This is a genomic window from Streptomyces sodiiphilus, from assembly GCF_039529215.1.
In the GTDB taxonomy this organism is placed as follows: domain Bacteria; phylum Actinomycetota; class Actinomycetes; order Streptomycetales; family Streptomycetaceae; genus Streptomyces; species Streptomyces sodiiphilus.
The window spans coordinates 1-111,308 of record NZ_BAAAMJ010000027.1 but is presented as its reverse complement, the minus strand read 5'-3'; the positions used below and the strand labels follow the sequence as shown (position 1 = coordinate 111,308).

At 70.4% G+C, this 111,308-nt stretch carries 118 protein-coding genes, 4 tRNA genes and 4 pseudogenes (1 of these 126 running past the window's edge); 99 read left to right on the top strand and 27 right to left on the bottom strand.

Annotated elements, in window-relative coordinates; translation table 11 throughout:
- The 8 genes in view from ABD299_RS13470 to nuoN are tightly spaced (at most 42 nt apart) and all read left to right on the top strand, a layout consistent with a single transcriptional unit that may run on beyond the window.
- On the top strand, positions 1-125 hold the end of the coding sequence (locus ABD299_RS13470) for an NADH-quinone oxidoreductase subunit G (protein ID WP_344261899.1). 2,398 nt of this gene lie to the left of the window's left edge; 125 of the gene's 2,523 nt are visible here — the last part of the coding sequence; its start codon lies off the left edge, out of view; it ends in the stop codon at positions 123-125.
- Positions 125-1,450 carry an NADH-quinone oxidoreductase subunit NuoH gene (nuoH, locus tag ABD299_RS13465; protein ID WP_344261897.1) on the top strand — a complete coding sequence of 442 codons (1,326 nt, stop codon included), beginning with the start codon at positions 125-127 and terminating at the stop codon, positions 1,448-1,450. Before ABD299_RS13470 ends, nuoH begins: the two co-directional genes overlap by 1 nt.
- A complete protein-coding gene (gene nuoI / locus ABD299_RS13460; protein WP_344261895.1) occupies positions 1,443-2,063 on the top strand; it encodes an NADH-quinone oxidoreductase subunit NuoI in 621 nt (206 codons plus the stop codon). The genes nuoH and nuoI overlap by 8 nt, the downstream gene beginning before the upstream one ends.
- Positions 2,060-2,947 (top strand): NADH-quinone oxidoreductase subunit J, encoded by an 888-nt coding sequence (locus tag ABD299_RS13455; protein ID WP_344261893.1) that lies wholly within the window; start codon positions 2,060-2,062, stop codon positions 2,945-2,947. Before nuoI ends, ABD299_RS13455 begins: the two co-directional genes overlap by 4 nt.
- Positions 2,944-3,243, top strand: a complete 300-nt coding sequence (nuoK, locus tag ABD299_RS13450) for an NADH-quinone oxidoreductase subunit NuoK (protein ID WP_344261891.1) — start codon at positions 2,944-2,946, stop codon at positions 3,241-3,243. The genes ABD299_RS13455 and nuoK (ABD299_RS13450) overlap by 4 nt, the downstream gene beginning before the upstream one ends.
- Before the next feature lie 42 nt (positions 3,244-3,285).
- Positions 3,286-5,181, top strand: coding sequence for an NADH-quinone oxidoreductase subunit L (nuoL, locus tag ABD299_RS13445; RefSeq protein WP_344261889.1), 1,896 nt, complete (start codon positions 3,286-3,288; stop codon positions 5,179-5,181).
- A 3-nt stretch (positions 5,182-5,184) separates the two neighbouring features.
- Positions 5,185-6,786, top strand: a complete 1,602-nt coding sequence (locus ABD299_RS13440) for an NADH-quinone oxidoreductase subunit M (protein WP_344261887.1) — start codon at positions 5,185-5,187, stop codon at positions 6,784-6,786.
- Complete coding sequence (gene nuoN / locus ABD299_RS13435; protein ID WP_344261885.1) at positions 6,783-8,426, top strand: NADH-quinone oxidoreductase subunit NuoN; 1,644 nt, start codon at positions 6,783-6,785, stop codon at positions 8,424-8,426. Before ABD299_RS13440 ends, nuoN begins: the two co-directional genes overlap by 4 nt.
- Before the next feature lie 74 nt (positions 8,427-8,500).
- Here nuoN and ABD299_RS13430 read toward each other — a convergent pair whose 3' ends face one another.
- The 3 genes from ABD299_RS13430 to fahA all read right to left on the bottom strand — a co-directional run bounded on the left by ABD299_RS13430 (position 8,501) and on the right by fahA (position 11,066).
- On the bottom strand, positions 8,501-9,004 hold the full coding sequence (locus ABD299_RS13430) for a hypothetical protein (protein ID WP_344261883.1): 504 nt from the start codon (positions 9,002-9,004) through the stop codon (positions 8,501-8,503).
- Between the two features lie 164 nt (positions 9,005-9,168).
- Positions 9,169-9,699 carry a hypothetical protein gene (locus tag ABD299_RS13425; protein ID WP_344261882.1) on the bottom strand — a complete coding sequence of 177 codons (531 nt, stop codon included), beginning with the start codon at positions 9,697-9,699 and terminating at the stop codon, positions 9,169-9,171.
- A gap of 140 nt (positions 9,700-9,839) precedes the next feature.
- Positions 9,840-11,066: a fumarylacetoacetase gene (gene fahA, locus ABD299_RS13420; RefSeq protein ID WP_344261880.1), complete on the bottom strand. Its 1,227-nt coding sequence runs from the start codon at positions 11,064-11,066 to the stop codon at positions 9,840-9,842.
- Between the two features lie 197 nt (positions 11,067-11,263).
- Here fahA and ABD299_RS13415 point away from each other — a divergent pair, with 197 nt between their 5' ends.
- Positions 11,264-12,274 (top strand): polyprenyl synthetase family protein, encoded by a 1,011-nt coding sequence (locus tag ABD299_RS13415; RefSeq protein ID WP_344261878.1) that lies wholly within the window; start codon positions 11,264-11,266, stop codon positions 12,272-12,274.
- 321 nt (positions 12,275-12,595) lie between these two features.
- Positions 12,596-13,459: a LolA family protein gene (locus ABD299_RS13410; RefSeq protein WP_344261876.1), complete on the top strand. Its 864-nt coding sequence runs from the start codon at positions 12,596-12,598 to the stop codon at positions 13,457-13,459.
- Between the two features lie 211 nt (positions 13,460-13,670).
- Here ABD299_RS13410 and rarD read toward each other — a convergent pair whose 3' ends face one another.
- The 7 genes and pseudogenes from rarD to ABD299_RS13375 form a co-directional block, all read right to left on the bottom strand.
- Positions 13,671-14,582 carry an EamA family transporter RarD gene (gene rarD, locus ABD299_RS13400; RefSeq protein ID WP_425581329.1) on the bottom strand — a complete coding sequence of 304 codons (912 nt, stop codon included), beginning with the start codon at positions 14,580-14,582 and terminating at the stop codon, positions 13,671-13,673.
- 161 nt (positions 14,583-14,743) lie between these two features.
- Positions 14,744-15,347, bottom strand: a pseudogene (locus tag ABD299_RS13395) (Uma2 family endonuclease).
- A gap of 97 nt (positions 15,348-15,444) precedes the next feature.
- A complete protein-coding gene (locus tag ABD299_RS13390; protein ID WP_344261872.1) occupies positions 15,445-16,512 on the bottom strand; it encodes a 2-oxoacid:ferredoxin oxidoreductase subunit beta in 1,068 nt (355 codons plus the stop codon).
- On the bottom strand, positions 16,502-18,421 hold the full coding sequence (locus ABD299_RS13385) for a 2-oxoacid:acceptor oxidoreductase subunit alpha (RefSeq protein WP_425581328.1): 1,920 nt from the start codon (positions 18,419-18,421) through the stop codon (positions 16,502-16,504). The genes ABD299_RS13390 and ABD299_RS13385 overlap by 11 nt, the downstream gene beginning before the upstream one ends.
- A 189-nt stretch (positions 18,422-18,610) precedes the next feature.
- Positions 18,611-19,270: a response regulator transcription factor gene (locus ABD299_RS13380; RefSeq protein ID WP_344261868.1), complete on the bottom strand. Its 660-nt coding sequence runs from the start codon at positions 19,268-19,270 to the stop codon at positions 18,611-18,613.
- A gap of 39 nt (positions 19,271-19,309) precedes the next feature.
- A pseudogene (locus ABD299_RS25145) lies at positions 19,310-19,552 on the bottom strand (ATP-binding protein); the annotation flags it as partial.
- Positions 19,553-19,573: 21 nt separating this feature from the next.
- Positions 19,574-20,680, bottom strand: a pseudogene (locus tag ABD299_RS13375) (sensor histidine kinase); the annotation flags it as partial.
- Positions 20,681-20,891: 211 nt separating this feature from the next.
- On the opposite strand from ABD299_RS13375, the gene ABD299_RS13370 reads away from it, so the two are divergent.
- The 12 genes and pseudogenes from ABD299_RS13370 to ABD299_RS13315 all read left to right on the top strand — a co-directional run bounded on the left by ABD299_RS13370 (position 20,892) and on the right by ABD299_RS13315 (position 32,041).
- Positions 20,892-21,263 (top strand): NADH-quinone oxidoreductase subunit A, encoded by a 372-nt coding sequence (locus tag ABD299_RS13370; protein WP_344261864.1) that lies wholly within the window; start codon positions 20,892-20,894, stop codon positions 21,261-21,263.
- Complete coding sequence (locus ABD299_RS13365; RefSeq protein WP_344261862.1) at positions 21,254-21,874, top strand: NADH-quinone oxidoreductase subunit B; 621 nt, start codon at positions 21,254-21,256, stop codon at positions 21,872-21,874. The genes ABD299_RS13370 and ABD299_RS13365 overlap by 10 nt, the downstream gene beginning before the upstream one ends.
- Positions 21,871-22,800: an NADH-quinone oxidoreductase subunit C gene (locus tag ABD299_RS13360; protein ID WP_344261860.1), complete on the top strand. Its 930-nt coding sequence runs from the start codon at positions 21,871-21,873 to the stop codon at positions 22,798-22,800. The genes ABD299_RS13365 and ABD299_RS13360 overlap by 4 nt, the downstream gene beginning before the upstream one ends.
- Complete coding sequence (locus ABD299_RS13355) at positions 22,800-23,759, top strand: complex I subunit 1/NuoH family protein (RefSeq protein WP_344261858.1); 960 nt, start codon at positions 22,800-22,802, stop codon at positions 23,757-23,759. The genes ABD299_RS13360 and ABD299_RS13355 overlap by 1 nt, the downstream gene beginning before the upstream one ends.
- The gene (locus ABD299_RS13350) at positions 23,756-24,289 is read left to right on the top strand and encodes a NuoI/complex I 23 kDa subunit family protein (protein ID WP_344261856.1); all 534 of its coding nucleotides are present in this window, start codon (positions 23,756-23,758) and stop codon (positions 24,287-24,289) included. The genes ABD299_RS13355 and ABD299_RS13350 overlap by 4 nt, the downstream gene beginning before the upstream one ends.
- Positions 24,286-24,894, top strand: coding sequence for an NADH-quinone oxidoreductase subunit J family protein (locus ABD299_RS13345; protein ID WP_344261854.1), 609 nt, complete (start codon positions 24,286-24,288; stop codon positions 24,892-24,894). The genes ABD299_RS13350 and ABD299_RS13345 overlap by 4 nt, the downstream gene beginning before the upstream one ends.
- Positions 24,894-25,256, top strand: a complete 363-nt coding sequence (gene nuoK, locus ABD299_RS13340) for an NADH-quinone oxidoreductase subunit NuoK (protein ID WP_344261852.1) — start codon at positions 24,894-24,896, stop codon at positions 25,254-25,256. Before ABD299_RS13345 ends, nuoK (ABD299_RS13340) begins: the two co-directional genes overlap by 1 nt.
- A pseudogene (locus ABD299_RS13335) lies at positions 25,257-27,159 on the top strand (NADH-quinone oxidoreductase subunit 5 family protein).
- A gap of 83 nt (positions 27,160-27,242) precedes the next feature.
- Entirely contained in the window at positions 27,243-28,955 is a 1,713-nt protein-coding gene (locus ABD299_RS13330; RefSeq protein ID WP_344261850.1) for a complex I subunit 4 family protein, read from the top strand.
- Positions 28,952-30,529, top strand: a complete 1,578-nt coding sequence (locus ABD299_RS13325) for an NADH-quinone oxidoreductase subunit N (protein WP_344261848.1) — start codon at positions 28,952-28,954, stop codon at positions 30,527-30,529. Before ABD299_RS13330 ends, ABD299_RS13325 begins: the two co-directional genes overlap by 4 nt.
- Before the next feature lie 159 nt (positions 30,530-30,688).
- Positions 30,689-31,543 carry a zinc metalloprotease HtpX gene (htpX, locus tag ABD299_RS13320; protein WP_344261846.1) on the top strand — a complete coding sequence of 285 codons (855 nt, stop codon included), beginning with the start codon at positions 30,689-30,691 and terminating at the stop codon, positions 31,541-31,543.
- A 96-nt stretch (positions 31,544-31,639) separates the two neighbouring features.
- Complete coding sequence (locus ABD299_RS13315; protein ID WP_344261844.1) at positions 31,640-32,041, top strand: YccF domain-containing protein; 402 nt, start codon at positions 31,640-31,642, stop codon at positions 32,039-32,041.
- A gap of 6 nt (positions 32,042-32,047) precedes the next feature.
- Here the strand turns inward: ABD299_RS13315 and ABD299_RS13310 are convergent, their stop codons facing one another.
- Complete coding sequence (locus ABD299_RS13310; RefSeq protein ID WP_344261842.1) at positions 32,048-33,493, bottom strand: sodium/glutamate symporter; 1,446 nt, start codon at positions 33,491-33,493, stop codon at positions 32,048-32,050.
- 317 nt (positions 33,494-33,810) lie between these two features.
- Positions 33,811-34,299, bottom strand: coding sequence for a YajQ family cyclic di-GMP-binding protein (locus ABD299_RS13305; RefSeq protein WP_344261840.1), 489 nt, complete (start codon positions 34,297-34,299; stop codon positions 33,811-33,813).
- Positions 34,300-34,475: 176 nt separating this feature from the next.
- On the opposite strand from ABD299_RS13305, the gene ABD299_RS13300 reads away from it, so the two are divergent.
- Positions 34,476-34,557: transfer RNA gene (locus ABD299_RS13300), tRNA-Tyr, on the top strand.
- Positions 34,558-34,724: 167 nt separating this feature from the next.
- On the opposite strand, the gene ABD299_RS13295 is transcribed toward ABD299_RS13300, so the two are convergent.
- The 6 genes from ABD299_RS13295 to ABD299_RS13265 form a co-directional block, all read right to left on the bottom strand.
- Positions 34,725-35,612: a tyrosine-type recombinase/integrase gene (locus ABD299_RS13295; protein WP_425581326.1), complete on the bottom strand. Its 888-nt coding sequence runs from the start codon at positions 35,610-35,612 to the stop codon at positions 34,725-34,727.
- 599 nt (positions 35,613-36,211) lie between these two features.
- Entirely contained in the window at positions 36,212-36,949 is a 738-nt protein-coding gene (locus ABD299_RS13290) for a hypothetical protein (protein WP_344261837.1), read from the bottom strand.
- Between the two features lie 881 nt (positions 36,950-37,830).
- Positions 37,831-38,631, bottom strand: coding sequence for a DsbA family protein (locus ABD299_RS13285; protein ID WP_344261835.1), 801 nt, complete (start codon positions 38,629-38,631; stop codon positions 37,831-37,833).
- Positions 38,632-38,940: 309 nt separating this feature from the next.
- A complete protein-coding gene (locus ABD299_RS13275; protein ID WP_344261833.1) occupies positions 38,941-40,008 on the bottom strand; it encodes a pentapeptide repeat-containing protein in 1,068 nt (355 codons plus the stop codon).
- 112 nt (positions 40,009-40,120) lie between these two features.
- Positions 40,121-40,801 (bottom strand): SDR family oxidoreductase, encoded by a 681-nt coding sequence (locus ABD299_RS13270; RefSeq protein WP_344261831.1) that lies wholly within the window; start codon positions 40,799-40,801, stop codon positions 40,121-40,123.
- A gap of 17 nt (positions 40,802-40,818) precedes the next feature.
- Positions 40,819-42,039, bottom strand: coding sequence for an amidohydrolase family protein (locus ABD299_RS13265; RefSeq protein ID WP_344261829.1), 1,221 nt, complete (start codon positions 42,037-42,039; stop codon positions 40,819-40,821).
- Positions 42,040-42,209: 170 nt separating this feature from the next.
- Here ABD299_RS13265 and ABD299_RS13260 point away from each other — a divergent pair.
- The 6 genes from ABD299_RS13260 (at position 42,210) to ABD299_RS13235 (ending at position 44,736) form a co-directional block, all read left to right on the top strand.
- Positions 42,210-42,282, top strand: a tRNA-Thr gene (locus tag ABD299_RS13260).
- Positions 42,283-42,326: 44 nt separating this feature from the next.
- Positions 42,327-42,399 (top strand) — tRNA-Met (locus tag ABD299_RS13255).
- Between the two features lie 89 nt (positions 42,400-42,488).
- Positions 42,489-42,653 carry a 50S ribosomal protein L33 gene (rpmG, locus tag ABD299_RS13250; RefSeq protein WP_003956487.1) on the top strand — a complete coding sequence of 55 codons (165 nt, stop codon included), beginning with the start codon at positions 42,489-42,491 and terminating at the stop codon, positions 42,651-42,653.
- 70 nt (positions 42,654-42,723) lie between these two features.
- Positions 42,724-43,176 (top strand): FAS1-like dehydratase domain-containing protein, encoded by a 453-nt coding sequence (locus ABD299_RS13245; protein WP_344261827.1) that lies wholly within the window; start codon positions 42,724-42,726, stop codon positions 43,174-43,176.
- 3 nt (positions 43,177-43,179) lie between these two features.
- Complete coding sequence (locus tag ABD299_RS13240; protein ID WP_344261825.1) at positions 43,180-43,614, top strand: MaoC/PaaZ C-terminal domain-containing protein; 435 nt, start codon at positions 43,180-43,182, stop codon at positions 43,612-43,614.
- Positions 43,615-43,680: 66 nt separating this feature from the next.
- Entirely contained in the window at positions 43,681-44,736 is a 1,056-nt protein-coding gene (locus ABD299_RS13235) for a UDP-N-acetylmuramate dehydrogenase (RefSeq protein ID WP_344261823.1), read from the top strand.
- Positions 44,737-44,763: 27 nt separating this feature from the next.
- On the opposite strand, the gene ABD299_RS13230 is transcribed toward ABD299_RS13235, so the two are convergent.
- On the bottom strand, positions 44,764-45,783 hold the full coding sequence (locus ABD299_RS13230) for an adenosine deaminase (RefSeq protein ID WP_344261821.1): 1,020 nt from the start codon (positions 45,781-45,783) through the stop codon (positions 44,764-44,766).
- Positions 45,784-45,928: 145 nt separating this feature from the next.
- Positions 45,929-47,173, bottom strand: coding sequence for a pyridoxal phosphate-dependent aminotransferase (locus ABD299_RS13225; RefSeq protein ID WP_344261819.1), 1,245 nt, complete (start codon positions 47,171-47,173; stop codon positions 45,929-45,931).
- A gap of 190 nt (positions 47,174-47,363) precedes the next feature.
- On the opposite strand from ABD299_RS13225, the gene ABD299_RS13220 reads away from it, so the two are divergent.
- From ABD299_RS13220 to ABD299_RS13150, 15 genes are all read left to right on the top strand, one after another.
- Positions 47,364-47,436, top strand: a tRNA-Trp gene (locus tag ABD299_RS13220).
- A gap of 66 nt (positions 47,437-47,502) precedes the next feature.
- The gene (gene secE / locus ABD299_RS13215; protein WP_425581325.1) at positions 47,503-47,772 is read left to right on the top strand and encodes a preprotein translocase subunit SecE; all 270 of its coding nucleotides are present in this window, start codon (positions 47,503-47,505) and stop codon (positions 47,770-47,772) included.
- Between the two features lie 136 nt (positions 47,773-47,908).
- A complete protein-coding gene (gene nusG / locus ABD299_RS13210; RefSeq protein WP_425581327.1) occupies positions 47,909-48,703 on the top strand; it encodes a transcription termination/antitermination protein NusG in 795 nt (264 codons plus the stop codon).
- 221 nt (positions 48,704-48,924) lie between these two features.
- Positions 48,925-49,359, top strand: a complete 435-nt coding sequence (gene rplK, locus ABD299_RS13205) for a 50S ribosomal protein L11 (RefSeq protein ID WP_344261815.1) — start codon at positions 48,925-48,927, stop codon at positions 49,357-49,359.
- A gap of 103 nt (positions 49,360-49,462) precedes the next feature.
- Positions 49,463-50,179, top strand: a complete 717-nt coding sequence (gene rplA, locus ABD299_RS13200) for a 50S ribosomal protein L1 (RefSeq protein ID WP_344261813.1) — start codon at positions 49,463-49,465, stop codon at positions 50,177-50,179.
- Between the two features lie 146 nt (positions 50,180-50,325).
- Positions 50,326-51,246 carry an SCO4651 family lipoprotein gene (locus ABD299_RS13195; RefSeq protein WP_344261811.1) on the top strand — a complete coding sequence of 307 codons (921 nt, stop codon included), beginning with the start codon at positions 50,326-50,328 and terminating at the stop codon, positions 51,244-51,246.
- A gap of 367 nt (positions 51,247-51,613) precedes the next feature.
- Positions 51,614-52,174 carry a 50S ribosomal protein L10 gene (gene rplJ, locus ABD299_RS13190; RefSeq protein WP_344261810.1) on the top strand — a complete coding sequence of 187 codons (561 nt, stop codon included), beginning with the start codon at positions 51,614-51,616 and terminating at the stop codon, positions 52,172-52,174.
- Between the two features lie 85 nt (positions 52,175-52,259).
- Positions 52,260-52,649, top strand: coding sequence for a 50S ribosomal protein L7/L12 (gene rplL, locus ABD299_RS13185; protein WP_344261808.1), 390 nt, complete (start codon positions 52,260-52,262; stop codon positions 52,647-52,649).
- A gap of 506 nt (positions 52,650-53,155) precedes the next feature.
- Positions 53,156-56,641 (top strand): DNA-directed RNA polymerase subunit beta, encoded by a 3,486-nt coding sequence (gene rpoB, locus ABD299_RS13180; RefSeq protein ID WP_344261806.1) that lies wholly within the window; start codon positions 53,156-53,158, stop codon positions 56,639-56,641.
- A 122-nt stretch (positions 56,642-56,763) separates the two neighbouring features.
- Positions 56,764-60,663 (top strand): DNA-directed RNA polymerase subunit beta', encoded by a 3,900-nt coding sequence (locus tag ABD299_RS13175; protein ID WP_344261927.1) that lies wholly within the window; start codon positions 56,764-56,766, stop codon positions 60,661-60,663.
- Positions 60,664-61,046: 383 nt separating this feature from the next.
- Positions 61,047-61,418 (top strand): 30S ribosomal protein S12, encoded by a 372-nt coding sequence (rpsL, locus tag ABD299_RS13170; protein ID WP_003948652.1) that lies wholly within the window; start codon positions 61,047-61,049, stop codon positions 61,416-61,418.
- 2 nt (positions 61,419-61,420) lie between these two features.
- A complete protein-coding gene (gene rpsG, locus ABD299_RS13165) occupies positions 61,421-61,891 on the top strand; it encodes a 30S ribosomal protein S7 (RefSeq protein WP_113689428.1) in 471 nt (156 codons plus the stop codon).
- Between the two features lie 38 nt (positions 61,892-61,929).
- Positions 61,930-64,053: an elongation factor G gene (gene fusA, locus ABD299_RS13160; RefSeq protein WP_344261800.1), complete on the top strand. Its 2,124-nt coding sequence runs from the start codon at positions 61,930-61,932 to the stop codon at positions 64,051-64,053.
- Between the two features lie 224 nt (positions 64,054-64,277).
- Positions 64,278-65,471: an elongation factor Tu gene (gene tuf / locus ABD299_RS13155; protein WP_344261799.1), complete on the top strand. Its 1,194-nt coding sequence runs from the start codon at positions 64,278-64,280 to the stop codon at positions 65,469-65,471.
- Positions 65,472-65,679: 208 nt separating this feature from the next.
- Positions 65,680-66,939 (top strand): APC family permease, encoded by a 1,260-nt coding sequence (locus ABD299_RS13150; RefSeq protein ID WP_344261797.1) that lies wholly within the window; start codon positions 65,680-65,682, stop codon positions 66,937-66,939.
- Here ABD299_RS13150 and ABD299_RS13145 read toward each other — a convergent pair.
- Positions 66,936-67,460 carry a GNAT family N-acetyltransferase gene (locus ABD299_RS13145; protein ID WP_344261795.1) on the bottom strand — a complete coding sequence of 175 codons (525 nt, stop codon included), beginning with the start codon at positions 67,458-67,460 and terminating at the stop codon, positions 66,936-66,938. The two genes, ABD299_RS13150 and ABD299_RS13145, sit on opposite strands and share 4 nt — an antisense overlap.
- 170 nt (positions 67,461-67,630) lie before the next feature.
- Between ABD299_RS13145 and ABD299_RS13140 the strand changes: the two genes are divergently transcribed.
- From ABD299_RS13140 to truA, 44 genes are all read left to right on the top strand, one after another.
- Complete coding sequence (locus ABD299_RS13140; protein ID WP_344261793.1) at positions 67,631-68,062, top strand: VOC family protein; 432 nt, start codon at positions 67,631-67,633, stop codon at positions 68,060-68,062.
- Between the two features lie 354 nt (positions 68,063-68,416).
- A complete protein-coding gene (locus ABD299_RS13135) occupies positions 68,417-69,301 on the top strand; it encodes a helix-turn-helix domain-containing protein (protein WP_425581324.1) in 885 nt (294 codons plus the stop codon).
- Positions 69,298-69,501, top strand: a complete 204-nt coding sequence (locus ABD299_RS13130; protein ID WP_344261791.1) for a DUF397 domain-containing protein — start codon at positions 69,298-69,300, stop codon at positions 69,499-69,501. Before ABD299_RS13135 ends, ABD299_RS13130 begins: the two co-directional genes overlap by 4 nt.
- Positions 69,502-70,020: 519 nt before the next feature.
- Entirely contained in the window at positions 70,021-70,389 is a 369-nt protein-coding gene (locus ABD299_RS13125; protein ID WP_344261789.1) for a DUF485 domain-containing protein, read from the top strand.
- On the top strand, positions 70,386-72,083 hold the full coding sequence (locus ABD299_RS13120) for a solute symporter family protein (protein WP_344261787.1): 1,698 nt from the start codon (positions 70,386-70,388) through the stop codon (positions 72,081-72,083). Before ABD299_RS13125 ends, ABD299_RS13120 begins: the two co-directional genes overlap by 4 nt.
- Positions 72,084-72,332: 249 nt before the next feature.
- Positions 72,333-73,316: a carbohydrate ABC transporter permease gene (locus ABD299_RS13115; RefSeq protein WP_344261785.1), complete on the top strand. Its 984-nt coding sequence runs from the start codon at positions 72,333-72,335 to the stop codon at positions 73,314-73,316.
- Entirely contained in the window at positions 73,313-74,131 is an 819-nt protein-coding gene (locus tag ABD299_RS13110) for a carbohydrate ABC transporter permease (RefSeq protein ID WP_344261783.1), read from the top strand. Before ABD299_RS13115 ends, ABD299_RS13110 begins: the two co-directional genes overlap by 4 nt.
- A gap of 23 nt (positions 74,132-74,154) precedes the next feature.
- Positions 74,155-75,573 (top strand): ABC transporter substrate-binding protein, encoded by a 1,419-nt coding sequence (locus tag ABD299_RS13105; protein WP_344261781.1) that lies wholly within the window; start codon positions 74,155-74,157, stop codon positions 75,571-75,573.
- 266 nt (positions 75,574-75,839) lie between these two features.
- Positions 75,840-76,892, top strand: coding sequence for a sensor histidine kinase (locus tag ABD299_RS13100; protein WP_344261779.1), 1,053 nt, complete (start codon positions 75,840-75,842; stop codon positions 76,890-76,892).
- Positions 76,889-77,650 carry a LytR/AlgR family response regulator transcription factor gene (locus tag ABD299_RS13095; RefSeq protein ID WP_344261777.1) on the top strand — a complete coding sequence of 254 codons (762 nt, stop codon included), beginning with the start codon at positions 76,889-76,891 and terminating at the stop codon, positions 77,648-77,650. Before ABD299_RS13100 ends, ABD299_RS13095 begins: the two co-directional genes overlap by 4 nt.
- Positions 77,647-78,075 carry a hypothetical protein gene (locus tag ABD299_RS13090; RefSeq protein WP_344261775.1) on the top strand — a complete coding sequence of 143 codons (429 nt, stop codon included), beginning with the start codon at positions 77,647-77,649 and terminating at the stop codon, positions 78,073-78,075. Before ABD299_RS13095 ends, ABD299_RS13090 begins: the two co-directional genes overlap by 4 nt.
- Positions 78,072-79,730 (top strand): sodium/solute symporter, encoded by a 1,659-nt coding sequence (locus ABD299_RS13085; RefSeq protein ID WP_344261773.1) that lies wholly within the window; start codon positions 78,072-78,074, stop codon positions 79,728-79,730. Before ABD299_RS13090 ends, ABD299_RS13085 begins: the two co-directional genes overlap by 4 nt.
- A gap of 403 nt (positions 79,731-80,133) precedes the next feature.
- A complete protein-coding gene (rpsJ, locus tag ABD299_RS13080; RefSeq protein ID WP_016473429.1) occupies positions 80,134-80,442 on the top strand; it encodes a 30S ribosomal protein S10 in 309 nt (102 codons plus the stop codon).
- A 14-nt stretch (positions 80,443-80,456) separates the two neighbouring features.
- A complete protein-coding gene (gene rplC, locus ABD299_RS13075; protein WP_344261769.1) occupies positions 80,457-81,101 on the top strand; it encodes a 50S ribosomal protein L3 in 645 nt (214 codons plus the stop codon).
- 4 nt (positions 81,102-81,105) lie between these two features.
- On the top strand, positions 81,106-81,771 hold the full coding sequence (rplD, locus tag ABD299_RS13070) for a 50S ribosomal protein L4 (RefSeq protein WP_344261767.1): 666 nt from the start codon (positions 81,106-81,108) through the stop codon (positions 81,769-81,771).
- Positions 81,771-82,112: a 50S ribosomal protein L23 gene (gene rplW / locus ABD299_RS13065; RefSeq protein ID WP_344261765.1), complete on the top strand. Its 342-nt coding sequence runs from the start codon at positions 81,771-81,773 to the stop codon at positions 82,110-82,112. Before rplD ends, rplW begins: the two co-directional genes overlap by 1 nt.
- A gap of 39 nt (positions 82,113-82,151) precedes the next feature.
- The gene (rplB, locus tag ABD299_RS13060) at positions 82,152-82,988 is read left to right on the top strand and encodes a 50S ribosomal protein L2 (RefSeq protein WP_344261763.1); all 837 of its coding nucleotides are present in this window, start codon (positions 82,152-82,154) and stop codon (positions 82,986-82,988) included.
- A 12-nt stretch (positions 82,989-83,000) separates the two neighbouring features.
- On the top strand, positions 83,001-83,282 hold the full coding sequence (rpsS, locus tag ABD299_RS13055; protein ID WP_344261761.1) for a 30S ribosomal protein S19: 282 nt from the start codon (positions 83,001-83,003) through the stop codon (positions 83,280-83,282).
- 42 nt (positions 83,283-83,324) lie between these two features.
- On the top strand, positions 83,325-83,672 hold the full coding sequence (rplV, locus tag ABD299_RS13050; protein WP_344261923.1) for a 50S ribosomal protein L22: 348 nt from the start codon (positions 83,325-83,327) through the stop codon (positions 83,670-83,672).
- Positions 83,672-84,499, top strand: coding sequence for a 30S ribosomal protein S3 (gene rpsC, locus ABD299_RS13045; RefSeq protein WP_344261759.1), 828 nt, complete (start codon positions 83,672-83,674; stop codon positions 84,497-84,499). The genes rplV and rpsC overlap by 1 nt, the downstream gene beginning before the upstream one ends.
- Before the next feature lie 5 nt (positions 84,500-84,504).
- The gene (gene rplP, locus ABD299_RS13040) at positions 84,505-84,924 is read left to right on the top strand and encodes a 50S ribosomal protein L16 (RefSeq protein ID WP_031510592.1); all 420 of its coding nucleotides are present in this window, start codon (positions 84,505-84,507) and stop codon (positions 84,922-84,924) included.
- Positions 84,924-85,148, top strand: a complete 225-nt coding sequence (rpmC, locus tag ABD299_RS13035; RefSeq protein ID WP_344261756.1) for a 50S ribosomal protein L29 — start codon at positions 84,924-84,926, stop codon at positions 85,146-85,148. Before rplP ends, rpmC begins: the two co-directional genes overlap by 1 nt.
- Positions 85,148-85,429: a 30S ribosomal protein S17 gene (rpsQ, locus tag ABD299_RS13030; protein ID WP_344261754.1), complete on the top strand. Its 282-nt coding sequence runs from the start codon at positions 85,148-85,150 to the stop codon at positions 85,427-85,429. Before rpmC ends, rpsQ begins: the two co-directional genes overlap by 1 nt.
- 99 nt (positions 85,430-85,528) lie before the next feature.
- On the top strand, positions 85,529-85,897 hold the full coding sequence (gene rplN / locus ABD299_RS13025; protein ID WP_019433424.1) for a 50S ribosomal protein L14: 369 nt from the start codon (positions 85,529-85,531) through the stop codon (positions 85,895-85,897).
- A 3-nt stretch (positions 85,898-85,900) separates the two neighbouring features.
- On the top strand, positions 85,901-86,224 hold the full coding sequence (gene rplX / locus ABD299_RS13020) for a 50S ribosomal protein L24 (RefSeq protein ID WP_344261750.1): 324 nt from the start codon (positions 85,901-85,903) through the stop codon (positions 86,222-86,224).
- On the top strand, positions 86,224-86,787 hold the full coding sequence (gene rplE, locus ABD299_RS13015) for a 50S ribosomal protein L5 (RefSeq protein ID WP_344261748.1): 564 nt from the start codon (positions 86,224-86,226) through the stop codon (positions 86,785-86,787). Before rplX ends, rplE begins: the two co-directional genes overlap by 1 nt.
- A 3-nt stretch (positions 86,788-86,790) precedes the next feature.
- On the top strand, positions 86,791-86,976 hold the full coding sequence (locus tag ABD299_RS13010; protein WP_344261746.1) for a type Z 30S ribosomal protein S14: 186 nt from the start codon (positions 86,791-86,793) through the stop codon (positions 86,974-86,976).
- Between the two features lie 213 nt (positions 86,977-87,189).
- Positions 87,190-87,588 (top strand): 30S ribosomal protein S8, encoded by a 399-nt coding sequence (rpsH, locus tag ABD299_RS13005; RefSeq protein ID WP_344261745.1) that lies wholly within the window; start codon positions 87,190-87,192, stop codon positions 87,586-87,588.
- Positions 87,589-87,611: 23 nt separating this feature from the next.
- Positions 87,612-88,151, top strand: a complete 540-nt coding sequence (gene rplF, locus ABD299_RS13000) for a 50S ribosomal protein L6 (protein ID WP_344261744.1) — start codon at positions 87,612-87,614, stop codon at positions 88,149-88,151.
- 3 nt (positions 88,152-88,154) lie between these two features.
- Positions 88,155-88,538, top strand: a complete 384-nt coding sequence (rplR, locus tag ABD299_RS12995; RefSeq protein ID WP_344261742.1) for a 50S ribosomal protein L18 — start codon at positions 88,155-88,157, stop codon at positions 88,536-88,538.
- Between the two features lie 46 nt (positions 88,539-88,584).
- The gene (gene rpsE / locus ABD299_RS12990) at positions 88,585-89,184 is read left to right on the top strand and encodes a 30S ribosomal protein S5 (protein WP_344261740.1); all 600 of its coding nucleotides are present in this window, start codon (positions 88,585-88,587) and stop codon (positions 89,182-89,184) included.
- A complete protein-coding gene (gene rpmD / locus ABD299_RS12985) occupies positions 89,184-89,366 on the top strand; it encodes a 50S ribosomal protein L30 (protein WP_344261738.1) in 183 nt (60 codons plus the stop codon). The genes rpsE and rpmD overlap by 1 nt, the downstream gene beginning before the upstream one ends.
- Before the next feature lies 1 nt (position 89,367).
- Positions 89,368-89,823: a 50S ribosomal protein L15 gene (gene rplO / locus ABD299_RS12980; RefSeq protein ID WP_344261736.1), complete on the top strand. Its 456-nt coding sequence runs from the start codon at positions 89,368-89,370 to the stop codon at positions 89,821-89,823.
- Between the two features lie 198 nt (positions 89,824-90,021).
- On the top strand, positions 90,022-91,335 hold the full coding sequence (gene secY / locus ABD299_RS12975; RefSeq protein WP_344261734.1) for a preprotein translocase subunit SecY: 1,314 nt from the start codon (positions 90,022-90,024) through the stop codon (positions 91,333-91,335).
- Positions 91,335-91,991 carry an adenylate kinase gene (locus tag ABD299_RS12970; protein ID WP_344261732.1) on the top strand — a complete coding sequence of 219 codons (657 nt, stop codon included), beginning with the start codon at positions 91,335-91,337 and terminating at the stop codon, positions 91,989-91,991. Before secY ends, ABD299_RS12970 begins: the two co-directional genes overlap by 1 nt.
- Before the next feature lie 116 nt (positions 91,992-92,107).
- On the top strand, positions 92,108-92,944 hold the full coding sequence (gene map / locus ABD299_RS12965) for a type I methionyl aminopeptidase (RefSeq protein ID WP_344261730.1): 837 nt from the start codon (positions 92,108-92,110) through the stop codon (positions 92,942-92,944).
- A gap of 149 nt (positions 92,945-93,093) precedes the next feature.
- Entirely contained in the window at positions 93,094-93,315 is a 222-nt protein-coding gene (gene infA, locus ABD299_RS12960; protein WP_003948620.1) for a translation initiation factor IF-1, read from the top strand.
- A 26-nt stretch (positions 93,316-93,341) separates the two neighbouring features.
- Positions 93,342-93,455: a 50S ribosomal protein L36 gene (gene rpmJ / locus ABD299_RS12955; RefSeq protein ID WP_003956441.1), complete on the top strand. Its 114-nt coding sequence runs from the start codon at positions 93,342-93,344 to the stop codon at positions 93,453-93,455.
- A 203-nt stretch (positions 93,456-93,658) separates the two neighbouring features.
- Entirely contained in the window at positions 93,659-94,039 is a 381-nt protein-coding gene (rpsM, locus tag ABD299_RS12950) for a 30S ribosomal protein S13 (RefSeq protein ID WP_344261727.1), read from the top strand.
- A 65-nt stretch (positions 94,040-94,104) separates the two neighbouring features.
- On the top strand, positions 94,105-94,509 hold the full coding sequence (rpsK, locus tag ABD299_RS12945; RefSeq protein ID WP_004571845.1) for a 30S ribosomal protein S11: 405 nt from the start codon (positions 94,105-94,107) through the stop codon (positions 94,507-94,509).
- A gap of 27 nt (positions 94,510-94,536) precedes the next feature.
- A complete protein-coding gene (rpsD, locus tag ABD299_RS12940; protein ID WP_344261725.1) occupies positions 94,537-95,163 on the top strand; it encodes a 30S ribosomal protein S4 in 627 nt (208 codons plus the stop codon).
- A 134-nt stretch (positions 95,164-95,297) separates the two neighbouring features.
- Complete coding sequence (locus tag ABD299_RS12935; protein WP_344261723.1) at positions 95,298-96,320, top strand: DNA-directed RNA polymerase subunit alpha; 1,023 nt, start codon at positions 95,298-95,300, stop codon at positions 96,318-96,320.
- A gap of 147 nt (positions 96,321-96,467) precedes the next feature.
- On the top strand, positions 96,468-97,013 hold the full coding sequence (rplQ, locus tag ABD299_RS12930) for a 50S ribosomal protein L17 (protein ID WP_344261721.1): 546 nt from the start codon (positions 96,468-96,470) through the stop codon (positions 97,011-97,013).
- 97 nt (positions 97,014-97,110) lie between these two features.
- On the top strand, positions 97,111-97,974 hold the full coding sequence (gene truA / locus ABD299_RS12925) for a tRNA pseudouridine(38-40) synthase TruA (protein WP_344261719.1): 864 nt from the start codon (positions 97,111-97,113) through the stop codon (positions 97,972-97,974).
- A gap of 29 nt (positions 97,975-98,003) precedes the next feature.
- Here the strand turns inward: truA and ABD299_RS12920 are convergent, their stop codons facing one another.
- Both ABD299_RS12920 and ABD299_RS12915 read right to left on the bottom strand, forming a co-directional pair.
- A complete protein-coding gene (locus tag ABD299_RS12920) occupies positions 98,004-98,873 on the bottom strand; it encodes a hypothetical protein (RefSeq protein WP_344261717.1) in 870 nt (289 codons plus the stop codon).
- A gap of 87 nt (positions 98,874-98,960) precedes the next feature.
- Positions 98,961-99,299, bottom strand: coding sequence for a hypothetical protein (locus tag ABD299_RS12915; RefSeq protein WP_344261715.1), 339 nt, complete (start codon positions 99,297-99,299; stop codon positions 98,961-98,963).
- A 184-nt stretch (positions 99,300-99,483) separates the two neighbouring features.
- Here ABD299_RS12915 and ABD299_RS12910 point away from each other — a divergent pair, with 184 nt between their 5' ends.
- On the top strand, positions 99,484-100,341 hold the full coding sequence (locus ABD299_RS12910) for a helix-turn-helix domain-containing protein (RefSeq protein ID WP_344261713.1): 858 nt from the start codon (positions 99,484-99,486) through the stop codon (positions 100,339-100,341).
- 16 nt (positions 100,342-100,357) lie between these two features.
- Positions 100,358-100,555: a DUF397 domain-containing protein gene (locus ABD299_RS12905; protein WP_344261711.1), complete on the top strand. Its 198-nt coding sequence runs from the start codon at positions 100,358-100,360 to the stop codon at positions 100,553-100,555.
- Between the two features lie 80 nt (positions 100,556-100,635).
- Here ABD299_RS12905 and ABD299_RS12900 read toward each other — a convergent pair whose 3' ends face one another.
- Positions 100,636-101,646, bottom strand: coding sequence for a helix-turn-helix transcriptional regulator (locus ABD299_RS12900; protein WP_344261709.1), 1,011 nt, complete (start codon positions 101,644-101,646; stop codon positions 100,636-100,638).
- Positions 101,647-101,801: 155 nt separating this feature from the next.
- On the opposite strand from ABD299_RS12900, the gene ABD299_RS12895 reads away from it, so the two are divergent.
- Entirely contained in the window at positions 101,802-102,224 is a 423-nt protein-coding gene (locus tag ABD299_RS12895) for a VOC family protein (RefSeq protein WP_344261707.1), read from the top strand.
- Between the two features lie 84 nt (positions 102,225-102,308).
- On the opposite strand, the gene ABD299_RS12890 is transcribed toward ABD299_RS12895, so the two are convergent.
- Positions 102,309-103,184 (bottom strand): isocitrate lyase/PEP mutase family protein, encoded by an 876-nt coding sequence (locus tag ABD299_RS12890; RefSeq protein ID WP_344261705.1) that lies wholly within the window; start codon positions 103,182-103,184, stop codon positions 102,309-102,311.
- Positions 103,185-103,263: 79 nt separating this feature from the next.
- Positions 103,264-103,467: a DUF3099 domain-containing protein gene (locus ABD299_RS12885; protein WP_344261703.1), complete on the bottom strand. Its 204-nt coding sequence runs from the start codon at positions 103,465-103,467 to the stop codon at positions 103,264-103,266.
- 92 nt (positions 103,468-103,559) lie between these two features.
- Here ABD299_RS12885 and ABD299_RS12880 point away from each other — a divergent pair, with 92 nt between their 5' ends.
- The 5 genes from ABD299_RS12880 (at position 103,560) to glmM (ending at position 108,626) form a co-directional block, all read left to right on the top strand.
- Entirely contained in the window at positions 103,560-104,132 is a 573-nt protein-coding gene (locus ABD299_RS12880) for a hypothetical protein (RefSeq protein WP_344261701.1), read from the top strand.
- A gap of 62 nt (positions 104,133-104,194) precedes the next feature.
- Positions 104,195-105,814, top strand: coding sequence for an ABC-F family ATP-binding cassette domain-containing protein (locus ABD299_RS12875; RefSeq protein ID WP_344261699.1), 1,620 nt, complete (start codon positions 104,195-104,197; stop codon positions 105,812-105,814).
- A 246-nt stretch (positions 105,815-106,060) separates the two neighbouring features.
- Entirely contained in the window at positions 106,061-106,504 is a 444-nt protein-coding gene (gene rplM / locus ABD299_RS12870; protein ID WP_344261697.1) for a 50S ribosomal protein L13, read from the top strand.
- 41 nt (positions 106,505-106,545) lie between these two features.
- The gene (gene rpsI, locus ABD299_RS12865; protein WP_344261695.1) at positions 106,546-107,067 is read left to right on the top strand and encodes a 30S ribosomal protein S9; all 522 of its coding nucleotides are present in this window, start codon (positions 106,546-106,548) and stop codon (positions 107,065-107,067) included.
- A 170-nt stretch (positions 107,068-107,237) separates the two neighbouring features.
- Positions 107,238-108,626, top strand: coding sequence for a phosphoglucosamine mutase (gene glmM, locus ABD299_RS12860; protein WP_344261693.1), 1,389 nt, complete (start codon positions 107,238-107,240; stop codon positions 108,624-108,626).
- Between the two features lie 43 nt (positions 108,627-108,669).
- On the opposite strand, the gene coaA is transcribed toward glmM, so the two are convergent.
- On the bottom strand, positions 108,670-109,641 hold the full coding sequence (coaA, locus tag ABD299_RS12855) for a type I pantothenate kinase (RefSeq protein ID WP_344261921.1): 972 nt from the start codon (positions 109,639-109,641) through the stop codon (positions 108,670-108,672).
- Between the two features lie 131 nt (positions 109,642-109,772).
- Here coaA and ABD299_RS12850 point away from each other — a divergent pair, with 131 nt between their 5' ends.
- From ABD299_RS12850 to ABD299_RS12840, 3 genes are all read left to right on the top strand, one after another.
- Entirely contained in the window at positions 109,773-110,504 is a 732-nt protein-coding gene (locus ABD299_RS12850) for a glucosamine--fructose-6-phosphate aminotransferase (protein WP_344261691.1), read from the top strand.
- Entirely contained in the window at positions 110,501-110,869 is a 369-nt protein-coding gene (locus tag ABD299_RS12845; protein WP_344261689.1) for a holo-ACP synthase, read from the top strand. Before ABD299_RS12850 ends, ABD299_RS12845 begins: the two co-directional genes overlap by 4 nt.
- A 105-nt stretch (positions 110,870-110,974) precedes the next feature.
- Positions 110,975-111,308: NAD(P)H-hydrate epimerase (locus ABD299_RS12840; RefSeq protein ID WP_344261687.1), on the top strand; the 334-nt coding region annotated here is incomplete at its 3' end.

Below are 111,308 nucleotides of genomic sequence, written 5' to 3'. Positions count from 1 at the left end.
GCGTGGTCTGGCTGCCGCTGAACTCCACCGGCGCCGGGGTGCTCGACGACCTGGGCACCGTCCCCGGCCGGCTGGTGCGGATCGCCGCCGGTGCCACCGAGACCGCTGAGGAGGTGAACGCCTGATGCAGCCGCTCGCCGCCGACCTCGCGCAGGAAGACCTGTCGATGTTCGGCACCGACCCGCTCTGGCTGATCCTGCTCAAGGCGGTGTTCTGCTTCGCGTTCCTGATGCTCACCGTGCTGATCTCCATCGTGATGGAGCGCAAGGTGATCGCCTGGATGCAGCTGCGCATCGGCCCCAACCGGCACGGGCCCTGGGGCATGCTCCAGTCCCTGGCCGACGGCATCAAGCTGATGCTCAAGGAAGACGTGGTCGTCAAGGGCGCCGACAAGGCGGTCTACATCCTGGCCCCGGTGCTGGGCGCCATCCCGGCGTTCATGGCCATCGCGGTCATCCCCTTCGGGCCCGCCGACGACCCCGTCACCATCTTCGGCACCCAGACGGTGCTGCAGCTGACGGACCTGCCGGTCGCCCTGCTGTACGTGCTGGCCACCGCCTCCATCGCCGCCTACGGCACGGTGCTGGCGGGCTGGTCCTCCGGCTCCACCTACCCGCTGCTGGGCGGGGTGCGCGCCACCGCGCAGATCATCTCCTACGAAGTCGCGATGGGTCTGTCCTTCGCGGCCGTCTTCCTCTTCTCCGGATCGATGTCCACCTCGGCCATCGTCGGGGCGCAGGAGGACCGCTGGTTCGTGGTGATGCTGCCGGTGTCGTTCCTCATCTACATGGTCGCCATGGTCGGCGAGGCGCACCGCGCCCCGTTCGACATGCCGGAGTCCGAGGGTGACCTGGTCGGTGGTTTCAACACCGAGTACTCGTCGATCAAGTTCGCGATGTTCATGCTCGCCGAGTACATCCACATGGTCACCGTCTCGGCGCTGATGGTCACGCTGTTCCTGGGCGGATGGCGCGCCCCGGCCCCGCTGAGCACCTGGTGGGAGGGCGCCAACTCCGGCTGGTGGCCGATGCTGTGGTTCACCGTGAAGCTGCTGGCCGTCATGTTCTTCTTCGTGTGGCTGCGGGCCAGCCTGCCGCGGGTGCGCTACGACCAGTTCATGAAGCTGGGCTGGAAGGTTCTCATTCCGCTGGCGCTGGTGTGGCTGATGCTGGTCGCCACCGTCCGGGCGCTGCAGATCGAGGGCTACACCTTCGCGGACATCGTCTGGTGGGTGGGCGGCGCGGTCGTCGGCCTGCTGCTGGTGTCGCTGGTCTACGACTTCTTCAAGGAGCGGTCGGACCGGGCGAAGGAGGAGGCCGAGGCGGCGAAGCCGGAACCGGAGTTCGACCCGATGGCCGGCGGCTACCCCGTGCCGCCGCTGCCCGGACAGACCCTGCCGCCGGTGCCCCGCCGGCCTTCCCGTCAGGAGAAGGAGCCCGAGGATGCCTAAGTTCGAGAATCCTCTCGCCGGCTTCGGCGTGACCTTCAAGGCCATGTTCAAGAAGCGGCTGACCGAGCAGTACCCCGAGGAGAAGAAGCCGACCGCTCCCCGGTTCCACGGCCGTCACCAGCTCAACCGGCACCCCGACGGGCTGGAGAAGTGCGTCGGCTGCGAACTGTGCGCGTGGGCCTGCCCGGCGGACGCCATCTACGTGGAGGGCGCGGACAACACCGACGAGGAGCGCTACTCGCCCGGTGAGCGGTACGGCCGCGTCTACCAGATCAACTACCTGCGCTGCATCCTGTGCGGCCTGTGCGTGGAGGCGTGCCCGACCCGCGCGCTGACCATGACCAACGACTACGAACTGGCCGACCGGACCCGCGAGTCGCTCATCTACACCAAGGAGGAGCTGCTCGCCGGCCTGGAGGAGGGCATGGTCGACTCCCCGCACGCCATCCACCCCGGCATGACGGAGAAGGACTACTACAGCGGACTGGTCACCGAGGCCGCTCCCGGCACCGTCCAGCAGGAGGCCCGTTCCCGGGGCGACGTTCCTGCCGGGCGCGACGCCGGCGAGCGGGCCCAGGAGGCCGCCGACGACAGCTCGGAGGTGCGCCGATGAGCGCGCTGGCCACCCTCGCCGTGGAGACCTCGACGTCCACGGGCGAGGCCGCCCAGTTCTGGATCATGGCCCCGCTGGCCGTGGCCGGCGGCCTGGGCACGGTGCTGCTGAAGCGGGCCGTGCACTCGGCGCTGTGCCTGGCGGGCACCATGGTCATCCTGGCGCTGTTCTATCTCGCCAACGGCGCCTACTTCCTGGGCGTCGTCCAGATCGTCGTCTACACCGGCGCGGTCATGATGCTCTTCCTGTTCGTGCTGATGCTGGTCGGCGTCAGCTCGGCGGACTCCCTGACCGAGACGCTCAAGGGGCAGCGCTGGCTGGCCCTGGCGTGCGGTCTGGGCCTGGGCATCCTCCTGATCGCCGGCATCGGCCGGGCCTCGGTCGGCACGTTCACCGGCCTGGCCGAGGCGAACGCCGGCGGCAACGTCCAGGGGCTGGCCTCGCTGCTGTTCACCCGGTACGTGGTGGCCTTCGAGGTCACCGGCGTGCTGCTGACCGTCGCCGCGGTCGGGGCCACACTGCTGACCCACCGCGAGCGCATCGAGCGCACCGCGAGCCAGCGCGAGCAGGCCGAGGCGCGCGTGCGCGCCGGCACCCAGCTCCCGCCGCTGCCCGCCCCCGGCGTGTACGCCCGGCACAACGCGGTGGACATCCCCGGCCTGCTGCCCGACGGCACCCCCTCCGACCTGACCGTCAGCGCCACCCTGCGCGAGCGCGGCCAGGTCCGCGAGGTGCACCGGCAGGCGCTGGCCGACCTGGCAGCCCTGGAGCACCGCACCGCCGAGCACCAGGGCCGGGGCGGCGACGACCGCGGCAGTGACAGTGGCGGTGACAGCGGCAGCGGTGACGGAACCGCGGCCGGAGCCGAGGAGGCCCGTCAGTGAGTCCCGAGAACTATCTTCACCTGGCCGCCCTGCTGTTCACCATCGGTGCGTGCGGGGTGCTGCTGAGGCGAAACGCGATCGTGGTGTTCATGTGCGTCGAGCTGATGCTGAACGCCTCCAACCTCGCGCTGGTCGCCTTCTCCCGGATGCACGGCAATCTCGACGGCCAGATCATGGCGTTCTTCGTCATGGTGGTCGCGGCCGCGGAGGTCGTGGTGGGCCTGGCGATCATCGTGATGCTCTACCGCTCCCGCCATTCGGCCTCGGTCGACGACGCCAGTCTGATGAAGCTGTAAAGGCCCGAGGAAGCCCGAGGAAGTAATGAGGGAAGTGAACCAGTGGAGTCATTGATCGGACTGCTCGTCGGGGCACCGCTGCTCGGCGCGGCAGTACTGCTCCTGGGCGGGCGGCGCCTGGACCGCACGGGCCACTGGCTCGGGACCGCGCTCGCCGCCGCGTCGTTCGTCATCGCGGTGGTGCTCTTCTTCGGGATGCTGGGGCGGGCGGGCGACGACCGCACGCTGAGCCAGCACCTGTTCAGCTGGGTGCCGGTGGGCGGGTTCCAGGCGGACCTCGCCTTCCAGCTCGACCAGCTGTCGATGACGTTCGTCCTGCTGATCACCGGTGTGGGCACCCTGATCCACCTGTACTCGATCGGCTACATGTCGCACGACGAGCGGCGGCGGCGCTTCTTCGGCTACCTCAACCTGTTCCTGGCGGCGATGCTGCTGCTGGTGCTGGCCGACAACTACCTGCTGCTGTACGTCGGCTGGGAGGGCGTGGGTCTCGCCTCGTTCCTGCTGATCGGCTTCTGGCAGCACAAGCCGAGCGCGGCCACCGCGGCCAAGAAGGCGTTCATCGTCAACCGGGTCGGCGACGTCGGACTGTCGATCGCCATCCTGCTGATGTTCACCACCTTCGGCACCTTCGCCTTCGGGCCGGTGCTGGAGAACGCCACCGAGACCGGTGAGGGCACGCTGACGGCGATCGGCCTGATGCTGCTGCTGGCCGCCTGCGGCAAGTCCGCCCAGGTGCCGCTGCAGTCCTGGCTGGGCGACGCGATGGAGGGCCCGACCCCGGTCTCCGCGCTGATCCACGCGGCCACCATGGTGACCGCCGGTGTGTACCTGATCGTCCGCTCCGGCGCGATCTTCAACGCGGCACCGGACGCGCAGACCGCGGTCGTCGCGGTCGGCGCGGTGACGCTGCTGTTCGGTGCGATCGTCGGTTGTGCCAAGGACGACATCAAGAAGGCCCTGGCCGGTTCGACGATGTCGCAGATCGGCTACATGATGCTGGCCGCCGGACTCGGCCCGGTCGGCTACGTCTTCGCGATCATGCACCTGGTGACGCACGGCTTCTTCAAGGCGGGGCTGTTCCTCGGCGCCGGCTCGGTCATGCACGGCATGAACGACGAGGTCGACATGCGGCGCTACGGCGGGCTGCGGACGTACATGCCGGTCACCTTCGTCACCTTCGGCCTCGGGTACCTGGCCATCATCGGCTTCCCGTACCTGTCCGGGTTCTTCTCCAAGGACGAGATCATCTACGCGGCGTTCGGCCAGGGCGGTGCCCAGGGCTGGCTGCTGGGCGGCGTCACCCTGCTGGGCGCGGCGCTCACCGCGTACTACATGACCCGCATCATGCTGCTCACCTTCTTCGGTGAGAAGCGCTGGCAGCCGGACGAGCAGGGGCACGAGCCGCACCCGCACGAGTCCCCGAAGTCGATGACGATCCCGATGATCGTGCTCGCCTTCGGCTCGGTCTTCGCCGGCTTCCTGTTCAACCTGAACCACTCGTTCGTCAACTGGCTGTCCCCGGTCACCGGCACCGCCTCGGGCGACTCGCCGGTGTCGCACGGCATGGTCTCGGTGGCCGCGACCGCGGTGATGCTGATCGGTGTGGGCATCGCCTGGTGGCAGTACGGGCGCCGGCCCGTTCCGCAGGTCGCCCCGCACGGCCGCTGGGTCACCCGCGCGGCCCGGCGCGACCTGCTCCAGGACGACTTCAACCACGCGGCGTTCGTCCGGCCCGGCAACTACCTCACCCGCGGCCTGGTTTACGTCGACCACAAGCTGGTGGACGGCGTCGTCAACGGCATCGCCGCGACCTTCGGCGGACTGTCCGGCCGGCTGCGGCGGGTCCAGAACGGTTTCGCCCGCAGTTACGCGGTCTCGATGTTCGGCGGTGCGGCGGTCCTGATCGCCGTGACCCTGCTGATGAGGGCGGTCTGAGTTATGTCATTTCCTCTGCTGACGGCCACGGCCCTGGCGCCCGCCCTCGGGGCGGTCGCCACGGCGGCGGTGCCCACCGCCCGGCGGCACATCGCCAAGTGGGTGGCGCTGGGCTTCTCACTGGTGACCGTGGCGTTCGCCGCGGTGGTACTGGCCCGCTTCGAGCCGGGCGGTGACCGGTACCAGCTCACCGAGTCCCGGGCCTGGATCGCGGACTTCGGGGTCCGCTACGAACTGGGCGTGGACGGCATCGGGGTGGCGATGGTCGCCCTGACGGCGCTGATCATCCCCTTCCTCATCGGGGCCGGCTGGAACGACGCCGACCCGGTGAAGGGCGAGAAGCCCTCCGGCCGCCGCTGGCGGCCGACCCAGGGCTTCTTCGCCCTGATCCTCATGGTCGAGGCGATGGTCATCATGTCCTTCGTCGCCACCGACATCTTCCTGTTCTACATCTTCTTCGAAGCCATGCTCATCCCGATGTACTTCCTCATCGGCGGCTTCGGGGACCGGGCGGGAGCGGTGTCCGGCGCGGAGAACCAGGCCCGCCAGCGGGCGTATGCCGCGGTGAAATTCCTGCTGTACAACCTGGCCGGCGGCCTGGTCATGCTGGCAGCGGTCATCGGCCTGTACGCCGCGACCGCCGACCAGCTGGGCGCCGGGACCTTCTCGCTGCAGGCCATCACCGAGGCCCGGGCCGCGGGCGAACTGACCTTCGCCCAGAACACCGAACGCCTGCTGTTCCTCGGCTTCTTCCTCGCCTTCGCGATCAAGGCACCGCTGTGGCCGCTGCACACCTGGCTGCCCAACGCGATGGGGGAGTCCACCGCCCCGGTGGCGGTCCTGATCACCGCCGTCGTGGACAAGGTCGGCACCTTCGCGATGCTCCGCTTCTGCCTGGGGCTGTTCCCCGAGGCCAGCGTCTGGGCCACCCCGGTGGTCCTCGCCCTGGCCCTGGTCAGCATCATCTACGGCGCGCTGCTCGCGCTGGGGCAGCGGGACATCAAGCGGCTCATCGCCTACGCCTCGATCAGCCACTTCGGCTTCATCGTGATGGGCATCTTCGCGATGACCAGCCAGGGCCAGGGCGGCGCCACGCTCTACATGGTCAGCCACGGCTTCGCCACCGCCGTCCTGATGCTGGTGGCCGGCTTCCTGATCGCCCGTCGCGGCTCGCGCCTCATCTCCGACTACGGCGGGGTGCAAAGGCCCGCCCCGGTGCTGGCCGGAACCTTCCTCATCGGCGGCCTGGCCACCTTGTCGCTGCCCGGACTGGCGCCGTTCGTCAGCGAGTTCCTGGTACTGGTGGGCACCTTCAGCCGGTACCCGGTGGTCGGCATCATCGCCTGCGCGGGCATCGTGCTGGCCGCCCTGTACGTCCTGGTGCTCTACCAGCGGACCATGACCGGTCCGGTGCGCGAGGGCAACGAGAAGCTGCCCGACCTGAGGCCGCGCGAACTGGCCGTGGTGGGACCGCTGATCGCCGTGCTGCTCTTCCTGGGCGTCTTCCCCAAGCCGGTGCTCGAGATCATCGACCCGGCCGTCCAGCACACGCTCTCCGACGTGGGCGAGAGTGACCCCGCACCCGAAGTGGAGGCCGCAAAGTGAGTTCCGTATCTGGTTTCCACGCGCTGTGGACAACAGCGCAGGGGCCGCTTGAGGCCCCGCAGATCGAGTGGGCGGCGCTCTCCCCGAGCCTGATCGTGCTCGGTGCCGCCGTCGTCGGGGTGCTCGTCGAGGCGTTCGTGCCGCGCCGCGGCCGGTACTCCTCGCAGGCGGTGCTGTCGATGCTGGCGCTGGCCGGGGCGTTCGCCGCGGTGGTCGCCCTCGCGGCCGGCGGGCACGCCGGCACCGAGTCGCAGATCGCGGGCATGGGCGCGCTGGCCGTGGACGGCCCGGCGCTCTTCCTGCAGGGCGTGATCGTGCTGGTCGGCCTCGTGTCGGTGTTCCTGTTCGCCGAGCGCAAACTGGAACCGGCCGAACACGGCGCACGGGTGGACTCCTTCACCGCGCAGGCCGCCTCCGTGCCGGGAGGCAAGGCGGAGGCCGCGGCGGTCAAGGCCGGTCACACCACCACCGAGATCTTCCCGCTGCTGCTGTTCGCGGTGGGTGGCATGCTGCTGTTCCCGGCGGCCAACGACCTGCTCATCCTGTTCATCGCTCTCGAGGTCTTCTCGCTGCCGCTGTACCTGCTGTGTGCGCTGGCCCGCCGCAGGCGTCTGCTCTCGCAGGAGGCGGCCGTCAAGTACTTCCTGCTGGGTGCCTTCGCCTCCGCCTTCCTGCTCTTCGGCATCGCGCTGCTGTACGGCTACGCGGGCACAGTGAACTACGCCGGCATCGCCGACGTCGTCAGCGGTTCCCCGGCCGAGGTGGACGCCGGGCTTGCCTCCACCATGGGCAATGACATGCTGCTGCTGATCGGCGGCGCTCTGGTGATCATGGGCCTGCTGTTCAAGGTCGGCGCCGTGCCGTTCCACATGTGGACCCCTGACGTCTACCAGGGCGCCCCGACCCCGGTGACCGGCTTCATGGCCGCCGCTACCAAGGTCGCCGCCTTCGGCGCCCTGCTGCGGCTGCTCTACGTGGTGCTGCCGGGCCTGCGCTGGGACTGGGAGCCGGTGCTCTGGGGTGTGGCCATCGCCTCCATGGTGGCCGGTGCGGTGGTCGCCATCACCCAGACGGATGTGAAGCGGCTGCTGGCGTACTCCTCGATCGCGCACGCCGGTTTCATCCTGGCCGGTGTGGTGGCGCTCAGCGCGGAGGGCGTCTCCTCGGTGCTCTTCTACCTGGCGGCCTACTCGTTCGTGTCGCTGGGCGCGTTCGCCGTGGTGACACTGGTCCGCGACGCGGGCGGAGAGGCCACCCACCTGTCCAAGTGGGCCGGTCTGGGCCGTCGTTCGCCGCTGCTGGCCGGCGTCTTCGCGCTGTTCCTGCTGGCCTTCGCGGGGATCCCGCTCACCTCCGGGTTCGTGGGCAAGTTCGCGGTGTTCAAGGCGGCCGCGGAGGCCGGCGCGATGGGCCTGGTCGTCGTCGGTGTGATCGCCTCGGCCATCGCGGCGTTCTTCTACGTGCGGGTCATCGTGCTGATGTTCTTCAGCGACCCGCAGCCGGGCGGGCCCTCCGTGGTCATCCCGAGCCCGCTGACCAGCTCCGTGGTGGGTGTCGCCGCAGTGGTCACGGTCGTGCTCGGCGTCGCCCCGCAGTACTTCCTGGACCTGGCGAGCCAGGCCGGGGTGTTCGTGCGGTAGGCGTCCATGTGACATGTCGGTGGCCCGGTCCCCGGCGGGGGTCGGGCCACCGGCATGTGAGGGGACCGGGAGAGTCAGTCCCCGAGCGGATTGAGCTCCTTGGAGTAGGTACCGCTCTCCCCGGACGCCCAGGTGAACGTGAGGTTGCTCTCGCTGTTCAGCGTGACCCGGCCCTTCTCCTGCGTCATGGTCTCGATGCCCTCGCTGCCGCAGAACAGGTCGAGGACCCCGCCGTTCCCGAGCCCGCCCATGCAGGAGATGCCGTTCTCGCCGCCCTCCTCCCCGGCGAAGAACTGCACGTGCTCGCCCGTGATGACCAGGATGCCCTCGGTGTCGCCGGCGTCGTTCTTCCAGAAGCCGTGGAACTCGCCGAGTTCCGTGTCGTCGCCGAAGCCGGCGTCCCGCTCGTCGTCCCGCGAGCCGTCCTCGTCGTCCGCGGGCTCCGCGGTGTCCCGGGAGCCGTTGTCCCCGCCCGCGCCGGCCGACTCCTTCCCCCCGTCGTCGCTGCCGCAGGCGCTCAGCAGCAGTGCCGCGGATATCGCCGCGGCGGACACGGCCAGCCGTGCTCTGGTGCGCATTCGGATTCTCTCCCGTCGGTTCCTTCCGCGCCTCGGACGGCGCGGACAGGGTGACGCTATCGGCGGGAGAGCCGCCGGGGGGCGGGTGTTACGGGATCAGGACACGCGCCGGCTCCCTTCCCCGCGGGCGCCGCGGGGAAGGGAGCCGGTGTGCGGCGGCAGTCTCAGGAGTCGGTCTCCGCCGAGCCGCCGATGCCGCCCAGGTCGCCGATGTCCCCGAAGTCCAGGTCCTCCAGACCCTCCAGGTCCGGGATCCGCGCGTAGTCCTGGGTGGCGCCGTTGTCCCAGGCCACCTCCATGCTGTCGCCGTCGGCGGTGGCCACCGCGTACGTCCACTCCGTGCTGCCCATGGCGCACTCCAGGGTGAGCCGTGCCGTCTCGCCCTCGTCGGCGACCTCGCCGGAGCACATGTCGGCGCCGTCCGGGAGGAAGAACGTGGCCGAGCCTCCCGTGATGATCAGGACGTTCTCGTCGTCGTCGCCCTGACTGAGCCACAGGCCGTCGAGGCCCTCCGCCGGCCCGTCGGTGGCGTCGTCCCCGCCGTCGGTTTCCTCGGTGGTGTCGTCGGCGGGCTGCCGCGTCTCCTGGCCCTCCACGCCGTCGCCGTTGTCACCGTTGTCGCTGCCGCAGCCGCTCAGTATCAGGGCCGCTGCCGCCACGACGGCCGGCGCCGCGAGCCGTACTGCCTTACGCATGGGTCCTCCTGTCGAAACGCGGCCGCGGTGCGGTCCGGGGACCGGCCGGGCCACGGGCGGGCGGTGGCCGGGGCGGGTCCTCGGCGGCGTCCCGCCCCGGGCCGAAGCTGTAGTGTTCACGACACTCTAGCGTCGCGGTCTCAGCGCGCCGGCGTCACCGTTCCGGTGACCTCGCCCAGCCCGACGCGCCTGCCCTCCGGGCCCGGCGCCCAGGCGGTGATGACGACCTCGTCACCGTCCTCCAGGAACGTCCGCTCCCCGTCCGGCAGCCGCAGCGGGTCACGGCCGCCCCAGGTCAGTTCCAGCAGGCAGCCGCGCTGGCCGGGCTCCGGGCCGCTGACGGTGCCGGAGGCGAACAGGTCGCCGGTACGCAGCGTGGCGCCGTTGACCGTCATGTGCGCGAGCTGCTGGGCCGCGGTCCAGTACATCGCGGAGAACGGCGGCTCGGCGATGACGTGACCGTTCAGCCGCACCTCCAGCCGCAGGTCGAGCCCGTCCGCGGTGCCCTTGTCGTCCAGGTAGGGCAGCAGGGGATGGGTGCGCTCCGGGGGCGCCACCGCGGCCGTCTCCAGCGCGGCGAGCGGGGTCACCCAGGCCGAGACGGAGGTGGCGAAGGACTTGCCCAGGAACGGGCCCAGCGGCACGTACTCCCAGGCCTGGATGTCCCGGGCCGACCAGTCGTTGACCAGGCACACGCCGAACACGTGCGCGCGGTAGTCCGCCAGCGCGACCCGTTCGCCGGGTGCGGTCGGGGTGCCCACCACGAAGCCGACCTCGGCCTCGATGTCCAGCCGCCGGGAGGGGCTGAAGAGCGGGGCGTCCTCGTGCGGGGGCTTGCGCTGGCCCTGCGGGCGGATCACCGGCGTGCCGGAGACCTGCACGGTGCCGGCCCGTCCGTGGTAGCCGATCGGCAGGTGCTTCCAGTTGGGTGTCAGCGGCTCGCCGTCCGGCCGGAACATCCGTCCCACGTTGGAGGCGTGGTGCTCGCTGGCGTAGAAGTCGACGTAGTCGGCCACCTCGAAGGGAAGGTGCAGGGTGACCGGGTCCTTCTCGCTGTCGAGTGCGAACAGCAGCGGGGCGATGGTCTCCTGGTGGGCGGGTGAGGTGAACCACAGCCGCAGGTCGGCGCGGACCGACTGCCACACCGCGTGTCCGGCCGCCATCAGCGGCCCCAGGTCCGGCGCGGCCAGCAGCGTGGCGTGCGGGGACCCCAGGGCCCGTGCCGCGGCGCCCGCGTCCAGCACCCAGCCGCCGTAGCGCACACCCACCCGGCGGTGGCCGGGGTCGTCCGCGGTGCTGAACACGCCGTAGGGGAGATTGTCGGCGCCGAAGAGGTCGTCCTCGGGCAGATCGGGCAGGGGGGACATGGTGATGCCTCGCCTTCGGGGTCGCCGGTCGGGGAACAGCGGTGCTCAGCGTACGACGGCCGGTGGCCCGTGCCGCCGCGTGGCGGGCCCTGACCCGTCCGGGGCCGCCGGGTCACGAGGCGGTACGCGCTGCCGGTGATCGACAGCCGACCGGTTACGCTGCGGGGGACAACGCACCGGAGACAGGAGTAGCGCTCGTGACCGTCGTGGGGCCCTTCGGGGTGAGCGTGCGGGACCAGGCCCTGGAAGCCGATGTCCAAGCGGGGCTGGCGGCTGTCGAAGCCGGTCTGACCGAGGCCACCAAGAGCGAGGTGCCCTTCATCACCGAGGCGGCGCAGCACCTGGTGCGGGCCGGGGGCAAACGCTTCCGCCCCCTGCTGGTCATGCTCGCCGCCCAGTTCGGCGACCCGCACGCCCCCGGCGTGGTGCCGTCGGCGGTCGTGGTCGAGCTGACCCATCTCGCCACCCTCTACCACGACGACGTCATGGACGAGGCCGCGGTGCGGCGCGGCGTGGCCAGCGCCAACGCCCGCTGGGACAACTCGGTCGCGGTGCTCACCGGCGACTTCCTCTTCGCGCGTGCCTCCAGCATCGTGGCCGAACTCGGCCCGCAGGCCGTCCGTATCCAGGCCGAGGCCTTCGAGCGCCTGGTCACCGGCCAGATCCAGGAGACCGCGGGTCCCTCGGGGACCCAGGACCCCATCGACCACTACCTGGACGTCATCGCGGGCAAGACCGGCTCGCTGATCGCCGTCTCGGGGCGGTTCGGGGCGATGATGTCCGGCGCGGGCGAAGCGGTGGTGGACACCCTCACCCAGTACGGCGAGCGGATCGGCGTGGCCTTCCAGCTCGCCGACGACGTCCTGGACATCGCCAGCGACAGCACCGAGTCCGGCAAGACGCCCGGCACCGATCTGCGGGAGGGGGTCGCCACCCTGCCCGTGCTGAGGCTGCGGCGGCAGGCCGCCGAGAACGGCTCCGCCGAGGACCGTCGGCTGGTCGCGCTCCTGGAGAGCGACCTGACCGACGACGCGCGGCACGCCGAGGCACTGGCCGCTCTCCGCGTCCACCCCGCGCTCGACGAGGCCAGGCGGGACGCCGTGCGCTTCGCCGACCAGGCCAGGAGCACGCTGGCCCCGCTGCCGGACTGCCCGGCCAAGGACGCCCTGTCCGCGCTGTGCGACGCGGTGGCCGACCGCACCGGCTGACGCACCTCCTCGCCTTCCTTCTCCCCCTCCCCTCCCCCTTCCCTGCGCGCCGCCCCACCGTCCCCCTGACGTGCCGCGGTGCCCCGGCTCGTCCGGCGTCGCGCCCGCGCAGTGCCGCCGTGCGCCCCTGTGACATGTGATGCGACGGCCCGGCCCCGGGGATGCCCCTAGGGGAAGCCGGGGCCCGGCGCGCCCCGGGCTCATCCCGGGGGAGGAGAGCGATCGCAACCGGCGGCCGATGCCCGCGCCGCCGGGGCCTGCTGGAATGGATCTCGACAATAGGTCACCGGGGGACGGTGCCGGGGTGACGACGAAGTGGGGATGAGAATGGGACTGAACGAGAAGCTCCGCCGGGCCGTGGTGCCCGCCGCCGTGGTCGCCGGTGTGGCCGCCGCCGGCGCCGGGCTCTACCCGGCGATCGCCAGCGACCGCGGCCCGGACCTGCCCGATGTGACGCCTCATGAGGTCATCGTGATGATGGCCGGCTCGGACACCGAGCAGCTGTCCGGCACGGTGCGCGTGGACGCGGGCCCGGCGCTCGCCGAGTTCTCCCGGTTCGCCGACGGCCTGGACGGACCGGCCGGCGCGCTGGCCGATCTGGCCTCCGGCACCAGCACGCTGCGGATCGCGGTGGACGGCCCCGAACGCCAGCGGCTGGTCATCTCCGAGGGCGCCGAGGAGTTCACGCTGATCCACAACCAGGGGACCGTCTGGGCCTACGACGGCGCCAGCAACACCGTCTTCCGGGGAACCGCTCCCGAAGGCGCGGAGCTGCCCGGTGCCGACGACTCGGCCCGGCTCGGCGGACTCACCCCGCAGGAGGCCGCCGAGCGGCTCCTGGAGGGCGTGGAGGATCACGCCGAGTTCACGGTGGAGGGCACCGGCAGGGTGGCGGGCCAGAGCGTCTACCGGCTGCTGGTGGAGCCGGCCGAACCGGAGGGCATGGTCGACCTGTTCCGGATCTCGGTGGACGCCGAGACCGGCATTCCGCTCGCCGTGACCCTGGAGGGCGACGAGCGGACGCTGGTGGACGTGGCGTTCTCCCGCATCGACTACGAGCAGCCGTCCGGCGGCAGCTTCGAGTTCACCCCGCCCCAGGGCGCCACCGTGGTGGACCTCGACTCCGGCGAAGGACTGGCCGGCTTCCTGCCGGACTTCCTGGAGCTTCTCCCGGACCACAACTGACCGATCCGCCCACCGGCCCGAGGGGGGCCGCCCGTCCGTCCGGCGCTCGCACGCGCCGGCCGGCCGCGGGCCGTGGGCCGGTGCCGGCGGGTCAGGGGGCGCGGATCAGGCCGCGCAGAACTCGTTGCCCTCGGGATCTTCCATGATCACCCAGCGTCCGGCCGGGCCCTCGTCCACCTCGCGGACGGCCTGGGGGCCGGGTTGTCCGTAGTCAGCGGCGGGCGGGGAGGGCTGCCGCGGCGGCGGGGTCCCGGTCGGTGCGGGCGGCGGCGCGGGCCGCGCGAAGCGCCACCCTGCCCCGGCGGGCCTGCCGCAGGGCGTCCCAGGTGAGCACGCACAGCGCGGTCCACACCAGCAGGAAGCCGATCCAGCGCTCGGGCGGCATCTCCTCGTTGAACGCGAGGACGCCCAGCAGGAACATGGTGGACGGCGCGATGTACTGCATCAGGCCGACGGTCGACAGCGGGATGCGCACCGCCGCGGCGCCGAAGAAGATCAGCGGCAGGGCCGTCGCCAGGCCCGCGCCCGCCAGCAGCAGGGCGTGCCCGACGCCCTCGGCGGCGAAGCTGGACTCGCCCCGGGCGGACAGCCAGACCAGGAACCCCAGGGCGGGCAGGAACTGCAGCGCGGAGTCGGCGCTGAATCCCTCCAGGCCGTCCAGCGCGGTCTGCTTCTTCACCAGCCCGTAGGCGGCGAACGTCACGCTCAGGGTGAGCGACAGCCACGGGACCTGTCCGTAGGCGACACCCATCACGACCACGGCCAGCACGCCGATGCCGACCGCCGCCCACTGCGCCGTGCGCAGTCTCTCGCGCAGCAGCAGCACGCCGATCGCGATGGTGATCAGCGGGTTGATGAAGTAGCCGAGCGAGGCCTCCAGCACGCGGCCGACCGAGACGGCCCAGATGAACAGGTACCAGTTGACCGATATGAGCGCGGCCGACAGCGCCACCAGGCCGAGCCGCCGGGGCTGCCGCAGCAGCGGCCGTATCCACGACCAGCGGCGGACCAGCACGAGGATCAGCAGGGCCGTGGGCAGCGACCACACCATCCGGTGGGCCAGCACTTCCCATGCCCCGGTCGACGCCAGCAGGTGCCAGTACAGGGGCAGCAGCCCCCACATCCCGAAGGCCGCGAGCCCGTAGGCCACGCCTGCCCGGTCCAGCGTGGCTGTGCCCACCGCTACCTCCTGGTGCCGTCTCTCCGTCCACGAAGGTAGCGCCCGGCGGGCGCCTTGTCATTCCCGTTCCGGCGTGATGGTCCTGACACGAGGGCGGGCGCCGGTCAGGTCCGGAGGGGGCGGCTCCCGACCCCGGTCAGATCGATGTCCACGGCGAAGGGCACCGACAGCTTCAGCCGGTCGTGATGGATACCCAGCAGTCCGTATCCACGCGTCGCCGGATCCAGCTCGTAGGCATGGACCACTGGCCGGCCACGGTCGCTCTCCACCCGCCAGAAGCAGGGGATGCCCGCGGCGGCATACTTGCGCGGCTTGGTCTCGCGGTCCCGTTCCACCGAGTCGTCGGAGACGACCTCGACGGCCGGCACCACGTCCTCGGGGAGGAATGTGGTCTGGTGCGGCCCGGTGCAGGCTTCGGCCCGGACCACCAGGACATCCGGCTCCGGGCGGTTGCGGGGGCCCAGGGTGACCGTCATTTCCCGGAACACGTCCAGCTCGGGGCGGTGCGGCCTGCAGCAGGTTCGACTGCAGCAGGAACATCACCCGGTCGTGGAAGGCGGTCCGCGGGCTCGCGACGACAAGGCTCCCGTCGATCAGCTCCGTGTGGGGAGGCAGATCCGGCAGCCGGTCCAGGTCCTCGGAGGTGTACCCGCCCACCGGAGGGCGGGGCCACTCGGCGGTGGGCTCGGGACTCTTCGCTGCTCCCATGCGCAGATCCTCGGCGACTTCGCCGGCGTACGACGGAAAGCCCGCGGCCCCCGTCCGGACGAGTGGTACGGGGGCCGCGGGGTTGACGCGCGCGGGGTCAGCCGACGACGGTCCAGGTGTCGTTGCCGGCCAGCAGGGCCGCCAGGTCGCCCTTGCCGTGCTTCTGCACGGCCTCCTCCAGCTGGTCGGCCATCTGGTCCTCGTAGACCGGGCGGCGGACGCTGCGCAGCACGCCGATCGGCGTGTGGTGCAGGGTGTCGGGGTCGGCCAGCCGGGACAGGGCGAAGGCGCCGGTGGGCGAGGTGGCGTGCGCGTCGTGGACGAGGACGCCGTCGGCGCCCTCCTCGGTGACGTCGATGATCCGCAGCTCGCCGGTGGCCGGGTCACGGACCACGCCCTTGCTGCCCAGGCCGTCGTCGGCCGGGGCGCCGAAGCGGATCGGTTGGCCGTGCTCCAGCCGGATCACCGCCTCCTGGGCCTGCTGCTTGTCCTTCAGGGCCTCGAAGGCGCCGTCGTTGAAGATGTTGCAGTTCTGGTAGATCTCCACCAGCGCGGAGCCGGGGTGGTTCGCCGCGGCGCGCAGCACGCTCGTCAGGTGCCGGCGGTCGGAGTCGATGGTGCGGGCCACGAAGCCGGCCTCGGCGCCGATGGCCAGGGAGACCGGGTTGAAGGGGGTCTCCAGCGAGCCCATCGGGGTCGACTTGGTGATCTTGCCGGTCTCCGAGGTGGGGGAGTACTGGCCCTTGGTCAGCCCGTAGATCCGGTTGTTGAACAGCAGGATCTTGAGGTTGACGTTGCGCCGCAGCGCGTGGATCAGGTGGTTGCCGCCGATGGACAGGGCGTCGCCGTCGCCGGTGACGACCCAGACCGACAGGTCGCGGCGGGCCGCGGCCAGGCCGCTGGCGATCGCCGGGGCCCGGCCGTGGATGGAGTGCATCCCGTAGGTGTTCATGTAGTACGGGAAGCGGGAGGAGCAGCCGATGCCGGAGATGAAGGTGATGTTCTCCTTGGCCAGGCCGAGTTCCGGCATGAAGCCCTGGACGGCGGCGAGCACGGCGTAGTCACCGCAGCCGGGGCACCAGCGGACCTCCTGGTCGGACTTGAAGTCCTTCATGGTCTGCGCGGCCTCGGCCTTGGGCACCAGGGAGAGGGCCTCAGTGGGCATCGTCGACTGCCTCCTTGAGAGCGGATGCGAGCTGCTCGGCCTTGAACGGCAGGCCGGTGACCTGCGTCAGTGACTGGACGTCGACCAGGTACCTGGCGCGCAGCAGGGTGGCGAGCTGGCCGAGGTTCATCTCGGGCAGGATCACCTTGTCGTAGCGCTTCAGGACCTCGCCGAGGTTCGCCGGCAGCGGGTTGAGGTACCGCAGGTGGGTCTGGGCGACGCTGCCGCCCGCGCGGCGGATGCGGCGGACCGCGGCGGTGATCGGGCCGAAGGTCGAGCCCCAGCCGAGCACCAGGACCCGGGCGGAACCGGACGGGTCGTCGACCTCGGCGTCGGGCACCTCGATGCCGTCCACCTTGGCCTGCCGGGTGCGGACCATGTGGTCGTGGTTGGCCGGGTCGTAGGAGATGTTGCCGGTGCCGTCCTGCTTCTCGATGCCGCCGATGCGGTGCTCCAGGCCCGGCGTGCCCGGCACGGCCCACGGGCGGGCCAGCGTCCGCGGGTCGCGCTTGAAGGGCCAGAAGACCTCGGTGCCGTCGTCCAGCGTGTGGTTCGGGCCGGTGGCGAACTGCACCCGCAGGTCCGGCAGGGTCTCGGTCTCGGGGACCCGCCAGGGCTCGGACCCGTTGGCCAGGTAGCCGTCGGAGAGCAGGAACACCGGGGTCCGGTAGGTCAGGGCGATGCGGGTGGCGTCCAGCGCGGCGGTGAAGCAGTCCGCGGGGGTGGCCGGTGCCACGATCGGGACCGGTGCCTCGCCGTTGCGGCCGTACATCGCCTGGAGCAGGTCGGCCTGCTCGGTCTTGGTGGGCAGGCCGGTGGAGGGGCCGCCGCGCTGGACGTCGATCACCAGCAGCGGCAGCTCCAGGGAGACCGCCAGCCCCAGGGCCTCGGACTTGAGCGCGACGCCCGGCCCGGAGGTGGTGGTGACGCCCAGCGAACCGCCGAAGGCCGCGCCCAGGGCGGCACCGATGCCGGCGATCTCGTCCTCGGCCTGGAAGGTGCGCACGCCGAAGTTCTTGTGGCGGGCCAGCTCGTGCAGGATGTCCGAGGCCGGGGTGATCGGGTAGGAGCCGAGGAACAGCGGGAGGTCCGCCTGCTGGGACGCGGCGATCAGTCCGTAGGACAGCGCGAGGTTGCCGGAGATGTTGCGGTAGGTGCCGGCCGGGAACGCCTTCCCCGCCGGGGCCACCTCGTAGGAGACCGCGAAGTCCTCGGTGGTCTCGCCGAAGTTCCAGCCGGCCCGGAAGGCGGCGATGTTCGCTTCCGCGATCGCCGGCTTCTTCGCGAACTTGGTGCGCAGGAAGGACTCGGTGCCGTCGGTGGGCCGGTTGTACATCCAGGAGAGCAGGCCGAGGGCGAACATGTTCTTCGACCGGCCCGCCTCCTTGCGGCTGAGGTCGTAGCCCTTGAGCGCCTCGACCGTCAGGGTGGTCAGCGGGACCTGGTGCACGCGGTAGCCGTCCAGGCTCCCGTCGGTCAGCGGGCTCTCGGCGTAACCGACCTTGGCCATGGCGCGCTTGGTGAACTCGTCGGTGTTGACGATGATCTCCGCGCCGCGCGGCACGTCCGGCATGTTCGCCTTGAGAGCCGCCGGATTCATGGCGACCAGGACGTTCGGGGCGTCCCCGGGGGTGAGGATGTCGTGGTCGGCGAAGTGCACCTGGAAGGACGAGACCCCCGGCAGGGTCCCGGCGGGCGCACGGATTTCGGCGGGGAAGTTCGGCAGTGTGGACAGGTCGTTCCCGAACGACGCCGTTTCCGAAGTGAAACGGTCACCGGTCAGCTGCATGCCGTCACCGGAGTCTCCCGCGAACCGGATGATCACCCGGTCCAGGCGCTTGACTTCCTTGATGTCCTGGCTGGCCGGTTCGGCCTGGCTGGTCACTGCTGTAGTCCTCCCTCGAGGCAGCTCTGAACGGCCATCGTACGTGGGTGGTGCGGGCCGTCCGGAGGCTGATCACATGATGGACCCGGAAATGAGACGCTTCTCATTCCCTTTTCCGGACCGCTTCCCGGCGCGTGCACACCCCCGATGATCCCCCGGACGGACCTTCCGCATCCCGGTGTTCGAGCGGCTTGGCCGAAGCCTGTCATCCGCTCAGGAATTCAGGTAGGTCAGGACCGCGAGAACCCGGCGGTGATCCGCGTCACTCCGGGTGAGGCCCAGCTTCATGAAGATGTTCCCCACGTGCTTCTCCACGGCGCCGTGGCTGACCACGAGCTGCGCGGCGATCGCCGAGTTCGTCCGGCCCTCGGCCATCAGGCCCAGTACCTCCCGCTCCCGCGGCGTCAGGCCGGCCAGCACCTCCTGCCGCCGGCTGCGGCCCAGCAGCTGGGCGACCACCTCCGGGTCCAGGGCCGTGCCGCCCCGCGCCACCCGGGCCACCGCCTCCACGAACTCGCTCACGTCCGCCACCCGGTCCTTCAGGAGGTAGCCCACCCCCCGGCTGGACCCGGCGATCAGCTCGGTGGCGTACTGCTCCTCCACGTACTGCGAGAGCACCAGCACCCCCAGGCCCGGATGCCGGCGGCGCAGCCGCACCGCGGCCCGCACCCCTTCGTCGGTGTGGGTCGGCGGCATCCGCACATCGGCCACCACCACATCGGGCAGTGCGTCCGCGGCGGCCAGCTCCCGCACCGACGCCACCAGCGCCTCCCCGTCCCCCACCCCGGCGACGACCTCGTGACCGCGGTCGGTGAGCAGCCGGGTCAGCCCCTCCCGCAGCAGTACCGAATCCTCGGCGATGACCACCCGCATCCGCCGTCCCCCTCCGTAGCCGTCCCGCCGTGCCGCAGCCTACCGGCGCCGCCAGGGGAGTGCGGCGGTGACGGTGGTGGGTCCGCCGGGTGGTGAGTGGACGGTGAGGAGGCCGTCGACGGCGGCGAGGCGTTCGGTGAGGCCGGCCAGTCCGCTGCCGGCCGAGGCGTCCGCACCGCCCCGGCCGTCGTCCTCCACCACCAGCATCAACTGCTCCCCGGCCCGCCAGATGTCGACGGTGGCGGTGCGGGCGTTGCTGTGTTTGGTGATGTTCTGGAGGAGTTCGGAGACGGTGAAGTANCCGGCCAGTCCGCTGCCGGCCGAGGCGTCCGCACCGCCCCGGCCGTCGTCGTGGACCCGCATGAGGAGCCGGCCGTCGTCGGCCCGGCAGATGTCGATGGTGGCGGTGCGGGCGTTGCTGTGTTTGGTGATGTTCTGGAGGAGTTCGGAGACGGTGAAGTAGGCGATGCCTTCGATGGCGGGTGCGGGGCGGTGGGGGAGGTCGGTGTCGAGGGTGACGGGGACGGTGCAGCGGGAGGCGAGGGCGGACAGGGCGGGGCCCAGGCCGCGGTCGGTGAGGATGGCGGGGTGGATGCCGCGGGCGAGGTCGCGGAGTTCCTTGAGGGCTTGTTTGGCTTCGCCGTGGGCTTCGTCGACCATGCGGGCGGCGGCTTCGGGGTCCTGGGCGAGTTTCTCCTTGGCCAGGCCGAGGCCCATGGCGAGGTTGACCAGGCGGGCCTGGGCGCCGTCGTGCAGATCCCGCTCGATCCGCCGCAGATCGGCGCCGGCCGTGTCGGTCACCACCACCCGGTCCGACTCCAGTTCGGCGATCCGCCGCTCCAGCTCGTCCGACGGGGACAGCAGGGCCCGCACCAGCGCCCGGTCCACGTCGCTGCCCCACCTGGCGAGCCACGGGAGCGCCGGCCAGGCGACCAGCAGTGCGACGAGCGTCACCGGGAACACCAGCAGCGACCACGGCAGCCGTACCGTGAAGAACAGCGCGGCCCGCCAGCCCACCGGGTCCTTCAGTGCCGTCCACAGCCAGGCCAGGAAGCCGTCACCGCGCAGCGGCCGCAGCGCGCTGGGCTCCTCGACCTCCACCGCCAGCAGCGACCGGGCGCGGGCCCGCTCCCATGCTCCCAGCCGGCGGCAGCCGGCCAGTCCGAGCGCCAGCACCGGCAGGCCGATCACCGTCACCGACAGCAGCACCCCCGCGTACAGCCACACCGACAGGAAGCAGAAGGCCGTCAGATCCACCAGCCAGCCGGTCAGCAGCCAGCCGGTCTCCCGCCAGGTGGGGCCGCTCAGCGCCGGACGCGGGGGCAGGAGGGCGCCGCTGTCGCTGCCGGTGCTCTCGCCGGGTGTGCCGGTGCCGGTCCCGGTGACGGTGACGGGTGGACTGCTGCTCATGGGCCCCAGACTGCCCGGTCGCACGACCGGCCACCATGGGGCGGGTCGGTGGCCGGATGGTGGTGCTGACCCCACCTCGCCGCACACCGGTGCCGACGCACTGGCCACAAGCCCGCGATCACCCCCTAAACTCCCTCCGTACGCCGGGCGCCCCCGGCGCGGAAGCCCAACGCACACATCGACAGCCGGACATCACCACAAAGGGGCCAAGGTGCCGGACTACTTCCACGGCTACGCGGTCGTCGGACTGGTCGCGGTCGTCGGCGTGCTCTTCGTCGCGGTGGCCTTCACCGCCGCCCGCCTGCTGCGCCCGGTGGTGCCGACCCCGGAGAAGCTGCTGACCTACGAGTGCGGTGTCGACCCGGTCGGCGAGGGATGGGCGCACACCCAGGTCCGCTACTACGTCTACGCCTTCCTGTACGTGATCTTCGCCGTGGACGCCGTCTTCCTGTTCCCCTGGGCCACGGTCTTCGCCGCCCCTGGCTTCGGCGGCGTCACCCTGGTGGAGATGTTCATCTTCCTCGGCTTCCTGGCCGTCGGACTCCTGTACGCCTGGAAGAAGGGCGTTCTCACATGGACCTGAACCCCGGCGGCTCCGCGGCCGTCCCCGCCCCCGCCCCCGTTCCGCCCTCCCGGCTCGGCCCGCTGGCACGGCTCGCCCCCGAGCCGATGAAGGTGATCCTCAACTGGGGCCGGCGCTACAGCCTGTGGGTCTTCAACTTCGGACTCGCCTGCTGCGCCATCGAGTTCATCGCCGCCTCGATGTCCCGGCACGACTTCATCCGGCTCGGCGTCATCCCGTTCGCCCCCGGCCCCCGGCAGGCGGACCTGATGGTGGTGTCCGGGACGGTCACCGACAAGATGGCCCCGGCGGTGAAGCGGCTCTACGAGCAGATGCCCGAGCCGAAGTACGTGATCTCCTTCGGCGCCTGCTCCAACTGCGGCGGGCCGTACTGGGATTCCTACTCCGTCACCAAGGGCGTCGACCAGATCCTCCCGGTCGACGTCTACGTCCCCGGGTGCCCGCCGCGCCCCGAGGCGCTGCTGCAGGGCATCCTCAAGCTGCAGGAGAAGATCGCCGAGGAGTCCACCGCCGGCCGCTACGCCCCGCGGCCGGGAGCCGGAGAACTGACGGGCGGCCTGGTCGCCCCTCCGCCGGCACCGGCGACGACCCCGGGGGAGGACCGCCGGTGAGCTGGCTGCCGGCGCCCGCCGGCGAGATCTTCGGAGAGGGCGCGAGCGAGCGGGAGGCCTACGGGCTGCTGACGGTGGACGTGCCCGCCGGCCGCTGGACCGAGGCGCTGCGGACCGCCCGCGACGAACTGGGCTGCACCTGGTTCGACTGGCTCAGCGCCGTCGACGAGCCCGGTGAGGGCTTCGCCGTCTGCGCGCACTTGGTCGCCGTCGCCACGCCGCCCCGCCGGCTGCTGCTGCGCACCACCGTGCCGCACGACGCCCCCGTCCTCGCGACCGCCACCGGCGTGTACGCGGGGGCGGCGTGGCACGAGCGGGAGACCCACGAGATGTTCGGCGTGGACTTCACCGGCCACCCCGGGCTCACCCCGCTGCTGCTGCCCGACACCTTCGAAGGGCACCCGCTGCGCAAGGACTTCGTGCTGGCCGCACGGGTGGCCAAGGCCTGGCCCGGCGCCAAGGAGCCCGGCGAGTCCGGGCACGGCGGGCCCAGGCGCCGCCAGATGCTCCCGCCGGGCGTGCCGGACCCCAACGAGTGGGGGCCGCTGAAGGGCACCCTGCCCGACGCGCCGGCCGCCCGTCCGGCCCGGGGCCGCCCCGGAGCCCCGGCCGCCCGGCCGGCCCGCCGGGCCGGAGTGCCCCCGGACACCGAGGGCGCGGCACCCCCCGCCCGCCGTCCGCGGCGCAGCCGCTCGGCGGGGGAGGGCTCGGCGAGCCAGCGTGCCGCGCGCCCCGCGCGCCCCGCGCGCCCCGAGAGCCCCGAGAGCCCCGAGGGCGCCGGGAAGCCCGCCACCGACGCCGGAGGCCAGAAGGAGACACCCGCCCCCGCTCCCCGGCGCACGCGCCCCCCGCGCAGCGCTGACGCCCCGTGGAACACGCCCCGCCCCGAGGGCGGCGGCGCCGAGGACCGGGAGGACGGCAGCTGATGGACCTCCTCGACGCCCTGCTGCGCTCCGGCGCCGTGCTGCTGGCCTTCCTGGTGCTGCCGCTGCTCGTCGGGCAGGCCGAGCACAAGGTCATGGCCCACATGCAGGGCCGCGTCGGCCCCATGCACGCCGGGGGCTTCCATGGCTGGGCCCAGCTCGTCGCCGACGGCGTGAAGTTCGCGCAGAAGGAGGACATCGTCCCGGCCGGGGCCGACCGGCGGATCTTCCAGCTCGCCCCCGCCGTCGCGCTCGTCCCCTACCTCGTGGTGCTCATCGCCATCCCCATCGGCCCCGACGGGATGGTCGGCCAGGTCCTGGACGCCGGCATCTTCTTCGTGCTGGCCGTGCTCGGCCTGGGAGTGCTCGGCTCCCTCATGGGCGGCTGGGCCTCGGCCAACAAGTACTCGCTGCTGGGCGGCCTGCGCACCGCCGCCCAGTTGATGGCCTACGAACTGCCGCTGCTGCTGGCCGCCGCCTCCGTCGCGATGGCCGCCGGCACCCTCTCCCTCACCGGCATCCTCGGCGCCTTCGAGTGGTGGTGGGTGCCCTGGCAGATCATCGGTGCGTTCGTCTTCTTCACCGCCGGCATGGCCGAGCTCCAGCGCCCGCCGTTCGACGCGCCGCTCGCCCCCGAGGAGATCATCTTCGGCGCCTGGACGGAGTACTCCGGGCTGCGCTTCGCCCTCTTCCTGCTCGCCGAGTACGCCGGCATCGTCATCGTCTCCGCGCTGACCGCCGTGCTGTTCCTCGGCGGCTGGCACGGCCCCTTCCCCGACCAGCTCGGCTGGCTGTGGATGCTGCTCAAGACCGGCGCGCTGTGCTTCCTGGTCATCTGGGCCCGGGTCGCCTGGCCCCGGCTGCGCGCCGACCAGATCCAGAAGTTCGCCTGGACCGTTCTCGTCCCCCTCGCCCTCGCGCAGATCGCGCTCACCGGCATCGTCAAGGTGGTGATCTCATGACCCCGGGAAGCGGACTCGCCAAGGGCCTGGCCGTCACCCTGCGCACGATGACCCGCCGCGCCGTCACCCAGCAGTACCCCGAGGCCCAGCCCTCGCTGCCGCCGCGCAGCCGCGGCGTCATCGGACTGTTCGAGGAGAACTGCACGGTCTGCATGCTCTGCGCCCGCGAGTGCCCGGACTGGTGCATCTACATCGACTCCCACAAGGAGGCGGTGCCGCCGGCCGCGCCCGGCGGACGGGAGCGCAGCCGCAACGTGCTCGACCGTTTCGCCATCGACTTCGCGCTGTGCATGTACTGCGGGATCTGCGTCGAGGTCTGCCCGTTCGACGCGCTCTTCTGGTCCCCGGAGTTCGAGTACGCCGAGACCGACATCCGCGACCTCACCCACGAGCGGGACCGGCTGCGCGAATGGATGTGGACCGTCCCCGAGCCGCCGCCCCCGGACGACGCCGCCGAGGAGCCCAAGGAGGTGGCGGCGGCCCGCCGGACCGCGGAGAAGCTCGCCGCCCGGCAGGAGGGCGACGCGTGACCCTCCTCGCCCAGGAGCCCTCCGGCTTCCTCTCGCCCACCGGGGTCGAGATCGTCTTCCTGCTGACCGGCCTGATCGTCCTCGGCGCCGCCGTGCTGTGCGTCACCAGCCGCCACCTGGTCCACGCGGCCCTGTGGCTGGTCGTCGCCCTGGGCGGACTCGCCATCGAATACCTGCTGCTCACCGCCGAGTTCATCGCCTGGGTGCAGGTACTCATCTACCTCGGATCGGTCGTGGTGCTGCTGCTGTTCGGGCTGATGCTCACCAAGGCGCCCATCGGGCCCTCCCCGGACGCGGACTCCCGCAACCGGCCGGTCGCGCTCGCCGTCGCCCTGGCCGCCGCGGTCCTCCTCGTCACTCTCGTGGTGGACGCCTTCCGTACCACCTGGATCGACCTCGACACCCCGCACGGCGACACCGGGGCGATCGGCGAGAGCCTGTTCCGGCACTGGGTGCTGCCCTTCGAGGCGCTGTCGGCCCTGCTGCTGGCCGCGCTGGTCGGCGCCATCGTCGTCTCCCGGCACCGGCTCGCCGCCGAGGGCAGACCCGAGGCCACCGCCCGCCCGGCCGGCTCCGGCGACGACGGCGGGGAGGCGGCCCGCTGATGCACCTCGCCTACCCCGCGGTCCTCGCCGTCCTGCTGTTCTGCACCGGCCTGTACGGCGTCCTCGCCCGCCGCAACGTGATCCTGGTGCTGATGTCCGTGGAGCTGATGCTCGCCGCGGTCAGCCTCAACCTCGTCGCCTTCGACGTCTGGCTCCGCGACGCCCTGCACTCCGGGCAGGTCTTCACCCTCTTCCTCATCGCGGTCGCCGCCGCGGAAATCGGGATCGGACTCGCCATCGTGCTGCTCGTCCACCGCAACCGCGGGATCTCCGCCGTCGACCGGCTGCGGGAGCTGAACGACCGCGACGACCGCCGGCCCGGCGAGGAGCGGCCGGCCGGCCGCGACCGGGAGGCGGTCTGAGTGCGCACCACCACCGCAGCCGCCCTCGTCCCCCTGCTGCCGCTGGCCGCGGCCGCCCTCATCCTGCTCACCGGACGGCGCGCGCCCGGCTGGGTCCGGCCGCTGGCCGTGCTGCCCACCCTCACCGCCGCCGGCCTCGCCGTGCTCGTCGCCCTCCGGCTGGACGGCGCCGACCCGCTCACCGCCGCCACCCGGCTCGCCCCCACCGGCAACCCCGACCTGGGCATCGACCTCGCCTTCCACCTGGACGGATTCGCCGTCCTCGTCGCCGTCCTGGTCACGGTGGTCGCCTCCTGCGTCCAGCTGTACTCCACCGGATACCTCGCCGGCGACACCCGCTACCCCTCGTACGCCGCCCTCGTCTCCCTCTTCACCTCCGCGATGCTGCTCGTCGTCTACACCGACGACCTCATCGTGCTGCTCGTCGGCTGGGAGGTCATGGGCATCTGCTCGTACTTCCTGGTCGGCCACTACTGGGAGACCGCCGCCGCCCGCAGCGCCTCCCTCAAGGCGTTCCTGGTCACCAAGCTCGGCGACGTGCCGTTCGTCATCGGGATCCTGGCGCTGGCCTCCGAGACCGGCACCTTCCGCATCAGCACGATCGTCATACGGCTCACCTCCTCCCTCTCCGACGCCCAACTCGCCCAGCCCACCCTCATCGCCCTGCTGCTGCTGGCCGGAGTCGCCGGCAAGTCCGCCCAGGTCCCGCTGCACACCTGGCTGCCCGACGCGATGGCCGGCCCCACCCCCGTCTCCGCCCTCATTCACGCCGCNGGTGCCCCCCGGCGTCTACGTCGTCGCCCGGCTGCTGCCGGTCTTCACCGCCTCGGCCGCCGCCCTCGTCGTGCTCGCCGCCGTCGCCGCCCTCACCATGACCGGGGCGGCCCTGGCGGCCCTCGCCCAGGACGACATCAAACGGGTCCTGGCCTACTCCACCATCAGCCAGCTCGGCCTCATGACCGGCGCCCTGGCCGTCGCCGACCGCGGCGCCGCCGTCTTCCACCTGCTGACCCACGGCGCGTTCAAGGCCCTGCTGTTCCTGGCCGCCGGGGTGCTCATCCACACGGCCGGCACCGGATCGCTGGCCGCCATGTCCCGGCTGCGCGGCCTCAAGCGCAGCGCCCCCGACGCCTTCTGGACCATGACCATCGCGCTGCTCGCGCTGGCCGCCGTCCCCCCGTTCGCCGGATTCTTCTCCAAGGAGGCCGTGCTCGCCGCCGCCGAGCACACCGCCGTCGAACCCGCCGCGGGCATCCCGGCCGCCGCCGGCTGGCTGGTCCTCGTCGCCGGGCTCCTCACCGCCCTGATCACCGCCGCCTACGCGGCCCGGCTGTGGCTGGTCGTCTTCCACGACCCGGTCGACGCCCGCACCGAACCGGTGCCCGCGCACGAGGCGTCCTCCCCGGTCATGACAGCCGTGCTGTGGGTGCTCGCCGTCCCCTCCCTCACCCTCGGACTGGCCTTCGGCCCGCTGCCCGGCCGGCTCGACGGCGGCTCCATGGACCCCCAGCTCGTCACCTCCGTGCTGGCCACCGGCGCCGCGCTGGCCGGCGGCATCCTCGCCTACGCCGCCTGGCGCCGCGCCTACGAGTCCGACCTGCCGGCCGACCCCGGACCGGCCCTGCTCGGCCGCCTCCACCCGCACGCCGCCGCCGGCTTCCACCTGGACACCGCCCTGGCCGCCGCCGTGGTCCGTCCCACCGAGGCCGCCGCCCGGCTCGTCCGCTTCCTGGACCGGGCCGTCGTCGAGACCTACGTCCGCGGCGCCGGAGCCGCCCCCGGCCTGCTCGGCGCCGCCGTCCGCCGCGCCCAGACCGGCAACGTGCAGACCTACCTCAGCACGCTGCTGGCCGGAGCCCTGGTGCTGGCCGCCGCCGCCGTCCTCGTCGCGGCAGGAGGGTGAACCGTGCAGCGACCTCCTTCTCCCCGCCGGCCCCCCGGGCCCCGCCCCGCACGGCCGGAACCGACGCAGCGAGGTGAAACGCAGTGATCAGCCTCAACGACACCGTGCTGCAACTGGTGCTCGTCGCCGTCGTCGTCCTCCCGCTGCTGGGGGCCGGGGCCGCCCTGCTGCCCGCGCCCCCCGGCCTGCGCGGCAGCGGCCCGGAGCAGGCCGTCCTGCGGCACGGCGTCACCGTCACCGGGGCCGTGCTGGCCGGGGCCCTGCTGCTGGCCGCCGCGTTCGACCACGACGACCCCGCCCGGATGCAGGCCGCCTCCGACATCAGCTGGATCCCGGCGCTCGGCATCCGGCTGCACTTCGGCGTGGACGGCATCTCCCTGCCGCTGGTCGTCCTCACCGCGCTGCTCACCTTCCTGTGCGCGCTGTACAGCTACTTCCGGATGCCGAAAGGCCCCACCCCCAAGGCGTTCGTGGCGCTGCTGCTGGTCCTGGAGACCGGCACTCTGGCCACCTTCACCGCACTCGATCTGATGGTCTTCTTCCTGGCCTTCGAGATGGTGCTCATCCCCATGTACTTCCTCATCGCCCGCTGGGGCGGCGAGGGCCGGGGCCCGGCCGCCACCCGGTTCGTGCTGTTCACCGTGCTCGGCTCGGTGCTGATGCTGCTCGGCTTCCTGCTCATCGGAGTCCAGGCCGGCACCTTCGACATCACCGCCCTGGCCGCCGCCCACGGGGAAGGGCTCACCCGCACCACTCAGCTCCTGGCGGTGCTCGCCATCGGCCTCGGCCTGGCCGTCAAGGCGCCCATGTGGCCGCTGCACAGCTGGCTGCCCGACGCGCACACCGCAGCGCCCACCGTCGGCTCCGTGCTGCTGGCCGGAGTCCTGCTGAAGATGGGCACCTACGGGCTGGTGCGCATCGCGCTGCCCGCCGCCCCCGAGGGCATGCACGTCTTCGCGCCCTACCTGGGGGCGTTCGCCGTGGCCGGCATCATCTACGGCTCGCTGGCCTGCCTCGCCCTGGTCCGGCAGGGCGCCGGGGGCGACCTGAAACGCCTCGTCGCCTACTCGTCGGTCGGCCACATGGGCTTCGTGCTCCTGGGCATCTCCACCCTCACCGCCACCGGCGTCAACGGCGCGCTGTTCGCCAACATCGCCCACGGCCTCATCACCGGCCTGCTGTTCTTCCTCGTCGGAGCCGTGAAGGAACGCACCGGCAGCACGGACCTCGACCGCCTGGCCGGGGCCCGCGGCGCCGCGCTGTACGGGCGGACCCCGCGACTGGGCGCACTGATCGCCTTCGCCTCCATCGCCTCGCTCGGCCTCCCCGGGCTGGCGGGCTTCTGGGGCGAACTGCTGGCCATGCTCGGCTCGTACCACCCCGCCGACGGCCTCAGCCGCCCCGCCTACCTCACCTACCTGGCCCTCGCCGCCCTCGGCACCCTGCTCACCGCCGCCTACCTGCTGCTGGTCGTCCGCCGCCTGTGCATGGGCGACGCGCCCCCGCCCGCCCCGGCCCCCGCCGCGCAGGCCGCCGCGTCCCGCGCCGCCGCCGGGCAGGACGGCCCGGAGGGCGCCTCGCAGGACGGCCCCGGCACCGCCGCGCCCGCCACGGCCGCCCCCGACGTGACGGCCGGCTCCCGCACGGCGGGCCACCTGCCGGACGTCCGGCCCTTCGAGTTCGTCACCTGGGCACCACTGGCCGCCCTCACCCTCCTGGCCGGCCTGTGGCCCGGACTGCTGCTGCACCTCACCGATCCCGCCGTGCAGAACCTCCTGCCGGGAGCCGTCCGATGACCCTCATCCAGACCGTCGACTGGGCGGCCATCGCGCCGGTGGTGACCGTCGCCGCGACCGCGGTGGCCGTACTCCTCGCCGACCTCTTCCTCCCGGAGGAGCGCAAACCGCTGCTCGGCCCCCTCGCCCTGGCCGGCCTCGCCCTCTCCCTGCTCTGGCTGCTGCCCCTGCGCGACGGCGGCCGGACCACCTTCTGCCTGACCGACAGCCCCGCGCTGTGCAGCTACGTCGCCGACCCCTTCGCCCTGACCGTCCAGCTCCTGGTCCTGGGCGGGGCGCTGCTGACCGCCCTGCTGTCCATGCCCGGGCTGCGCGACGGCACTCTGCCGCGCGGTGAGTTCTGGTTCCTGCTGCTGTCCGCCACCGCGGGCGCCGCGCTGCTGCCCGCCGCCCGCGACCTTGCCACCGTCATCATCGCCCTGGAACTGGCCACCCTCCCGGCCTACGCCCTGGTCGGGCTGCGCCGCGGCAGCCGCACCGGCCCCGAGGCGGCGGTGAAGTTCTTCCTGTCCTCCGTCACCGCCACCGCCGTCACCCTGCTGGGCATCAGCTTCGTCTACGCCGGGGCCGGCAGCCTCCACCTCGGCGAGATCGCCACCGCCCTGCCGGCCGCCGATCCGCGGCTGGCCACCCTCGCCGAGACCGGCGTCGCCCTCACCCTCGTCGGCTTCGCCTTCAAGACCGCCGCCGTGCCGTTCCACTTCTGGGTGCCCGAGACCTACCTCGGCGCCCCGCTGCCGGTGGCCGCCTTCCTCTCCGTCGTCGGCAAGACCGCCGGACTGGCCGGCCTGATCCTGGTCACCACCGAGGCCTTCCCGGCCTTCGGCCACCTGTGGGGCCCGGCCGTCGCGGTGCTGGCCGGCCTCACCATGACGGCCGGCAACGTCGCCGCCCTGCGCACCCGCCCGGAGGCGTCCGGCAGTGCGATCCGGCTGCTGGCCTGGTCCTCGGTCGGCCAGGCCGGCTACCTGCTGGTTCCCGTCGCCGCCGCCTCCCGCGCCGACCACGTCCCCGGCGCCGTCGGGGCCGCCCTCGCCTACGCCCTGATGTACGCGGCGGTCAACCTGGGCGCCTTCGCCGTCGCGGTGCACGTCGCCGGCGGCGCCCGGCGGCACCGCGTCGCCGACTACCGGGGGCTCTGGTCCCGCTCCCCGCTCACCGCGCTGGCCATGGGCTTCTTCCTGCTGTGCCTGGCCGGACTGCCGCCGGGGGTCATCGGCCTGTTCGCCAAGATCGTGGTGTTCCGGTCCGCCGTCGACGCCGGTCTCGGCGTCCTCGCCGTCGTGATGGCCGTCAACGTGGTGGTGGCGCTCGTCTACTACCTGCGCTGGACGGCGGTCCTCTTCGCCCCCGCCGCCCCGGAGCCGTCCGCCCCGGAGATCCCCGCGCAGGCCCCCGCCGCCGCGGCCCCGGCCGGTACGGCCACCGACACCCTCCCCGTCGCCGCCCCGGCGGGCCACCGCCGGCCCGCCGTGCCTCTGGCGGCGGCCATCGGCCTGACCGCGCTCATCGGCATCGTGCTGTCCGGCGCACCGCAGATCATCCTGCGCCTCGCCGCCGACGGCCTGTTGTAGCCCTTGATCACGCCCGGTGGCGGAGAGCGCTCGCCCCGGGAACCGGAATCCGCCGGATCGCGTTGTGCAGGGCGGGAGTGTCCACCGGACCGCGGCGAGGAGAACACCGCGCCCCGGAGACCCCCGCATCCCCCCACGGCACGATCTGGAGGGCCTACCGTGCACCACCGGAACAACGGACTGCGCACCGCCGTACTGCTCGGTGGCATGTCCGCGTTGATCCTGGTCATCGGCAGCTTCTTCGGCCGTACCGGGCTCGTCGTCGCGCTGGTCGTCGCCCTGGCCACCAACGGCTACGCCTACTGGAACAGCGACAGGCTCGCGCTGCGCGCCATGCGGGCCCGGCCGGTCGGCGAGTTCGAGGCCCCCGAGCTCTACCGGATGGTCCGCGAGCTGGCGGGCGTGGCCCGGCAGCCGATGCCCCGGCTCTACATCTCGCCCACCGAGGCCCCCAACGCCTTCGCCACCGGCCGCAACCCGCGCAACGCAGCGGTCTGCTGCACCGAGGGCATCCTGCGGCTGCTGAACGAACGCGAGCTGCGCGGCGTCATCGGCCACGAACTCAGCCACGTCTACAACCGCGACATCCTGATCTCCTCCGTCGCCGGGGCCATGGCCTCCGTCGTGATGTTCCTGGTCCAGTTCGCCTGGCTGCTGCCCGGCCGGTCCGACCGGGGGCCCGGCATCGTCGGCATGCTGCTGATCATGCTGCTGGGACCGCTGGCCGCCTCCCTCATCCAGATGGCGGTGAGCCGCTCCCGGGAGTACGAGGCGGACGCCTCCGGGGCCCGGCTCACCGGCGACCCGCTCGCCCTGGCCAGCGCCCTCCACAAGCTGGAGGCCGGAACCCAGGCCCTGCCGCTGCCCCCGGAGCCCAAGCTGGAGACCGCGAGCCACATGATGATCGCCAACCCGTTCCGCCGGGGTGAGAGCATGTCCAGGATGTTCTCGACGCACCCGCCGATGGCCGAGCGCATCGCCCGCCTGGAGGCGATGGCCGGTGGCCGGTACTGAACCACGCCCCCACCGGGCAGGGATGACCCGGGCCGGCCTGAGCCGGCCGCACCGATCCGGCCGGCCCGGCCGGCACCACCGAGGGGGACCGACACCGTGCGGACCGTGCTGAACGTCATCTGGCTCATCTTCTCCGGCCTGTGGATGGCGCTCGGCTACGCGATCGCGGGGCTGGTGTGCTTCCTGCTGGTGATCACCGCGCCCTGGGGCATCGCGTGTTTCCGCATCGCCGCCTACGCCCTGTGGCCCTTCGGCCAGAGCGTGGTCCGGCGGCCCGGCGCCGGAGTGCCGTCCGCCGTGGGCAACGTGATCTGGCTGCTGGTGGCCGGCATCTGGATCACCCTCGGCCACATCGCGGCCGGCATCGCCTTCTTCGTGACCATCATCGGCATTCCGTTCGGCGTGGCCCACTTCAAGATGATCCCGGTCTCCCTCATGCCGCTGGGCAGCGAGATCGTCCCCTCCGGCCGGGCCTATTACCCGTGGGAGAGCCGGTAAGGACCGTCAGGCCTGCTCGAACGGCACCGTCGCCGGCTCTCCCGGGGGCTGCCGCCTGCGCCCGAAGTGCAGCAGACCGACGGCCAGCGATCCGATCAGCAGCACGACCATGCCGCCCAGCATCCAGCCCGCCCCGAAGTTGGCCAGCAGCGGGATCGCCGCAGCGGTGACCAGCCCGCCGCCGAAGAACGGCTCCAGGGCGAGCTGCTTGTAGCCGAACGCCGGATAGGCGGGGGTGCGGAGCTCCGGGTCGGCGATGCGCAGCAGGATCAGGCCGGTGGCGGTCACGCCCAGGGACTGGCCCATGTCGCCGATGCCCCGCTCGAACCAGTGGTCCGGCATCATCCGGGGAGCCAGCAGCACCAGGGACAGCACGGACCAGAGCAGCCCGGTCACCAGCAGCAGCAGGAACGGGCCCAGGTTCTCCGCGATCACCTGGAGCGACAGGGTGCCCAGTGCGGCGATGATCAGGGTGTCCAGGGAGAAGCCCTGGATGCGCTCGATCAGCTGCCGGTCCACGACCTCGTGCCGGTCGAAGGACTGGATGGCGAGCTGGACGACGATGCCCCCGATCATCGCCATCGGGAAGAGCGGCACGTGGGCGAAGAGCTCGATGGTGCCGGCCCAGGTGAAGGACTCGACCCACTGGAGGGCCGACAGCAGCAGCCAACCGATGATCACGGCGACGGCGAGCAGGCCGAAGTGCAGGGTCAGCGGCTCGATCGAGGACGGATGCACGGTCAGGGTGCCCGCCGACCTGCGACGCTGCTTCTCCACCAGCCCGGCCTGCTCGGTCACCGAGGGCGTGGCGTTCTGGTGCAGTTCGGTGGTGCGACCGGTGCGCACAGCCCAGTTGATCAGCGTGATGCCGATGACGATGCCGGACAGCAGGCCCACGGTGGCCAGGCCGAGAGCGAGGTCCTGGCCCTCGGCGAAGTCGAACTCGGCGAACGTGTTTCCGAGGCCGGCCGCCGTTCCGTGACCGCCCTCGAAGCCGATCTCGATCAGCGCCCCGCTGAGGACGGGCAGCCCGAAGACCGGACCGAGGACGAGCAGCGCGAGCAGGATGCCCAGCACGTACTGGCCGCTGGCCAGGGTGAGCCCGAAGGCGATCTGCGGCCCCGCGACGGTACTGACCTCGCGGAATCCGGGCAACCGGTGGCCCAGGAAGAGCGCGGCGAAGACCACCGAGATCAGCAGGCTGGGCAGTGAGCCCCAGACCTCCAGGATGTCGGCCGTGAACAGGCCGGACTCGGTGAAGCCGTCGGCGCCGAAGGCCGAGGCGACCCGGCCGAGGACGTCGGGCCCCAGTATCAGGGCCAAGCCGCCGCCGATGATCGAGCTGGGAATGAACAGCCGCTGCGCCAGCCGCCACTTCACCCGGATGATCTTGGCCAGCAGAAGGAGAACCCCCAGGAGGAGCAGCGCGAAGCCGATGGTGTCCGGTGACATCTCCGCCCTTTCCCGGTACAGGTGCACACCGTGTTGATCATCGCGGGTAGCCGACGCTACCTGCTTGTCAGACAAGTGAACGCCCGAGGGTTCCTGCTCGGGCTTTCTTTGCGGCAATCGGGTGAATCACTCACCGGACCTCCACTCGTCACACAACCGCAGCAGGGCCCTGACCGGCGCAATGCCTCCCCGTGCAGCGCCGGGGACGTCCCCAGCGCACTGTGGCCCGCCCGGGCGCGCGAGAAGCCGAGAGCGCCGGGGGTGGCCACCCACAGCGCTCTCGGCTTCTCGCGCGCCGGTCGTCCGTCCGGGGCCGCTCAGCGGTAGTTGACGAACTGGACCGCGAAGTCGAAGTCGCGCTCCTTGATCAGCCGCTGGACCTCCTGGAGGGAGTCCCGGCTCTTGGAGCTGACGCGCAGCTCGTCACCCTGCACCTGAGCCTTCACGCCCTTGGGGCCCTCGTCCCGGATGAGCTTGGCGACCTTCTTGGCGTCCTCCTGGGAGATGCCCTCCTTCAGGGAGCACCCCAGCTTGTACTCCTTGCCGGATGCCTGAGGCTCCCCGGCGTCCAGCGCCTTGAGCGAGATGCCGCGCTTGATCAGCTTGGACTGAAAGATGTCCAGCACGGCCTTCGCGCGCTCCTCGGCGTTGGCCCGGATCTCGATCCGCTCCCCGGACCAGCCGATGGAGGCGCCGACACCCTTGAAGTCGTAGCGCTGCGAGATCTCCTTCGCGGCCTGGTTGAGGGCGTTGTCGACCTCCTGCCTGTCGACCTTCGAAACGATGTCGAAACTGGAGTCGGCCATGGTGTGCGTAGCTCCTCGTGCGTCGTGGGCGGAGAAGGTGTGGGAAGGCCAGCCTAGCCACCCGCGGGCGCCGGGGAGGCGGTCGGAACCGGGTGGCGGATCACCCCGGTCCATCGGGTATGGTTTACCCCGTTGCCAGCGAGCACGGCACCACCGGGCTCACGGCAGCATGCCAAGGCGGTGTGCCCGAGCGGCCAAAGGGAGCAGACTGTAAATCTGCCGGCTCAGCCTTCCCAGGTTCGAATCCTGGCGCCGCCACAGGACCGGAAGACCCCCTCCGACCAGCCGAAAGACCTGGTCGGAGGGGGTTTCCTCTGTGCGGGGGCCAACGGCTGGACACGTGAGGTGTCTCACCCGATACCACCCGTATCCCGGCTCGGGTCACTTCGTGTCCCCCAGGCGTCCCCCGGGATCTCGACCGCCTTCTACGTGTCGGGCGTGTTCCACTCCCTCATCGCGGCGTCGATCCGTTCGTTCGCCTGGTGTTGCGCATGGGCGAGAACCTTGGCGTACACCCGGAACAGCACGGCGATGGTGTGGCCGGCCCGCCGGGCGCATTCCATTGGATCCACGCCGGAGGCGAGCCACAGAGAGACGCCGGCATGTCGGAGGTCGTAAGGCCGCCGGGCGAGTAGCGAGGCTCGCTCCTCCTCGGTCAGTGCCTCAGCCCGGGCGCGGGCCCAGACCTCCCCGTATCCGGTCTCTTGAAGGAGGCCGCCACGACTGGTGCGGAACAGGCGGCCGTCCGGTGCCGTGCCGAACCGCTCCAGGTGTGCACGCAGCATCTGGACAAGGAACGGAGGGATTGGCACCGGCCGTGAGTCACCCTCGGCTCGCGCCTTGAGTTGCCGCTGTTCGTGTGCGGTGCCGTCGTCTGTCCAGCCGGCCCCGGCCCGTACCACTCCGCGGCGAAGCGTGAGCGTGCCCCATCCGGTCTCCGGGAGCCGACATTGCCCACGTGTCAGGGCTGTCGCTTCCGCAGGCCTCATCGCGGCGTAGTAAAGGCAGCCGAAGAACGCCTCCAGATGAGTGCCTCGTGCCCCTTGCTCTCGTACGGCCCGCAGCAACGTGCGCACCTGCCGGGGATTGGCAACGCTGTCCGGGTCCACCTCCTCGACCGATTTCGGAGCGGCCCACTTCACCGTCCCCAAGGGGTTCACCGGAACTGTGAAGTACTGCTTCTCCACTGCCATGCCGAGAACCTCGCTCAAACAGGCCCGCTTGGGCTTGGCGGTCCGAGCCGCCGCAGGCTTGCCGTCCTGCCGAGTGCCCAACGCGTCCAGTGCGGCCCGGATGTGCTCCGGTTTCTCCAACTCGCCCACTGTATAGCCGGGTGAAGGCCGCCGCATTCGCCCACATCGACTACTCGCACGCACGCCAGGCCCTCCAAGTCGTGCCCTGGAGATCGGACCTGCGCACGGGCAAACTGACGATCGAGCGGATATACCTGGTCACGAGACAGCCGCCCGGCCAGGCCACCGGCAGCGAACTCGCGGCCTGGATCCGCGGCCACTGGCCATCGAGAACCAGCTGCATCCCATCCGCGACCGCAGCTTCCACGAGGACGACTCAAAGATCACCCGCAACCTGCCCCGCGTCATGGCCGGTCTGCGCAACCTCGCCATCGGCCACCACCGCCAGGACGGCCACACCACATCGCAGCCGCCCTCCGTCACACCGTCCGCAACCACCTGCGGCCCCTCCCCACCCTCGGCCAGGCGTAACGAACCCGGACACAAGATCACTTTCGAAAGACCCGGGTACCGGGCCTTTCTCATTCCGGTCTGCGTGAGGAGGGGCGACTGTGAGGCGGATACAGGCAAAGGCCGACGCTTGGTTTTCACCGACGATGTCTACCCCGGTCCGCTCGTATACCCATGCCGCCTGTGGAGATGGGGTCAGTCGGTGTGAATCAGTTCGGCTTCTCTGAAAACTTCCCCTCGTCTATCCAATAGGAATTTCTCAGTCGTCGGTAATCGAAATCGGTGCCCTGTGGGGTGCGCTTCACTGTGAGGAATCCGTACTGTTCCAGCTCTTTCCTGCCCTTTGTCCATGTGTTGTGGGATAGGCCGTAGGTGTCACGTCTCTCGGAGGTGACATATCGGGCCTCTTCGTAGCCGCCTTGAGATTCGAGGAGGGTAAAGAGGAGGGCTATTCCTGTAGGGCTCAGGCGGAGAATCCAGCCGTTTCGCCAGAATTCTAAGGGGATTCCTATGTACCGCCCCTGAGTGCTGGCGCGCACGTATGGGAGATCTGGCGCTTCGAGGGATACCAACTTAATGGCAGGAGTGCTGCCCCGCCTCGCTTCCAGCTCAATGAAGCCGTTGCGGCTCAACCACTTGAGGTTGTTGGTCACTCGACGTGGCCCGGTCTCGGGCGGGAGAGCGAGCATGCGCGCCCACGCATACGGCACTGGCGGCCGCCGGATGTCGTGAGGCTCCGCCGTGGCCATCATCGTGATGCACAGGTACAGCTTGAGACGGACCTCGCCGCCTCGCCCGCCTTGGATGAGCCGGGCAAGAGGTGGTTGCGCTCCATCGGCCTGCGACCTGACGAAACTCGGCGAAAACGCCACCTTTCCATGCCGCTCAGACATATCGACGGCTTTCCCCAGCTGTCTGACTGCGTTCGAGTAGAGGGAGTTGAGCAATTGACCAACCTTCTTGGAGGAGAAACCAGCAGTACGGGGGTCCCAGGGGTACAGGGGGTCCTAGGGGGTACTTCCTTATACCTGCCTTCGAGGATGCGCGAGGTCTTCTTAGCGATTTCTTAATCAAGGCATCAGGAAGGTTCGGATGCGCCATCACGGCGACGCTTCGTCTCCTTCGCTAACGTCGTGCGGGCTTTTGACCTGGGCTTTTCGTCTTGGCACCTTTGGTCTGCCCCACCAGGGGTGTAGGTGAGCGAGGTCGCTCGGCGCGGGAGTGCCGAGGGGAGGAGACCAGGGTGAACGGGAACAACCACTCTCAGAGGGGCATCTGGCTGGCGATCATCCTTCTGGCCAGTTGGGGGGTAGCCGCGGTGGTGGGCGCGCTCTTCCACGTGGAAGGTGCTGCCTTGCCGACAGTCCTGGGAGCCAGCGGGGCAGCCTTCATGAGTGTGGCCAGTCTTGGGCTGGCAGCACATCGCTTCATGACCGGGTGAGCTGGGCGTTGTGGGCGAGGTGTGGACGGTGAGGCGTCGCTGCCATCAGGTTCGGGGTATCACCGCAGGTCGCGGGCTGGATGGTGCACCAAGCGCGCGCGGCCTGCAAATCTGCCAGCTCAGCCTTCCCAGGTTCGAATCCTGGCGCCGCCCACAGGACAGGAAGACCCCCTCCGACCAGCCATCATGGCAGGTCGGAGGGGGTCCTTCGTTGCTGCGGCTGGGGCAGCGGGGCACCGGGCCCTCTTCCGCCGAGCAGACTGGCGGAAGAGGGCCCGGTGGTCGAACGGCAGTCCCGCCATCACGTCGTGCCTGCTCCCGGCCGGCCAGCCGAGACGTAGCTGCTGCGCAGGGCCTGGCAGGAGGTGACGGGGCCAATGAGTCTGCCTACAGGGGAGTGGTTTCCCATCGCTGGGGGTCCTTGCGGATCTCCCACAGAAGCACGCCGAGCACATCGTGGTCGTAGAGGACACCGGCGACCTGGTCCGGGATCCGCTTGTCATTGATCAGCACGGTCGGCGTGCCGGGGCCCTCGGGCTCCCCGCTTTCTCCCGCCTCGAGATATGCCTGCTGGGAGGCGCTCACGAAGTCGCGGTACTTCATGGTGTGCACCGCCGCGTCGAACTCCGGACCTCGCAGCCCTTTCACCTGGCCGGCGAGTTCCAGCAGGCGGGCGTCAGTGAAACCATCGGCACCTCCCTCGGGCTGGTGGACGAAGAGCACGTTCAGGTACTCGAGGAACTTCTCCTCCTCCAGCGCGGCGCGCAACGCGTTGGCGGCCTTCGCCGAACCGGTGCCGCCCAGATTGTCATCCATGAACGAGGCCAGGGTGTACTCGGCCTTCGTCTCCCGCCGCATCAGGTCCCGCCGCACGGCCTGGCCACCGGTGGCCTCGAATTCCTGGGCGACCGGGCAGCGAAGGTCCTCGTACATGTGGATGGTCAGCGCGGCGTCGGGGTCCCCCACCATGATCGTGGTGCCGTCCGCGCCGAGCGTCTGCGGCAGTTCGTCGGTGCTCGTGTACGGAGCGAGGCCCGCCGGTTCCTCCGTCGCCTTCTCCTCGGCCCCGGCCCTCACGTCCGCCCCGGCCTTCGGAACCGGCTCCGGCTCGGCGGCCGGCCGGCCACATCCGGCCAGTACCAGTAATACCGCCGCACACCCGGCGGCCGGCCATCCCCCACGCACCATGCGTCACCCCTCTTCGGAATCTCCACGACCTTAGAAGATCCGCATGGCATGCGCACAACCATTGATCGCCGGGCCCCCGGTCCGCGAGCCTTCCGCCCGCTGCTGCAGCCGTCGTTCTTCTGCGTCCGCAGGCCCGTCACCCTGGCCTCACCCGAGCTCATGCCGGTCCTTGTCCACCCCGTCGAGCACACGCTCGGCTGGGCGTCGGAGCCCGGCGCGGCAAGCGGGTGCTGCACACCATCACCCCCGAAGGACTAGGGCTGCTGGGCAGCCCGCACGCGGCGCCGGTGGAGGCGAGGTCGAGGGGGATCAACGGGGGTCGCGTTCGCCGATGCGGGCGCGGATGACGGGGTCGTCGGCCAGGTCGGGAGGCAGGGCCGTGGTGGTGTGGAGGAGTGCGCAGGCCAGCTGGGCGACGGTCAGGGAGGTGTTCCGGGTGAGGTCCACGCTGGCCAGGATGGTGTTGTCCAGGCGTGCCTGGGTGAGGTCCGCACCTGTCAGGTCGGCCCGGGAGAGGATGGCGTTCTCCAGGTGGGCCTCGATCAGGATGGCGTTCTCCAGGCACGCCTGGGCCAGACCGGCGTACCCGAGGTTGGCCTCGGTGAGGGTCGCGTTCCCCAGGTCCGCCTGGGTGAGGTCGGCGTAGCGGAGCTGGGCCTCGGTCAGGTCGGCGCCCCTCAGTGCTGCCTCGCTGAGGTCGGCGTAGCGCAGCTGGGCCTGGGTGAGGTCGGCGTTCTCCAGGTGGGTGCCGGCCAGGTTCGCGCCCTCCAGCTGGCCCCCGCGCAGGTCCGCCCCGCGCAGGTCGGTGGCGCGCAGGTCGACGCAGAACCCCTCGGGCCGTTCGGGGCGCCCGCCCAGCACGTTGAGCACGGCCTGGACGTCCTCCTCCGGGGAGGTCCGCTCGGGCGGAGGCTCGGTCCATGGTGCGTGCTGGCGCACGAACGCGGCGAGGACGGCGACCACCGTGGCGTGGTCCTTCTCCGAGTCCCGCATGATCCGTTCGAGGGAGTAGATGCCGCCGAGCCGCTCCGTCATGTTGTCCGAGGCCAGCAGTTTGATGGCTTCGACGTAGCGCTCGGTGACCTGGCCCTCGCGGGTCAGGTCCGCCTGTTCGCGGTCCTTGTCGCGGGTGTGGTCGAAGAGTTTGAGGGTGTGCTGGTGGTTGCGGTGCGTGTAGTGCAGGCCGAGGCCCGCGATGACGCCCGCCCCCGTGGCGATGAGCATGGTCCGGAACCCGGTGACGACCATGGCGTCGGCCGGTTCCAGGTCGTCGTTCTGCAGCCGTGCGCCGTCGAACCACCAGGGTCCCTGCCACAGCAGCAGGAAGAACAGGGCGATCCCGATGACCGCGGCGATCCACCCTGAGATCCGCTTCATGGGATGCTTCTACCCAAGGGCCGCCATTCGGGTGAAGCGGGGCGATGTCGGGGTATGTCCGCCGCGGCGCCGGGCCAGGTCAGGGGCGCTGCCGGCCCGCGCGGGCGGGGAGTTACCGAGGCGGTGCGGGACGGTCCGCCGCGACGTCGGCGACGGCCCGCCCGATGGGGGTGTCACCGCCCACGAGTTCGAGGGTGAGGCCGGAGGTTCCGGGCTCGTCGAGCAGGGCCAGCAGCACGGCAGCGACGTCGTCGCGGGACACGTCGCTTCGGCCGGTGCGGCTGCCGAGGGTGACCAGGCCGGTCCCGGCGTCGTCGGTCAGCCGGCCGGGGCGCAGGATCGTCCAGTACAGGCCGCTGCGGGCGCGCAGGTCGGCGTCGGCGGCGGACTTCGCGCGCAGGTAGGCGGCGAAGACCGGGTCGGTGCCGGGCGGGGGCTCGCGGTCGGTGTTCATGGCCGAGACCATGAGGTAGCGGCGCACGCCGGCGCGTTCGGCGGCGTCCGTGAAGAGCTTCGCCGCCGCGCGGTCCACGGAGTCCTTGCGGGCCGCTCCGCTGCCCGGCCCGGCGCCCGCGGCGAACACCGCGGCACCGGCCCCTTCCAGATGGGCCGTCACCTCGTCCAGGGAGGCGGATTCCAGGTCGCAGACGGCGGGTTCGGCGCCGGCGGCGCGCAGATCCGCGCAGTGGTCCGGGTTTCTGACGAGCCCGACGGCCTCGTCGCCCCGGGCGGCGAGCAGCCGCTCCAGCCGCAGTGCGATCTTGCCGTGGCCTCCCGCGATGACAGTACGCATATCTCGACGGTAAGCCCTCAGCCGGTGGGCTGGCGGGGAAGGCCGCGGGCCGGGCGGGCCGCGGAGCCGCAGAACTCCCGGACGGCGCTGGTCCGGGAGACGATGCGGCCGCGGTGGATGACCAGCCGGCTGTAGCACTGGGACAGCGCGCCGGCGACGGTCTCGCCGCGGATGGCGAGCAGTTCGGCGGGGCGCCCCGACTCGATGCGCACCTCGGGCAGGCCGATGGCGCGGCGGGCATGCGTGCCGACGCAGTCGTAGGCGACCGCGGGGGTGGTCTCGCCCAGGGAGGCGAGCAGGAACGCGGCCTCCAGCGGGTCGCCGCGACCCACCGGGTTGGCCAGGTCGCGCAGCGCGCCGCTGCCGGCGGCGACGCGGACGCCGGCCGAGCGGAGCAGCCGCACCGGCGGGACGGTCCGGCCGCCGTCGCGGGGCAGGAGCCCGCACTGGCCCTGGGGCAGGCAGATGACGGTGATGCCGGAGGCCGCCAGCTGGTCGGCGGCCCGGGCGGCGGACTCGGCGGGCAGCCGGGCCAGCCCGGCGCACGGGCCCAGTGTCACGCCGGGGCGCAGCCCGGCCGCGGCGGCGGCCAGCCGGGCCAGCCGGGCGGGGTCGTCGGCCTCGGTGTGCAGGTCGACGGCGCAGCCGTGCTCGGCGGCGGTGGCCAGCACGGTCTCCAGGAAGCCGGCGGGGTCGGGGTCGAGGTCGGGGCAGCCCCCCAGGACGGTGGCGCCCATCTTGGCGGCGTCCTGGAGGAGCGCGCGGCCGTCGGCCCCGGCCCGGCCGGTGAGCAGGCGCGGCACGGCCACCGGGATCAGCTCGGCCAGGCCGCGCAGGCCGCGGCGGGTCTCCAGCGCGGCCTGCAGCGCGTGCAGGCCGCTGACGTCGCCGATGCGGATGTGGCTGCGCTGGGCGGTCGCGCCGTGGGCGAGCTGGAGCAGAACCGCCTCGGTGATGCGCCGCCGCAGCTCGCCGGGGGTGTCGGGGGGAGGCTCGCCGGGCACGGCGGTGAGCGCGGTGTCGTGGTGGGCGTGCGGCTCGGCGGGGGCGGGCAGCAGCAGGTGGCCGGTGAGATCGAGGTGGTCGCCCGCGCCGGGGGAGGGGCGCAGGCTGCCGGGGACCCCGACGGCTTCGATGCGGTCCGCGCAGACGCGGACGTCGACGGCCCGTCCGTCGGCCAGCCTGGGGCCGCTGAGGACGAGGGCGCTGGCCTCACTGGCCACGCTGCGGTCGGGCATCGGGCTCCCGCGGTCACTCGGTCGCTGCGGCGGACTGAGGTGAGCGTACGGGGCGTGCGGGACCGGGGGGCGTAAGGTGCAAATAGTCGTACTGCCGTGGTCCAGGCGGTGTGCGCGGATCGTTACCGATTTCGTCTTCGGCCGCGGAGCGTGTAATCTCTTCATCGCTCGCCCCAATAGCTCAGTCGGCAGAGCGTCTCCATGGTAAGGAGAAGGTCAACGGTTCGATTCCGTTTTGGGGCTCTGTGGTGTGAGGCGTCCTGCCCCGGCAGGGCGGCGCACATCCTGGCGGCGTAGCTCAGTCGGTAGAGCAAACGGCTCATAATCGTTGTGTCACCGGTTCAAGTCCGGTCGCCGCTACTTCACTCCCAGTAGCCGATTGCGGGGTCGGTCCTCCGATCGGCTACTGTCTCTGTGTTCACACCGTCCGTCCGTCAAGGAGCACTCACGTGGCTGCCACAGACGTCCGCCCGAAGATCACGCTGGCCTGCGTGGAGTGCAAGGAGCGGAACTACATCACCAAGAAGAACCGGCGCAACAACCCGGATCGCCTGGAGATGAAGAAGCACTGCCCGCGCTGCAACTCGCACACCGCGCACCGCGAGACCCGCTGATCCACTGATTTCACACGAGGCCGTCCCCGATCACGGGGGCGGCCTCGCGGCACGGGAGGGGTACCAGCCCATGGCGCTCGACCAGTCCTTCGTGGGACGGAGCTATCCGCCCACCGAGCCCTACGAGGTGGGCCGGGAGAAGATCCGCGAGTTCGCCGAGGCGATCGGGGACGCCAACCCGGCGTACACGGACCCGGACGCGGCCCGTGAACTGGGTCACCCGGACGTGATCGCGCCGCCCACCTTCGTCTTCACGATCACCTTCCGGGCGGCCGGCGAGGTGATCAGCGACCCGAAGCTGGGCCTGGACTACAGCCGGGTGGTGCACGGCGAGCAGAAGTTCGAGTACACCAGGCCGGTGCGGGCCGGTGACCGGCTCTCGGTCACCTCCACCATCGAGGCCATCCGGTCCGCGGCGGGCAACGACATCGTGACCGTCCGGGGCGAGGTGCACGACGCCGAGGGCGGACACGTGGTGACCGCGCACACCAAGCTGGTGGCCCGCGCCGCCGAGGAGGGCTGACCGATGGCCGCACGGATCTCCTACCGGGACGTCGAGCCCGGCACCGAACTGCCCGCGAGGACGTTCCCGGTGACCCGGGCCGCGCTGGTGCGGTACGCCGGGGCCTCCGGCGACTTCAACCCGATTCACTGGAACGAGCGCGTCGCCCGGCAGGTCGGGCTGCCGGATGTGATCGCGCACGGCATGTTCACCATGGCCGAGGCCGCCCGCGTGGTCACGGACTGGGCCGGTGACCCGGCCGCCGTGACCGAGTACGGCGTGCGCTTCACCAAGCCCGTCGTGGTCCCCGACGACGACACCGGCGCCACCGTCGAGGTGACCGCCAAGGTCGCCGCCAAGCTGGACGACGAGCAGCGCACGGTGCGGGTGGACCTCACCGCGACCAGTGCCGGACAGAAGGTGCTCGGCATGGCCCGCGCGGTGGTCCGCCTGGCCTGAGCGCGTCCGGGCCCCGCCGCCCCCGCCCTCGCCGGCCGGGGGCGGCGGGCACCGTAGTCTGGACCCGTGCAGGAACTGAGCAACGCCCCGCTGGCCCCGCTGACCACCTTCCGTCTGGGCGGACCCGCGACGCGGCTGCTGACGGCGCACACCGACGACGAGGTGGTGGCCGCCGTCGACGAGGCCGACGCCGCGGGCACGCCACTGCTGATCATCGGCGGCGGCAGCAACCTGGTCATCGCCGACGCCGGCTTCGACGGCACGGCGCTGCGCATCGCCACCACAGGCTTCCGCCTCGCCGGCACCCGGCTGGAGCTGGCCGCCGGCGAGAACTGGTCGGACGCCGTCCAGCGGGTGGTTGCCGCCGGACTGGCCGGCATCGAATGCCTGGCCGGCATTCCCGGTTCGGCCGGGGCCACCCCGATCCAGAACGTCGGCGCCTACGGCCAGGAGGTCTCCTCGGTCATCACCGAGGTCGTCGCCTACGACCGGAGGGCCCGCGAGACGGTCACCCTCCCGGGGGCCGACTGCGGCTTCGGCTACCGGCACAGCAGGTTCAAGGCCGGCCCCGGGCGGTACGTCGTGCTGCGGGTGCGGATGGAACTGGAGGACGCCGGCGGCATGTCCGCGCCCGTGAAGTACGCCGAAGCAGCCCGCGCCCTCGGTGTGGAGCCGGGGGAGCGCGTGCCGGTCGGCAGGGCCCGCGAGACGGTGCTCAAGCTCCGGGCGGGCAAGGGCATGGTCCTCGACCCGGAGGACCACGACACCTGGTCGGCGGGCTCCTTCTTCACCAACCCCATCCTCACCGATCAGCAGTTCGCCGCCTTCCTCGCCCGCGTCGCCGAGCGCCTGGGCCCGGGCGCCGCCCCGCCCGCCTACCCGGCCGGTGACGGCCGCACCAAGACCTCGGCGGCCTGGCTCATCGACAAGGCCGGGTTCACCAAGGGCTACGGCACGGGCCCGGCCCGGATCTCCGGCAAGCACACCCTGGCGCTCACCAACCGCGGCGGGGCCGGCACGGAGGACCTGCTGGCGCTGGCCCGGGAGGTCCGCGACGGCGTCCGCGACGCCTTCGGGGTGACCCTGGCCAACGAGCCGGTCCTGGTGGGCGCCCGCCTCTGACGGCGGCACCCGGCGCCCGCGGCCGGGTCAGCTCTCCAGCCAGGCGTCGATGTCCAGCAGCAGCTTGTCCCGGACGTCCTCCGGCGCGGCGGAGGCCCGCACCGACTGCCGGGCCAGCTCGGCCAGTTCCGCGTCGGTGAAGCCGTGGTACCGCCGGGCGATCTCGTACTGCTCGGCCAGCCGTGAGCCGAACAGCAGCGGGTCGTCGGCACCCAGGGCCATCGGCACCCCGGCGTCCCACAGCGTCCGCAGCGGCACCTCCTCCAGGCTGTCGTAGACGCCCAGCGCCACATTGGAGGCCGGGCAGACCTCGCAGGTCACCCCGGCCTGTGCCAGCCGCTCCATGAGCCGCGGGTCCTCCGCCGCCCGCACCCCGTGGCCGATCCGGGCCGCCCGCAGGTCCTGCAGGCAGTCCCGGACGCTGGCCGGTCCCGCCAGCTCGCCGCCGTGCGGCGCCGCCAGCAGACCGCCGTCCCGGGCGATCGCGAAGGCCCGGTCGAAGTCGCGGGCGAAACCCCGCCGCTCGTCGTTGGACAGTCCGAAACCGACGATTCCGCGGTGCTGGTAGCGGACTGCCAGCCGGGCCAGGGTGCGGGCGTCCAGCGGGTGCTTCATGCGGTTCGCGGCGACCAGGACCCGCATGTCCAGACCCGTCTCGCGCACCGTGGTGTCCACCGCGTCGAGGATGATCTCCAGCGCCGGAATCAGCCCGCCCAGCCGGGGGGCGTATGAGGTCGGGTCGACCTGGATCTCCAGCCACCGGGAGCCGTCGCGCAGGTCCTCCTCGGCGGCCTCGCGCACCAGCCGCTGGATGTCCTCCGGTTCGCGCAGGCAGGAGCGGGCCATGTCGTACAGCCGCTGGAAGCGGAACCAGCCCCGCTCGTCCGTGGCGCGCAGCTTCGGGGGCTCGCCGCCGCTGAGCGCGTCGGGCAGGTGCACCCCGTACTTGTCGGCCAGCTCCAGCAGCGTGCCGGAGCGCATGGAGCCGGTGAAGTGCAGATGCAGATGGGCCTTGGGAAGCAGCCGGAGGTCACGAACACTCGCCATTCCCAGATACTGCCGCATCGCCGCTCGCGGCCGGTAGCCGAGTTCCCCGAACGAGCGCCACCCCGAACAGCGAAGCGGGCCGCCGCCGCCCGCGCGGGCCGCGGCCGGCCGCCTCCGCCGGATCGGCGGTGCCGTGCGGGTGAGGTCAGTCGCGGGCCTCGGCCAGCAGCTTCTGGATCCGGGAGACGCCCTCCACCAGGTCCTCGTCGCCCAGCGCGTAGGACAGCCGCAGGTAGCCGGGGGTGCCGAAGGCCTCACCGGGGACGACCGCGACCTCGGCCTCCTCCAGGATCACCTCGGCCAGCTCGACGGAGCTCTGCGGCCGGCGGCCCCGCAGCTCCTTGCCGAGCAGCCCCTTGACCGACGGGTAGGCGTAGAACGCGCCCTCCGGCTCGGGGCAGGTGACGCCGTCGATCTCGTTGAGCATCCGGACGATGGTCCGGCGCCGGCGGTCGAAGGCCTCGCGCATCCTCGCCACGGCGTCCAGGTCGCCGGAGACCGCGGCCAGCGCCGCCACCTGCGCCACGTTGCTCACGTTGGAGGTGGCGTGCGACTGGAGGTTGGAGGCGGCCTTGACGACGTCCTTCGGGCCGATGATCCAGCCGACCCGCCAGCCGGTCATGGCGTACGTCTTGGCGACGCCGTTGACCACGATGCACTTGTCGGCCAGCTCGGGGACCACCACCGGCAGCGAGGTGAACGTGGCGTCCCCGTACACCAGGTGCTCGTAGATCTCGTCGGTCAGCACCCACAGGCCGTGCTCGGCGGCCCAGCGGCCGACGGCCTCCACCTGCTCGCGGGAGTAGACCGCGCCGGTGGGGTTCGACGGGGAGACGAACACCAGCATCTTCGTCTTCTCCGTGCGGGCTGCCTCCAGCTGCTCCACGGAGACCCGGTAGCCGGTGGTCTCGTCGGCGACGACATCCACCGGCACGCCGCCCGCCAGACGGATCGACTCGGGATAGGTGGTCCAGTAGGGAGCCGGGACCAGGACCTCGTCGCCCGGGTCGAGGACGGCGGCGAAGGCCTCGTAGATGGCCTGCTTCCCGCCGTTGGTGACCAGGATCTGGCTCGCCTCGACCTCGTAGCCGGAGTCGCGCAGCGTCTTGGCGGCGATGGCGGCCTTCAGCTCCGGCAGCCCCGCGGCCGGGGTGTAGCGGTGGTTGCGGGGGTCGCGGCAGGCCTCCACGGCGGCCTCGACGATGTAGTCGGGGGTCGGGAAGTCCGGCTCGCCGGCGCCGAACCCGATCACCGGGCGGCCGGCGGCCTTGAGGGCCTTCGCCTTGGCGTCGACGGCGAGGGTGGCGGATTCGGAGATCGCACCGACGCGGACCGAGACCCTGCGGTCCGTCGGCGAAGCGGCTGACTGTGAGGGGGATGCGGCACTCATAGGGGCATCGTCGCAGACCGGGGGCGGCCGGGGCACGGCGGCTCGGAGGGTGGAACCGGTGGCTGAAAGCTACCTGTTCGACGCACGGCGTTCCAGCACGTACACTCGTCCCTCGTTGGTCCTCACCGGCCGCTGCCGGTCGGGCACATTCTCGTGTCCGTACCGATGGGGTAGGTTGGGATCACCGCAAAGGGTCGTAGCTCAATTGGTAGAGCACTGGTCTCCAAAACCAGCGGTTGGGGGTTCAAGTCCCTCCGGCCCTGCTACACGCGCCGTGCCCATGGTGCGTGCACGCACGCACGGCAATTACCGGGATCAGGTGAGGACGAGTGGCTGGCATCACGGACTCCGTCGAGGCGCCGGAGCCCCGGGGGGAAGGCACCGGCCGCCGGGGCAGGCGAGGCAAGAAGGGCCCGCTCGGCAGGCTCGCTCTCTTCTACCGCCAGATCATCGCGGAACTCCGCAAGGTCGTCTGGCCCACCCGGCACCAGCTGACGACCTACACCATCGCGGTGATCGTCTTCGTTCTCGTCGTCATCGGCATCCTCGTCGTGCTTGACTGGGGATTCAGCCGGGTCGTCGAGTACGTCTTCGGCTGAGCCGTTCCGGGAGGGGCACGGGTCCGTGGTCCCTGCCGGATGATCCACCCCATTTGAGGAAGAAGCAGCTACCGTGTCTGACCCGAATCCGAACGACTCCGGGCCCGCCGAGCAAGGCGAGGGCACCCCGCGCGACATCCTCGAAGCAGCCGGCACGGCAGACGAGCACCCCGGCACTGCCGAGGCGGACACCGAAGCAGCGGAGGCCGGCACCGAGGACACCGGCGCCGAGGCCGAAGCCGCCGGTGAGCAGACCGGGACGGACGCCGGCGCGGAGGCGGAGGCCGCGGAGCCGGAGGCCGAGCCCGAGCCGGTGGACCCGGTGGCACAGCTGCGCGAGGAGCTGCGCACTCTGCCCGGCGAGTGGTACGTCGTGCACACCTACGCGGGCTACGAGAACCGCGTCAAGACGAACCTGGAGCAGCGCGCCGTCTCGCTGAACGTCGAGGACTACATCTTCGCGGTCGAGGTGCCGCAGGAAGAGGTCGTCCAGATCAAGAACGGCGACCGCCGCACCGTCAAGCAGAACAAGCTCCCCAGCTACGTCCTGGTCCGGATGGACCTGACGAACGAGTCCTGGGGCGTGGTGCGCAACACCCCCGGCGTCACCGGTTTCGTGGGCAACGCCTACGACCCGTACCCGCTGACGCTGGACGAGATCGTGAAGATGCTGGCCCCCGAGGTCGAGCAGAAGGCCGCCCGCGAGGCGGCGGCCGAGTCCGGTGTGCCGGCCGGCGGGCGCAAGGTCGAGGTCCAGGTCCTGGACTTCGAGGTGGGCGACTCGGTCACCGTCACCGACGGCCCCTTCGCCACTCTGCAGGCGACGATCAACGAGATCAACGCCGACTCCAAGAAGGTCAAGGGGCTGGTGGAGATCTTCGGCCGGGAGACCCCGGTGGAGCTGAGCTTCGACCAGATCCAGAAGAACTGACGGCCGCACCGCAGCCGGCGCGAGGGCCCGGCCGGACAGGAATGTCCGGCCGGGCCCTTCACGCGTGTCCGGTCCGCGGCCGGGCGGGCGCCCGGATTTCAGTTGAACCGTCCTACCCGTTATCGTGGGGCGGTATGCCTGCGTGCGGACGGCTTCCGGTTCTCCGGGGGCCCCGCGGACCGCGGGCCTCGAACACCTCTCACTAAGGACCCGGAGAGAGCATGCCTCCCAAGAAGAAGAAGGTCGCGGGGCTGATCAAGCTCCAGATCCAGGCCGGTGCCGCGAACCCCGCCCCGCCGGTCGGTCCGGCGCTGGGTCAGCACGGCGTCAACATCATGGAGTTCTGCAAGGCCTACAACGCCGCGACCGAGTCGCAGCGCGGCTGGGTCGTGCCGGTGGAGATCACGGTCTACGAGGACCGCTCCTTCACCTTCATCACCAAGACCCCGCCGGCCGCGAAGATGATCCTCAAGGCCGCGGGTGTGGAGAAGGGCTCCGGCGAGCCGCACAAGACCAAGGTCGCGAAGATCACGCGTGACCAGGTGCGGGAGATCGCCACCACCAAGATGGCCGACCTCAACGCCAACGACCTGGACGCCGCCGAGAAGATCATCGCCGGTACCGCCCGTTCCATGGGCGTCACCGTCGAGGGCTGACGGCCCCCTGGTCCGGCCCGTGGCCGGACCGCCATCCACCACCGTGGCAGGGCCCTGCGCCGGCCCGTACCACGACTCCGAACCGCACTCTTCAGGAGCAGCAGTGAAGCGCAGCAAGTCCCTCCGCAGCGCGGACGCCAAGGTCGACAGGACCCAGGCGTACTCCCCGCTGGCGGCTGTCCGTCTGGCCAAGGAAACCTCCACCACCAAGTTCGACGCGACCGTCGAGGTGGCCATGCGCCTGGGTGTCGACCCGCGCAAGGCCGACCAGATGGTCCGCGGCACCGTGAACCTCCCGCACGGCACCGGCAAGACCGCCCGGGTCCTGGTCTTCGCGACCGGTGAGCGTGCCGCGGCCGCGGAAGCCGCGGGGGCCGACATCGTCGGCTCCGACGAACTGATCGCCGAGGTCGCCGGCGGCCGGCTGGACTTCGACGCCGTGGTGGCCACGCCGGACCTGATGGGCAAGGTCGGCCGTCTGGGCCGGGTGCTCGGTCCGCGTGGTCTGATGCCGAACCCCAAGACCGGCACCGTCACCCCGGACGTCGCCAAGGCCGTCACCGACATCAAGGGCGGCAAGATCGAGTTCCGTGTGGACAAGCACGCGAACCTCCACTTCATCATCGGCAAGGTGTCCTTCGACGAGCGCCAGCTCGTCGAGAACTACGCCGCGGCGATGGAGGAGATCCAGCGGCTGAAGCCCTCGGCGGCCAAGGGCCGGTACATCAAGAAGGCCACCATCACCACCACGATGGGCCCCGGCATCCCGGTCGACGGCAACCGCACCCGCAACCTCCTGGCGGAGGACGCCGCGGTCTGACCGCAGCCTTCCCGTGGCGGTCGCGCCACCCCTGCATTCGGCACCTGTCTCCGTTCTGTCACAGACCGGGGGCAGGTGCCGTTTGCTTGATCACCCTGCGCTACTGTGAGGGTCGACCAAAGGTTTTCAGTACGAAGGTGGGGAACATGCGTCCCATACGCAAAGGCGCGCTCGCTGTGGCCACGGCCGCACTGCTGATAGGCACGGCGGCGTGCAGCGGGGACTCCGGCTCGTCCGATGACGCCGGATCGTCCGGCAATGGCGGGGCGGCCTCCCGGTCCGCCTTCGAGGCCCTTCAGGCAGCTGCGGAGAAGACCCAGGAGATCACCTCCGCGGACATCGAGATGGTCGTGCGCGCGCCGGGGTCCGCCGGCGGCGACATGACGATGACGGGCTCCATGTCCTGGGAGCCGACCCTGGCCATGGACATCACCGCGACTGGCCCGGACCTGAACGAGGACGGGATCTCCATGATCTTCCTCGACAACGTCATGTACATGAACCTCGGCGAGGAGATGGCCGCCGAGACCGGCGGTGCCAGCTGGCTCAAGATGGACTTCGCGGCCATCGCGGAGGAGAGCGGCGACGACGAGATCGCCGACGCGCTGACCCACGGCATGGGCGAGCAGCAGCAGAGCCCGCAGGAGCAGCTCGCGCTGCTCCTGGAGTCCTCCGGCGTCGAGCACATGGGCCAGGAGACCCTGAACGGCGAGAAGGTCGACCGCTACTCGGGCACCGTCACGCTGGAGGAGGCCCTGGAGGGCTCCGGCGAGGGCGTCCTGGACGAGGCGGAGCGCACCGAGCTCATCGAAACTCTGCGCGAGCAGGGCATCGAGAGCTTCGACATCGACGTCTGGGTGGACGGCAACGACTTCCCGGTCCAGATCCACCAGGCCTTCGAGACTCCCGAGGGCAAGATGGTCACCGAGACCGCCTACTCCAACTACGGCACCTCCGTCACGGTGGAGGCGCCGCCGGAGGACGAGACCATCGACTTCATGGAGATGATGGCCGGCCTCGCCGGTGACTTCGAGGACGAGGGCTGGGACGAGGACTGGGACGAGTAGGACCCGCCATCCGGTGAACGGGCCGGGACGGCGCCTGCGGGCGGCGTCCCGGCCCGTCGGGCGATTTGCCTGCGGGGAAACCGGTCGCGTAGTCTTCCCCCGAAGCCAAAGACCGCTGGTCGTTGCCTTGGACCCCCGCAGGGGAGTCACCGAGGTGGCCGAAGGATCCGCTGATCGCGGACGACCTGCGCAGGTGACCGGGACCCGCCCGCACACTCCGTGTGCCGGAGCGGGAGCACACGTCCGGCCCGCCGCCCTCCGGGTGGCAGCCGAGACGTTCCACGCCCCGAGCGCCTGCGCCGGGGCGTTTCGTCGTTGCCGGCCCCTTCCGTGCGGTCCGTATCACCCGGAAGGAGGGCCGAGGTTCATGGCGAGTCCCGACAAGGTCGCAGCCGTCGCGGAGATCAAGGAGAAGTTCCAGAACTCCAACGCCGCTGTCGTCACCGCGTACACCGGTCTCACCGTGGCGCAGCTGAAGGACCTGCGCCGTTCTCTCGGTGAGAGCGCTCAGTACCGCGTGGCGAAGAACACGCTGACCAAGATCGCGGCCAATGAGGCCGGGGTCACCGAGCTGGACGAGTTCTTCCAGGGCTCGACGGCGGTCGCCTTCGTGACCGGTGACCCGGTCGCGGCGGCGAAGGGTCTGCGCGACTTCGCGAAGGACCACCCCGCCCTGGTCATCAAGGGCGGCGTGCTCGACGGCAAGGCGCTGTCCGCCGAAGAGATCAACAAGCTTGCGGACCTCGAGTCCCGCGAGGTGCTGCTCGCCAAGCTGGCCGGTGGCATGAAGGCGTCCATGGCCAAGGCCGCGGCGACCTTCCAGGCACCGCTGTCGAAGTTCGTCCGCACCGCGGACGCGCTTCGGGACAAGCGCGAGCAGGGCGGTGCCGGTACGCCGGCTCCCGCCGAGGCCGCGGCCGCGGAGTAGTCACCGCGCGCTCCGGTCGCAGCGGGCCCGTACGCCCGCCGACATGTACACCCGGCACCAGCCGACTTAGTGGAAGGACGCCATCATGGCGAAGCTCAGCCAGGAAGACCTGCTCGCGCAGTTCGAGGAAATGACCCTGATCGAGCTCTCCGAGTTCGTGAAGAAGTTCGAGGAGAAGTTCGACGTCGAGGCCGCCGCCCCGGCCGCCGTCGTCGCCGCCGCCCCGGGTGGTGCCGGTGGCGACGCCGCCGCCGCCGAGGAGCAGGACGAGTTCGACGTCATCCTCACCGGTGCCGGCGCCAAGAAGATCCAGGTCATCAAGGTCGTGCGCGAGCTGACCTCGCTGGGTCTGAAGGAGGCCAAGGACCTGGTCGACGGCACCCCGAAGCCGGTCCTGGAGAAGGTCGACAAGGCCGCCGCGGACAAGGCCAAGGAGGCCCTCGAGGGCGCCGGCGCCTCCGTCGAGGTCAAGTGACACCGGAGCCCTCACCGGCTCCCGTCGCCAGGGGCGGTCACCCTTCGGGGTGGCCGCCCCCGGCCGCTTCCGGACGCGGCCTCCTTGCTCTGGGCCATGCGCCAGGTATGGTGATCTGTGGCTGTCCGGATTCCGTCGGGCGGCCGGGGTGCCGCCGGCGGCGGCAACAGCGGGCCGGGGCTCTTGACGAACCGCCCCACTCGCGCGATTCTCGGGACGCGATGAACATCGGTCCGTGATTCGATGCATGGATCGGCGGCGATGCGGGAATTGATGCGGCAAGCGAGTCCGGACCCCGGTGACCGAGGCAGCCGGGAGGGTCTCGCGGACAGGCGAGGCGAGAGCGGGGAAACCGGTGCTGTGGCGGTCTCCGGATACCGGCATTGGACATCAGTGGGTCTTGTGGCTACACTGACCCTTTGCGCTGCCTATTAGCTTTCTCCCTGTCCGTCACCAGGGGGACCGGTATGCGCGCAGTGAGTCCGAGCCCTCGGAAGGACCCCCTCTTGGCCGCCTCGCGCAACGCCTCGACCGTACACACGAATAACGGCACCAGCACCGCACCCCTGCGTGTCTCTTTTGCGAAGATCAAGGAGCCTCTCGAGGTTCCGAACCTCCTTGCGCTGCAAACCGAGAGCTTCGACTGGCTGCTCGGCAACGACGCCTGGAAGGCCCGAGTCGAGGCCGCGCTGGAGAGTGGGCAGGGCGTCCCCACCAAGTCCGGGCTGGAGGAGATCTTCGAGGAGATCTCCCCCATCGAGGACTTCTCCGGGTCGATGTCGCTCACCTTCCGCGACCACCGGTTCGAGCCGCCCAAGAACTCCATCGACGAGTGCAAGGAGCGCGACTTCACGTACGCCGCACCGCTCTTCGTCACCGCCGAGTTCACCAACAACGAGACCGGCGAGATCAAGTCCCAGACGGTCTTCATGGGTGACTTCCCGCTCATGACCGACAAGGGCACCTTCTGCATCAACGGCACCGAGCGTGTCGTGGTCTCCCAGCTGGTCCGCTCGCCCGGCGTCTACTTCGACAGCAGCATCGACAAGACCTCGGACAAGGACCTGTTCTCGGCCAAGATCATCCCGTCCCGGGGTGCCTGGCTGGAGATGGAGATCGACAAGCGCGACATGGTCGGTGTCCGCATCGACCGCAAGCGCAAGCAGTCCGTCACGGTGCTGCTGAAGGCCCTGGGCTGGACCTCCGAGCAGATCCTGGAGGAGTTCGGCGAGTACGAGTCGATGCGCGCCACCCTGGAGAAGGACCACACCCAGGGGCAGGACGACGCGCTGCTCGACATCTACCGCAAGCTCCGCCCGGGCGAGCCGCCGACCCGCGAGGCCGCGCAGACCCTGCTGGAGAACCTGTACTTCAACCCCAAGCGGTACGACCTGGCCAAGGTCGGCCGGTACAAGATCAACAAGAAGCTCGGCGGCGACGAGCCGCTGGACGCCGGCGTGCTGACGACCGAGGACGTCATCGCCACGATCAAGTACCTGGTCAAGCTGCACGCCGGGGAGACCGAGACGGTCACCTCCAACGGCCGGACCATCGTGGTCGAGACCGACGACATCGACCACTTCGGCAACCGCCGCCTGCGCAACGTGGGCGAGCTCATCCAGAACCAGGTCCGTACCGGCCTGGCCCGGATGGAGCGCGTGGTCCGGGAGCGGATGACCACCCAGGACGTCGAGGCGATCACGCCGCAGACCCTGATCAACATCCGGCCGGTCGTCGCCTCCATCAAGGAGTTCTTCGGCACCAGCCAGCTGTCCCAGTTCATGGACCAGACCAATCCGCTGTCCGGCCTGACGCACAAGCGCCGGCTCTCGGCGCTGGGCCCCGGCGGTCTGAGCCGTGAGCGGGCGGGCCTCGAGGTCCGTGACGTGCACCCCTCGCACTACGGCCGGATGTGCCCGATCGAGACCCCCGAGGGTCCGAACATCGGTCTGATCGGCTCGCTGGCGGCCTTCGGCCGGGTCAACGCCTTCGGTTTCGTCGAGACGCCCTACCGCAAGGTGCGCGACGGCGTGGTCACCGACGAGGTCGACTACCTGACGGCGGACGAGGAGGACCGCTTCGTGATCGCCCAGGCGAACGCGAAGCTGACCGACGACTACCGCTTCGCCGAGTCCCGGGTGCTGGTCCGCCGCCGTGGCGGCGAGGTGGACTACATCCCGGGTTCCGAGGTCGACTACATGGACGTCTCGCCGCGCCAGATGGTGTCGGTGGCCACGGCCATGATCCCGTTCCTGGAGCACGACGACGCCAACCGCGCGCTCATGGGCTCGAACATGATGCGCCAGGCCGTCCCGCTGCTGAAGGCGGAGGCCCCGCTGGTGGGCACCGGCATGGAGTACCGCTGCGCGACGGACGCCGGCGATGTGATCAAGGCCGACCAGGACGCCGTCATCACCGACGTCTCGGCCGACTACATCTCCGCGGAGAACGCCGACGGCACCCACGTCACCTACCGGCTGTCGAAGTTCCACCGCTCCAACCAGGGCACCTCGTTCAACCAGAAGGTCCTCGTCGAGGAGGGCCAGGAGGTGAAGGCCGGTCAGGTCATCGCCGACGGCCCGTCCACCGACGAGGGCGAGATGGCGCTGGGCAAGAACCTGCTGGTCGCGTTCATGCCCTGGGAGGGCTACAACTACGAGGACGCGATCATCCTCTCGCAGCGCCTGGTGCAGGACGACGTCCTGTCCTCGATCCACATCGACGAGCACGAGGTGGACGCCCGGGACACCAAGCTCGGCCCCGAGGAGATCACCCGGGACATCCCGAACGTCTCCGAGGAGGTGCTGGCCGACCTCGACGATCGCGGCATCATCCGGATCGGCGCCGAGGTCGAGGCGGGCGACATCCTGGTCGGCAAGGTCACCCCGAAGGGTGAGACCGAGCTGACCCCCGAGGAGCGGCTGCTGCGCGCGATCTTCGGTGAGAAGGCCCGCGAGGTCCGTGACACCTCGCTGAAGGTGCCGCACGGCGAGACCGGCAAGGTCATCGGCGTCCGGGTCTTCGACCGCGAGGAGGGCGACGAGCTGCCGCCGGGCGTGAACCAGCTGGTCCGCGTCTACGTGGCGCAGAAGCGCAAGATCACCGACGGCGACAAGCTGGCCGGCCGGCACGGCAACAAGGGCGTCATCTCCAAGATCCTGCCGGTCGAGGACATGCCGTTCATGGAGGACGGCACCCCGGTCGACGTCATCCTGAACCCCCTGGGCGTCCCCTCCCGGATGAACCCGGGCCAGGTCCTGGAGATCCACCTGGGCTGGCTGGCCTCCCAGGGCTGGCAGGTCGAAGGGCTGGACGCCGAGTGGAAGCAGCGGCTGGCCGCGATCGGCGCGGACGATGTCGCCCCCGGCACCAACGTCGCCACCCCGGTGTTCGATGGCGCCCGCGAGGACGAGATGGCCGGCCTCTTCGAGTCGACCATTCCCAACCGCGACGGCGACCGGCTGGTGCTCCCCTCCGGGAAGGCGCGCCTGTACGACGGCCGCTCCGGCGAGCCGTTCCCGGACCCGGTCTCGGTCGGGTACATGTACATCCTCAAGCTCCACCACCTGGTCGACGACAAGCTCCACGCGCGTTCGACCGGTCCGTACTCCATGATCACCCAGCAGCCGCTCGGCGGTAAGGCCCAGTTCGGCGGCCAGCGCTTCGGTGAGATGGAGGTCTGGGCCCTGGAGGCGTACGGCGCCGCCTACGCGCTCCAGGAGCTGCTGACGATCAAGTCCGACGACGTCACCGGCCGGGTGAAGGTCTACGAGGCGATCGTGAAGGGCGAGAACATCCCGGAGCCCGGCATCCCGGAGTCCTTCAAGGTGCTCATCAAGGAAATGCAGTCGCTCTGCCTCAACGTGGAGGTGCTGTCCTCGGACGGCATGTCCATCGAGATGCGTGACACCGACGAGGACGTCTTCCGCGCGGCGGAAGAGCTCGGTATCGACCTGTCCCGGCGCGAGCCGAGCAGCGTCGAAGAGGTCTGACGGGCCCGGCCGTGAGTCCCTCCCGCTCCTCCCGCCGCCCGCGGAGGAGCGGGAGGGCCCCGGCCGTCCCCGCGACCCCGTTCAGACCATTTTTGACACGACCCTGAGAGGGATTGACGACAGTGCTCGACGTCAACTTCTTCGACGAACTGCGGATCGGCCTCGCCACCGCTGACGACATCCGTCAGTGGTCCCACGGTGAGGTCAAGAAGCCGGAGACCATCAACTACCGCACGCTCAAGCCCGAGAAGGACGGCCTCTTCTGCGAGAAGATCTTCGGCCCCACCCGGGACTGGGAGTGCTACTGCGGCAAGTACAAGCGCGTCCGCTTCAAGGGCATCATCTGTGAGCGCTGCGGCGTCGAGGTGACCCGCGCCAAGGTGCGCCGTGAGCGGATGGGCCACATCGAACTGGCCGCCCCCGTCACCCACATCTGGTACTTCAAGGGTGTGCCCTCCCGCCTGGGCTACCTGCTGGACCTGGCGCCGAAGGACCTGGAGAAGGTCATCTACTTCGCCGCGTACATGATCACGTACGTGGACGAGGAGCGCCGCACCCGCGACCTGCCCTCGCTGGAGGCACACGTCTCCGTCGAGCGCCAGCAGATCGAGCAGCGCCGCGACGCGGACCTGGAGGCCCGGGCCAAGAAGCAGGAGGCCGACCTGGCCGAGCTGGAGGCCGAGGGCGCCAAGGCGGACGTGCGCCGCAAGGTGCGTGAGGGCGCCGAGCGCGAGATGAAGCAGATCCGCGACCGCGCCCAGCGCGAGATCGACCGGCTCGACGACGTGTGGAACCGCTTCAAGAACCTCAAGGTCCAGGACCTGGAGGGCGACGAGCTGCTCTACCGCGAGCTGCGCGACCGCTTCGGCACCTACTTCGACGGCTCGATGGGCGCCGCCGCGCTGCAGAAGCGGCTGGAGACCTTCGACCTGAACGAGGAGGCCGAGCGGCTCCGGGAGATCATCCGGACCGGCAAGGGCCAGAAGAAGACCCGCGCCCTGAAGCGGCTGAAGGTCGTCTCCGCGTTCCTGCAGACCTCCAACAGCCCCAAGGGCATGGTGCTCGACTGCGTCCCCGTGATCCCGCCGGACCTGCGGCCGATGGTGCAGCTGGACGGTGGCCGTTTCGCGACCTCCGACCTGAACGACCTCTACCGCCGGGTCATCAACCGGAACAACCGCCTCAAGCGGCTGCTGGACCTCGGCGCGCCCGAGATCATCGTGAACAACGAGAAGCGGATGCTGCAGGAGGCCGTCGACGCGCTGTTCGACAACGGCCGCCGCGGCCGGCCGGTGACCGGCCCGGGCAACCGTCCGCTGAAGTCGCTGTCCGACATGCTCAAGGGCAAGCAGGGCCGCTTCCGGCAGAACCTGCTGGGCAAGCGCGTCGACTACTCCGCCCGTTCGGTGATCGTCGTCGGCCCGCAGCTCAAGCTGCACCAGTGCGGTCTGCCCAAGGCGATGGCGCTGGAGCTGTTCAAGCCGTTCGTGATGAAGCGTCTGGTGGATCTCAACCACGCGCAGAACATCAAGTCGGCCAAGCGCATGGTCGAGCGCCAGCGCACCGTGGTGTACGACGTCCTCGAAGAGGTCATCGCCGAGCACCCGGTGCTGCTGAACCGTGCCCCGACCCTGCACCGCCTGGGCATCCAGGCCTTCGAACCGCAGCTGGTCGAGGGCAAGGCGATCCAGATCCACCCGCTGGTGTGCACCGCCTTCAACGCGGACTTCGACGGCGACCAGATGGCCGTGCACCTGCCGCTGTCCGCGGAGGCGCAGGCCGAGGCCCGCATCCTGATGCTGTCCTCGAACAACATCCTCAAGCCGGCCGACGGCCGGCCGGTCACCATGCCCACCCAGGACATGGTGCTGGGGCTGTTCTTCCTCACCACCGACGAGGAGGAGCGCGAGGTCAAGGGCGAAGGCCGGTCCTTCGCCTCCACCGCCGAGGCGATCATGGCCTTCGACGCCGGCGAGCTGTCGCTCCAGGCGAAGATCGACATCCGCTTCCCGGTGGGCGCCGTTCCGCCGCGCGGCTGGACACCGCCGGCCTCCGAGGAGGGCGAGCCGCAGTGGCAGCAGGGTGACAGCTTCCGGCTGCGCACCACCCTGGGCCGGGCGCTGTTCAACGAGCTGCTGCCGGAGGACTACCCGTTCGTCGACGAGTCGGTGGGCAAGAAGCAGCTCTCCGCGATCGTCAACGACCTGGCCGAGCGCTACCCCAAGGTCGTCGTCGCCGCGGCGCTGGACAACCTGAAGGCCGCCGGTTACTACTGGGCCACCCGGTCCGGTGTCACCGTCGCCGTCTCCGACATCGTCGTTCCCGAGGCCAAGAAGCAGATCCTCGCGAACTACGAGGCGCAGGACGAGAAGGTCCAGAAGCAGTACGAGCGCGGTCTGATCACCAAGGACGAGCGGACCCAGGAACTCATCGCGATCTGGACGAAGGCGACCAACGAGGTCGCCGAGACCATGAACGAGAACTTCCCGAAGACGAACCCCATCTTCATGATGGTCGACTCGGGAGCCCGCGGAAACATGATGCAGATGCGTCAGATCGCGGGTATGCGAGGCCTGGTCTCCAACGCCAAGAACGAGACGATCCCGCGTCCCATCAAGGCCTCCTTCCGCGAGGGTCTGTCCGTGCTGGAGTACTTCATCTCCACGCACGGCGCCCGGAAGGGTCTGGCGGACACCGCCCTGCGGACCGCCGACTCCGGCTACCTGACCCGGCGTCTGGTGGACGTCTCCCAGGACGTCATCATCCGTGAGGAGGACTGCGGCACCGAGCGCGGCCTCAAGCTGGACATCGCGGTCACCGGCCCGGACGGCGTGCTGCGCAAGACGGAGAACGTGGAGAGCAGCGTCTACGCCCGCTGCCTGGCCGAGGACGTCACCGTCGACGGCACGGTGCTGGCCCCGGCCGGCACCGACCTGGGCGACGTGCTCATCGACGAGCTGGTCCGGCACGGTGTCAAGACGGTCAGGACCCGCTCGGTGCTCACCTGCGAGTCCGCGGTCGGCGCCTGCGCCATGTGCTACGGCCGTTCGCTGGCCACCGGCAAGCTGGTCGACATCGGTGAGGCGGTCGGCATCATCGCCGCCCAGTCCATCGGTGAGCCCGGCACCCAGCTGACGATGCGGACCTTCCACACCGGCGGTGTGGCCGGTGAGGACATCACCCAGGGTCTGCCGCGTGTCGTCGAGCTCTTCGAGGCCCGTACCCCCAAGGGCGTCGCGCCGATCTCCGAGTCGGCCGGCCGGGTGCGGATCGAGGAGACCGAGAAGACCAAGAAGGTCGTCGTCACCCCGGACGACGGGTCGGACGAGACCTCCTACGCGGTCTCCAAGCGGTCCCGGCTGCTGGTGGACGAGGGCGACCACGTCACGGTCGGCCAGCCGCTGACCGTCGGTGCGGCCAACCCGCACGACGTGCTGCGGATCCTCGGCCAGCGGGCGGTGCAGATCTACCTGGTCGGCGAGGTCCAGAAGGTCTACAACTCGCAGGGTGTGGCCATCCACGACAAGCACATCGAGATCATCGTCCGGCAGATGCTGCGCCGGGTGACGATCATCGAGTCCGGGGACGCCGAGCTGCTGCCCGGTGAGCTGGTGGAGCGCTCGAAGTTCGAGAGCGAGAACCGCCGCGTGGTGGCGGAGGGCGGTCACCCCGCCTCCGGCCGTCCGCAGCTCATGGGCATCACCAAGGCGTCGCTGGCCACCGAGTCGTGGCTGTCGGCGGCGTCCTTCCAGGAGACCACGAAGGTGCTGACCGACGCGGCGATCAACGCCAAGTCGGACTCCCTGATCGGCCTCAAGGAGAACGTCATCATCGGTAAGCTCATCCCGGCCGGCACGGGCCTGTCCCGCTACCGGAACATCCGGGTGGAGCCCACCGAGGAGGCGAAGGCCGCGATGTACTCGGCCGTCGGTTACGACGACATCGACTACTCGCCCTTCGGCACCGGCTCCGGCCAGGCGGTCCCGCTGGAGGACTACGACTACGGCCCCTACCAGGGCTGACATGGCTGACGGCACCCGGCTCGGGCCGGGTGCCGGACACCATCGGCGGGCGGTCGCTCCCCAGGGGGCGGGCGCCCGCCGGCGTGTGCGGGCCCGGGCTCCGGAGGCGGGGGCCGGGGAGCGGACACGGAAACCGTGCGCCGTCAAGGCAGCGTGGGTGGTTGTTTTGACCGCAGCCCATGCGCTAGGTAGGCTCTGACCTTGTGCCTGGGGTGTCCCCTGCCTGTTCGCAGCCGGGATTCCGGGATCCGCATCACCTTCCCGCCGTGCGGCGCGGAAGCCTGCGGTATCCGACACACCCGACCGCGTGGGTCGGCGAGTGGCCAGGTTAGCTTTATCGCCGCCGGCTGAACATGGCCGGCAGACATGAAACCGGAGAAACGGTGCCAACGATCCAGCAGCTGGTCCGCAAGGGCCGGCAGGACAAGGTCGAGAAGAACAAGACACCCGCGCTCGAGGGTTCGCCCCAGCGTCGTGGTGTCTGCACGCGTGTGTTCACGACCACCCCGAAGAAGCCGAACTCGGCCCTGCGCAAGGTCGCCCGTGTGCGACTGACCAGTGGTATCGAGGTCACCGCTTACATTCCGGGTGAGGGCCACAACCTCCAGGAGCACTCCATCGTGCTCGTGCGTGGTGGCCGTGTGAAGGACCTGCCGGGTGTTCGTTACAAGATCATCCGCGGCTCCCTCGACACGCAGGGCGTCAAGAACCGCAAGCAGGCTCGCAGCCGCTACGGCGCCAAGAAGGAGAAGTAAGCATGCCTCGTAAGGGCCCTGCCCCGAAGCGCCCGGTCCACATCGACCCGGTCTACGGTTCTCCTCTGGTGACCTCCCTCATCAACAAGGTGCTGCTGAACGGCAAGCGCTCCACCGCCGAGCGCATCGTCTACGGCGCCATGGAGGGGCTGCGGGAGAAGACCGGCAACGACCCGGTCATCACCCTCAAGCGCGCGCTGGAGAACGTCAAGCCGACCCTCGAGGTCCGCTCCCGGCGCGTCGGCGGTGCCACCTACCAGGTGCCGGTCGAGGTCCGCCCCGGCCGCTCCTCCACCCTGGCGCTGCGCTGGCTGGTCGGCTACTCGCGGGCCCGCCGCGAGAAGACCATGACCGAGCGTCTGATGAACGAACTGCTCGACGCCTCCAACGGCCTCGGCGCGTCCGTCAAGAAGCGCGAGGACACCCACAAGATGGCCGAGTCCAACAAGGCCTTCGCGCACTACCGCTGGTAGTCGCTACCCCATCGAGACCGAGAGAAGATCGAAGCCTCATGGCTACTACTTCACTTGACCTGGCCAGGGTCCGCAACATCGGGATCATGGCCCACATCGACGCGGGCAAGACGACCACCACCGAGCGGATCCTGTTCTACACCGGCGTGAGCTACAAGATCGGCGAGGTGCACGACGGCGCCGCGACGATGGACTGGATGGCGCAGGAGCAGGAGCGCGGCATCACCATCACGTCCGCCGCGACCACCTGCCACTGGCCGCTGGACGAGGTCGACCACACCATCAACATCATCGACACGCCCGGGCACGTCGACTTCACCGTCGAGGTGGAGCGTTCGCTGCGGGTGCTCGACGGTGCGGTGACGGTGTTCGACGGCGTGGCCGGCGTGGAGCCGCAGTCCGAGACGGTCTGGCGCCAGGCCGACCGGTACGGCGTGCCGCGGATCTGCTTCGTCAACAAGCTGGACCGCACGGGCGCGGACTTCTTCCGCTGCGTCGACATGATCGTCGACCGCCTGTCCGCGACCCCGCTGGTGATGCAGCTCCCGATCGGTGCCGAGGCCGGCTTCCGTGGCGTGGTGGACCTCGTCCGCATGAAGGCCCTGGTGTGGTCCGAGGAGACCAAGCTCGGTGAGATGTACGACGTCGTCGACATCCCCGAGAACCTCCAGGCCGACGCCGAGGAGTGGCGCGGCAAGCTGGTGGAGGGTGTCGCCGAGAACGACGAGGAGATGATGGAGCTGTACCTGGAGGGCGAGGAGCCCTCCGAGGAGCAGCTGCGCGCGGCGATCCGCCGCATCACCCTCGCCTCCACCGGCGCCGAGGGCTCCACCACCGTCACCCCGGTGTTCTGCGGTACCGCGTTCAAGAACAAGGGCGTGCAGCCCCTGCTCGACGCGGTCGTGCGGTACCTGCCGTCGCCGCTGGACATCGAGGCCGTCGAGGGTTACTCCCCCAAGGACAGCGAGCAGGTCATCGCCCGCAAGCCGTCCGAGGAGGAGCCGCTCGCCGGGCTCGCCTTCAAGATCATGAGCGACCCCCACCTGGGCAAGCTCACCTTCGTCCGGATCTACTCCGGCGTGCTGAAGACCGGCACGCAGGTGATGAACTCGGTGAAGGGCAAGAAGGAGCGCATCGGCAAGATCTACCGGATGCACGCGAACAAGCGTGAGGAGATCGACAGCGTGGGTGCCGGCGACATCGTCGCCGTCATGGGTCTGAAGCAGACCACCACCGGCGAGACCCTCTGCGACGCGGCGGACCAGGTGATCCTGGAGTCGATGGAGTTCCCGGCCCCGGTCATCGAGGTCGCCATCGAGCCCAAGTCGAAGGGCGACCAGGAGAAGCTGGGTGTCGCGATCCAGCGGCTGGCCGAGGAGGACCCGTCCTTCCAGGTCAAGTCCGACGAGGAGACCGGCCAGACCATCATCTCGGGCATGGGCGAGCTGCACCTGGACGTGCTGGTCGACCGCATGAAGCGCGAGTTCAAGGTCGAGGCCAACGTCGGCAAGCCGCAGGTCGCCTACCGGGAGACCCTGCGCAGGGCCGTCGAGAAGGTCGACTACACGCACAAGAAGCAGACCGGTGGTTCCGGTCAGTTCGCGAAGGTGCAGATCAGCGTCGAGCCGCTCGAGGGCGACGGGTACGAGTTCGAGAACAAGGTCACCGGTGGCCGCATCCCGCGGGAGTACATCCCGTCCGTGGACGCCGGCTGCCAGGAGGCGATGGAGTTCGGCGTTCTCGCCGGCTACCCGCTGACCGGTGTCAAGGTGACGCTGCTGGACGGCGCCTACCACGACGTCGACTCGTCCGAGATGGCTTTCAAGATCGCCGGCTCCATGGTGTTCAAGGAGGCCGCGAGGAGGGCCAGCCCGGCCCTGCTCGAACCGCTGATGGCCGTCGAGGTCACCACGCCCGAGGACTACATGGGCGATGTGATCGGTGACATCAACTCCCGCCGTGGCCAGGTTCAGGCCATGGAGGACCGGAGCGGAGCCAAGATCGTCAAGGCTCTGGTGCCGCTCTCGGAGATGTTCGGTTACGTCGGTGACCTGCGGAGCAAGACCTCCGGTCGCGCGAGCTACAGCATGCAGTTCGATTCCTATGGCGAGGTTCCCAAGAACGTCGCGGAGGAGATCATCGCGAAGGCCAAGGGCGAGTAACCCGGGGATTCCCGACTACTCCACCCCTTAAGCTGGAGCACCAACGGCATTCGGGGCATTCCGCCGCAGAACACTCAGGTATTCTGCGGCGGAACCCGGGGCCGGCCCCCAAGCGAACAGGTCAAGGGCGTCCCCCTCGGGGTCCTGGCCGGTTCGGACCGACCATGTGAACACCTTCCGCAAGACGCGGAGGGCGTACAGCACCAGTCCACAGGAGGACCCCAGTGGCGAAGGCGAAGTTCGAGCGGACTAAGCCGCACGTCAACATCGGCACCATCGGTCACATCGACCACGGTAAGACCACTCTTACCGCGGCGATCACCAAGGTGCTGCACGACGCGTACCCCGACCTGAACGAGGCCTCGGCCTTCGACCAGATCGACAAGGCTCCCGAAGAGCGTCAGCGCGGTATCACCATCTCCATCGCGCACGTCGAGTACCAGACGGAGAGCCGTCACTACGCCCACGTCGACTGCCCGGGTCACGCGGACTACATCAAGAACATGATCACCGGTGCCGCCCAGATGGACGGCGCGATCCTCGTGGTCGCCGCGACCGACGGTCCGATGCCGCAGACCAAGGAGCACGTGCTCCTGGCCCGCCAGGTCGGCGTGCCGTACATCGTCGTCGCCCTGAACAAGGCCGACATGGTGGACGACGAGGAGATCATGGAGCTCGTCGAGCTCGAGGTCCGTGAGCTCCTGTCCGAGTACGAGTTCCCCGGCGACGACGTGCCGGTCGTGAAGGTCTCCGCGCTGAAGGCGCTGGAGGGCGACGCGGAGTGGGGCAAGACCGTCCTCGACCTGATGAAGGCCGTCGACGAGTCCATCCCGCAGCCGGAGCGCGACGTCGAGAAGCCGTTCCTGATGCCCATCGAGGACGTCTTCACGATCACCGGTCGCGGCACGGTCGTCACCGGCCGTATCGAGCGCGGTGTCCTCAAGGTCAACGAGAACGTCGACATCATCGGTATCAAGGAGGAGAAGACCTCCACCACCGTTACCGGTATCGAGATGTTCCGCAAGCTGCTCGACGAGGGCCAGGCCGGTGAGAACGTCGGTCTGCTGCTCCGCGGCATCAAGCGCGAGGACGTCGAGCGCGGCCAGGTCATCATCAAGCCGGGCTCGGTCACCCCGCACACCGAGTTCGAGGCCCAGGCCTACATCCTGTCGAAGGACGAGGGTGGCCGCCACACCCCGTTCTTCAACAACTACCGCCCGCAGTTCTACTTCCGTACCACGGACGTGACCGGTGTGGTGAGCCTCCCCGAGGGCACCGAGATGGTCATGCCGGGCGACAACACCGAAATGAAGGTCGAGCTGATTCAGCCGGTCGCCATGGAGGAGGGCCTGAAGTTCGCCATCCGTGAGGGTGGCCGGACCGTGGGCGCCGGCCAGGTCACCAAGATCGTCAAGTGACCTGACGCTCCCCGGAGCACCTGTCGGCCCCGGCCGGCGAAAGGGCCCGTACGACCGCACCTCACCGCGCGGCCGTACGGGCCCTTCGGCATGCCCGCCCGGGGGAGGGGAGAGGCCGTGGCCTCCGGCCTCTCCGGTACCGTCGTCCGGGTGCCGGAAGCCCGGCAGGGCCGGGCCCCCCGCCGGAAGGGCTGTCAGGGAGAGTTCCATGAGCGAACCGCGACTGCGGCGCGGACTCGGTGTGCCGGACGCCGTGATGATCGGCCTGGGGGCGATGATCGGCGCGGGCATCTTCGCGTCCTTCGGCCCGGCGGCCGCGGCGGCCGGCTCGGGGCTGCTGATCGGGCTGGCGGTGGCGGCCGTGGTCGCCTACTGCAACGCGACCTCCTCCGCCAGGCTGGCCGCCCGTTACCCCGCCTCCGGCGGCACCTATGTGTACGGCCGTGAGCGGCTGGGGGAGTTCTGGGGCTACCTGGCCGGCTGGGCGTTCGTCGTGGGCAAGACGGCCTCCTGCGCGGCGATGGCGCTGACCGTCGGCGCGTACGCGTGGCCCGGCCATGAGCGGCCGCTGGCGGTGGCCGCGGTGGTCGCGCTCACCGCCGTCAACTACGCCGGGATCCAGAAGACCGCCTGGCTCACCCGCGCGATCGTCGCCACCGTGCTCGCGGTTCTCGGAGCCGTCGTGGTGGCCTCCCTGACCAGCGGTCAGGCAGACCTGGCGCACCTGCGGCCGGCCGGTGACGCGACGCCCTGGGGGGTGCTCCAGGCGGCGGGCCTGCTGTTCTTCGCCTTCGCCGGCTACGCGCGCATCGCCACCCTCGGCGAAGAGGTCCGCGACCCGGCCCGCACCATCCCGCGCGCCGTTCCCCTGGCGCTGGGCATCACCCTGGCCGTGTACGCGGCGGTGGCCGTGGCCGTTCTCGCCGTCCTGGGCCCCGTCCGGCTCGCGGAGGCCACCGCACCGCTGGCCGACGCCGTCCGGGCGGCGGGGGCACCTGCCCTGGTCCCGGTGGTCGGCGTGGGAGCGGCCGTCGCCGCGCTCGGCGCGCTCCTGGCGCTGATCCTGGGAGTCTCCCGCACCACACTGGCCATGGCCCGCGACCGTCACCTCCCGCAGGCCCTGGCCGCCGTGCACCCCCGCTTCCACGTGCCGCACCGGGCCGAACTGGCCGTCGGAGCGGCGGTGGTGCTGCTCGCCGCCACCGCGGACCTGCGCGGCGCGATCGGCTTCTCGTCCTTCGGCGTGCTCGTCTATTACGCCATCGCCAATGCCTCCGCCTGGACGCTGACACCCGGTGAGGGCAGGCCGCCGCGCGTGGTCCCCGCCGTCGGCCTGGCCGGCTGCCTGATCCTGGCGTTCGCCCTGCCGCCGGCCTCGGTGCTCTCCGGCGCGGCCGTCCTGGCCGCCGGCGCCGCCTTCTACGGCCTCCGCCGCGCCCTGGGGAACCGGCGGAGCGGCGCGTCCTAGCGAAGCTCGCCGGCCAGCAGACCCATGGTGAACTGGTCGTACCACTGGCCGTCGCGCCGGAACACCTGGCGCAGCCGCCCCTCCTCCACGAAGCCGATCTTCCGGTACACATGGTGGGCCGCGTGGTTCTCGGTGACGACGGTCAGCGAGATCTTGTGGAGCTGCATCTTGTCGAAGCCGTAGCGGCACATGGTCCGCATCGCGTCGGTGGCGTGGCCCTGTCCCCAGTACTTCTTTTCGCCGAGGTAGATGTCGAGTTCGGCGCACCCGGTCTCCGGTTCCGCGTCCCGCAGCCGGACCAGCCCTATGAGCCGGCGGTCGGCGAGTACCTCAATGCCGAGGATGACATCGGCGTAGGAGTTCGCCGTCCGCTCCCGCACACGCTTCTCGACGTGAGCCAGTGACTGGGGGTATCCGTCACTCATCCACCGCATGACCTCCGGGTCGTGGTTCCACCGCCACAGCGCTTCGGCCTCCGACGGTTCCATCGGCCGCAGCTTCACCAGGTCCCCGGTCACCACAATGGCCTGCCCTTCATGTTCCCCGACGTCAGTTCCGTGGGCGAGTAGGCCATTCGAGCACGCGGTGGTCCCTGTCTCAACCGCATTTTCCGGGCCTCCGCGCCGGCTGAGCCGCGGGGCGGGTTCGGCAACCGGGGTGCGGCGTCCGCACGCGTCCCTATGATGATCGGATGGCATCGATCAAGGAAATCCAGGTCACCTTCGACTGCGCCGACCCGAAGCGCGTCGGTCTCTTCTGGTGCGAGGCGTTGGGGTACGACGCGGTGCTGCCCGGAGGATTCGCCACCTGGGACGACTGCGAGCGTTCCCTGCCGCCCGAGAGCCGAGGTTCGTGGTTCGCCTGCGCCGACCCCTCGGGCGCGGGCCCGCGACTGTATTTCCAGCGCGTTCCGGAAGAGAAGATCACCAAGAACCGGGTTCATGTTGACGTGCGGGTCGGCAAGGGGCTCGTGGGCGAAGAGCGTCTCGCCGTGCTCGAGGCCGAGTGCGCACGGCTGGTGGCGCTCGGCGCGAAACGCGTGCGACTCCTGCCGGCCGATGAGGAGAACGAGTCGTGCCTCGTGATGCAGGACGTCGAGGGCAACGAGTTCTGTCTCGACTGACCAGCCGCGAGGCACCGGCGAATGGAGCCGGGCGTCGCCCATACAGCTGTTCCGGGGACCGCCATGGAGCCGGCCAAGTCGTTCACTCTTGACACCTCATGGTTGCTCGTCAGCTCAAGTGCGTCACGCCTGAGCTCTCGTCGCGCGACCGCGCCGCTCTTCGCTCGAGCAGCTGACCGGGGCAATCGGGTGAACACATTCGAATCCGGTCACCAGAGGCGACAAAGGACTTCTACGTTTGTGCGGTGAAGTCGCACAGGTCGCTTGTGTGCGGATGTGGCCGGGTTCTGTCCCAGGCGCGGCCGTGACTCGCCGCAGGTGGGGCGGTTGGGGACGGTAGAGGAGGTGGCGCGCATGGGCGCGACCAGCGGAGGTAAAGGGCGACCGGTATTCACCACTGATGGGGCGGACAAGGCCCGGTGGGACGGTGACCTGGACAACGATTCCAGTGCAGTGATGAGGGCGGTGGGCCGTCAGATCAAGGTCTGGCGGGAAGAGGCGGGGCTTACGCAGACAGAACTGGGCTCGGGCATTGGTTACGGGGTGGACATGGTCTCCGCCGTCGAGCGGGGCTATCGACTGCCGAAACCTGAGTTCCTGGACAAGGCGGATCACGTCCTCGGCGCGCGAGGCAAGATCGCGGCGATGACTCGTGACGTGGTGGAGGCCCGGTACCCGAAAAAGGTGCGACATCTGGCCAAGCTGGAGAGGGAAGCTGTCGAGCTCGGCGCCTACGGCAACCACAACCTGCACGGTCTGTTGCAGACGGAGGAGTACACGCGGGCGCTGTTCGGCATGCGGCGCCCCGCGTACAGCGAGGACGAGATCGAACAGCAGGTCGCTGCGCGGATGGGCAGGCAGGAGATCTTCACGCGCCAGCCCGCTCCGCTGCTCACATTTGTCCAGGAAGAGGTGACGCTTCGCCGCCCTCTCGGGGGCAGAATGGTACTGCGACGTCAGCTTGAACACCTGCTGGAAGTCGGGCACTTGCGACACGTCGAGATCCAGGTGATGCCGACGAGCCGTGAGGACCACGCCGGCATGGGTGGTCAGCTGCAACTGCTGAAACTCCAGGACGGTACCGGAGTAGGCCACTGGGAGGGGCAGCTCTGCAGCCTCCTGCTGTCCGACCCCAAGGAGGTACTGATCCTGGAGATGCGGTACGGGATTCTCCGGTCGCGGGCTCTCACCCCACGGGAGTCGCTGGCCTTCATCGAAAAACTGTTGGGAGAGACGTGACCCTCAAGACCTCTGCTGGAGACGGCTCCACGCCGGAGTGGTTCAAGAGCAGTTACAGCAGCAATGATGGCCCTGAGTGTGTCGAGGTGGCTGCTGTGCCCGGGGTGGTGCGTGTGCGTGATTCCAAGGACGCGCACGGTCCGCAGCTCGCGTTCGGGGTGGACGCGTGGTCGGACTTCCTGGCGCGTGCGACGCGCTGACGCGTTCCGGGGTGCCCTGTGTCCGGTCCGGCCGGGCGCGGGGCGCTTCTGTGTGAGGAGGAGGGCCGGGGGAGGGGTGGCAGGCGCGGCGGGCCGTCGGGGCCGCCGCGGGGCAGTGGGGTGGGCGTGATGGAGGTGTGCGGGGGCGCTGTCGTGTTGCGGTCCGGTTTCGGTCGTGACACGGGGGTGCCATGCCGCAGGTGGCGGACCGTTTCGGAGGCGCTGAGCGGCTGCTCAGGGCCTCTTGATGGCCGATACACGAGGGTCGGGCCGTGGCGGTCCGGTGGCCGTTCGGCGCAGATTTCGACCGTTCGTCGCGGGCCGGGCGTCCGTTCGGCGCGGGAATCCCGCGTTCGCCGAACGTTGTCCCCCGAGAGCTGCACGGGTGGTGTGACGCTCCTTACGTTCCCTCAACACCGCTGTTCATCCGCGTGAAACACCATCTGTGCCAGCAGCCCCGCCTTTCGGAGGTTCCGGAAGCGGGCCCGGCACCCGCAAGAAATCCGACAGGAGCCGGCAATGACGACGACGCGTTCCCTCTCCGAAGCACCCGACCCACCGCGCAGCGATCTGGACAACCGCTCGGTGGCCATGCATCACGACCCCCGCTTCGTGGAGCTGCGCGCCCGACTGGTGCGCTTCGTGGTCCCCATGAGCATCGGGTTCTTCGCCTGGTACCTGCTCTACGTGCTGATGTCCGCCTACGCCCGCCCGGTACTGGCCACCACCGTGGTCGGCAACCTCAATGTGGCCCTCGTCTTCGGGGTGCTGCAGTTCGTGACCACCTTCGGGATCGCCATCTGGTACTCCCGTTACGCCAACCGCCGCCTCGACCCGCTCGCCGATGAGCTGCGGGAAGAGCTGCACAACGGGGGTTCCCAGCGATGATGACTCTCGCCCAGACCGGAACCGACGGCCGGCTCATCACCGTCACCCTCTTCATCGTCATGATCGCGATCACCCTGGGCGTCACCGTCTGGGCCAGCCGCCAGGTCAAGTCCGCCGAGGACTTCCACTCCGGCGGCCGTGGCTTCTCCGGGATGCAGAACGGGTTCGCGATCGGCAGCGACTACATGTCGGCCGCCTCCTTCCTCGGCATCGCCGGCATGATCTCGCTCTTCGGCTACGACGGCTTCCTGTACTCGATCGGCTTCCTGGTGGCCTGGCTGGTGGCTCTGCTGCTGGTCGCCGAGCTGCTGCGGAACTCCGGCCGGTTCACCATGGCCGACGTGCTGTCCTACCGGATGCGTCAGCGCCCGGTGCGGACCGCCGCCTCCGTCTCCACTCTTACTGTCTCGATCTTCTACCTGCTGGCCCAGATGGTCGGTGCCGGTGCCCTGATCGCCCTGCTGCTGGGCATCAAGCCGGGTGAGACCTACCTCGGGATGAGCGCCGAGGCCGCGAAGATCGTCGGCATCATCGTGGTCGGCATCCTGATGATCGTCTACGTGACCTTCGGTGGCATGAAGGGCACCACCTGGGTCCAGATCATCAAGGCCGTCATGCTGATGGGTGGCGCGGCGCTGCTCACGATCATGGTGCTCGCCGTCTACGGCTTCAACTTCGGCCAGCTCATGAGTGACGCGGCGGACGCCAGCGGCGTCGGAAGCGCCTTCCTCGAACCAGGACAGCGCTACGGCGTGGACGTCGCCGGGGATGCCTGGCAGACCATGATCAACAAGCTGGACCTGATCAGCCTCGGTCTCGCCCTGGTGCTCGGTACCGCGGGCCTGCCGCACATCCTGATCCGCTTCTACACCGTGCCGGACTCCAAGGCCGCCCGTAAGTCGGTCAACTGGGGCATCGGCCTCATCGGCACCTTCTACCTGATGACCCTGGTCCTGGGCTTCGGTGCCGCCGCCATGGTCGGCCGGGACGCCATCGTCGCGCAGAACCCGGCGGGCAACACGGCCGCTCCGCAGCTCGCCGAGACCGTCGGTGTGCACTTCGGCGGCGACATGCTGGGCGCGATCATGCTCGCTCTGATCGCCGCGGTCGCCTTCGCCGCGATCCTGTCCACCGTGGCGGGCCTGACCATCGCCTCCTCGTCCTCGCTGGCGCACGACTTCTACAACAACGTGCTCCGCAAGGGCCGGGCCACCGAGCGGGAGGAGATCCGGGTCGCCCGGTTCGCCGCCTTCGGTGTCGGTGTGGCCGCGATCATCCTGGCGATCTTCGCCCAGTCCCTGAACGTGGCCTTCCTGGTGGCCCTCGCCTTCGCCATCGCCGCCTCCGCCAACCTGCCCACCATCCTGCTGAGCCTCTTCTGGAAGCGGTTCAACACCACGGGTGCGCTGGCCGGTATCTACGGCGGTCTGATCTCCGCGGTCGGCCTGGTGTTCTTCTCGCCGGTGGTCTCCGGCAAGGTGGACGCCGAGGGCAACAGCCTGTCGCTGTTCCCCGCCGGTGTGGACTTCGCCTGGTTCCCGCTGCACAACCCGGGCCTGGTGTCCATCCCGCTCGGCCTGCTGTGCGCGGTCATCGGCACCCTGGTGTCGAAGGAATCCGACCCGGAGCGGTTCGCCGTCCTCCAGGTCCGTGCCCTGACCGGCGCCGGCGCTGAGGGCGCGTCCAACCACTGACGCGTCACTCCCCCCAAGACGCCCCCGCGTCCGCACCGACGAGGGGCGAGGACCGGTATCCCGGCNGCCACCCCGGCCGTTCCATGTCCGGCGCCGTCCGGGGAGGACCCGGGGCGTCGGGGATGTGGCCGTGGTGTGTCCTGGCTGTGCCAGAGGTCCGCCCTCTGTCACCGGAAGAAGTACTTCCCTTACCAGGGCGTTCTCCTGCGGGAGTTGGTAACTTCACCTTCCGTGCCCAAGCTGCAACGCGTGTCAACTTCCACAGCGTCCGGCGCCCGGACAGCCGCGCCGGACAGCGCGGCGCCGGGTGCGGACCGGCCCGACCGGCCGCCGCCCCGCCCGCCCCTGCGGCCGCCCGCGCACCGCGGCGAAACGTTTCTCGCCTGGGTGTTCCTGGCGCCCTCCGTCGTCGTCTTCGCGCTGTTCCTGCTCTACCCTCTGGGCCGGACGGTCCATCTGTCGCTGCACGGCAACGACATCATCGGCCGGCCGTCCCGGTTCGTGGGGCTGAGCCACTTCGAGGAGATGTTCTCCGCCGAGTTCGGCTCGGTGCTGCTGACCACCGCCCTGTTCACCCTCGGAGTGGTGATCCCCGGGGTGGTGGGGGCGCTGGCGGTGGTGCTGCTGCTGGAGTCCAAGATCCGGGCCCAGCGCTTCTTCCGCACCGCCTTCGCCCTGCCGTTCGCCTTCTCCGTGGCCAGCGCATCCGTGATCTTCGCGGTGTTCTACAACCCGGCCAGCGGCGTGCTGAACGGCATCCTCCACCAGCTCGGCCTCGGTCCGGTGCAGTGGCTCACCTCGCAGGAGACCGCGCTGCTGTCGATCTGCCTGACGACGGTGTGGATGAACCTCGGTTACGGCGTGCTGGTGCTGGCCGCCGGCGTCGGCTCGATCCCCCGTGAGGTGAACGAGGCGGCGCTGCTGGACGGGGCGACCGGCCCCCGCCGCGCCTGGCACATCACCGTGCCCCTGCTCGGCCCGCAGCTGTTCTTCCTGATCGTCATCTCCACGATCAACGCGCTGCAGGGCTTCGGGCAGATCCACATCCTCACCCAGGGCGGTCCGGTCGGCTCCACCACCACCCTCGTCTACTCCATCTATCAGCACGCCTTCGCCTACGGCACCAGCGACTTCGGCCGGGCCAGCGCCCAGGCCCTGGTCCTGCTGCTGATGGTGCTGCTCTGCACCGCCATCCAGTTCGGCGTGATCGAGCGGAAGGTGCACTACTCATGAGAGCGGTCATCGGCCGGGTGAGCGTCTACGGGGTGCTGCTGATCGCGCTGGTCCCGGTACTCTTCCCCGTCTACTACGTCTTCGCCGGCACCTTCATGGCACCCCGCGAACTGGCCACCTTCCCGCCGCAGCTGGTGCCCACGAGCCTCGGCCTGGACAGCGTCCGCAAGGTCTTCGACGCGGTCCCGCTGATGCGGATGTACGGCAACTCGGTGGTCATGGCCGGCGTCATCACGCTGGCCCAGCTCCTCACCTCGGCGCTGGCCGCCTACGCCTTCGTCTTCCTGCGGTTCCGGTTCAGCGCGGTCGTCTTCGCGCTGTTCCTGTCCACCCTGATGGTGCCGGCCGAGGCCATCTTCATCCCCAACTACCTCACCATCTCCGGCTGGGGACTGCACAACAGCTACCTTGGCCTGGTCCTGCCGTTCTTCGCCTACGCCTTCGGCACCTTCCTGCTGCGGCAGAGCTTCAAGCAGTTCCCCACCGAACTGCGCGACGCCGCCCGGGTGGACGGCATGGGACACCTGCGCTTCATGTGGACCGTCCTGCTGCCGCTGAACAAACCGGCGCTCAGCGCGGTCGGCGTCTACGTCTTCATCAGCTCCTGGAACATGTACTTCTGGCCGCTGATCATGACCCGGACCACCGAGATGCAGACCCTTCAGATCGGCCTCAACAGCCTCAAGAACGCCGAGTCCGCCAACCCCGGACTCTGGCTCGCCGGCGCCGCCCTGTCGGTGCTCCCCACGCTCGCGCTCGTGATCTTCGGGCAGCGATTCATCGTCCGCGGCCTCACCGCGGGCGCGGTCAAGTGACAACCAAGGATGGCGGACACAACATGCGGACACCCAGCAGACCACGCGCGCGCCGTACGGCCCTGGTGGCCGGCATATCGGCACTCGCCCTGGCCCTCGCCGCCTGCGGCGACGGCGGAGGCGGGGGAGGCGGTGGCGGAGGGGGCGACCTCACCGCCCCCGGACCGGAGGTGCTCGACGACCTCGACGCGCCCGTCCAGGTCGAGTTCTGGCACAGCATGGACAGCACCAACGGCCAGGTCCTGAACTCCCTGATCGCCGGCTTCAACGCGGAGAACGAGGGCCGCATCGAGGTCAGCGGCTCCTTCCAGGGGGACTACGACACCACTCTCGCCCAGCACCGCGCGGCCATTCAGCAGGGCGACACCGCGAACCTGATCATGATCTACGACCTGGGCACCCAGTTCATGATCGACTCCGCGCAGACCGTCCCCGCCCAGTCCTTCGTCGACCTCGACGACTACGACCTCGACCCGCTCGAGGACGCCCTGCTCAACTACTTCACCGTCGACGGCGACCTGCGGTCCTTCCCGTTCAACAACTCCACCCCCCTGATGTACATCAACCGGGACGCCTTCGAGGAGGCCGGGCTCGACCCCGACCAGCCGCCCCGGGACCTCGCCGAGATCCGCGAGTACGCCGAGGCGCTCACCGTCCGCGGCGCGGACGGCAAGGTGGAGCAGTACGGCTTCGGCGCCGCCGTCTACGGCTGGTTCGTCGAGCAGTTCATGGCCCGCGCCGCCGCCCCGTACTGCGACGCCGGCAACGGCCGCGAGGGCCGGGCCACCGAGGTCCTCTTCGACGACCCGAAGATCGTGGAGATGGTCGAGTGGTGGCAGCAGATGATCGACGACGGCCTCGCCGTCCAGATCGGCCGCAGCACCGACGACGCCCAGGCCGCCTTCACCTCCGGCCGCGCCGCCATGACCCTGGAGTCCACCGGCAGCCTCGGCGGCTTCCTGGAGCAGTCCGACTTCGAGGTCGGCGCCGGCTACTTCCCGCTCATCGACGCCGACGACCCCGGTGGCTCGATCATCGGCGGCGCCTCGCTGTGGATCAACGGTGAGGGCCACAGCGAGCAGGAGATCCGGGCCTCCTGGGAGTTCGTCCAGTACCTGCTCACCCCCGAGTCCCAGTCCCGGTGGCACGCCGGCACCGGTTACCTGTCGGTCAACACCGACGGCTACGACGGCCCGGAGGCCAAGGAGCGCGCCGAGCAGTACCCGCAGTTCTCCGTCGCCGCCGGCCAGCTCGCCGACTCCGAGACCAACATCAACACGGCCGGCTGCATGATGGGCGTCATGGCCGAGGCCCGCGTCGCCGCCGAGGAGGGATGGGAGAACGCCCTGACCTCCGACACGCCGGCCCAGGAGGCGATGACCTCCGCCGCCGAATCCGTCAAGCGCACCATCGGGGAGTACAACGACTCCGTCGGTGACTGAACCGGACGGGGCGTCCCGCGCCGCACCGGCACGGACCCGCAGGAACACGACCCCGCCCCCGGCGCGCACCCCGCGCGCACGGGGGCGGGGTGGTGTCCGGTGCCACCGGACGAGGTGATCCAGGGCTCGTCCCGGGCGGCTTCGCACCCGGCGTGCCGCCCCCGCGGCCGTCCGCCGCGGACCCCGCCCGCCATCGGGGCGTTCGTCATCTCATTGAGGCTTTCAAAGCCTACAGAGCGTGCCATCGGTGAGTTACGGTTCGGCTCATGCTGGAGCGCCTCCGCCGCCGTGAGCCCCCCGCCGGGGACATCACAGCGGTGCTCACGGCTGTCCACGACATCGACACCGCCCTGCACGACGGCCTGCACGGCAAGGGCGGACCGTCCGCCGTGCGCCGCCTGCGCCGGCTGCTGCGCGCCGAGTCCGTCGTCCTGGCCGATCTCGACGGGCCGCTCGCCTTCGCCGGCCCCCGGCCCGACCCCCACGACCTGGCCGCGATACTCGCCCAGGCCTACGAGCACGGCACCGCGGCCCACCGGGCCGGCTGGACGGCCGCCCCGCTCATCGTCGCCGGCGAACTCACCGGCTCCCTCATCGCCCGCGGCGCCCGCGAGAGTGAACTGAACGCCACCGCCCAACTGGTCGCCCTCACTCTCGACCACGCCGCCCTGCGCCGCGCCCGCAGCCGGATCTCCCAGGCCGACCTGCGGACCCTGCGCGCCCAGATCTCCCCCCACTTCCTGCACAACGCCCTGGCCGTGATCAACGCCCTGATCCGCACCGACCCCGACCGGGCCCGCACCCTGCTCACCGACTTCGCCGACTACCTGCGCTACAGCTTTTCCACCCAGGGCGACTACGCCACCGTCGCCGCCGAACTCCAGGCCACCCAGACCTACCTGGAGCTCCAGCGTGCCCGGTTCGACGACCGGATGGACCTCACCGTCCGGATGGCCCCGGAGATCCTGCCCGTCGCGATCCCCTTCCTGGTCGTCCAGCCGATCGTGGAGAACGCGGTGCGGCACGGCCTGGAACCGAAGCCGGGACCGGGCAGCATCAGCGTCTCCGGCTACGGCGAGGGGCCGCTGTGCGTCATCGAGGTGGAGGACGACGGCGTGGGCATGGACCCGGAGTTCGCCCAGGCAGTGCTCGCCGGCACCGGGCCCCCCGCCAAGCGGGTCGGTCTGGCCAACGTCGACCAGCGGCTGCGCACCGTCTACGGGCCGGAGTACGGGCTGGTGATCGAGACCGCGCCGGGCAGCGGGACCAAGGTCGTCATCCGGGTACCCCGGTACATGCGAGGAGTAGTGGCCCAGTGAGGAGCAGCACCGAACTCAAGGCTCTCGTCGTGGAGGACGAGACCCTCACCCGCGAGGAACTGGCCGACCTGCTCGAACGGATGCCCGAGATCGGTTCCGTCGCCGAGGCCGACAGCGGCGAGGCCGCGGTGCGGATGCTGGGCACCGAGACCTTCGACGTGGTGTTCCTCGACATCTCCATGCCCGGGCTGGACGGCATGGAGGTCGCCCGGGTTCTGGGCATGCTCTCCGAACCGCCGGCCATCGTCTTCGTCACCGCCTCCGAGACCCACGCCGTGGAGGCGTTCGGCATCGGCGCCGCCGACTACCTCCTCAAGCCGGTCCGCCCCGAGCGGCTGGCCGACTCCGTCGCCCGGGTCCGCGCCGCGCGCCGCCCCGCCGACCGGGACCGCACCGCCCCGGCCCCCGACGAACTGTCCGTGGTGCAGATCGAGACCGGCAGGCACACCGTCTTCGTGCACCGCGACGACATCCAGTACGCCGAGGCGCACGGCGACTACGTGCGGCTGCACACCGCCGAGGAGTCCCACCTCATCCGGCTCTCGCTGTCCTACCTGGAGGAGGTCTGGGCCCCGGCCGGGTTCGTCCGCGCCCACCGCGGCTACCTGGTGTCCGTCCGCTGGGTCCGCGACCTGCGGGTCACCGGCTCCTCCGGCCTGCTGGCCTGCACCCCGGCCGGCGACGTTCCGGTCAGCCGGCGGCACGCCCGCGCGCTGAAGGAGCGGCTGCTGGAAGCCGTCCGGGACGAGCAGAGATGACCGCACCCCGACCGCCCCGCCGGGTGCGCGTCACCAGTCCGCAGACCCGCATCGCGCTCTCCCGCAGGCACCGCCCGGCCCAGCACCTGCTGCCGCTGCCCGACCCGCAGTCCGGCGACGAGCACGCCACCGCCGCGGCCCGCACCCTGTTCGCCCGGCAGCGCCGGCTGGCGCTGCGCACTCTGGCCCTGCTCGGGATGCTGCTGTTCGGCCTCAGCGGGCTGCTGGGCCTGTGGCCCGAACTGGACGGGCTGTCGGTGGCGGGCATCCCGGTGCCCTGGCTGCTGCTGGCCGCCTCCAGCTACCCGCTGCTGCTGCTCATCGCCGTGCTGCACGTGCGCGCCGCCGAACGCCTGGAGGACGCCCAGCAGCCCGGCATCGCGGCGCCGGGCGGACCGGAGCGGCCCGCGGAGCCCTCGCCGTGACCGGTCTGCTGGCCATCGGGCTGCTGCTGGCCGCGAGCATGGTCATCGGCGTGTACGGGGTGCGCGCCGCCCGCTCCACCCCGGACTTCCTGATCGCCTCGCACAAGGTGGCGCCCGGCTGGAACGCCATGGCCATCGCGGGCGAGTACGTCTCGGCGGCCTCGGTGCTGGGACTGGCCGGGCTGATGCTGAAGAACGGCATCGGCACGCTGTGGTACGCCGTCGGCTTCACCGCGGGTTACGTCGCGGTGGCCGCGCTGGTCGCCGGCCCGATGCGCCGCTCGGGCGCGTACACGGTGCCGGACTTCGCCGACTACCGGCTCGGCTCCCGGACGCTGCGCAAGCTGTGCGCGGTGATCGTGCTGGTCATCATGTGGCTGTACCTGGTACCGCAGTTCAAGGGCGCGGGAGTGGTCCTGCAACTGGTCAGCGGCACCCCGTACTGGGTGGGTGTGGTGCTCGCCGGGCTGGTGGTCAGCGTGTCGATCGCGGCCGGCGGAATGCGGTCGGCCACCTATGTCCAGGGCTTCCACTACCTGGTGAAGCTGCTGTTCATCGCGGTGCCGGCGATCGTGCTGCTGGTGCACGCCGGGGACACCAACCGCACCGAGGCTCTGCGCCCGGACTCCGCCGCCGTGTTCGCGCAGACCACGCATGTCGACTTCACGGTGCCGGCCCGCTTCGAGGTGACCGAGCCGGTCACCGTGACCGACGGGCGGGGCCGTGAGCGGGAGCTGGAGACCGGGTATCACAGTGCGTCGCCCGGTGAGCGGATGACGTTCCCGGCGGGGGCGGCGGTGCCGCGTCCGGACGGCCTGCCGGAGCTGGGCGGCACCGAGTGGAGCCGCCCGCTGCTGGATCTGGACGGTTCGGGTCAGCCGCTGCTGGCGACCTGGTCGGTGCTGCTGGCCACCACGCTCGGCGCGGTGGGGCTGCCGCACGTCATCATGCGCTTCCACTCCAGCTCGACGGCCCGGGTGGCCCGCCGGGTGGCGGTCGGGGTGATCGTGCTGCTGGGGGTCTTCTATCTCTTCCCGGCGGTCTACGGTCTGCTGGGCCGGGTGTACAGCCCCGAGCTGGTGCTGACCGGGGCGACCGACACGGTGACGGTGGAGCTGCCCACCCAGGTGATGGGCGGCACATGGGGTGCGCTGCTGACCGCGGTGGTGGCGGCCGGGGCGTTCGCCGCCTTCCTGTCGACGTCCTCCGGTCTGCTGCTGGCGCTGGCCGGCGGGCTCAGCCACGACCTGTCCCGGTCCAGCGTGCCGCGGCTGCGGCTGGCGGTGGCGGCCGGTGCCCTGGTGGCGGTGGCGCTGTCGCTGCCCGCCGCCCGGGTGGACATCAACGTGCTGGTGGGCTGGGCGTTCGCGGTCGCGGCGTCGACGTTCTGCCCGCTGCTGGTGCTGGGGATCTGGTGGCGCCGGCTGACGGTGACCGGTGCGGCGGCCGGGCTGGCGGCCGGGGTGTGCGCGGCCACCGGGGCGGCGCTGGCCTCGGTGGCGACCGGCCCGCACCCGGGGTGGCTGACGGTGCTGCTGGCGCAGCCCGCGGCGTGGACGGTGCCGCTGGCGTTCGCCGTCATGGTGGGCGTCTCGCTGCTGGGGAAGCCGCCGGAGTGGGCCGAGCGGGCGGTCCTCAGGCTTCACGCTCCGTGAGCCGCGCGTGAGTTCGCGGGATGTTCGCATGATGATCGTCACACCCTGAAGGCCGATTGGCGGCCGCTGTGTCCGGTATGGCACACTGTTCAGGTTGCTCGGTTGAGTGCCGATGCTGCGCGCCTCCCGCCGGGAGGACCGGAAGCGAGTCCCAGCGTATTCGTCGTTCCATATATGCCCTGGTCAACGGGGCAGGGGCGGAAGTACAGGGATCTTCCGGGAAGCGTCAGCGGGGTATCAGCCAGGCACCCGGTGGAAGCTTCCCCAACCCCCACTCAGAGGAAACCTCTGCGGTCGAATATGGGCGGGAGTGCGACACGCCCGACCGCGTGGGTCGGGGGTGGAGCGGAAGCGGCCGCAGGGTTCCGGAGCGTCCACGAAGAGACAGGACTACGAAGTAGCCATGGCGGGACAGAAGATCCGCATCCGGCTCAAGGCCTACGACCACGAGGTCATCGACAACTCGGCGAAGAAGATCGTCGAGACGGTGACCCGTACTGGTGCGTCGGTCGCGGGCCCGGTGCCGCTGCCCACAGAGAAGAACGTGTACTGCGTCATCAAGTCGCCGCACAAGTACAAGGACTCGCGCGAGCACTTCGAGATGCGCACCCACAAGCGCCTGATCGACATCCTCGACCCGACGCCCAAGACCGTTGACTCGCTGATGCGCCTGGACCTTCCGGCCGGCGTCGACATCGAGATCAAGCTCTGAGAGGTCCGGGAGAGATGAGCAAGAAGATCAAGGGCGTCCTGGGCGAGAAGCTCGGCATGACCCAGGTCTGGGACGACAACAACCGCGTTGTGCCGGTGACCGTCGTCAAGGCCGGGCCCTGCGTCGTGACCCAGGTGCGCCGCAACGACAAGGACGGCTACGAGGCCGTCCAGATCGCCTTCGGCGAGATCGACCCGCGCAAGGTGAACAAGCCCCTCAAGGGCCACTTCGCCAAGGCCGACGTCACCCCGCGCCGCCACCTGGTGGAGCTGCGGACCGCGGACGCCGCCGAGTACACCGTCGGCCAGGAAGTCACCGCCGAGGTGTTCGAGTCCGGTGTCAAGGTCGACGTGACCGGCACCAGCAAGGGCAAGGGCACCGCCGGTGTCATGAAGCGCCACGGCTTCGCGGGCCTGGGCTCCTCCCACGGCACCCAGCGCAAGCACCGCTCGCCCGGTTCCATCGGCGGCTGCGCCACCCCGGGCCGGGTCTTCAAGGGCCTGCGCATGGCCGGCCGCATGGGCAACGAGCGGGTCACCACCCAGAACCTGACCGTCCACGCCGTTGACGCGGAGAAGGGTCTGCTGCTCATCAAGGGCGCGGTCCCCGGTCCGAACGGCGGCCTCGTCCTGGTCCGCACCGCGGCCAAGGGGGCTTGAGGTAATGAGCACCATTGACATCCTTTCGCCGGCCGGCGAGAAGACCGGGACCGTCGATCTCCCCGCGGAGATCTTCGACGCGCAGGTCAGCGTTCCGCTGATCCACCAGGTCGTCGTCGCCCAGCTGGCCGCTGCCCGCCAGGGCACGCACAAGACCAAGACCCGTGGCGAGGTCCGCGGCGGCGGCAAGAAGCCGTACCGCCAGAAGGGCACCGGCCGCGCCCGTCAGGGCTCGACCCGCGCCCCGCAGTTCGCCGGCGGTGGCGTCGTGCACGGGCCCGTCCCGCGCGACTACTCGCAGCGGACCCCGAAGAAGATGAAGGCCGCCGCGCTGCGCGGTGCCCTCTCGGACCGGGCCCGCCACAGCCGCGTCCACGTCGTCACCGGCGTGGTGGACGGCGAGGTCTCCACCAAGGCCGCCAAGACCCTGTTCGGCCGGATCAGCGAGCGCAAGAACGTGCTGCTGGTCGCCGAGCGGTCCGACGAGGCCGCGTGGCTGTCCGCCCGCAACCTGCCCCAGGTGCACATCCTGGAGCCGGGCCAGCTGAACACCTACGACGTGCTCGTCTCCGACGACGTGGTCTTCACCAAGGCCGCCTTCGAGCGCTTCGTGGCCGGCCCCGCTGCCGGTGTCGAGCTGGAGAAGACGCCCGAGGGGAGCGACGCCTGATGAGTGAGGCAACCGCAGCCGGACCCGCCGAGGTCACCAGCAAGGAGTTCAACGACCCCCGCGATCTGCTGATCAAGCCGGTGGTGTCGGAGAAGAGCTACGCGCTGCTGGACGAGAACAAGTACACGTTCATCGTCGACCCGCGCGCCAACAAGACCCAGATCAAGCAGGCCGTCGAGGCGGTCTTCACGGTCAAGGTCATCGGGGTCAACACGATCAACCGGCAGGGCAAGCGCAAGCGCACCCGCACCGGTTACGGCAAGCGTGCCAACACCAAGCGCGCGATCGTGACCCTTGCCGAAGGCGAAAGCATCGACATCTTCGGCGGCCCGGTCTCCTGACGGAGTCCGAGTCGTCCGATATCGGACGAGGACTGAGAAATGGGAATCCGCAAGCACAAGCCGACGACTCCGGGCCGTCGTGGCTCCAGCGTCGCCGACTTCGTCGAGATCACGCGGTCCACGCCGGAGAAGTCGCTGGTCCGTCCCCTGCACAGCAAGGGCGGCCGTAACAACACCGGTCGTGTGACCGTCCGTCACCAGGGCGGTGGCCACAAGCGTGCCTACCGCCTGATCGACTTCCGCCGTCACGACAAGGACGGCGTGCCGGCCAAGGTCGCGCACATCGAGTACGACCCCAACCGCACCGCGCGCATCGCGCTGCTGCACTACGCCGACGGCGAGAAGCGCTACATCATCGCGCCGGCCAAGCTGCAGCAGGGCGACCGGATCGAGAACGGCCCCGGGGCCGACATCAAGCCGGGCAACAATCTGCCGCTGCGCAACATCCCGGTGGGTACCGTGATCCACGCGATCGAGCTGCGGCCCGGCGGCGGCGCGAAGTTCGCCCGCTCCGCGGGTGCCTCCGTGCAGCTCCTGGCGAAGGAGGGCTCGATGGCCCACCTGCGCATGCCCTCCGGTGAGATCCGCCTGGTCGACGTCCGCTGCCGCGCCACCGTCGGCGAGGTCGGCAACGCCGAGCAGTCGAACATCAACTGGGGCAAGGCCGGCCGGATGCGCTGGAAGGGCGTGCGGCCGAGCGTGCGAGGCGTGGTCATGAACCCCGTCGACCACCCGCACGGTGGTGGCGAGGGCCGGACCTCCGGTGGACGTCACCCCGTCTCGCCCTGGGGCAAGAAGGAAGGACGTACCCGCTCGCCGAAGAAGGCCAGCAACAAGTACATCGTCCGCCGCCGCAAGACGAACAAGAAGCGCTAGGAGCGGGTTCAGATGCCGCGCAGTCTCAAGAAGGGGCCCTTCGTCGACGACCACCTCATCAAGAAGGTGGACGCCCAGAACGAAGCCGGCACCAAGAACGTCATCAAGACCTGGTCCCGCCGCTCGATGATCGTCCCGGCCATGCTCGGCCACACGATCGCGGTGCACGACGGCCGCAAGCACGTCCCGGTGTTCGTCACCGAGTCGATGGTCGGCCACAAGCTCGGCGAGTTCGCGCCGACCCGCACTTTCCGCGGCCACGTCAAGGACGACCGCAAGTCGCGGCGTCGCTGACCAGCGGGTGTGAAGACGATGACTGACACCGAAGGGACAACCATGGAAGCCAGGGCCCGCGCGCGGTTCATCCGCGTCACGCCCATGAAGGCCCGCCGGGTGGTGGACCTCATCCGTGGCATGAACGCCACGGAGGCTCAGGCGGTCCTGCGTTTCGCCCCGCAGGCCGCGAGCGTGCCGGTGGGCAAGGTGCTCGACAGCGCCATTGCCAACGCCGCGCACAACTACGACCACACCGACGTCGACAACCTGTACGTCTCCGAGGCGTACGTCGACGAGGGCCCGACGCTCAAGCGGTTCCGGCCGCGCGCCCAGGGGCGCGCCTACCGGATCCGGAAGCGGACCAGCCACATCACCGTGGTCGTCAGCAGCAAGGAAGGAACCCGGTAATGGGCCAGAAGGTAAACCCGCACGGGTTCCGGCTCGGCATCACCACCGACTTCAAGTCCCGGTGGTACGCCGACAAGCTGTACAAGGACTACGTCAAGGAAGACGTCGCCATCCGCCGCATGCTCACCCAGGGCATGGAGCGCGCCGGCATCTCCAAGGTGGAGATCGAGCGCACCCGTGACCGGGTCCGCGTCGACGTCCACACCGCCCGGCCGGGCATCGTCATCGGCCGCCGCGGCGCGGAGGCCGACCGGCTCCGGGGCAACCTGGAGAAGCTCACCGGCAAGCAGATCCAGTTCAACATCCTCGAGGTCAAGAACCCCGAGCTGGACGCCCAGCTGGTGGCCCAGGCGGTCGCCGAGCAGCTGTCCTCCCGCGTCTCCTTCCGTCGTGCGATGCGCAAGTCGATGCAGTCCACGATGAAGGCCGGCGCCAAGGGCATCAAGATCCAGTGCGGTGGCCGGCTCGGCGGCGCGGAGATGTCCCGCTCCGAGTTCTACCGCGAGGGCCGGGTGCCCCTGCACACGCTGCGCGCCAACGTGGACTACGGCTTCTTCGAGGCCCGCACCACCTTCGGCCGCATCGGTGTGAAGGTCTGGATCTACAAGGGCGACGTCAAGAACATCGCCGAGGTCCGCGCCGAGAACGCCGCCGCCCGTGCGGGCAACCGCCCGTCCCGCGGTGGCAGCGACCGCCCGGCCCGTGGTGGCCGTGGCGAGCGCGGCGGCCGCGGCCGCAAGCCGCAGCAGCAGGGTGGCGAGGCCCCCAAGGCCGAGGCTCCCGCCGCTGCCGCCCCGGCTGCCGACTCCGCCGGTAAGGAGGCCTGACCGTCATGCTGATCCCCCGCAGGGTCAAGCACCGCAAGCAGCACCACCCCAAGCGCAAGGGCATGGCCAAGGGTGGCACCGAGGTCGCGTTCGGCGAGTACGGCATCCAGGCCGTGACCGGCGCGTACGTCACCAACCGGCAGATCGAGGCCGCTCGTATCTCGATGACCCGGCACATCAAGCGTGGCGGCAAGGTGTGGATCAACATCTACCCCGACCGCCCGCTGACGAAGAAGCCCGCCGAGACCCGCATGGGTTCCGGTAAGGGTTCGCCGGAGTGGTGGGTCGCGAACGTCAAGCCGGGACGGGTGATGTTCGAGCTGTCCTACCCGAACGAGAAGATTGCTCGTGAGGCGCTCACGCGCGCTGCTCACAAGCTTCCGATGAAGTGCCGGATCGTGCGGCGCGAGGCAGGTGAGTCGTGATGGCGGCCGGTACCAAGGCGAACGAGCTGCGGGAGCTGAACAACGAGGAACTCGTGGTCAAGCTCCGCGAGGCCAAGGAGGAGCTCTTCCGGCTCCGTTTCCAGGGGGCGACCGGGCAGCTGGAGAACAACAGCCGGCTGAAGACCGTCCGTAAGGACATCGCCCGGATCTACACCCTGATGCGGGAGCGCGAGCTCGGCATCGAGACGGTGGAGAGCGCCTGATGAGCGAGAAGAATGTGACTGAGACGAACGAGCGCGGATCCCGCAAGACCCGTGAGGGTCTGGTCGTCAGCGACAAGATGGACAAGACCGTTGTCGTCGCCGTCGAGGACCGGGTCAAGCACGCCCTGTACGGCAAGATCATCCGTCGTACCAACAAGCTCAAGGCGCACGACGAGCAGAACGCCGCCGGGGTCGGCGACCGGGTTCTCCTCATGGAGACCCGGCCGCTGTCCGCGACCAAGCGCTGGCGCATCGTCGAGATCCTCGAGAAGGCCAAGTAATCCCTGGGGCCACGGCCTCAGGACCCAGTTCCGCCAGGCTCGGCAGGGCGCCCTTCGCGGGGCCCCTGCCGGGAACCGGCAGACGATCAGGAGATAGACGTGATCCAGCAGGAGTCGCGACTGCGTGTCGCCGACAACACGGGTGCGAAGGAGATCCTTTGCATCCGCGTTCTCGGCGGCTCCGGTCGCCGCTACGCGGGTATCGGTGACGTCATCGTCGCCACCGTCAAGGACGCGATCCCCGGTGGCAACGTGAAGAAGGGCGACGTCGTCAAGGCCGTCATCGTGCGTGCCGTGAAGGAGCGCCGTCGCCCGGACGGCTCGTACATCCGCTTCGACGAGAACGCCGCCGTCATTCTGAAGAACGACGGCGACCCCCGCGGCACCCGTATCTTCGGCCCCGTGGGCCGTGAGCTGCGTGAGAAGAAGTTCATGAAGATCATCTCTCTCGCGCCGGAGGTGCTCTGACCGATGAAGATCAAGAAGGGCGACCTGGTTCAGGTCATCACCGGCAAGGACAAGGGCAAGCAGGGCAAGGTCATCGTGGCCTACCCCCGCGAGGACCGCGTCCTGGTCGAGGGTGTCAACCGGGTCAAGAAGCACACCAAGGCCGGCCAGACCGCCCGCGGTTCGAAGACCGGTGGCATCGTGACGACCGAGGCCCCGGTCCACGTGAGCAATGTCGCGCTCGTCGTGGAGAAGGACGGCAAGAAGGTCACCACCCGCGTCGGCTACCGCTTCGACGACGAGGGCAACAAGATCCGCGTTGCCAAGCGGACGGGTGAGGACATCTGATGACTTCCGCAACCAGGACGCAGCCGCGTCTCAAGACGCGCTACCGCGAGGAGATCGCCGGCAAGCTGCGTGACGAGTTCCAGTACGAGAACGTCATGCAGACCCCCGGTCTCACCAAGATCGTGGTCAACATGGGTGTGGGCGACGCCGCCCGCGACTCCAAGCTGATCGAGGGCGCCGTGCGCGACCTCGCCACGATCACCGGCCAGAAGCCGGCCGTGACCAAGGCCCGCAAGTCCATCGCGCAGTTCAAGCTGCGCGAGGGGCAGCCCATCGGTGCCCACGTGACCCTGCGTGGCGACCGCATGTGGGAGTTCCTGGACCGCCTGCTGTCGCTCGCGCTGCCGCGCATCCGCGACTTCCGCGGTCTGTCGCCGAAGCAGTTCGACGGCCGGGGCAACTACACGTTCGGTCTCACCGAGCAGGTCATGTTCCACGAGATCGATCAGGACAAGATCGACCGGGTCCGGGGCATGGACATCACCGTGGTCACCACGGCGACCAACGACGCCGAGGGCCGCGCCCTGCTGCGTCACCTCGGATTCCCGTTCAAGGAGGCGTGAGCCGTGGCGAAGAAGGCTCTGATTGCCAAGGCCAACCGCAAGCCCAAGTTCGCGGTGCGTGCCTACACGCGCTGCCAGCGCTGCGGCCGGCCGCACTCCGTCTACCGCAAGTTCGGCCTGTGCCGTGTGTGCCTCCGCCAGATGGCGCACCGCGGCGAGCTGCCGGGCGTGACCAAGAGCTCCTGGTAATCCCGTCACCCACGGGACCAGCCAGGACTCTCGGTAAGCAGATGGACGGCGGGCCCCGCTCCCCGCGCTCACTGAGCGCGGCGGAGGGGGCGTCCGCCGCCCATGACCGTCTTACTACGCCGTAGGTCCCCGCACCGCACCCGTCCCGGCACCCGCCGGGGAGAGGGACGGAGCACACAGGAAACCCCGGCGAGAGAGGCCGAAGGCCATCACATGACCATGACCGATCCGATCGCAGACATGCTGACGCGTCTGCGAAACGCAAACTCGGCGTACCACGACTCCGTCGTGATGCCGCACAGCAAGATCAAGTCGCACATCGCGGAGATCCTCCAGCAGGAGGGCTACATCACCGGATGGCGGACCGAGGACGCCCCGGTGGGCAAGAACCTCGTCCTGGAGCTGAAGTTCGGCCCCAACCGCGAGCGCTCGATCGCCGGCATCAAGCGGATCTCGAAGCCGGGCCTGCGGGTCTACGCCAAGTCCACTGCCCTGCCGCGCGTGCTCGGCGGCCTCGGGGTGGCGATCATCTCCACCTCGCACGGTCTCCTCACCGACAAGCAGGCAAACAAGAAGGGTGTGGGCGGGGAAGTCCTCGCCTACGTCTGGTAGCACGGGAACGGAGGAGAAAAGCAATGTCGCGAATCGGCAAGCTCCCCATCCAGGTTCCCGCCGGTGTGGACGTCACCATCGATGGCCGGACGGTCGCCGTGAAGGGCCCCAAGGGTTCCCTCTCGCACACCGTCGCCGCGCCCATCGAGGTCGCCAAGGGTGAGGACGGTTCCATCGTCGTCGCCCGCCCGAACGACGAGCGTCAGAACAAGGCCCTGCACGGCCTGTCCCGCACGCTGGTGGCGAACATGATCACTGGCGTGACCCAGGGATACAGCAAGAACCTCGAGATCAGCGGCGTCGGCTACCGCGTCCAGGCCAAGGGCTCCAACCTGGAGTTCTCGCTGGGCTACAGCCACCCGATCGTCGTGGAGGCCCCCGAGGGGATCTCCTTCAAGGTCGAGTCCCCGACCAAGCTGAGTGTCGAGGGCATCGACAAGCAGAAGGTCGGCGAGGTCGCCGCGAACATCCGCAAGCTGCGCAAGCCCGACCCCTACAAGGCCAAGGGCGTGAAGTACGCGGGCGAAGTCATCCGCCGCAAGGTCGGAAAGGCTGGTAAGTAAGCCATGGCATACGGTGTCAAGATTGCCAAGGGCGACGCCCGGAAGCGTGCCGCGACCAAGCGCCGCCACATCCGTATCCGCAAGCGGATCTCGGGTACCGCCGAGCGGCCCAGGCTGGTCGTCACGCGGTCCAACCGCCACGTGGTGGCGCAGATCATCGACGATGTGCAGGGCCACACGCTGGCCTCCGCCTCGTCGCTGGACGCGTCCGTCCGGGGCTCCGAGGGCGACAAGAGCGCCCAGGCCAAGCAGGTCGGCGCCCTGGTCGCCGAGCGGGCGAGGGCCGCGGGCATCGAGGCTGTCGTGTTCGACCGCGGGGGCAACAGGTACGCCGGGCGCATCGCTGCGCTGGCCGACGCCGCCCGTGAGGCCGGGCTCAAGTTCTGAGCCGGTTCCGTTTGCCGACGGACGAAAGACGAGAGAGGTAATTCCAATGGCTGGACCCCAGCGCCGCGGTGGCGGCGCCGGTGGCGAGCGGCGGGACCGGAAGGGCCGGGACGGCGGCGCTGCTGCCGAGAAGACCGCGTACGTCGAGCGCGTTGTCGCGATCAACCGCGTCGCCAAGGTTGTGAAGGGTGGTCGTCGCTTCAGCTTCACCGCGCTGGTCGTGGTGGGCGACGGTGACGGCACCGTGGGTGTCGGTTACGGGAAGGCCAAGGAGGTGCCGGCCGCCATCGCCAAGGGTGTGGAGGAGGCCAAGAAGCACTTCTTCAAGGTCCCCCGGATCCAGGGCACCATCCCGCACCCGATCCAGGGCGAGAAGGCCGCGGGCGTCGTGCTGCTCAAGCCGGCATCGCCCGGTACCGGTGTGATCGCCGGTGGCCCGGTGCGTGCCGTCCTGGAGTGCGCCGGTATCCACGACGTGCTGAGCAAGTCGCTCGGCTCGTCCAACCCCATCAACATCGTGCACGCCACGGTGGCCGCTCTGCGGGGCCTGCAGCGCCCCGAGGAGATCGCGGCCCGTCGTGGTCTGCCGCTGGAGGACGTGGCTCCCGCCGCTCTGCTGCGGGCGCGTGCCGGGGTGAGTGCGTAATGGCTCGCCTGAAGATCACGCAGACCAAGTCCTACATCGGCAGCAAGCAGAACCACCGGGACACGCTGCGCTCGCTCGGGCTGAAGCGTGTCAACGATGTGGTCGTCAAGGATGACCGCCCCGAGATCCGCGGCATGGCGCAGACCGTGCGGCACCTCGTGACGGTCGAGGAGGTCGACTGAGATGGCGGAGGACAAGCCGCTGAAGGTCCACAACCTCCGGCCGGCCCCCGGCGCCAAGACCGCCAAGACCCGTGTCGGTCGTGGTGAGGCGTCCAAGGGCAAGACCGCAGGTCGTGGCACCAAGGGCACGAAGGCCCGGTACCAGGTCAAGGCAGGCTTCGAGGGCGGGCAGCTGCCGCTGCACATGCGGCTGCCCAAGCTCAAGGGCTTCAAGAACCCCGCCCACAAGCAGTTCCAGGTGGTGAACCTGGACCGGCTGGCCTCGCTCTACCCCGAGGGCGGTGAGGTCACGGTCGCCGACCTGGTGGCCAAGGGCGCCGTGCGCAAGAACGAGCTCGTCAAGGTGCTCGGCGGCGGAGAGATCTCGGTGGCGCTGCAGGTGACGGTGGACTCCGTCTCCGGCTCCGCCAAGGAGAAGATCACCGCGGCCGGCGGCACCGTCACCGAGCTGCTCTGAGCCGGAAGGTGCGTGAATGACCGGGGATGCCTGTCTCAGGCGTCCCCGGTCAGTCGTTCCGGCCTGACGCAGTCGCCGGTAAGGTGGCCTGCGTTGTTGACATCCATGGCCTACGGCTGTGGGCTATAGACGCTTCGTATCCGTTGAACTTCCAGACCGTCACCTCTCGCGCTTGACGCGGGGGCCGCAGGAGGAACCGTGCTCACCGCGTTCGCCCGGGCGTTCCAGACACCCGACCTGCGCAAGAAGCTGCTCTTCACACTCGGCATCGTCGTGCTCTTCCGGTTCGGAGCGCACGTCCCGACGCCCGGGGTCAGCTATCAGAACGTCCAGTACTGCGCGGACCGGATCCAGGAACAGGGTGGGGCGGGCCTGTTCGGCCTGGTCAACATGTTCAGTGGCGGCGCACTGCTGCAGCTGACGATCTTCGCACTGGGGATCATGCCGTACATCACGGCGAGCATCATCCTTCAGCTGCTGGTGGTGGTGATCCCGCGGCTGGAGGCCCTCAAGAAGGAGGGCCAGTCCGGCCAGGCGAAGATCACACAGTACACCCGATACCTGACCGTCGCGCTCGCCGTTCTGCAGGCCACCGGTCTGGTGGCCACCGCCCGGGGCGGCACACTCTTCGCCGGCTGTGACCGGGACATCATTCCGGACAGCTCGATCTTCACCACCGTCGTCATGATCATCACGCTGACCTCCGCCACCGCGCTGATCATGTGGCTGGGTGAGCTGATCACCGACCGCGGCATCGGCAACGGCATGTCGATGCTGATGTTCGTCTCCATCGCCGCCGGTTTCCCGGGCGCCCTGTGGCAGATCAAGACCCAGGGCAGCCTGGCCGACGGGTGGATCGAGTTCGGTGTGGTCGTTGCCTGTGGTCTGGCGATGGTCGGCCTGGTGGTCTTCGTCGAGCTGGCCCAGCGCCGCATCCCGGTGCAGTACGCCAAGCGGATGATCGGGCGGCGCTCCTACGGGGGCACCTCGACCTACATCCCGCTCAAGGTGAACCAGGCGGGTGTGATTCCCGTCATCTTCGCTTCCTCGCTGCTGTACATCCCCGCGCTGATGGTTCAGTTCGCGGATGCCCAGGGCGGATGGGCCGACTGGGTCCAGCGGAACCTGATCCAGATGGACAGCCCGGTCTATATCGTCAGCTACTTCCTGCTGATCGTCTTCTTCGCCTTCTTCTACGTCTCCATCACATTCAACCCCGAAGACGTCGCCGAGAACATGAAGAAGTATGGTGGGTTCATCCCCGGCGTCCGGGCCGGCCGTCCCACCGTCGAATACCTCAGCTATGTGCTGAACCGCATCACCTGGCCGGGCGCCATCTACCTGGGTCTCATCGCCCTGGTGCCGACTGTCGCTCTGATCATGTTCAATGCGCAAGGAGAGTTCCCGTTCGGCGGCACCTCGATCCTCATCATCGTCGGTGTTGGTCTGGAAACGGTGCGGCAGATTGAGAGCCAGCTCCACCAGCGAAATTACGAAGGGTTCCTCCGCTGATGCGTATCCTCCTCGTCGGCCCCCCTGGTGCGGGCAAGGGCACACAAGCTGCCCTGCTCGCCGAGAACCTCACCATTCCGCACATCTCGACCGGCGACCTCTTCCGGGCGAACATCAGCGACGGCACCGAGCTCGGCCGCAAGGCGCAGGAGTACATGCGCGAGGGCAAGCTCGTCCCCGATGAGATCACCATCGGGATGGCCGCGGACCGGATGGCCCAGGACGACGCGGGGAAGGGCTTCCTGCTCGACGGCTTTCCCCGCAACCTCGGCCAGGCCGAGGCGCTGGACGCGCTGCTGCGGGAGTCCGGGCAGAAGCTGGACGCGGTTCTCAACCTGGAGGCCCCCGAGGAGGAGGTCGTCAAGCGCATCGCCGGGCGCCGGATGTGCCGCAAGGACAGCAGCCACATCTTCCACGCCGAGTTCCACCGGCCCGAGACCGAGGGTGTCTGCGACATCTGCGGCGGCGAGCTGTACCAGCGCGAGGACGACGCGGAGGACACGGTCCGCAAGCGGCTTGAGGTCTACCGCGAGGAGACCGAGCCGATCATCGACCACTACCGCGAGCAGGGCCTGGTGGTGACCATCGAGGCGCTGGGCGCCGTTCCGGAGGTCACCCGGCGGGCCCTGGACGCCCTGCCGGAGCGTGGCCGCTGACCGGCGGCCCCCGCACGGTGACGTGACGGCCGTGGTGTCCCCCGGGACGCCACGGCCGTAGTCTTGAGTGGTCCCGCCCGGCCGGAGCCACGCAGCGAAGCGGAGAAGGAACCCTGATGGTGGAGATCAAGACCCCCGAGCAGATCGCGAAGATGCGGGCAGCCGGCCTCGTCGTGGCGGAGATGCACCGCGCCTGCGCGGCGGCCGCGGTGCCCGGGGCGACCACCAAGGACCTCGACGACATCGCCGCCAAGGTGCTCGCCGACCACGGTGCCAAGCCGAACTTCCTCGGGTACGGAGGCTTCCCCGGCAACATCTGCACCTCGGTGAACGATGTCGTGGTGCACGGCATCCCCGACCGGGACACCGTGCTGAAGTCCGGTGACATCATCTCCATCGACGCCGGCGCGATCGTCGACGGATGGCACGGGGACGCGGCGCTGACCGTCTTCGTGGGGGAGGGGCACGCGCCCGAGCTGCACGAGCTGAGCCGGGTGACCGAGGAGTCGCTGTGGGCCGGCATCGCGGCCATGCGCAAGGGCGGCCGGCTGGTGGACATCTCCCGGGCCATCGAGACCTACCTGCGGCGGCAGCGCCGGGCCGGCGGCGGCCGGTACGGGATCGTCGAGGACTATGGGGGCCACGGCATCGGCAGCCAGATGCACATGGACCCGCACCTGCTGAACTACGTCGAGCGGCGGCGGGGCAAGGGCCCGAAGCTGGTGCCCGGCATGTGCCTGGCGATCGAACCGATGGTCTCGCTGGGCGCGCCGACCACGCACGTGCTGTCCGACGACTGGACGGTCAAGACCGACGACGGCTCCTGGGCGGCGCACTGGGAGCACTCGGTGGCGCTCACCGAGGAGGGGCCGCTGGTGCTGACCGCTGTGGACGGCGGCCGGGCCAGGCTGGCGGAGCTGGGCGTGACGGCCGCCCCCGACCCGCTGGCCTGACCTTCCCCGCTTAACGATCTTGAATCCCGGGGAGGCTACCCGGATTCGTCTTTTCCGATGGGGTGCCGTAAACTGGATCGTCGGTCCCTGGTGCGTGTGTGTACCAGGGCTGTCCAGGTAGCCGATCCCGGAAGGTGAAGCGCTCAAGCATGGCCAAAAAACAAGGGGCCATCGAGATCGAGGGCACCGTCGTCGAGTCTCTCCCGAACGCGATGTTCAAGGTGGAGCTCCAGAACGGGCACCAGGTCCTCGCGCACATCAGCGGCAAGATGCGGATGCACTACATCCGCATTCTTCCCGACGACCGGGTCGTGGTGGAGCTGTCTCCCTACGACCTGACCCGCGGGCGGATCGTCTACCGCTACAAGTAGATCGAGACCCGGAGAACCTCACACCCATGAAGGTCAAGCCGAGCGTCAAGAAGATCTGCGACAAGTGCAAGGTGATCCGCCGTCACGGCCGGGTCATGGTCATCTGCGACAACCTGCGCCACAAGCAGCGCCAGGGCTGACGCACGCCGGCCGCCTCGCACCGAAGCAGCCTCTTCGCGCGACGTACGCGAAAGAACATCACACGCGCAGCAACCCGACCCCTCGTGCACCGCGCGCGGGGACGACACCCCCGGTCGGAGGCCGGGGACCCGGCTCGTAACACTCAAGAGTCTTACGGGAACGGTGCTGCGGAAGACCTCCGAACAGATACCAGGAGCCATGCATGGCACGCGTCGTAGGCGTTGATCTCCCGCGCGACAAGCGCGTCGAGGTCGCCCTCACCTACGTCTTCGGCATCGGTCGAACCCTTGCCCAGCAGACCCTCAGCACCACCGGGGTGAACCCCGACACCCGCGTCCGCGACCTTTCCGAGGAAGACCTCGTCAAGATCCGCGAGTACGTCGAGAACAACATCAAGACCGAGGGCGACCTCCGCCGTGAGGTCCAGGCCGACATCCGCCGCAAGGTCGAGATCGGCGCCTACGAAGGTCTGCGCCACCGCCGGGGCCTGCCGGTCCGCGGCCAGCGCACGAAGACCAACGCGCGCACCCGCAAGGGCCCGCGTCGCGCGATCGCCGGCAAGAAGAAGCCGGGCAAGAAGTAGTCCGCACCGGACGCTGACAAGCGGTCCCGAGCTGCTGGACCGACCACCTCCACAGGAGTACACATATGCCTCCCAAGGGCCGTACCGCGGGCGCCAAGAAGGTGCGCCGCAAGGAAAAGAAGAACGTTGCCCACGGGCACGCTCACATCAAGAGCACGTTCAACAACACCATCGTCTCGATCACCGACCCGACCGGGAACGTGATCTCCTGGGCCTCGGCCGGTCACGTCGGCTTCAAGGGCTCGCGCAAGTCCACTCCCTTCGCCGCGCAGATGGCCGCCGAGAGCGCCGCCCGCCGCGCGCAGGAGCACGGCATGCGCAAGGTGGACGTCTTCGTGAAGGGCCCCGGCTCCGGCCGGGAGACCGCGATCCGCTCGCTCCAGGCCACCGGCCTTGAGGTGGGCTCGATCCAGGACGTCACCCCGACCCCGCACAACGGATGCCGCCCGCCCAAGCGTCGCCGCGTCTGATCCAGCCGAAGTAGGAGACAAGAAACAATGGCGCGTTACACCGGGGCCGACTGCAAGCGTTGCCGTCGGGAGAAGCAGAAGCTCTTCCTCAAGGGGAGCAAGTGCGAGAGCGCGAAGTGCCCGATCGAGATCCGTCCTTACCCCCCGGGTGAGCACGGTCGCGGGCGCACCAAGGACAGCGAGTACCTGCTGCAGAAGCGCGAGAAGCAGAAGTGCGCGCGCGTCTACGGCGTCCTGGAGAAGCAGTTCCGCGGGTACTACAACGAGGCCAACCGCCAGCAGGGCAAGACCGGCGAGAACCTGCTGCGGATCCTCGAGTCCCGCCTCGACAACGTGGTCTACCGGGCCGGCTTCGCCAAGTCCCGCGACCACGCCCGTCAGCTCGTCCGTCACGGCCACATCACCGTGAACGGCCGCAAGACGGACATCCCCTCGGCGCGGGTCGTCCCGAACGACATCGTCGAGGTCCGCGAGTCCTCCCGCACCCTGACCCCCTTCCAGGTGGCCATGGCGGAGGCCGGCGACAAGACCGTTCCCGCGTGGCTGGAGGCCATCCCCTCCAAGCTGCGGATTCTGGTCCACTCCCTGCCCGAGCGCCAGGTGATCGACACCCAGGTGCAGGAGCAGCTGATCGTCGAGCTCTACTCCAAGTAAGCGAGCGGAGCCCGGCGGAAACGGGTGGAGCCGCGCGGCCCGGCGTGGCCCCGCGGCTCCACCCGTACCCTTGACACAACACGTTGTCTGGCTCGGCATCAAATAGCGGGTGCCGAAGACTGGAGTCATTCCCCATGCTGATCGCTCAGCGTCCGTCACTGACCGAAGAGGTCGTCGACGAGTTCCGCTCCCGGTTCGTCATCGAGCCCCTGGAGCCGGGCTTCGGCTACACCCTCGGCAACAGCCTGCGCCGCACCCTGCTGTCCTCGATCCCCGGTGCCGCCGTCACCAGCATCCGGATCGACGGCGTCCTGCACGAGTTCACCACCGTGCCGGGCGTCAAGCAGGACGTCACCGACCTCATCCTGAACATCAAGCAGCTGGTCGTCTCCTCCGAGCACGACGAGCCGGTCGTGATGTACCTGCGCAAGCAGGGCCCCGGGCTGGTCACCGCCGCCGACATCGCCCCGCCGGCCGGTGTCGAGGTGCACAACCCCGACCTGGTGCTCGCCACCCTGAACAGCAAGGGCAAGCTGGAGATGGAGCTGACCGTCGAGCGCGGTCGCGGCTACGTCTCCGCGGTGCAGAACAAGGCCGCCGGCCAGGAGATCGGCCGGATCCCGGTCGACTCGATCTACAGCCCGGTGCTCAAGGTCACCTACAAGGTCGAGGCGACCCGAGTCGAGCAGCGCACCGACTTCGACAAGCTGATCGTCGACGTCGAGACCAAGGAGTCGATGCGTCCCCGTGACGCCATGGCCTCCGCCGGCAAGACCCTGGTCGAGCTGTTCGGCCTGGCCCGCGAGCTGAACGTCGACGCCGAGGGCATCGACATGGGCCCGTCCCCGACGGACGCCGCGCTCGCCGCCGACCTGGCGCTGCCGATCGAGGAGCTGGAGCTGACCGTCCGCTCCTACAACTGCCTCAAGCGCGAGGGCATCCACTCGGTGGGCGAGCTCGTCGCCCGCTCCGAGGCGGACCTGCTCGACATCCGCAACTTCGGTGCGAAGTCGATCGACGAGGTCAAGGCGAAGCTGGCCGGCATGGGCCTGGCCCTCAAGGACAGCCCGCCCGGATTCGACCCGACGACCGCCGCCGACGCGTTCGGCGCGGACGACGAGGGCGACGCGGGCTTCGCGGAGACCGAGCAGTACTGACCGGCCGCCGCCGGCTCCCCGCGAGGGGGTCCGGCGGCCCGCAGACCCCCCGGGCCGCGGCCCGGGACACACCCGCCGGGCGCCTGCCCGGCGGGCCCTGACACCGGTACCTGATACGGCCGGTGCAGAGATACGAGGAGAAACACGATGCCCAAGCCCACCAAGGGGACCCGGCTCGGCGGCAGCGCCTCCCACCAGCGGCTGATGCTGGCCAACCTGGCCACCTCGCTGTTCGAGCACGGGCGCATCACCACCACCGAGGCCAAGGCCCGCCGGCTGCGTCCGGTGGCCGAGCGTCTGATCACCAAGGCGAAGAAGGGCGACCTGCACAACCGTCGCCAGGTGATGCAGACCATCCGCGACAAGAGTGTCGTCCACACCCTGTTCACGGAGATCGGCCCGCAGTTCGCCAACCGCCCCGGCGGCTACACCCGCATCACCAAGATCGGTCCCCGTCGCGGCGACAACGCCCCGATGGCGGTCATCGAGCTGGTCGAGGCGCTGACCGTGCAGCAGGAGGCCGTCGGCGAGGCCGAGGCAGCCACCGCGCGCGCGGTCAAGGAGCAGGACACCGCCAAGGCCGACCTGGCCAAGGACGAGCCGAAGGCCGACGCCGAGGCGACCGAGGCCGAGGCCAAGGCCGAGGAGAGCGCCGACGCCGAGGACAAGGGCGAGGACAAGAAGGACGCCTGAACGATCGGGTGATCCGGCCCCGACGGGGGCCCGCTTCCGGCAGGGAGCGGGCCCCCGTCGGCGTCCGTGGCAGGCGGGTTCTGAGAGGATCAGCGGTGTGAGCGACGAGGTGGAGCCCGGGTTCGTCCGGGTGCGGCTGGACCTGGCCTACGACGGCGCCGGCTTCTCCGGATGGGCCCGCCAGAACGGCCGCCGGACCGTGCAGCAGGAGGTGGAGGACGCCCTGCGCGTCGTCACCCGCGCCGAGCGCCCCTGGGAGCTGACGGTGGCCGGCCGCACCGACGCCGGGGTGCACGCGCGCGGCCAGGTCGCCCACGTGGACCTGCCCGCGGGGGTCTGGGAGAAGGCTGAGGACCGGCTGCACCGCAGGCTCACCGGCAGGCTCCCGCAGGACATCAGGGTCTGGCGGGTCGGCCGGGCCCCGGAGCACTTCAACGCCCGTTTCTCCGCCGTCTGGCGGCGCTACGTCTACCGGGTCAGCGACCATCCCGGCGGCGTGGACCCGCTGCGCCGGGGGCACGTGCTGTGGCACAACTGGCCGCTCGACGTGGACGCCATGAACCTGGCCGCCGAACGCCTGCTGGGCGAGCACGACTTCGCCGCCTACTGCAAGAAGCGCGAGGGCGCCACCACCATCCGGACGCTGCGCGCCCTGCACTGGGAGCGGCGGCCGGACGGCATCCTGGCCGCCACCGTCCAAGCTGATGCCTTCTGCCACAACATGGTGCGTTCGCTGGTCGGCGCGATGCTCTTCGTGGGCGACGGCCACCGCCCGCCCGCCTGGCCCGGCGAGGTCCTGGCGGCAGGCGTCCGGGACTCCGCGGTCCACGTCGTGCGCCCGCACGGCCTCACCCTGGAGGAGGTCGGCTACCCGGCGGACTCCCTGCTGGCCGCCCGCAACCAGCAGTCCCGCACCAGACGCACCCTGCCCGCCGCGCCCGACACCCCGGGCTGCTGCTGACCGGCCGTGCGGGGTGAACGGCGCGTGGCTCAGCCGTTCCTGCGCCGCTCCTCCACCAGCGCGCTGGCCGATGCCGACGCCTGGGTCTCGCCGCGCTGGATGATGCGGTGGAAGGCGTGGTCGTTGCCGTCCCGGGCGGCCTGCAGGGCACGGGACTCCTCGCCGCTGTCCGGACTGCCGTCGGCGTTGCCCGCGATGGTGAAGTACGCGTACCGGCCGACGTAGTTGGAGGTCGTCCGGCAGCCGCCCCGCCCACAGAACTGCGGCGTCTCCCCGGCGATCAGCGGAGCCAGATGCGGCGCCGCCGCCTCCTTTGCGGCCCGCGCGTCCTCCTCGCCGGCGAACTGCGCGACACCGACGGTGACCACGACGCCGTCGGCGACGTAGGTGGCCCGCAGCAGCGTGCCGCAGCCGTGCTCGGTCAGCACGGAGGCCAGCGAACCCGCTGCGGCCTCGGCGCAGTTGTCGGTGCCGGAGGCGGCGGTGCGGGTGTACGTGCGGCCGTCGACCGTCATGGTGTCACCGGCGTAGAACGTCTCGGCCTCGAACGGGGCGATGTCCTTGTCGGCGTCGGTGACGAACTCCCGCGGCTTGGGCAGCGGGGGCAGGCTCGTCTCCTCGAACGACGGCTCGGGCTGCGGAGTGTCCGAAGGCGCGCTCTTGTCGTCCGGCAGCGAGGCCGACGGCTCGTCGGTCGCCTCCGCTCCGCCGCCGTTGCCTTGCTGGACGATGGCGAGAGCCACCACGGTGCCGATGGCGGCGGCGGCCAGCGCGGCGCCGCCCACGATCATCCACCGCTTGCGGCGCCTGCCCGCCTCGGCCTCGGCGGCCAGCGCGTCCCAGTCCGGCGTCTGCGACCCGCCGGGACCCCACGCGGGTCCCCCCTGCCCGAAACTCATGCGCCGAGTTTAGTCCCGCGGCGTCCCACGGCACCGTGGCGGGTTCCGCTCCGCGTCCCCGGACAGCAGCCGGCGGTGTCGGCCGGCTCAGTCCGGGCCGGGCTCGGGCGGCACCCACACCAGGTAGGCGCGAGAGCCGGAACGTGCGGCCAGTACTTCGGCGGCACGCCGGGGCGAGTTGACGATCATGTGGGAGCGCCCGTCCCAGCGGGTGACGTGAGCCGTTCCGTCCTCGTGAGCCAGGCCCCATGCGGCCACACAGGCGTCGAGGTCGCCGTCGACGGTGGCGAATTCCTCCACCACGGCGAACAGTTGTGGCGCGGTATCGAGAACCAGTTCGCACACCTCCTCGTCGAAACCCTCCGGTCGGGTGGCAGGCGCCCCTGCGGGGCCGGGGTCGGGGTTTCGCGGGAATACGGTGGTCATGGAGATCTCCTGAGGCGGGGCGGGTTGCTCGTTGAGAGGGGACGTCGGCGGCCGACGGGCACTGTCCGATGATGCAGACCGTAGGCGTGCCACTAGAATGCAGTCCACTGATTGAGTGTGTTGCGACACACTTTCATTCGTGAGGGTGGAGGCGTGCACGTGCGTTTCATGCGTGAGGAGACCGATGACTGCCCGGCCCAAACCCCCGCCGACCATTCGGCAGCGTCGGCTGGGAGCCGAGCTACGGAGGCTCAGGGAGCGCGCAGAGCTGAGCGCTACCCAGGCAGGTGAGTTGCTGGGTGTCTCGCAATCACGGGTCAGCAACATCGAGTCGGGAGGCTATGCAGTCAGCGCCGACAGAGTGCGAACCATGGCTCGAACGTATGGCTGTGCAGACCAGCCGTTCGTCGACGCGTTGGCAGGCATGACAGGCGGGCGGACGCGGGGTTGGTGGGACGAGTACCGCGAGATCCTGCCCCGCGGCTCGCTCGATCTGGCGGAGGTCGAGCATCATGCCGAGGCCATCCGGCTCGGAACCGTCATCCACATGCCGGGGCTGCTCCAGACGGCTGCCCACGCACGTGCTCTGATGAGCCACATCGTCCCGGCCCTCCCGCCCCACGAGGTGGAGCACCGGGTTTCTCACCGGCTCAAGCGCCAAGCGATTCTCTACGCTGACACACCGACCCCCGTCACCGCGATCGTTCATGAAGCCGCACTGCACATGGGTTTCGGCGGTGCGGAGGTGGCCAAGGCTCAACTGGAGCATCTGCTCGACATGAGCGAACTCCCTCACATCCACCTCGTTGTGGTGCCTTTCGGGACCTCTACGTTCCCCAGTTCGGGCCAGGGCATCATCTATTACGAGGGGGAGGTGCCGAGGCTGGACACTGTCCAGATCGATACCGACCATGGGCCGAGCTTTCTGGATACCGAGCCGCATCTCCTCAAGTACCGCCAGATCGTGGATCGGATGGAGGCCTGCGCTGTGGAGCCATCGGCCGCCAGAGAAGTGATCCACAAGGTTGCACGCAGTTTCTGAATCCCGGAGGTCTTCCATGCCCGTATCTCGTTGGCAGAAGTCGTCGTTCAGCAGTGAGGCGGGGAACTGCCTGAACATCGCAGCAGGCGCCGGAGGCCGGGTCCGGCTGCGGGAGAGTGACGACCCGGAGGTGATACTCAGCGCCTCCGGTGCCGCGCTGGCCGCTCTGCTCCATGGGATCAAGTCCGGTGCCCTGGACGGTGTAAGGGGGTAGCGGGGTGTGCGGGCGGCTGGGTGCGGTGGCGTCGGGGGCAGGCGCAGCAGCAGGCTCAGCACACCGGCTGACGCCCGGCATCAGGCCGGGGGGAAGGGGGCCTGGACGGTCTCCGGTCCTGTGGTGCGGGCGGCGTGGGCACATCGGGCGGCGAGGTCCCCGAATGCGGTGACCAGCTGGGGTGGGCCGATGACTTCGATATCGGTGTCGAAGCGTCCGATGGCGGCGGCGAGTCCGGTCCATGACCAGGAGCCGAGGACGAGCCGGCAGTGGCGCGGGCCGAGTTCCTCGACGATGCCGTCCTGGGCGAAGGGTGCGACGTCGGCGGCCGGGAGGTGGAGGATGACTTCGCCTCGGCAGGGCCAGTCGGTGGTGGTGCCGTCGTTGCCGCGGAACCGGCTGGTGATGAAGGCGGAGACGTCACCGCCGGGGAGTTCACGAGGGGTGAAGCGGGGGCCGGTGGGTGTGCGGGGCCGGATGCGGTCGACGCGGAAGGTACGCCAGTCCTCGCGATGGAGGTCCCAGGCCACGAGGTACCAGTGGTGACGCCAGGTGACCAGGTGGTGGGGTTGTACCCGGCAGGGGTGGTCGGCTGAGGTGCCGGAGCTCGGGGCGTAGTCGAAGCGCAGTTCCTCGCGGGCATGGATGACGCGGCTCAGCTCCATCAGGACCTGAGTGTCGGCCCGGAGGGTGTCATGAGCCGCGGGCGGGGGGACGGCGGTGGTGCGCAGCAGGTCGATGCGGTGGCGCAGGCGGGGTGGCATGACCTGGCGGAGGGTGGCCAGGGCGCGGGTAGCGTCTTCGGCGACGGCGGTGCCGGCGGCCGCGGTCTGCAGCGCGACGGCCAGGGCGACGGCCTGGCCGTCGTCGAACAGCAGGGGTGGCAGGACAGCGCCGGCCTCCAGCCGGTAACCGCCGGCCGGTCCTTTGACGGTGGTGATCGGGTAGCCCAGTTCGCGCAGACGGTCCATGTCGCGGCGCACGGTGCGCGAGGTGATGCCGAGACGTTCGGCGAGATCCTCGCCCGACCAGCCCCGGTGCGTCTGGAGCAGGGAAAGCAGTGCGAGCAGCCGTGAGGACGTTTTCTGCATGACACCCGCTCCCCAGCAGTACAGGACACAACCTGTCCTCTTGCCCTGCCATCGTGGCATACGAGCCGTCCGGGAGGCATCCCTCCCGGTCACGGCCGCCGCCGCTGGATCCTGCACGGCCCGCGGCGTATTCCACATGGAGCAAGGAGCAGGTCATGCCTTTCACGACCACCACTCACCTGAACTTCCGGGGCGCCGCACGTGAGGCGCTGGACTTCTATCAGTCCGTCTTCGGCGGCCGTACTGACGCGGTCACCTACAAGGACGCGGGCGCCGTCCGGAACGAGGCCGAGGCGGACTGGGTGATGTGGGGCGAGGTGGCCGGTGACAACGGCTTCCACGTCATGGCCTACGACGTGCCCTCGCAGCTGCCCTGGAACCAGGGCGAGAACCCGTTCTTCGTCTCCGTGCGCGGCGACGACGCCGAGGAGATCAGCGCTGTGTGGGGCAAGCTCGCCGAGGGCTCGGTCATCGTGCGTCCGCTGGAGCCCGCGCAGTGGGCACCGCTGTACGGCATGCTCACCGACCGCTTCGGCGTCACCTGGGTCCTGGACGTCACCGCTCCGTACCACGGCTGAACCAGCCCGGCCGGCCTGACATGCCTGCGCCGTCCGGGCCGCCGTCCGGCCGCCCCGGCCGTCAGGTGGTTCCCCCGGCAGCACCTACGGGGTGGCCCGGCCGGGGGCCAGGAGGGGGTCCATGCTGATGCCGTCGGCGAGGGCGTCGCAGGTTCCGGTGGTCAGGAGTTCGCGGGCGGCGCGGTGCGCCAGGCCGTACGCGGCGGCGGCGAGCGAGCCGCCGACCGAGACGCGGGCCGCGCCCGCCGCCGCCAGGTCGGCGACCGGCGGGGAGCCGGGGCCTGCCAGGACGTTGAGCGGGGCGTCGATGCCCTCCGCCAGCGCGGCCACCACCGGCAGGTCGGTGACTCCGGGGACGAAGATGCCGTCCGCGCCCGCCTCGCGGTAGGCGCGGGCCCGCTCCAGGGTCCGGGCGAGCCGGGTCTCCGGCTCGCCCACCTCGAAGAGGTAGGTGTCCAGGCGGGCGTTGAGGAAGAGCGGGATGCCCTCGGCGTCGGCCGCCCGCCGCGCGGCCGCCAGGCGTGCCGCCTGCTCGGCGACGGGGCGCAGCGGGGCCGGGCCGCCCTGGCGGGCGTCCTCCAGGTTCACCCCGACGGCACCCGCCGCGAGGACCAGGCGGACGGTCTCGCCGACCCCGGCCGGGTCCTGTGCGTAGCCGCCCTCGATGTCCGCCGTCACGGGCACGTCCACCGTGGCGGTGATCCGGGAGATCAGCTCCAGGGTCTGGTGGCGGTCCAGCTGCTCGCCGTCGGCCGCGCCCATGCTCCAGGAGGCGCCGGAACTGGATGTCGCCACGGCGTGCGCACCGGCGTGCTCGACGAGCAGCGCGCTGGCCGCGTCCCAGGCGTTGGGCAGCACCAGAGGCGTACCGGGGGTGTGCAGGGCGCGGAACCGTTCCGCGCGGGCGGTCTGCTGTACGGAGGCGGAGGAGGTGGCCGGACCGGCCGGAGTGTTTCCCATGCGGCGATTCCATCAGCGGTCACCGACACCGTCCGGCGGAATCCGGACATCGTCGTGCGTCCGGCCGCCCGCCGAGGGCTCAGGGGGTCTCGTCCCACCAGCGGTCGTCGGGTTCGCGGCGGTTGGCGACGATGGCGGCGAACGGGGGGATTGCCGCCGCGACCACGCACATGGCGATGGCCAGCGGGACCGACCACAGGCGCACCCAGACCCAGGCGCTGACGAACAGCGTGATGCTGATGGTCATCAGCGTGAAGTACCGCCGTCGCCGTCGCGCGTACATGTGTCCAGCGTACGGGCCGCACGTCCTTCGTCCGGGGGACGCGTCGGCGCGCGTCGCACACCGCGGGCGCGGGGGCATGGAGGCTGCCGGACGTGAGACGAACGCTCTTCTCCCGCCGGGTGACGGCCGCCGCCGCGGCCACGATGGCGGCGGCGGTGGCACTGGGATCGGCCGGGTGCGTGTCCGCCGGAACGCAGACGGTGGCCCCGGGGCAACAGCCGGCGGCGGATCCCGAGGTGCCCGCCGGGGAGAACGGGCCCGGCTCCGGCGGGGACGGGCGGGCACGGGAGGACGCGGGGGCCGAGGGAGCGGCCGGGGGAGTGGTGGGCGAGCCGGCCGGGCCGGTGGAGCCCGGTGGCGACGCGTCCGGTGCCGGTGGCCCCGCGGCGCCGGCCCCGGTGCGCCCGCCGGTTCCGGGCGAAGGGCTGACGCCGGCGAGGACGCCCGGGGCGGACCCCGGCGCCGCCGGGGAGGCGGGCAGCGCCGGGACGGCCGGACAGCAGGGGCGCGGGGGGAGCGCGGTGCCCGGCGCGGACGCGGCGGACGTGCTCGGAGAGCTGAGGGGCACGGGCTCCCCGGAGGCGCGGGCGCTGTGCGACATGGGGGAGGCGACGAGGATGGATCCCGCCACCGTGGCGATGTGCCGGGAGCTGTGGGGCGGGTAGGCGGCTTCCCGGGGCGGAAAAGGGTTTGGGCCCGGCCCGGCGAGGGGTCCACACTGCGGGGCATGGGTCATGTGGAGGTCGCGCACCTGGAGTACCTGCTGCCCGACGGGCGCGTCCTGCTCGACGACGTGTCGTTCCGGGTCGGCGAGGGCGCGGCGGTGGCGCTGGTCGGTGCGAACGGCGCAGGGAAGACGACGCTGGTGCGGCTGATCTCCGGCGAGCTGACGCCGCACGGCGGCACGGTGACGGTCAGCGGCGGCCTGGGCGTCATGCCGCAGTTCGTCGGCAGCGTCCGGGACGAGCGGACGGTGCGGGACCTGCTGGTGTCGGTGGCCGCGCCCCGCGTCCGCAAGGCCGCGCTGGCGGTGGACGCCGCCGAGCTGGCGATCATGGAGCGGGACGACGAGGCCGCGCAGATGGAGTACGCCCAGGCGCTGTCGGACTGGGCGGAGGCGCGCGGCTACGAGGCCGAGACGCTGTGGGACATGTGCACCATGGCCGCGCTCGGCGTGCCGTACGAGAAGGCGCAGTGGCGTCAGGTGCGCACGCTGTCCGGCGGGGAGCAGAAGCGGCTGGTGCTGGAGTCGCTGCTGCGCGGCACGGACGAGGTGCTGCTGCTGGACGAGCCGGACAACTACCTGGACGTCCCCGGCAAGCGCTGGCTGGAGGAACAGCTCCGGGAGACCCGCAAGACGGTGCTGTTCATCTCGCATGACCGGGAGCTGCTGGCCCGCTCCGCCGAGAAGATCGTCAGCGTGGAGCCGGGCCCGGCCGGGTCCGACGTGTGGGTGCACGGCGGGGGCTTCGGCACGTACCACGCGGCGCGCGAGAAGCGCTTCGAGCGGTTCGAGGAGCTGCGGCGCCGCTGGGACGAGAAGCGCGCGCAGCTGAAGAAGCTGGTCGTGGACCTGCGGCAGTACGCCATGCGCAGCGACGAGATGGCCTCCCGGTACCGGGCCGCGCAGACCCGGCTGCGGAAGTTCGAGGAGGCCGGTCCGCCGCAGGAGCCCCCGCGCCGGCAGAACATCACGATGCGGCTGCACGGCGGCCGGACCGGGGTACGGGCCCTCACCTGCCGGCGCCTGGAGCTGACCGGGCTGATGAAGCCGTTCGACCTGGAGGTCTTCTACGGGGAGCGGGTGGCGGTGCTCGGCTCCAACGGCTCGGGGAAGTCGCACTTCCTGCGGCTGCTGGCGGGCGAGGACGTGGCGCACACCGGCGAGTGGAAGCTGGGCGCCCGCGTGGTGCCCGGGCACTTCGCGCAGACGCACGCGCACCCCGGGCTGGTGGGCCGGGCGCTGCTGGACATCCTGTGGACCGAGCACGCCCGGGCGCGCGGGCCGGCCACCTCGGCGCTGCGCCGCTACGAACTGGACCGGCAGGGTGAGCAGCGGTTCGACCGGCTCTCCGGGGGCCAGCAGGCGAGGTTCCAGATCCTGCTGCTGGAGCTGGCCGGTACCACGGCGCTGCTGCTGGACGAGCCGACGGACAACCTGGACCTGGAGAGCGCCGAGGCGCTGCAGGCCGGGCTGGAGCGGTACGAGGGCACGGTGCTGGCGGTGACCCACGACCGCTGGTTCGCCCGTTCCTTCGACCGTTTCCTGGTGTTCGGCGCGGACGGCGTGGTCCGTGAGACGTCCGAACCGGTCTGGGACGAGGCGCGGGTGGCCCGCTCCCGGTGACCCGTGAAGGGGAGGAGCCGGGGCGGGGCCGTGGCGCGTTTTGACCCGTACGGGGGGCGGACGGTACGGTGACTGGTCGATATGCGTATTGGCTTGCTCGTTCTCACGTGAGGGGCCTTACGCAGGTCCACCAGGAGATTGCCAGCGGTCGGCACCCGGTTTGCGTCACCGGCGTGCGGCCTTGTCTGCGCTGATCGCCGGGTGGCCTTGTCAGGAACCATTCACTGAAAAGCGAAGGCTACGACCGTGCGTACGTACAGCCCCAAGCCCGGAGACGTCCAGCGTCAGTGGCATGTCATCGACGCTGCCGACGTCGTCCTGGGCCGCCTGGCCTCCCAGGCCGCCACCCTTCTGCGGGGCAAGCACAAGCCGGTGTACGCGCCGCACGTTGACATGGGTGACTTCGTCATCATCGTCAACGCCGACAAGGTGCACCTCTCCGGCAACAAGCGGACCCAGAAGCTGGCCTACCGCCACTCCGGCTACCCGGGTGGTCTGCGGTCCATCCGCTACGACGAGCTGCTGGAGAAGAACCCGGAGAAGGCCGTCGAGAAGGCCGTCAAGGGCATGCTTCCCAAGAACACCCTGGGCCGCCAGATGCTCTCGAAGCTGAAGGTCTACGCGGGCCCCGAGCACCCGCACGCTGCCCAGCAGCCGGTCCCGTTCGAGATCACCCAGGTCGCGCAGTAGTCCCGGCCACCCCCTAAGAAGAAAAGAATCTGAGGAGCATCGTGGCCGAGACCACCAACCCTGAGACCCCCGAGGCCGAGGCCGAGGTGGAGGTCGAGTACCAGGAGTACACCTCCGAGAGCGCCCCCGAGGACTTCGCCGCCGAGGAGACGCTGACCGCCCAGTTCGGCGAGCCGCAGCCGGCCGCCGGCACCGGCCGCCGCAAGAACGCCATCGCCCGGGTGCGCATCGTGCCGGGCAGCGGCCAGTGGCGGATCAACGGCCGTACCCTGGAGGGCTACTTCCCCAACAAGGTGCACCAGCAGGAAGTCAACGAGCCGTTCAAGGTGCTCGAGCTGGAAGAGCGCTACGACGTCATCGCCCGCATCGCCGGCGGCGGCGTTTCCGGCCAGGCCGGCGCGCTGCGCCTGGGCGTGGCCCGTGCGCTGAACGAGGCGGACGTGGACAACAACCGCGGCCCGCTGAAGAAGGCCGGCTTCCTGACCCGCGACGCGCGTGCCGTGGAGCGGAAGAAGGCCGGTCTGAAGAAGGCTCGCAAGGGTACGCAGTACAGCAAGCGCTGACGCGCCTCGGCTGTTGTGCGGACGCCCCGGTGGCACGGATGTGCTGCTGGGGCGTTCCCCTTTTTGTACGGAAATGCGCAGTATGGTGACATGCGCTGAAGATCATATTGCGCGTTAAGGGCCGGTGGCGCGGGACGGGGTCGGCCCCGCGGAAGTGCGGAGGAACACCTGTGGGACGACTCTTCGGGACGGACGGCGTACGAGGCGTCGCCAACGCGGATCTCACCGCCGAGCTGGCGCTCGGCCTGTCGGTGGCGGCGGCCCAGGTGCTCGCCCCGGCGCGCACGCCCACGACCGGCGGCAGTCCGGTGGCGGGCGAGGGTGAGCACCGCCCGGTCGCGGTGGTCGGCCGCGACCCGCGTGCGTCCGGGGAGTTCCTGGAGGCCGCGGTGGTGGCCGGGCTGGCCAGTGCCGGCGTTGACGTCCTGCGGGTCGGTGTGCTCCCGACCCCGGCCGTGGCCTATCTGACCGGCGCGCTCGGCGCCGGCTTCGGGGTGATGCTCTCCGCCAGCCACAACCCGATGCCCGACAACGGCATCAAGTTCTTCGCCCGCGGCGGGCACAAGCTCGCCGACGAGCTGGAGGACCGTATCGAGGCGCTGTACCGCGATCACGCCGCGGGGCAGCCCTGGGAGCGGCCGGTCGGGGCCGGCGTCGGACGGGTCACCGAGTACGGCGAGGGCTTCGACAACTACGTGTCCCACCTGGTGGGAGTGCTCCCGAACCGGCTGGACGGGCTCAAGGTGGTACTCGACGGCGCGCACGGCGCCGCCTCCCGGGTCGCTCCCGAGGCGTTCGCCCGCGCCGGAGCGGAGGTCATCTCCCTGCACACCGAGCCCGACGGCTACAACATCAACGACGGCTGCGGCTCGACCCACCTGGACGGCCTGCGCGCCGCCGTCGTCGAGCACGGCGCGGACCTGGGCGTGGCCGTGGACGGCGACGCCGACCGCTGCCTGGCCGCCGACGCGGCGGGCAACGAGGTCGACGGCGACCAGATCCTGGCCGTCCTGGCCCTGGCGCTGCGGGACGCGGGGAAGCTCCGCGAGGACACCGTCGTCGCCACCGTGATGTCGAACCTCGGCTTCAGCCTCGCCATGGAGCGCGAGGACGTGCGGCTGCTGCGCACCGCGGTCGGCGACCGCTACGTGCTGGAGGAGATGAAGCGCGGCGGCTACGCGCTGGGCGGCGAGCAGTCCGGGCACGTCATCGTGCTGGACCACGCCACCACCGGCGACGGCACGCTCACCGGCCTGATGCTGGCCGCCCGCGTCGCCGCGACCGGACGCCCGCTGGCAGACCTGGCCGCGGTGATGGAGCGGCTGCCGCAGGTGCTGATCAACGTGCGGGACGTGGACAAGAACCGGGTCGCCCGGTCGGAGGAGCTCGCCGGGGCGGTCCTGGAGGCCGAGCGGCGGCTGGGCCAGACCGGCAGGGTCCTGCTGCGCCCCTCCGGCACCGAGCCGCTGGTCCGGGTGATGGTCGAGGCCGCGGACGAGGAGGAGGCCCGCTCGGTGGCCGCCGGGCTGGCCGACGCCGTGAAGTCCGCCCTGGGCTGAGCGGGCACTCCGGGCGCGGACGGCCCGCGCCCGGAGTGCCCGCTCAGAGCTTGCGCAGCGACAGCCGCTGCACGGTGTGGTCGGGGCCCTTGCGCAGGACGAGCGTGGCCCGGCCCCGGGTGGGCGCGACGTTCTCCTCCAGATTGGGCCGGTTGATCGTGCGCCAGATGTTCCGCGCGTAGTCCAGCGCCTCCTCCTCGGAGACCTCGGTGTACCGCCGGAAGTAGGAGAACGGGTTCTGGAACGCCGTCTCGCGCAGCCGTCGGAACCGGTCCAGGTACCACGCCTCGATGTCGGAGGTGCGGGCGTCGACGTAGACCGAGAAGTCGAAGTAGTCGGCGACGGCGACCCGGGTGCGGCCGTCCTTGCCCGGCAGGGCCGGCTGGAGCACGTTCAGCCCCTCGACGATCAGGATGTCCGGGCTCCGCACCACCAGGTGCTCGTCCGGCACGATGTCGTAGATCAGGTGCGAGTAGACCGGGGCGGTGACCTCCGGCTTTCCGGCCTTGATGTCGGCGACGAAGCGGGTCAGCGCGCGGCGGTCGTAGGACTCGGGGAACCCCTTGCGGTTCATCAGGCCCCGTCGGCTCAGCTCGGCGTTGGGCAGCAGGAAGCCGTCGGTGGTGACGAGTTCCACCCGCGGGTGCTCCGGCCAGCGGGCGAGCAGTGCGCGGAGCAGCCGGGACACCGTGGACTTGCCCACCGCGACGCTGCCGGCCACCCCGATCACGAACGGCGTGCCGTGGCCCGCTCGGTGACCCGCCTCGCCGAGGAAGGTGTTCAGGGCTCCGCGCAGACCGTGTGTCGCGCCCACGTACAGGTTCAGCAGCCGCGACAGCGGAAGGTACACCTCCCGCACCTCTGTCAGGTCGATCACGTCGCCCAGGCCGCGCAGCCGCTCCACCTCCCGGGCCGTCAGCGGCATCGGTGTGCGCTCGCGCAGCGCGCTCCATTCGGCGCGCGAGAGGTCGACGTAGGGGCTGGCCTGGCCGCTCGCCACCGGGGGCGGCGGCATCGGCGGGCGGGAGGGCGCGGGGGAGGACGCCGGCGGGGGTGAGGGTGAGGGAGCCACGGGGCCATTGTCCGCGCGGCGGCGCGCACTCTCCTGGCGGGGGCCCGGCGGCCGTGCGGCGCTACGCTGCCCGCATGTGCGGCATCGTCGGTTACGTGGGGGCGCAATCCGCCCTGGAGATGGTCCTGGCCGGGCTGCGGCGGCTGCCGCACCCGGACTGCGGCTCGGCGGGGGTGGCGGTGCTCGCCGACGGAGGGCTGGCGACGGCCCGCGCGGCGGGCACGCCGGACGACCTGGCGGAAGCGCTCGACCGGCGCCCACTGCCCACCGGCACCACCGCTCTGGGCCACCTGCGCCGGGACGGACGCGGAGCGCCCGCGGACCGCGACGCGCTCCCCCGGCTGGATGACGCGGGACGGGTGGCCGTGGTGCGGGACGGCGCCATCGACGGCTGGGAGAACCCGCGGGAAGAACCGGCGGGCAGTGGTCACCCGCTCGCCGCCGGGACCGACACCGAGGACGCCGCCCGCCTGCTGGCCCAGGAGTTCTCCTCCGGCGCCGGGCCGGACGAGGCGATGCACCGGGTCTGCGGGCCGCTGACCGGCCGCTACGTGCTGGCCGCCGTGCACGCCGAGGACCCCGACACCCTGGTCGCGGCCTGCCGGGGGCTGCCGCTGACCGTCGGGCGGGGCGACGGCGAGGCGTTCCTGGCCTCCCGCCCGGCGGCCCTGGGCCCCGAGGCGCTCGACGTCACGGAGGTGCTGCCGCCGCCGGACGGCGGAGCCCGGGTGGTCGTGCTGCGCCGGGAGGACGACGAGGTGCGGGTGGAGATCACCGACGTGGCCGGGACCGTGGTGGAGCGATGATCATCGGGGTGGGGATCGACGTGGCGGAGATCGACCGCTTCGCCCGGTCGCTGGAACGCACTCCGCAGCTCGCGCGGCGGCTGTTCACGGACGCCGAGCTGTGGCTGCCCGGCGGGGAACGCCGCGGAGTCGCCTCGCTCGCGGCCCGCTTCGCGGCGAAGGAGGCGCTGGCCAAGGCGCTGGGCGCGCCCGGCGGGCTGCGCTGGACGGACGCCGAGGTGTGCGTGCAGGACTCGGGACGGCCGTACCTGGTGGTGCGCGGCACGGTCGCGGCCGCGGCGGCCGAAGCGGGGGTGCGCAGCTGGCATCTGTCGCTCAGCCACGACGCCGGCGTCGCCTCGGCGGTGGTCGTGGCCGAGGGCTGACACCGCGGCACCGGCACCCGCGACCGGGCCCCGGAGCGCCGACGTGCTCGCGGAACGCGGGCCCGGTGCACGGGTGGCGGGCGGCCGGGCGGGCAGACTGGGGGGATGCGTGATGCGTTCCGGGTGGAGACGGTACGGGCGGCCGAACAGGCGCTGATGGCACGGCTGCCGGAAGGAACCCTGATGCGGCGGGTCGCCGCCGGGCTGGCGGCCGGCTCGGCGCAGTTGCTGGGCCGCGTCTACGGCGCCCGGGTGGCGCTGCTGACCGGCAGCGGCGACAACGGCGGCGACGCGCTGTACGCGGGAGCCCTGCTGGCGCGCAGGGGAGCGGCTGTCACCGCCGTGCTGCTGAACCCCGACCGCGCCCACCCCGGCGGGCTGGCCGCGCTGCGCACCGCCGGCGGCCCGGTGCTGCCGGCCGGCGCCGACGGCCCGGACG

Coding starts and splice junctions, on each gene's coding strand:
- nuoH (WP_344261897.1), top strand. CDS start 125: ATGCAGCCGCTCGCCGCCGACCTCGCGCAGGAAGACCTGTCGATGTTC.
- nuoI (WP_344261895.1), top strand. CDS start 1,443: ATGCCTAAGTTCGAGAATCCTCTCGCCGGCTTCGGCGTGACCTTCAAG.
- ABD299_RS13455 (WP_344261893.1), top strand. CDS start 2,060: ATGAGCGCGCTGGCCACCCTCGCCGTGGAGACCTCGACGTCCACGGGC.
- ABD299_RS13440 (WP_344261887.1), top strand. CDS start 5,185: ATGTCATTTCCTCTGCTGACGGCCACGGCCCTGGCGCCCGCCCTCGGG.
- ABD299_RS13430 (WP_344261883.1), bottom strand. CDS start 9,004: ATGCGCACCAGAGCACGGCTGGCCGTGTCCGCCGCGGCGATATCCGCG.
- ABD299_RS13425 (WP_344261882.1), bottom strand. CDS start 9,699: ATGCGTAAGGCAGTACGGCTCGCGGCGCCGGCCGTCGTGGCGGCAGCG.
- fahA (WP_344261880.1), bottom strand. CDS start 11,066: ATGTCCCCCCTGCCCGATCTGCCCGAGGACGACCTCTTCGGCGCCGAC.
- ABD299_RS13410 (WP_344261876.1), top strand. CDS start 12,596: ATGAGAATGGGACTGAACGAGAAGCTCCGCCGGGCCGTGGTGCCCGCC.
- rarD (WP_425581329.1), bottom strand. CDS start 14,582: ATGTGGGGGCTGCTGCCCCTGTACTGGCACCTGCTGGCGTCGACCGGG.
- ABD299_RS13390 (WP_344261872.1), bottom strand. CDS start 16,512: ATGCCCACTGAGGCCCTCTCCCTGGTGCCCAAGGCCGAGGCCGCGCAG.
- ABD299_RS13380 (WP_344261868.1), bottom strand. CDS start 19,270: ATGCGGGTGGTCATCGCCGAGGATTCGGTACTGCTGCGGGAGGGGCTG.
- ABD299_RS13365 (WP_344261862.1), top strand. CDS start 21,254: ATGGACCTGAACCCCGGCGGCTCCGCGGCCGTCCCCGCCCCCGCCCCC.
- ABD299_RS13355 (WP_344261858.1), top strand. CDS start 22,800: ATGGACCTCCTCGACGCCCTGCTGCGCTCCGGCGCCGTGCTGCTGGCC.
- ABD299_RS13350 (WP_344261856.1), top strand. CDS start 23,756: ATGACCCCGGGAAGCGGACTCGCCAAGGGCCTGGCCGTCACCCTGCGC.
- nuoK (WP_344261852.1), top strand. CDS start 24,894: ATGCACCTCGCCTACCCCGCGGTCCTCGCCGTCCTGCTGTTCTGCACC.
- ABD299_RS13325 (WP_344261848.1), top strand. CDS start 28,952: ATGACCCTCATCCAGACCGTCGACTGGGCGGCCATCGCGCCGGTGGTG.
- ABD299_RS13310 (WP_344261842.1), bottom strand. CDS start 33,493: ATGTCACCGGACACCATCGGCTTCGCGCTGCTCCTCCTGGGGGTTCTC.
- ABD299_RS13305 (WP_344261840.1), bottom strand. CDS start 34,299: ATGGCCGACTCCAGTTTCGACATCGTTTCGAAGGTCGACAGGCAGGAG.
- ABD299_RS13285 (WP_344261835.1), bottom strand. CDS start 38,631: ATGGTGCGTGGGGGATGGCCGGCCGCCGGGTGTGCGGCGGTATTACTG.
- ABD299_RS13275 (WP_344261833.1), bottom strand. CDS start 40,008: ATGAAGCGGATCTCAGGGTGGATCGCCGCGGTCATCGGGATCGCCCTG.
- ABD299_RS13270 (WP_344261831.1), bottom strand. CDS start 40,801: ATGCGTACTGTCATCGCGGGAGGCCACGGCAAGATCGCACTGCGGCTG.
- ABD299_RS13265 (WP_344261829.1), bottom strand. CDS start 42,039: ATGCCCGACCGCAGCGTGGCCAGTGAGGCCAGCGCCCTCGTCCTCAGC.
- ABD299_RS13245 (WP_344261827.1), top strand. CDS start 42,724: ATGGCGCTCGACCAGTCCTTCGTGGGACGGAGCTATCCGCCCACCGAG.
- ABD299_RS13240 (WP_344261825.1), top strand. CDS start 43,180: ATGGCCGCACGGATCTCCTACCGGGACGTCGAGCCCGGCACCGAACTG.
- ABD299_RS13230 (WP_344261821.1), bottom strand. CDS start 45,783: ATGGCGAGTGTTCGTGACCTCCGGCTGCTTCCCAAGGCCCATCTGCAT.
- ABD299_RS13225 (WP_344261819.1), bottom strand. CDS start 47,173: ATGAGTGCCGCATCCCCCTCACAGTCAGCCGCTTCGCCGACGGACCGC.
- rplK (WP_344261815.1), top strand. CDS start 48,925: ATGCCTCCCAAGAAGAAGAAGGTCGCGGGGCTGATCAAGCTCCAGATC.
- ABD299_RS13195 (WP_344261811.1), top strand. CDS start 50,326: ATGCGTCCCATACGCAAAGGCGCGCTCGCTGTGGCCACGGCCGCACTG.
- rplJ (WP_344261810.1), top strand. CDS start 51,614: ATGGCGAGTCCCGACAAGGTCGCAGCCGTCGCGGAGATCAAGGAGAAG.
- rplL (WP_344261808.1), top strand. CDS start 52,260: ATGGCGAAGCTCAGCCAGGAAGACCTGCTCGCGCAGTTCGAGGAAATG.
- rpsG (WP_113689428.1), top strand. CDS start 61,421: ATGCCTCGTAAGGGCCCTGCCCCGAAGCGCCCGGTCCACATCGACCCG.
- fusA (WP_344261800.1), top strand. CDS start 61,930: ATGGCTACTACTTCACTTGACCTGGCCAGGGTCCGCAACATCGGGATC.
- ABD299_RS13150 (WP_344261797.1), top strand. CDS start 65,680: ATGAGCGAACCGCGACTGCGGCGCGGACTCGGTGTGCCGGACGCCGTG.
- ABD299_RS13140 (WP_344261793.1), top strand. CDS start 67,631: ATGGCATCGATCAAGGAAATCCAGGTCACCTTCGACTGCGCCGACCCG.
- ABD299_RS13135 (WP_425581324.1), top strand. CDS start 68,417: ATGGGCGCGACCAGCGGAGGTAAAGGGCGACCGGTATTCACCACTGAT.
- ABD299_RS13125 (WP_344261789.1), top strand. CDS start 70,021: ATGACGACGACGCGTTCCCTCTCCGAAGCACCCGACCCACCGCGCAGC.
- ABD299_RS13120 (WP_344261787.1), top strand. CDS start 70,386: ATGATGACTCTCGCCCAGACCGGAACCGACGGCCGGCTCATCACCGTC.
- ABD299_RS13110 (WP_344261783.1), top strand. CDS start 73,313: ATGAGAGCGGTCATCGGCCGGGTGAGCGTCTACGGGGTGCTGCTGATC.
- ABD299_RS13105 (WP_344261781.1), top strand. CDS start 74,155: ATGCGGACACCCAGCAGACCACGCGCGCGCCGTACGGCCCTGGTGGCC.
- ABD299_RS13100 (WP_344261779.1), top strand. CDS start 75,840: ATGCTGGAGCGCCTCCGCCGCCGTGAGCCCCCCGCCGGGGACATCACA.
- ABD299_RS13090 (WP_344261775.1), top strand. CDS start 77,647: ATGACCGCACCCCGACCGCCCCGCCGGGTGCGCGTCACCAGTCCGCAG.
- rpsJ (WP_016473429.1), top strand. CDS start 80,134: ATGGCGGGACAGAAGATCCGCATCCGGCTCAAGGCCTACGACCACGAG.
- rplC (WP_344261769.1), top strand. CDS start 80,457: ATGAGCAAGAAGATCAAGGGCGTCCTGGGCGAGAAGCTCGGCATGACC.
- rplD (WP_344261767.1), top strand. CDS start 81,106: ATGAGCACCATTGACATCCTTTCGCCGGCCGGCGAGAAGACCGGGACC.
- rplW (WP_344261765.1), top strand. CDS start 81,771: ATGAGTGAGGCAACCGCAGCCGGACCCGCCGAGGTCACCAGCAAGGAG.
- rplB (WP_344261763.1), top strand. CDS start 82,152: ATGGGAATCCGCAAGCACAAGCCGACGACTCCGGGCCGTCGTGGCTCC.
- rpsS (WP_344261761.1), top strand. CDS start 83,001: ATGCCGCGCAGTCTCAAGAAGGGGCCCTTCGTCGACGACCACCTCATC.
- rplV (WP_344261923.1), top strand. CDS start 83,325: ATGGAAGCCAGGGCCCGCGCGCGGTTCATCCGCGTCACGCCCATGAAG.
- rpsC (WP_344261759.1), top strand. CDS start 83,672: ATGGGCCAGAAGGTAAACCCGCACGGGTTCCGGCTCGGCATCACCACC.
- rplP (WP_031510592.1), top strand. CDS start 84,505: ATGCTGATCCCCCGCAGGGTCAAGCACCGCAAGCAGCACCACCCCAAG.
- rpmC (WP_344261756.1), top strand. CDS start 84,924: ATGGCGGCCGGTACCAAGGCGAACGAGCTGCGGGAGCTGAACAACGAG.
- rpsQ (WP_344261754.1), top strand. CDS start 85,148: ATGAGCGAGAAGAATGTGACTGAGACGAACGAGCGCGGATCCCGCAAG.
- rplX (WP_344261750.1), top strand. CDS start 85,901: ATGAAGATCAAGAAGGGCGACCTGGTTCAGGTCATCACCGGCAAGGAC.
- rplE (WP_344261748.1), top strand. CDS start 86,224: ATGACTTCCGCAACCAGGACGCAGCCGCGTCTCAAGACGCGCTACCGC.
- rpsH (WP_344261745.1), top strand. CDS start 87,190: ATGACCATGACCGATCCGATCGCAGACATGCTGACGCGTCTGCGAAAC.
- rplF (WP_344261744.1), top strand. CDS start 87,612: ATGTCGCGAATCGGCAAGCTCCCCATCCAGGTTCCCGCCGGTGTGGAC.
- rplR (WP_344261742.1), top strand. CDS start 88,155: ATGGCATACGGTGTCAAGATTGCCAAGGGCGACGCCCGGAAGCGTGCC.
- rpsE (WP_344261740.1), top strand. CDS start 88,585: ATGGCTGGACCCCAGCGCCGCGGTGGCGGCGCCGGTGGCGAGCGGCGG.
- rpmD (WP_344261738.1), top strand. CDS start 89,184: ATGGCTCGCCTGAAGATCACGCAGACCAAGTCCTACATCGGCAGCAAG.
- rplO (WP_344261736.1), top strand. CDS start 89,368: ATGGCGGAGGACAAGCCGCTGAAGGTCCACAACCTCCGGCCGGCCCCC.
- ABD299_RS12970 (WP_344261732.1), top strand. CDS start 91,335: ATGCGTATCCTCCTCGTCGGCCCCCCTGGTGCGGGCAAGGGCACACAA.
- map (WP_344261730.1), top strand. CDS start 92,108: ATGGTGGAGATCAAGACCCCCGAGCAGATCGCGAAGATGCGGGCAGCC.
- infA (WP_003948620.1), top strand. CDS start 93,094: ATGGCCAAAAAACAAGGGGCCATCGAGATCGAGGGCACCGTCGTCGAG.
- rpmJ (WP_003956441.1), top strand. CDS start 93,342: ATGAAGGTCAAGCCGAGCGTCAAGAAGATCTGCGACAAGTGCAAGGTG.
- rpsM (WP_344261727.1), top strand. CDS start 93,659: ATGGCACGCGTCGTAGGCGTTGATCTCCCGCGCGACAAGCGCGTCGAG.
- rpsK (WP_004571845.1), top strand. CDS start 94,105: ATGCCTCCCAAGGGCCGTACCGCGGGCGCCAAGAAGGTGCGCCGCAAG.
- rpsD (WP_344261725.1), top strand. CDS start 94,537: ATGGCGCGTTACACCGGGGCCGACTGCAAGCGTTGCCGTCGGGAGAAG.
- ABD299_RS12935 (WP_344261723.1), top strand. CDS start 95,298: ATGCTGATCGCTCAGCGTCCGTCACTGACCGAAGAGGTCGTCGACGAG.
- rplQ (WP_344261721.1), top strand. CDS start 96,468: ATGCCCAAGCCCACCAAGGGGACCCGGCTCGGCGGCAGCGCCTCCCAC.
- ABD299_RS12920 (WP_344261717.1), bottom strand. CDS start 98,873: ATGAGTTTCGGGCAGGGGGGACCCGCGTGGGGTCCCGGCGGGTCGCAG.
- ABD299_RS12915 (WP_344261715.1), bottom strand. CDS start 99,299: ATGACCACCGTATTCCCGCGAAACCCCGACCCCGGCCCCGCAGGGGCG.
- ABD299_RS12910 (WP_344261713.1), top strand. CDS start 99,484: ATGACTGCCCGGCCCAAACCCCCGCCGACCATTCGGCAGCGTCGGCTG.
- ABD299_RS12905 (WP_344261711.1), top strand. CDS start 100,358: ATGCCCGTATCTCGTTGGCAGAAGTCGTCGTTCAGCAGTGAGGCGGGG.
- ABD299_RS12900 (WP_344261709.1), bottom strand. CDS start 101,646: ATGCAGAAAACGTCCTCACGGCTGCTCGCACTGCTTTCCCTGCTCCAG.
- ABD299_RS12895 (WP_344261707.1), top strand. CDS start 101,802: ATGCCTTTCACGACCACCACTCACCTGAACTTCCGGGGCGCCGCACGT.
- ABD299_RS12890 (WP_344261705.1), bottom strand. CDS start 103,184: ATGGGAAACACTCCGGCCGGTCCGGCCACCTCCTCCGCCTCCGTACAG.
- ABD299_RS12885 (WP_344261703.1), bottom strand. CDS start 103,467: ATGTACGCGCGACGGCGACGGCGGTACTTCACGCTGATGACCATCAGC.
- ABD299_RS12875 (WP_344261699.1), top strand. CDS start 104,195: ATGGGTCATGTGGAGGTCGCGCACCTGGAGTACCTGCTGCCCGACGGG.
- coaA (WP_344261921.1), bottom strand. CDS start 109,641: ATGCCGCCGCCCCCGGTGGCGAGCGGCCAGGCCAGCCCCTACGTCGAC.
- ABD299_RS12850 (WP_344261691.1), top strand. CDS start 109,773: ATGTGCGGCATCGTCGGTTACGTGGGGGCGCAATCCGCCCTGGAGATG.
- ABD299_RS12845 (WP_344261689.1), top strand. CDS start 110,501: ATGATCATCGGGGTGGGGATCGACGTGGCGGAGATCGACCGCTTCGCC.